115 protein-coding genes, 1 tRNA gene and 1 pseudogene (2 of these 117 cut by a window edge) are annotated in these 113,116 nt (G+C 67.7%); 47 read left to right on the top strand and 70 right to left on the bottom strand.

Translation table 11 applies throughout. The features are described 5' to 3' along the window. The 6 genes from ABIE21_RS03585 to ABIE21_RS03560 form a co-directional block, all read right to left on the bottom strand. Positions 1–537, bottom strand: the 5' portion of a protein-coding gene (locus ABIE21_RS03585; RefSeq protein ID WP_354023406.1) for a hypothetical protein. 156 nt of this gene lie to the left of the window's left edge; 537 of the gene's 693 nt are visible here — the first part of the coding sequence; its start codon is at positions 535–537; the stop codon falls past the left edge of the window. Continuing rightward, on the bottom strand, positions 426–764 hold the full coding sequence (locus ABIE21_RS03580; RefSeq protein ID WP_354023405.1) for a DUF2510 domain-containing protein: 339 nt from the start codon (positions 762–764) through the stop codon (positions 426–428). Before ABIE21_RS03580 ends, ABIE21_RS03585 begins: the two co-directional genes overlap by 112 nt. Positions 765–830: 66 nt before the next feature. Continuing rightward, entirely contained in the window at positions 831–1,490 is a 660-nt protein-coding gene (locus ABIE21_RS03575) for a M50 family metallopeptidase (protein WP_354024398.1), read from the bottom strand. 73 nt (positions 1,491–1,563) lie between these two features. Next, positions 1,564–2,250: a DUF2510 domain-containing protein gene (locus ABIE21_RS03570; protein WP_354023404.1), complete on the bottom strand. Its 687-nt coding sequence runs from the start codon at positions 2,248–2,250 to the stop codon at positions 1,564–1,566. Between the two features lie 45 nt (positions 2,251–2,295). Beyond that, positions 2,296–2,925 carry a phosphoribosyltransferase gene (locus tag ABIE21_RS03565; RefSeq protein ID WP_354023403.1) on the bottom strand — a complete coding sequence of 210 codons (630 nt, stop codon included), beginning with the start codon at positions 2,923–2,925 and terminating at the stop codon, positions 2,296–2,298. Positions 2,926–2,929: 4 nt separating this feature from the next. Next, positions 2,930–3,214: a GNAT family N-acetyltransferase gene (locus tag ABIE21_RS03560; protein ID WP_354023402.1), complete on the bottom strand. Its 285-nt coding sequence runs from the start codon at positions 3,212–3,214 to the stop codon at positions 2,930–2,932. 84 nt (positions 3,215–3,298) lie between these two features. Between ABIE21_RS03560 and ABIE21_RS03555 the strand changes: the two genes are divergently transcribed. Next, a complete protein-coding gene (locus ABIE21_RS03555; protein WP_354023401.1) occupies positions 3,299–4,321 on the top strand; it encodes an LLM class flavin-dependent oxidoreductase in 1,023 nt (340 codons plus the stop codon). Here ABIE21_RS03555 and ABIE21_RS03550 read toward each other — a convergent pair. Next, entirely contained in the window at positions 4,318–5,187 is an 870-nt protein-coding gene (locus ABIE21_RS03550; RefSeq protein WP_354024397.1) for an oxidoreductase, read from the bottom strand. The two genes, ABIE21_RS03555 and ABIE21_RS03550, sit on opposite strands and share 4 nt — an antisense overlap. Positions 5,188–5,321: 134 nt before the next feature. Between ABIE21_RS03550 and ABIE21_RS03545 the strand changes: the two genes are divergently transcribed. Continuing rightward, positions 5,322–5,765: a winged helix-turn-helix transcriptional regulator gene (locus tag ABIE21_RS03545; protein WP_354023400.1), complete on the top strand. Its 444-nt coding sequence runs from the start codon at positions 5,322–5,324 to the stop codon at positions 5,763–5,765. Here the strand turns inward: ABIE21_RS03545 and ABIE21_RS03540 are convergent. Together ABIE21_RS03540 and ABIE21_RS03535 are read right to left on the bottom strand one after the other, a co-directional pair. Then, complete coding sequence (locus tag ABIE21_RS03540) at positions 5,760–6,254, bottom strand: GNAT family N-acetyltransferase (protein WP_354023399.1); 495 nt, start codon at positions 6,252–6,254, stop codon at positions 5,760–5,762. The genes ABIE21_RS03545 and ABIE21_RS03540 overlap by 6 nt on opposite strands. Before the next feature lie 39 nt (positions 6,255–6,293). Further along, complete coding sequence (locus ABIE21_RS03535; protein ID WP_354023398.1) at positions 6,294–6,965, bottom strand: histidine phosphatase family protein; 672 nt, start codon at positions 6,963–6,965, stop codon at positions 6,294–6,296. Positions 6,966–7,037: 72 nt separating this feature from the next. Here ABIE21_RS03535 and ABIE21_RS03530 point away from each other — a divergent pair, with 72 nt between their 5' ends. The 5 genes from ABIE21_RS03530 (at position 7,038) to ABIE21_RS03510 (ending at position 13,431) form a co-directional block, all read left to right on the top strand. Beyond that, the gene (locus ABIE21_RS03530; RefSeq protein WP_354023397.1) at positions 7,038–8,201 is read left to right on the top strand and encodes an exonuclease SbcCD subunit D; all 1,164 of its coding nucleotides are present in this window, start codon (positions 7,038–7,040) and stop codon (positions 8,199–8,201) included. Beyond that, the gene (locus ABIE21_RS03525) at positions 8,198–11,161 is read left to right on the top strand and encodes an SMC family ATPase (RefSeq protein WP_354023396.1); all 2,964 of its coding nucleotides are present in this window, start codon (positions 8,198–8,200) and stop codon (positions 11,159–11,161) included. Before ABIE21_RS03530 ends, ABIE21_RS03525 begins: the two co-directional genes overlap by 4 nt. A gap of 132 nt (positions 11,162–11,293) precedes the next feature. Then, positions 11,294–12,277: an ATP-binding cassette domain-containing protein gene (locus tag ABIE21_RS03520; protein WP_354023395.1), complete on the top strand. Its 984-nt coding sequence runs from the start codon at positions 11,294–11,296 to the stop codon at positions 12,275–12,277. After that, positions 12,277–13,131, top strand: a complete 855-nt coding sequence (locus tag ABIE21_RS03515) for an ABC transporter permease (RefSeq protein WP_354023394.1) — start codon at positions 12,277–12,279, stop codon at positions 13,129–13,131. The genes ABIE21_RS03520 and ABIE21_RS03515 overlap by 1 nt, the downstream gene beginning before the upstream one ends. Before the next feature lie 9 nt (positions 13,132–13,140). After that, a complete protein-coding gene (locus tag ABIE21_RS03510) occupies positions 13,141–13,431 on the top strand; it encodes a hypothetical protein (RefSeq protein ID WP_354023393.1) in 291 nt (96 codons plus the stop codon). Between the two features lie 22 nt (positions 13,432–13,453). On the opposite strand, the gene ABIE21_RS03505 is transcribed toward ABIE21_RS03510, so the two are convergent. Continuing rightward, positions 13,454–13,633 (bottom strand): hypothetical protein, encoded by a 180-nt coding sequence (locus ABIE21_RS03505; protein WP_354023392.1) that lies wholly within the window; start codon positions 13,631–13,633, stop codon positions 13,454–13,456. A gap of 169 nt (positions 13,634–13,802) precedes the next feature. Between ABIE21_RS03505 and ABIE21_RS03500 the strand changes: the two genes are divergently transcribed. Beyond that, positions 13,803–14,222 carry a hypothetical protein gene (locus ABIE21_RS03500; protein ID WP_354023391.1) on the top strand — a complete coding sequence of 140 codons (420 nt, stop codon included), beginning with the start codon at positions 13,803–13,805 and terminating at the stop codon, positions 14,220–14,222. A gap of 36 nt (positions 14,223–14,258) precedes the next feature. On the opposite strand, the gene ABIE21_RS03495 is transcribed toward ABIE21_RS03500, so the two are convergent. From ABIE21_RS03495 to ABIE21_RS03470, 6 genes are all read right to left on the bottom strand, one after another. Beyond that, the gene (locus ABIE21_RS03495) at positions 14,259–15,119 is read right to left on the bottom strand and encodes an aldo/keto reductase (RefSeq protein WP_354023390.1); all 861 of its coding nucleotides are present in this window, start codon (positions 15,117–15,119) and stop codon (positions 14,259–14,261) included. A gap of 30 nt (positions 15,120–15,149) precedes the next feature. Beyond that, positions 15,150–15,635 (bottom strand): glutathione peroxidase, encoded by a 486-nt coding sequence (locus tag ABIE21_RS03490; protein ID WP_354023389.1) that lies wholly within the window; start codon positions 15,633–15,635, stop codon positions 15,150–15,152. A 68-nt stretch (positions 15,636–15,703) separates the two neighbouring features. Continuing rightward, positions 15,704–16,285, bottom strand: coding sequence for a PepSY domain-containing protein (locus tag ABIE21_RS03485; RefSeq protein WP_354023388.1), 582 nt, complete (start codon positions 16,283–16,285; stop codon positions 15,704–15,706). Between the two features lie 121 nt (positions 16,286–16,406). After that, complete coding sequence (locus tag ABIE21_RS03480; protein WP_354023387.1) at positions 16,407–17,747, bottom strand: sensor histidine kinase; 1,341 nt, start codon at positions 17,745–17,747, stop codon at positions 16,407–16,409. Next, complete coding sequence (locus ABIE21_RS03475; RefSeq protein WP_354023386.1) at positions 17,740–18,417, bottom strand: response regulator transcription factor; 678 nt, start codon at positions 18,415–18,417, stop codon at positions 17,740–17,742. Before ABIE21_RS03475 ends, ABIE21_RS03480 begins: the two co-directional genes overlap by 8 nt. A gap of 116 nt (positions 18,418–18,533) precedes the next feature. Continuing rightward, a complete protein-coding gene (locus ABIE21_RS03470) occupies positions 18,534–20,648 on the bottom strand; it encodes a RecQ family ATP-dependent DNA helicase (protein ID WP_354023385.1) in 2,115 nt (704 codons plus the stop codon). Positions 20,649–20,793: 145 nt separating this feature from the next. Here ABIE21_RS03470 and ABIE21_RS03465 point away from each other — a divergent pair, with 145 nt between their 5' ends. Further along, positions 20,794–21,720 carry a J domain-containing protein gene (locus ABIE21_RS03465; protein ID WP_354024396.1) on the top strand — a complete coding sequence of 309 codons (927 nt, stop codon included), beginning with the start codon at positions 20,794–20,796 and terminating at the stop codon, positions 21,718–21,720. Between the two features lie 4 nt (positions 21,721–21,724). Here ABIE21_RS03465 and ABIE21_RS03460 read toward each other — a convergent pair whose 3' ends face one another. After that, on the bottom strand, positions 21,725–22,003 hold the full coding sequence (locus ABIE21_RS03460; protein ID WP_354023384.1) for an acylphosphatase: 279 nt from the start codon (positions 22,001–22,003) through the stop codon (positions 21,725–21,727). A gap of 177 nt (positions 22,004–22,180) precedes the next feature. Between ABIE21_RS03460 and ABIE21_RS03455 the strand changes: the two genes are divergently transcribed. Then, positions 22,181–22,867 carry an endonuclease/exonuclease/phosphatase family protein gene (locus tag ABIE21_RS03455; RefSeq protein WP_354024395.1) on the top strand — a complete coding sequence of 229 codons (687 nt, stop codon included), beginning with the start codon at positions 22,181–22,183 and terminating at the stop codon, positions 22,865–22,867. A 125-nt stretch (positions 22,868–22,992) separates the two neighbouring features. Here the strand turns inward: ABIE21_RS03455 and ABIE21_RS03450 are convergent, their stop codons facing one another. Continuing rightward, positions 22,993–23,817, bottom strand: coding sequence for an alpha/beta fold hydrolase (locus ABIE21_RS03450; RefSeq protein WP_354023383.1), 825 nt, complete (start codon positions 23,815–23,817; stop codon positions 22,993–22,995). 183 nt (positions 23,818–24,000) lie between these two features. Here ABIE21_RS03450 and ABIE21_RS03445 point away from each other — a divergent pair, with 183 nt between their 5' ends. Further along, a complete protein-coding gene (locus ABIE21_RS03445) occupies positions 24,001–24,666 on the top strand; it encodes a hypothetical protein (protein ID WP_354023382.1) in 666 nt (221 codons plus the stop codon). 13 nt (positions 24,667–24,679) lie between these two features. On the opposite strand, the gene ABIE21_RS03440 is transcribed toward ABIE21_RS03445, so the two are convergent. The 11 genes from ABIE21_RS03440 to ABIE21_RS03390 form a co-directional block, all read right to left on the bottom strand. Further along, positions 24,680–25,402 carry a GntR family transcriptional regulator gene (locus ABIE21_RS03440; protein WP_354023381.1) on the bottom strand — a complete coding sequence of 241 codons (723 nt, stop codon included), beginning with the start codon at positions 25,400–25,402 and terminating at the stop codon, positions 24,680–24,682. A gap of 52 nt (positions 25,403–25,454) precedes the next feature. Continuing rightward, positions 25,455–26,654, bottom strand: coding sequence for a dipeptidase (locus ABIE21_RS03435; protein WP_354023380.1), 1,200 nt, complete (start codon positions 26,652–26,654; stop codon positions 25,455–25,457). Between the two features lie 10 nt (positions 26,655–26,664). Then, entirely contained in the window at positions 26,665–27,681 is a 1,017-nt protein-coding gene (locus ABIE21_RS03430) for an ABC transporter ATP-binding protein (RefSeq protein ID WP_354023379.1), read from the bottom strand. Continuing rightward, entirely contained in the window at positions 27,668–28,672 is a 1,005-nt protein-coding gene (locus tag ABIE21_RS03425) for an ABC transporter ATP-binding protein (RefSeq protein ID WP_354023378.1), read from the bottom strand. Before ABIE21_RS03425 ends, ABIE21_RS03430 begins: the two co-directional genes overlap by 14 nt. Further along, positions 28,669–29,529, bottom strand: a complete 861-nt coding sequence (locus tag ABIE21_RS03420) for an alpha/beta fold hydrolase (protein ID WP_354023377.1) — start codon at positions 29,527–29,529, stop codon at positions 28,669–28,671. Before ABIE21_RS03420 ends, ABIE21_RS03425 begins: the two co-directional genes overlap by 4 nt. Then, positions 29,526–30,701, bottom strand: a complete 1,176-nt coding sequence (locus tag ABIE21_RS03415; RefSeq protein WP_354023376.1) for a M24 family metallopeptidase — start codon at positions 30,699–30,701, stop codon at positions 29,526–29,528. Before ABIE21_RS03415 ends, ABIE21_RS03420 begins: the two co-directional genes overlap by 4 nt. Positions 30,702–30,703: 2 nt before the next feature. Then, complete coding sequence (locus ABIE21_RS03410) at positions 30,704–31,609, bottom strand: ABC transporter permease (protein WP_354023375.1); 906 nt, start codon at positions 31,607–31,609, stop codon at positions 30,704–30,706. Further along, on the bottom strand, positions 31,606–32,559 hold the full coding sequence (locus tag ABIE21_RS03405) for an ABC transporter permease (RefSeq protein ID WP_354023374.1): 954 nt from the start codon (positions 32,557–32,559) through the stop codon (positions 31,606–31,608). Before ABIE21_RS03405 ends, ABIE21_RS03410 begins: the two co-directional genes overlap by 4 nt. A 24-nt stretch (positions 32,560–32,583) precedes the next feature. Beyond that, positions 32,584–34,206, bottom strand: coding sequence for an ABC transporter substrate-binding protein (locus ABIE21_RS03400; RefSeq protein ID WP_354023373.1), 1,623 nt, complete (start codon positions 34,204–34,206; stop codon positions 32,584–32,586). Continuing rightward, a complete protein-coding gene (locus ABIE21_RS03395; protein ID WP_354023372.1) occupies positions 34,203–35,405 on the bottom strand; it encodes a membrane dipeptidase in 1,203 nt (400 codons plus the stop codon). Before ABIE21_RS03395 ends, ABIE21_RS03400 begins: the two co-directional genes overlap by 4 nt. A gap of 852 nt (positions 35,406–36,257) precedes the next feature. Beyond that, positions 36,258–36,341: transfer RNA gene (locus ABIE21_RS03390), tRNA-Leu, on the bottom strand. A 132-nt stretch (positions 36,342–36,473) separates the two neighbouring features. Here ABIE21_RS03390 and ABIE21_RS03385 point away from each other — a divergent pair. From ABIE21_RS03385 to mshC, 6 genes are all read left to right on the top strand, one after another. Beyond that, on the top strand, positions 36,474–37,778 hold the full coding sequence (locus ABIE21_RS03385) for a M20/M25/M40 family metallo-hydrolase (protein WP_354023371.1): 1,305 nt from the start codon (positions 36,474–36,476) through the stop codon (positions 37,776–37,778). Between the two features lie 19 nt (positions 37,779–37,797). After that, on the top strand, positions 37,798–38,649 hold the full coding sequence (locus ABIE21_RS03380) for an undecaprenyl-diphosphate phosphatase (RefSeq protein ID WP_354023370.1): 852 nt from the start codon (positions 37,798–37,800) through the stop codon (positions 38,647–38,649). 74 nt (positions 38,650–38,723) lie between these two features. Continuing rightward, on the top strand, positions 38,724–39,434 hold the full coding sequence (locus ABIE21_RS03375; protein WP_354023369.1) for a GAF domain-containing protein: 711 nt from the start codon (positions 38,724–38,726) through the stop codon (positions 39,432–39,434). 23 nt (positions 39,435–39,457) lie between these two features. Continuing rightward, on the top strand, positions 39,458–40,171 hold the full coding sequence (locus tag ABIE21_RS03370; protein ID WP_354023368.1) for a GAF and ANTAR domain-containing protein: 714 nt from the start codon (positions 39,458–39,460) through the stop codon (positions 40,169–40,171). A 108-nt stretch (positions 40,172–40,279) separates the two neighbouring features. Beyond that, positions 40,280–40,447 (top strand): hypothetical protein, encoded by a 168-nt coding sequence (locus tag ABIE21_RS03365; RefSeq protein ID WP_354023367.1) that lies wholly within the window; start codon positions 40,280–40,282, stop codon positions 40,445–40,447. A gap of 40 nt (positions 40,448–40,487) precedes the next feature. Next, positions 40,488–41,720 carry a cysteine--1-D-myo-inosityl 2-amino-2-deoxy-alpha-D-glucopyranoside ligase gene (gene mshC, locus ABIE21_RS03360; RefSeq protein ID WP_354023366.1) on the top strand — a complete coding sequence of 411 codons (1,233 nt, stop codon included), beginning with the start codon at positions 40,488–40,490 and terminating at the stop codon, positions 41,718–41,720. Here the strand turns inward: mshC and ABIE21_RS03355 are convergent. Beyond that, on the bottom strand, positions 41,717–42,640 hold the full coding sequence (locus ABIE21_RS03355; protein WP_354023365.1) for a PAC2 family protein: 924 nt from the start codon (positions 42,638–42,640) through the stop codon (positions 41,717–41,719). The genes mshC and ABIE21_RS03355 overlap by 4 nt on opposite strands. A 102-nt stretch (positions 42,641–42,742) precedes the next feature. Here ABIE21_RS03355 and ABIE21_RS03350 point away from each other — a divergent pair, with 102 nt between their 5' ends. From ABIE21_RS03350 to ABIE21_RS03300, 11 genes are all read left to right on the top strand, one after another. After that, the gene (locus ABIE21_RS03350) at positions 42,743–43,423 is read left to right on the top strand and encodes an HAD family hydrolase (RefSeq protein WP_354023364.1); all 681 of its coding nucleotides are present in this window, start codon (positions 42,743–42,745) and stop codon (positions 43,421–43,423) included. Further along, positions 43,423–44,424 (top strand): tRNA (adenine-N1)-methyltransferase, encoded by a 1,002-nt coding sequence (locus tag ABIE21_RS03345; RefSeq protein ID WP_354023363.1) that lies wholly within the window; start codon positions 43,423–43,425, stop codon positions 44,422–44,424. Before ABIE21_RS03350 ends, ABIE21_RS03345 begins: the two co-directional genes overlap by 1 nt. A 59-nt stretch (positions 44,425–44,483) precedes the next feature. Then, positions 44,484–45,458: an FKBP-type peptidyl-prolyl cis-trans isomerase gene (locus tag ABIE21_RS03340; protein WP_354023362.1), complete on the top strand. Its 975-nt coding sequence runs from the start codon at positions 44,484–44,486 to the stop codon at positions 45,456–45,458. 77 nt (positions 45,459–45,535) lie between these two features. Next, complete coding sequence (locus ABIE21_RS03335; RefSeq protein WP_354023361.1) at positions 45,536–46,540, top strand: helix-turn-helix transcriptional regulator; 1,005 nt, start codon at positions 45,536–45,538, stop codon at positions 46,538–46,540. After that, on the top strand, positions 46,533–47,525 hold the full coding sequence (locus ABIE21_RS03330; RefSeq protein WP_354023360.1) for a helix-turn-helix transcriptional regulator: 993 nt from the start codon (positions 46,533–46,535) through the stop codon (positions 47,523–47,525). Before ABIE21_RS03335 ends, ABIE21_RS03330 begins: the two co-directional genes overlap by 8 nt. After that, positions 47,522–47,872, top strand: a complete 351-nt coding sequence (locus ABIE21_RS03325; protein ID WP_354023359.1) for a hypothetical protein — start codon at positions 47,522–47,524, stop codon at positions 47,870–47,872. Before ABIE21_RS03330 ends, ABIE21_RS03325 begins: the two co-directional genes overlap by 4 nt. After that, on the top strand, positions 47,859–48,080 hold the full coding sequence (locus ABIE21_RS03320) for a Sec-independent protein translocase subunit TatA (RefSeq protein ID WP_354023358.1): 222 nt from the start codon (positions 47,859–47,861) through the stop codon (positions 48,078–48,080). Before ABIE21_RS03325 ends, ABIE21_RS03320 begins: the two co-directional genes overlap by 14 nt. A 32-nt stretch (positions 48,081–48,112) precedes the next feature. Then, positions 48,113–48,904 carry a twin-arginine translocase subunit TatC gene (gene tatC, locus ABIE21_RS03315; RefSeq protein WP_354023357.1) on the top strand — a complete coding sequence of 264 codons (792 nt, stop codon included), beginning with the start codon at positions 48,113–48,115 and terminating at the stop codon, positions 48,902–48,904. Then, entirely contained in the window at positions 48,901–51,510 is a 2,610-nt protein-coding gene (locus ABIE21_RS03310) for a DEAD/DEAH box helicase (RefSeq protein ID WP_354023356.1), read from the top strand. Before tatC ends, ABIE21_RS03310 begins: the two co-directional genes overlap by 4 nt. 9 nt (positions 51,511–51,519) lie before the next feature. Continuing rightward, entirely contained in the window at positions 51,520–53,097 is a 1,578-nt protein-coding gene (gene lnt / locus ABIE21_RS03305; protein ID WP_354023355.1) for an apolipoprotein N-acyltransferase, read from the top strand. After that, positions 53,090–53,821: a polyprenol monophosphomannose synthase gene (locus tag ABIE21_RS03300; RefSeq protein ID WP_354023354.1), complete on the top strand. Its 732-nt coding sequence runs from the start codon at positions 53,090–53,092 to the stop codon at positions 53,819–53,821. The genes lnt and ABIE21_RS03300 overlap by 8 nt, the downstream gene beginning before the upstream one ends. A gap of 165 nt (positions 53,822–53,986) precedes the next feature. Here the strand turns inward: ABIE21_RS03300 and ABIE21_RS03295 are convergent, their stop codons facing one another. From ABIE21_RS03295 to ABIE21_RS03280, 4 genes are all read right to left on the bottom strand, one after another. Then, a complete protein-coding gene (locus ABIE21_RS03295) occupies positions 53,987–54,352 on the bottom strand; it encodes an RNA polymerase-binding protein RbpA (RefSeq protein WP_354023353.1) in 366 nt (121 codons plus the stop codon). 183 nt (positions 54,353–54,535) lie between these two features. Continuing rightward, entirely contained in the window at positions 54,536–55,258 is a 723-nt protein-coding gene (locus ABIE21_RS03290; RefSeq protein WP_354023352.1) for a glycerophosphodiester phosphodiesterase, read from the bottom strand. Positions 55,259–55,318: 60 nt separating this feature from the next. Then, positions 55,319–56,323, bottom strand: a complete 1,005-nt coding sequence (locus tag ABIE21_RS03285; protein ID WP_436232319.1) for an SPFH domain-containing protein — start codon at positions 56,321–56,323, stop codon at positions 55,319–55,321. A gap of 23 nt (positions 56,324–56,346) precedes the next feature. After that, the gene (locus tag ABIE21_RS03280; protein WP_354023350.1) at positions 56,347–56,823 is read right to left on the bottom strand and encodes an NfeD family protein; all 477 of its coding nucleotides are present in this window, start codon (positions 56,821–56,823) and stop codon (positions 56,347–56,349) included. Positions 56,824–56,906: 83 nt separating this feature from the next. Between ABIE21_RS03280 and ABIE21_RS03275 the strand changes: the two genes are divergently transcribed. From ABIE21_RS03275 to ABIE21_RS03245, 7 genes are all read left to right on the top strand, one after another. Continuing rightward, a complete protein-coding gene (locus tag ABIE21_RS03275; protein WP_354023349.1) occupies positions 56,907–57,674 on the top strand; it encodes an SDR family oxidoreductase in 768 nt (255 codons plus the stop codon). A gap of 15 nt (positions 57,675–57,689) precedes the next feature. After that, the gene (locus tag ABIE21_RS03270; protein ID WP_354023348.1) at positions 57,690–58,154 is read left to right on the top strand and encodes an NUDIX hydrolase; all 465 of its coding nucleotides are present in this window, start codon (positions 57,690–57,692) and stop codon (positions 58,152–58,154) included. Further along, positions 58,151–58,630: a heme-degrading domain-containing protein gene (locus tag ABIE21_RS03265; RefSeq protein ID WP_354023347.1), complete on the top strand. Its 480-nt coding sequence runs from the start codon at positions 58,151–58,153 to the stop codon at positions 58,628–58,630. Before ABIE21_RS03270 ends, ABIE21_RS03265 begins: the two co-directional genes overlap by 4 nt. An 84-nt stretch (positions 58,631–58,714) precedes the next feature. Next, complete coding sequence (locus ABIE21_RS03260) at positions 58,715–61,117, top strand: excinuclease ABC subunit UvrA (RefSeq protein WP_354023346.1); 2,403 nt, start codon at positions 58,715–58,717, stop codon at positions 61,115–61,117. A gap of 33 nt (positions 61,118–61,150) precedes the next feature. Beyond that, entirely contained in the window at positions 61,151–61,381 is a 231-nt protein-coding gene (locus tag ABIE21_RS03255; RefSeq protein ID WP_354023345.1) for a hypothetical protein, read from the top strand. Further along, positions 61,378–62,370 carry a serine hydrolase domain-containing protein gene (locus tag ABIE21_RS03250; RefSeq protein ID WP_354023344.1) on the top strand — a complete coding sequence of 331 codons (993 nt, stop codon included), beginning with the start codon at positions 61,378–61,380 and terminating at the stop codon, positions 62,368–62,370. Before ABIE21_RS03255 ends, ABIE21_RS03250 begins: the two co-directional genes overlap by 4 nt. 144 nt (positions 62,371–62,514) lie before the next feature. Next, positions 62,515–62,796 (top strand): hypothetical protein, encoded by a 282-nt coding sequence (locus tag ABIE21_RS03245; protein ID WP_354023343.1) that lies wholly within the window; start codon positions 62,515–62,517, stop codon positions 62,794–62,796. A gap of 35 nt (positions 62,797–62,831) precedes the next feature. On the opposite strand, the gene ABIE21_RS03240 is transcribed toward ABIE21_RS03245, so the two are convergent. From ABIE21_RS03240 to ABIE21_RS03225, 4 genes are all read right to left on the bottom strand, one after another. Continuing rightward, a complete protein-coding gene (locus tag ABIE21_RS03240; RefSeq protein ID WP_354023342.1) occupies positions 62,832–63,767 on the bottom strand; it encodes a hypothetical protein in 936 nt (311 codons plus the stop codon). A gap of 42 nt (positions 63,768–63,809) precedes the next feature. After that, on the bottom strand, positions 63,810–65,411 hold the full coding sequence (locus tag ABIE21_RS03235) for an ATP-binding cassette domain-containing protein (protein WP_354023341.1): 1,602 nt from the start codon (positions 65,409–65,411) through the stop codon (positions 63,810–63,812). Between the two features lie 233 nt (positions 65,412–65,644). Continuing rightward, the gene (locus ABIE21_RS03230) at positions 65,645–67,012 is read right to left on the bottom strand and encodes an amidase (protein ID WP_354023340.1); all 1,368 of its coding nucleotides are present in this window, start codon (positions 67,010–67,012) and stop codon (positions 65,645–65,647) included. A 13-nt stretch (positions 67,013–67,025) separates the two neighbouring features. Then, on the bottom strand, positions 67,026–67,856 hold the full coding sequence (locus ABIE21_RS03225) for a universal stress protein (protein ID WP_354023339.1): 831 nt from the start codon (positions 67,854–67,856) through the stop codon (positions 67,026–67,028). Positions 67,857–67,962: 106 nt separating this feature from the next. Between ABIE21_RS03225 and ABIE21_RS03220 the strand changes: the two genes are divergently transcribed. Beyond that, positions 67,963–68,376: a YchJ family protein gene (locus ABIE21_RS03220; protein WP_354023338.1), complete on the top strand. Its 414-nt coding sequence runs from the start codon at positions 67,963–67,965 to the stop codon at positions 68,374–68,376. Positions 68,377–68,389: 13 nt separating this feature from the next. Here the strand turns inward: ABIE21_RS03220 and trpD are convergent, their stop codons facing one another. Continuing rightward, the gene (gene trpD, locus ABIE21_RS03215) at positions 68,390–69,445 is read right to left on the bottom strand and encodes an anthranilate phosphoribosyltransferase (RefSeq protein ID WP_354023337.1); all 1,056 of its coding nucleotides are present in this window, start codon (positions 69,443–69,445) and stop codon (positions 68,390–68,392) included. Positions 69,446–69,539: 94 nt separating this feature from the next. On the opposite strand from trpD, the gene ctaE reads away from it, so the two are divergent. The 6 genes and pseudogenes from ctaE to ABIE21_RS03185 all read left to right on the top strand — a co-directional run bounded on the left by ctaE (position 69,540) and on the right by ABIE21_RS03185 (position 74,682). Then, positions 69,540–70,169, top strand: coding sequence for an aa3-type cytochrome oxidase subunit III (gene ctaE / locus ABIE21_RS03210; RefSeq protein ID WP_354023336.1), 630 nt, complete (start codon positions 69,540–69,542; stop codon positions 70,167–70,169). 21 nt (positions 70,170–70,190) lie between these two features. Beyond that, positions 70,191–71,000, top strand: coding sequence for a cytochrome bc1 complex diheme cytochrome c subunit (gene qcrC, locus ABIE21_RS03205; RefSeq protein WP_354023335.1), 810 nt, complete (start codon positions 70,191–70,193; stop codon positions 70,998–71,000). A gap of 85 nt (positions 71,001–71,085) precedes the next feature. Beyond that, positions 71,086–72,162 carry a cytochrome bc1 complex Rieske iron-sulfur subunit gene (gene qcrA, locus ABIE21_RS03200; protein WP_354023334.1) on the top strand — a complete coding sequence of 359 codons (1,077 nt, stop codon included), beginning with the start codon at positions 71,086–71,088 and terminating at the stop codon, positions 72,160–72,162. Next, a complete protein-coding gene (gene qcrB, locus ABIE21_RS03195) occupies positions 72,159–73,835 on the top strand; it encodes a cytochrome bc1 complex cytochrome b subunit (protein WP_354023333.1) in 1,677 nt (558 codons plus the stop codon). The genes qcrA and qcrB overlap by 4 nt, the downstream gene beginning before the upstream one ends. Before the next feature lie 16 nt (positions 73,836–73,851). Then, positions 73,852–73,983: pseudogene (locus ABIE21_RS03190) on the top strand (methyltransferase domain-containing protein); the annotation flags it as partial. A 120-nt stretch (positions 73,984–74,103) separates the two neighbouring features. Next, a complete protein-coding gene (locus ABIE21_RS03185; RefSeq protein WP_354023332.1) occupies positions 74,104–74,682 on the top strand; it encodes a class I SAM-dependent methyltransferase in 579 nt (192 codons plus the stop codon). 29 nt (positions 74,683–74,711) lie between these two features. On the opposite strand, the gene ABIE21_RS03180 is transcribed toward ABIE21_RS03185, so the two are convergent. The 6 genes from ABIE21_RS03180 to ABIE21_RS03155 all read right to left on the bottom strand — a co-directional run bounded on the left by ABIE21_RS03180 (position 74,712) and on the right by ABIE21_RS03155 (position 80,068). Then, the gene (locus tag ABIE21_RS03180) at positions 74,712–75,170 is read right to left on the bottom strand and encodes a GNAT family N-acetyltransferase (RefSeq protein ID WP_354023331.1); all 459 of its coding nucleotides are present in this window, start codon (positions 75,168–75,170) and stop codon (positions 74,712–74,714) included. Further along, positions 75,139–75,564 carry a cytochrome c oxidase subunit 4 gene (locus tag ABIE21_RS03175; RefSeq protein ID WP_354023330.1) on the bottom strand — a complete coding sequence of 142 codons (426 nt, stop codon included), beginning with the start codon at positions 75,562–75,564 and terminating at the stop codon, positions 75,139–75,141. The genes ABIE21_RS03180 and ABIE21_RS03175 overlap by 32 nt, the downstream gene beginning before the upstream one ends. Before the next feature lie 3 nt (positions 75,565–75,567). After that, a complete protein-coding gene (ctaD, locus tag ABIE21_RS03170; RefSeq protein ID WP_354023329.1) occupies positions 75,568–77,286 on the bottom strand; it encodes an aa3-type cytochrome oxidase subunit I in 1,719 nt (572 codons plus the stop codon). 5 nt (positions 77,287–77,291) lie between these two features. Beyond that, a complete protein-coding gene (ctaC, locus tag ABIE21_RS03165; RefSeq protein ID WP_436232318.1) occupies positions 77,292–78,161 on the bottom strand; it encodes an aa3-type cytochrome oxidase subunit II in 870 nt (289 codons plus the stop codon). Between the two features lie 106 nt (positions 78,162–78,267). Then, positions 78,268–78,636: a HesB/IscA family protein gene (locus ABIE21_RS03160; protein WP_354023327.1), complete on the bottom strand. Its 369-nt coding sequence runs from the start codon at positions 78,634–78,636 to the stop codon at positions 78,268–78,270. A 10-nt stretch (positions 78,637–78,646) separates the two neighbouring features. Then, positions 78,647–80,068: a dipeptidase gene (locus tag ABIE21_RS03155; protein WP_354023326.1), complete on the bottom strand. Its 1,422-nt coding sequence runs from the start codon at positions 80,066–80,068 to the stop codon at positions 78,647–78,649. A gap of 40 nt (positions 80,069–80,108) precedes the next feature. Between ABIE21_RS03155 and ABIE21_RS03150 the strand changes: the two genes are divergently transcribed. Next, entirely contained in the window at positions 80,109–80,693 is a 585-nt protein-coding gene (locus ABIE21_RS03150) for a DUF3043 domain-containing protein (protein WP_354023325.1), read from the top strand. Between the two features lie 59 nt (positions 80,694–80,752). On the opposite strand, the gene ABIE21_RS03145 is transcribed toward ABIE21_RS03150, so the two are convergent. Genes ABIE21_RS03145 through hisD form a run of 3 tightly spaced genes read right to left on the bottom strand, consistent with a single transcriptional unit; the run spans position 80,753 to position 83,668 of the window. Further along, a complete protein-coding gene (locus ABIE21_RS03145) occupies positions 80,753–81,781 on the bottom strand; it encodes a quinone-dependent dihydroorotate dehydrogenase (protein WP_354023324.1) in 1,029 nt (342 codons plus the stop codon). A 48-nt stretch (positions 81,782–81,829) separates the two neighbouring features. Next, positions 81,830–82,306 (bottom strand): transcriptional regulator NrdR, encoded by a 477-nt coding sequence (gene nrdR, locus ABIE21_RS03140; protein WP_354023323.1) that lies wholly within the window; start codon positions 82,304–82,306, stop codon positions 81,830–81,832. Between the two features lie 51 nt (positions 82,307–82,357). Further along, a complete protein-coding gene (hisD, locus tag ABIE21_RS03135) occupies positions 82,358–83,668 on the bottom strand; it encodes a histidinol dehydrogenase (RefSeq protein WP_354023322.1) in 1,311 nt (436 codons plus the stop codon). A gap of 86 nt (positions 83,669–83,754) precedes the next feature. On the opposite strand from hisD, the gene ABIE21_RS03130 reads away from it, so the two are divergent. Then, complete coding sequence (locus ABIE21_RS03130) at positions 83,755–84,273, top strand: flavin reductase family protein (protein ID WP_354023321.1); 519 nt, start codon at positions 83,755–83,757, stop codon at positions 84,271–84,273. A 13-nt stretch (positions 84,274–84,286) separates the two neighbouring features. Here ABIE21_RS03130 and dnaE read toward each other — a convergent pair whose 3' ends face one another. The 21 genes from dnaE to ABIE21_RS03025 all read right to left on the bottom strand — a co-directional run bounded on the left by dnaE (position 84,287) and on the right by ABIE21_RS03025 (position 108,171). Continuing rightward, complete coding sequence (gene dnaE, locus ABIE21_RS03125) at positions 84,287–87,823, bottom strand: DNA polymerase III subunit alpha (protein ID WP_354023320.1); 3,537 nt, start codon at positions 87,821–87,823, stop codon at positions 84,287–84,289. Between the two features lie 48 nt (positions 87,824–87,871). Continuing rightward, on the bottom strand, positions 87,872–88,792 hold the full coding sequence (locus ABIE21_RS03120) for an RluA family pseudouridine synthase (RefSeq protein ID WP_354023319.1): 921 nt from the start codon (positions 88,790–88,792) through the stop codon (positions 87,872–87,874). Continuing rightward, the gene (gene lspA, locus ABIE21_RS03115) at positions 88,792–89,391 is read right to left on the bottom strand and encodes a signal peptidase II (protein ID WP_354023318.1); all 600 of its coding nucleotides are present in this window, start codon (positions 89,389–89,391) and stop codon (positions 88,792–88,794) included. Before lspA ends, ABIE21_RS03120 begins: the two co-directional genes overlap by 1 nt. After that, on the bottom strand, positions 89,375–90,175 hold the full coding sequence (locus ABIE21_RS03110; RefSeq protein ID WP_354023317.1) for a DivIVA domain-containing protein: 801 nt from the start codon (positions 90,173–90,175) through the stop codon (positions 89,375–89,377). The genes lspA and ABIE21_RS03110 overlap by 17 nt, the downstream gene beginning before the upstream one ends. Positions 90,176–90,323: 148 nt before the next feature. Continuing rightward, a complete protein-coding gene (locus ABIE21_RS03105) occupies positions 90,324–90,620 on the bottom strand; it encodes a YggT family protein (RefSeq protein WP_354023316.1) in 297 nt (98 codons plus the stop codon). Positions 90,621–90,669: 49 nt separating this feature from the next. Next, positions 90,670–91,182, bottom strand: a complete 513-nt coding sequence (locus tag ABIE21_RS03100; RefSeq protein ID WP_354023315.1) for a cell division protein SepF — start codon at positions 91,180–91,182, stop codon at positions 90,670–90,672. Positions 91,183–91,215: 33 nt separating this feature from the next. Further along, positions 91,216–91,914: a YggS family pyridoxal phosphate-dependent enzyme gene (locus ABIE21_RS03095; protein ID WP_354023314.1), complete on the bottom strand. Its 699-nt coding sequence runs from the start codon at positions 91,912–91,914 to the stop codon at positions 91,216–91,218. A 4-nt stretch (positions 91,915–91,918) separates the two neighbouring features. Next, on the bottom strand, positions 91,919–93,085 hold the full coding sequence (gene ftsZ / locus ABIE21_RS03090) for a cell division protein FtsZ (protein ID WP_354023313.1): 1,167 nt from the start codon (positions 93,083–93,085) through the stop codon (positions 91,919–91,921). 225 nt (positions 93,086–93,310) lie between these two features. Continuing rightward, positions 93,311–94,264, bottom strand: a complete 954-nt coding sequence (locus tag ABIE21_RS03085; RefSeq protein WP_354023312.1) for an FtsQ-type POTRA domain-containing protein — start codon at positions 94,262–94,264, stop codon at positions 93,311–93,313. A 289-nt stretch (positions 94,265–94,553) separates the two neighbouring features. Continuing rightward, complete coding sequence (gene murC / locus ABIE21_RS03080) at positions 94,554–95,978, bottom strand: UDP-N-acetylmuramate--L-alanine ligase (protein ID WP_354023311.1); 1,425 nt, start codon at positions 95,976–95,978, stop codon at positions 94,554–94,556. Between the two features lie 11 nt (positions 95,979–95,989). Next, positions 95,990–97,171: an undecaprenyldiphospho-muramoylpentapeptide beta-N-acetylglucosaminyltransferase gene (murG, locus tag ABIE21_RS03075; RefSeq protein WP_354023310.1), complete on the bottom strand. Its 1,182-nt coding sequence runs from the start codon at positions 97,169–97,171 to the stop codon at positions 95,990–95,992. After that, positions 97,168–98,505 carry a putative lipid II flippase FtsW gene (gene ftsW / locus ABIE21_RS03070; RefSeq protein WP_354023309.1) on the bottom strand — a complete coding sequence of 446 codons (1,338 nt, stop codon included), beginning with the start codon at positions 98,503–98,505 and terminating at the stop codon, positions 97,168–97,170. The genes murG and ftsW overlap by 4 nt, the downstream gene beginning before the upstream one ends. Then, positions 98,450–100,021 carry a UDP-N-acetylmuramoyl-L-alanine--D-glutamate ligase gene (gene murD, locus ABIE21_RS03065; RefSeq protein WP_354023308.1) on the bottom strand — a complete coding sequence of 524 codons (1,572 nt, stop codon included), beginning with the start codon at positions 100,019–100,021 and terminating at the stop codon, positions 98,450–98,452. The genes ftsW and murD overlap by 56 nt, the downstream gene beginning before the upstream one ends. Beyond that, positions 100,000–101,133: a phospho-N-acetylmuramoyl-pentapeptide-transferase gene (mraY, locus tag ABIE21_RS03060; protein ID WP_354023307.1), complete on the bottom strand. Its 1,134-nt coding sequence runs from the start codon at positions 101,131–101,133 to the stop codon at positions 100,000–100,002. The genes murD and mraY overlap by 22 nt, the downstream gene beginning before the upstream one ends. Further along, positions 101,130–102,089, bottom strand: coding sequence for a hypothetical protein (locus ABIE21_RS03055; protein ID WP_354023306.1), 960 nt, complete (start codon positions 102,087–102,089; stop codon positions 101,130–101,132). Before ABIE21_RS03055 ends, mraY begins: the two co-directional genes overlap by 4 nt. Next, complete coding sequence (locus tag ABIE21_RS03050) at positions 102,086–103,645, bottom strand: Mur ligase family protein (RefSeq protein WP_354023305.1); 1,560 nt, start codon at positions 103,643–103,645, stop codon at positions 102,086–102,088. The genes ABIE21_RS03055 and ABIE21_RS03050 overlap by 4 nt, the downstream gene beginning before the upstream one ends. A gap of 36 nt (positions 103,646–103,681) precedes the next feature. Continuing rightward, positions 103,682–105,445 carry a peptidoglycan D,D-transpeptidase FtsI family protein gene (locus ABIE21_RS03045; RefSeq protein WP_354023304.1) on the bottom strand — a complete coding sequence of 588 codons (1,764 nt, stop codon included), beginning with the start codon at positions 105,443–105,445 and terminating at the stop codon, positions 103,682–103,684. 47 nt (positions 105,446–105,492) lie between these two features. Continuing rightward, positions 105,493–106,080 (bottom strand): hypothetical protein, encoded by a 588-nt coding sequence (locus tag ABIE21_RS03040; RefSeq protein WP_354023303.1) that lies wholly within the window; start codon positions 106,078–106,080, stop codon positions 105,493–105,495. Next, on the bottom strand, positions 106,077–107,030 hold the full coding sequence (gene rsmH / locus ABIE21_RS03035; RefSeq protein WP_354023302.1) for a 16S rRNA (cytosine(1402)-N(4))-methyltransferase RsmH: 954 nt from the start codon (positions 107,028–107,030) through the stop codon (positions 106,077–106,079). Before rsmH ends, ABIE21_RS03040 begins: the two co-directional genes overlap by 4 nt. 104 nt (positions 107,031–107,134) lie before the next feature. Next, entirely contained in the window at positions 107,135–107,566 is a 432-nt protein-coding gene (gene mraZ, locus ABIE21_RS03030; RefSeq protein WP_354023301.1) for a division/cell wall cluster transcriptional repressor MraZ, read from the bottom strand. A 221-nt stretch (positions 107,567–107,787) separates the two neighbouring features. Next, on the bottom strand, positions 107,788–108,171 hold the full coding sequence (locus ABIE21_RS03025; RefSeq protein ID WP_354023300.1) for a DUF3040 domain-containing protein: 384 nt from the start codon (positions 108,169–108,171) through the stop codon (positions 107,788–107,790). 79 nt (positions 108,172–108,250) lie between these two features. Here ABIE21_RS03025 and ABIE21_RS03020 point away from each other — a divergent pair, with 79 nt between their 5' ends. Beyond that, on the top strand, positions 108,251–109,369 hold the full coding sequence (locus tag ABIE21_RS03020; RefSeq protein ID WP_436232301.1) for a polyprenyl synthetase family protein: 1,119 nt from the start codon (positions 108,251–108,253) through the stop codon (positions 109,367–109,369). 41 nt (positions 109,370–109,410) lie between these two features. Here ABIE21_RS03020 and ABIE21_RS03015 read toward each other — a convergent pair whose 3' ends face one another. After that, entirely contained in the window at positions 109,411–109,749 is a 339-nt protein-coding gene (locus ABIE21_RS03015; protein ID WP_354023298.1) for an Rv2175c family DNA-binding protein, read from the bottom strand. Positions 109,750–110,075: 326 nt separating this feature from the next. Between ABIE21_RS03015 and ABIE21_RS03010 the strand changes: the two genes are divergently transcribed. Both ABIE21_RS03010 and pknB read left to right on the top strand, forming a co-directional pair. After that, on the top strand, positions 110,076–111,284 hold the full coding sequence (locus ABIE21_RS03010; RefSeq protein WP_436232317.1) for a LysM peptidoglycan-binding domain-containing protein: 1,209 nt from the start codon (positions 110,076–110,078) through the stop codon (positions 111,282–111,284). Positions 111,285–111,372: 88 nt separating this feature from the next. Further along, positions 111,373–113,116 carry the 5' portion of a Stk1 family PASTA domain-containing Ser/Thr kinase gene (pknB, locus tag ABIE21_RS03005; RefSeq protein ID WP_354023296.1) on the top strand. It continues 209 nt past the right edge of the window, so the window shows 1,744 of its 1,953 coding nt (coding positions 1–1,744); the start codon lies at positions 111,373–111,375; its stop codon lies off the right edge, out of view.

The raw sequence follows: 113,116 nt of genomic DNA, 5'->3' as shown, positions 1-113,116 counted from the left end.
ACTCGTCACGTCGATACCGGCCTCGGTCAGGTCGGCGCCGAGTTGTTCGGCCATGCCTGCGGGTGTGAGCTGAGAGGCACGCTCGCTCTGCGATATCGGTCCGTCGAACGCGCCGCCCGCGAGCAGCGGCAACAGCACCGCCAACAGGATGATCACACAGAGCACCACCTGCAGCCCGACCCAGACGAGGAACGGCCAGAGCGAGTCCTTGCCGACGCGCACGAGCCTCAGGATGAAGTAGACGATCGGGATGAACCCCCAGCCCCAACCCGGAGGCCGGTAGCCGCGCTCCCTGAGCAGCCTGCTGTCACTCGAACACAGGATGATGGTGACGATCAACGACGCCCCGCCGGCCGCGAACTGCGGCACGGCGCCGGTCATCCCTCCGGCGATCGCGCCGAGCACGAGCGTGACCACGACGGAGATCAGCGGGTACAGCGCGAGAAACCAGATGGGGCCCGTCTGCGAGCTGCCGGTGTTCTGTGGAATCGAGACGTAGGTCGAGCGCCGTGCAGGCGTCGACGCAGACCCGGCCATCGGCACGTAGGTCGACGTATAGGTTCGACGATCCGCGCTGCCGAGCCCTCGACCGCCGAATCGACGGGCACGGAGACGGACTCGTCGGACGCGGTCGGTGCCGCGCTGCGCGGGTCCATCGTCTGCGGCGTCCACCCCGAGCCATCCCACCATCGCAGCAACGGCGGACCCTGCGGGTCCGGATACCAGGCCGCGGGCACGCCGGTGCGCGTCTCGAACCCCGTCATCGCGCACCCCCCACTCTCAGCAATGCTATTGAGTGGTGAGGGTAAATCAAACCCCGCAGACGGGGGTTATCGCGAGAGGTAGCTCCACATCGCGAACACGACGCTGGCGGCGATGAGCGCGGCGAAGAGCGCAAGCCACACCGGCGAGGGAACGCCCGTGCGCTTGTACAGCAGGTACGCGTCTGAGGTCTGCAGCTGGGCTCGCCTCGACGTGTGGACCCCGACCACGGTCGCGAGTCCGCGCACAGACCCGACGAGCAGCGCCACCCCCAGCACGAGAAGGGCGTAGCCCTGGGTCTCGGGGGAGGCGTAGAACCAGAGAAGCGCCGCGACGCCCGCGGACGCCAGCACCACGAGCACGCCGAACAGGTTGCGGATCACGAGAACGGTGAGCACGAGGATGACTCCGCCGATGAGCAGCGCCGGCGCGGTGAACCCGGCGAAGACGCTCCACAACAGTGCAGCTCCCACGATCGCCGGAGCCGGGTAGCCGAAGACGCCGCTGAGCACCGTGCCGAAGACCCCGCGACCGCTCGACATGGCGTCGCCCGAGTGGTTGCGCCGGATGCGGATGCCGTGCACCACTCGGCCGCTCAACACCGCGGCGAAGGCGTGGCCGAGTTCGTGCACCAGGGTGGCGAAGAGTCCGAACCATTGCCACGTGACGCGGGGGACGCTCAGAAGCGCCGCGACCGCGACGATCGCGACGAGCGCGAGCGGTGAGATGTCCAGCGGAGCGGTGGGGGTGAACAGGTCGCTGAAGAAGGCGGTGAGAGTATCGATGGTCCTAGTCTCGCAGCTACGCCAGCAGGCTCAGCGTGACCGACGTGCCCCACGCGAGAGTGAGGACGATCCAGGTGACGAGCGGTCCGGCCGACGACCGACCAGCTCGGGCGGCGCGGATGGAGAGGTAGACGGGCGGCAGCAGCCCCCACGCACCGGCGACGCTCGCGAGTCGGCGTCGCCGCAGCTCGCGACCGTCGAGGTGGGCGAGCAGCGGGTAGAGCAACAGCGACAGCCCCACCCAGGCGTACGGCGCCCCATCGGTCGAGCCGTCGAGGGACACGGCGATGAGCGCGGTCGCCCCCGCCTGCGCCAGCGGGACGACGGCCAGCAGCCAGACCCAGATCGTCGTCGCGCTCGTTCCCGTGAGCAGGTAGAGGATCTCCGACTCGCTCGGTCGTGAGACGGTGCCCATCGGTGTGTACACGGGCATCTCGAAATCGCGTTTGCGTTCGGTGGGTGAAAACACGTCGCGCGCGAACGTGGGCGACCACGCGGCGTGCACGGACGCGGCCACCTGGGCCTCCGCCTCCGCCACCTCGACGACCGCTTCGGCCACGGCGTCGGGCGTCGCGGCGACGTCCATCGTGTGGGCGGTCCAGACCGTGCCGTCCCACCAGCGCAACAGCCGCGGATCGACCGGACAGGGGTACCACGAGGCAGGGATCGACACCGATCCGGTCGGATTCTCGAGCACCGTCACCCCGTCACCTCCGTCGCATCGCTTGGCGGCGAGTCTATCCGGCGCTCAGGCAAGAAGCGCCACAACCTCGTCGTCAGTCGTCTGGTCGAACCGCTCGTACCACTGGCCCACCGCCCAGAAGTCGCGGGGTGTCATCACCGCGACGAAGCGGTCCGCCTCGCCGGCGAGCGGCGACTCCCAGTCGTGCGGGGCCACCGGCACCGCCAGCACGACCTCGGTCGCGCCCAGTCGCCGCGCCGCCCGGCAGGCGACCGCGGCGGTGGCTCCCGTCGCCACGCCGTCGTCGACGACGATCGCACGCCTGCCGGTCAGGTCGAGTCGGGGCCGCCCGCCGCGGTAGAGCTGCAGTCGACGCGCGAGTTCGAGTCGCTCGTCGGCCTCGACTACGGCGAGCTCGTCGTCGCGCAGTCCGGTGAGCCGCACCGCCTCCGCGTCGACCAGCCGCACGTCGGTCTCGCCGATCGCCCCGACGGCGAATTCCGGATGTCTCGGACCTCCCAGCTTGCGCACGGCGAGCACGTCCAAGGGAGCGCCGAGAGCGGTCGCCACGCGGCTGGCCACCGGGACGCCGCCACGGGGTAACCCCAGGACAATCGTCTGCGGTCCCTCGAAGCCTCGCAGCGCATCCGCGAGTCTGGTTCCGGCGTCCAGCCGGTCTCGGAATCTCGCGGGCACCGGGCTACCTCGTCAGCAGGCTGGCGCGCTCGGGGTGCTTGTCGAACCACTCGCCGACGTACCAGCACATGGGGACGATGCGCAGCTCGCTCGTCGTCTCCACGTCGTCGACGGCGTACTCGACTATCTCTGCGGCGAGCCCCTTTCCCCGATGATCGGGGGAGGTAAATGCGCGTGTGAATGAGATAGCGCTGCCGTTGCTCGAGTAGTCGACCGTGGCCAGCAGGCTGTCGCCGTCGCGGAGGGTGTAGCGGCGGGCGTCGGGTTCGTTGCTGAATTGCTTCGCCATGACCTCAATCGTAAACCCGTTCCATCCGGTTCTCCATGCGTACGCATCGGGAATAGCAGGTGTCGGCGATACGCTGCATCCATCATGAAGCGCATCGGATTTCTCTCTTTCGGCCACTACCAAGATGTGCCGGGCTCGCTCGTTCACACAGCGCAGGACGCGCTCGTGCAGACGATCGAACTCGCGGTCGCCGCCGAAGAGGTCGGTGTTGACGGCGCCTACGTTCGCGTGCACCACTTCGCGCCGCAGTTCGCCTCACCGTTCCCGCTGCTGGCGGCGATGGCGGCCCGCACGAGCCGGATCGAACTCGGCACCGGCGTCATCGACATGCGCTACGAGAACCCTCTCTATATGGCCGAGGAGGCGGCGATCACCGACCTCATCGGCAACCGGCGCCTGCAGCTCGGGCTCAGCCGCGGCTCACCGGAGACGGCACTGCGCGGCTACGAGTCCTTCGGCTACGGACCCGCCGACGGCGAGACGGATGCCGACCAGGCCCGCAGGCACACCGCGATCTTCCGGGCGGCGATCGACGGCGCCGCGGTGGCTCAGGCCAACCCGGCGATGACCGGTGGGATGGGCGGCGGTCTCGCGATCGACCCGCAGTCTCCGGGGCTCAGCGAACGCGTCTGGTGGGGTTCCGGCACGCGCGCCACCGCCAAGTGGGCAGCCGAGCAGGGCATGAACCTGATGAGCTCGACCCTGCTGACCGAAGACACCGGAGTTCCATTCGACGAGCTGCAGGCCGAGCAGATCCAGATCTTCCGCGACGAGTGGAAGGAGCAGGGCCACGCCTTCGAGCCGCGTGTATCGGTGAGTCGCAGCATCATCCCGCTGGTCTCCGATGCCGACCGCAACTACTTCGGGCTGCGCGGCCAGATCGAGGGCAAAGACCAGGTGGGCCACCTCGACGGCGGCCTCGCCCGCTTCGGACGCAGTTTCATCGGAGAGCCCGACGTGATCGCGGCAGAGCTGGCTCGGGATGCCGCGGTGCAGGCCGCCGACACGGTGCTGGTCACGGTGCCGAACCAGCTGGGCGTCGACTACAACGCCGCGCTGCTCGAGAGCATCGTGAAGCACGTGGCGCCGGCGGCCGGGTGGCGCTAGCCGCCGATCGCGTCGAGCTCGGCGAGGTCGTCGGCGGTGAGCGTCACCCCGGCGCCCGCGACGTTCTCTCGGAGGTGGGCCGCTTTCGACGTTCCGGGTATGAGCAGGACGTTCGGCGAACGCTGCAGCAGCCAGGCGAGCGCAATCGACATCGGCGTGGACTCCAGGCGCGTTGCGACGGCCGAGAGTGCTGCGGACTGTAGCGGGCTGAAGCCACCGAGCGGGAAGAAGGGCACGAAGGCGATGCCTTCGCTCGCGAGCATGTCCACCAGCGCGTCATCCTGGCGCGAAGCGATGTTGTACATGTTCTGCACCATGACGATCGGCGAGATGGCCATCGCTTCTGCGACCTGTTCGGTGGTGGCGTTGCTCACACCAAGGTGCCGGATCAGGCCCTCGTTCTGCATGTCGACGAGTGCTTCGTACGACTCTGCAATCGGCTCGGCGACGACACCCTCGGCGTTGCCGAGCCGGAGGTTGACCAGGTCGAGCGTCTCGAGACGGAGTACTTCACGATTGTGCTGAACCTGTTCACGCAGTTCTTCCGGCCGCCGGGCAGTCGGCCAGCCGCCCTGGGCGTCTCGCGTACCGCCGACCTTCGTGGAGATGTGAACCGAGTCGGAATACGGGTGCAGTGCTTCCCGAATAGCGTCGTTGGTGAACCGCGGGCCGTAGGCGTCGCTGGTGTCGAAGTGAGTGATGCCCAGCTCGACGGCCGCGCGAAGCACCGCGAGCGCACCGTCTCTATCGGCCGGCGGACCCATGACCCACGGACCGGCGAGCTGCATGGCGCCGTAGCCGAAACGGGAGACGGTGAGGTCGCCGAGGGACCAGCTTCCACCGGGCAGGGCGGAGTATGTCGAGATCACGATTGTGCCTTTCACAGGAATCAAAGGGGTGGTGCCGAACGGGTTGTTACTTCAGTATTGATATGTTGCTTTCGTTCAGGAAGTACGCACCATGAAGTGCGTTAGTCGCCGGCAGGTAAGGGGAACGGTCAATGGCCACGATGACGGCAGCCGAGATGAGAGCCGAGAGCAAAGCGAAGTACAACGCCTTCTTGGCCGAGTGCCCGAGCCAAAAGCTGCTCGATCGCATCTCGGACAAGTGGGTGACGCTGATCGTCACCGCGCTGGGCAGCGGGCCGGATTGCTCGGGAGACCCTCGGGCAATGCGTTACTCCGAGCTGGCACGAACCCTCGCCGGCATCAGCCCGAAAATGCTCACCCAGACGTTGCGCTCGCTGGAGCTCGACGGACTCGTTTCGCGCACCGCGACTCCGACGGTGCCGGTCACCGTCACCTACGAACTGACCGACCTCGGTCTCTCGCTCCTGCAGCTGATCCGCGGCCTCAAGTCGTGGGCCGAGACCCACATGGACGAGGTGCTCGCCAACCGCGATCCGTCGGTCGGCCGCTCCGCCCGAACGGCCGGATCGTTATAGAGGGCCGGTGAGGTCTCTGAAGTAGCGGGCGACGGGCCAGCGTTCGAATCCGTTCGCTTCGTAGGCCTGGCGAGCAGGCGCATGGCCGGGATCGTCGCCTGTCTCTACCATCACCATGCCCATACCGGCCGCCTTCGCTCTACTCATCGAGTGCAGCATGAGCGCCCGGCCAACACCCTGTCGTTGAGAGTCCGGATCCACCGCGAGAACGTAGATCTCGCCCATGCGGTCCTCCGTGTGCAGTCGGGTGCACACCCAGCCGGCGAGTCGTTCCCCGGTAAATGCAACGTCGACGTTCTCCGGCTCACCGTCGAGAACCGCGGCCAGATCGTCGTACTGTCGCTTGCTCCAGCCTCCGGGATAGAAGGCCGCGTAGACGAAGGGCGGCACCGTCTTCTCTACGAGTGGGAAGACCGGCCCCCAGGCGCGAAGAGACAGGGCCAGTACCTCGTCACGCAGCTCCGTTACGAAGGGCAGTATCTTCAGCATGTCCCCGACGGTATCGCACCGACACGGTGCGCGACGGGGTTAGCCTCGCGCCTCGTCGAGAGTCTCGCCGGTCGGGTCCGGCGCGGCGATGTCGTCGAGGTCGGCGCCGCCCACGGGCGTGCTCTCCCATTCGAGGAGCCGCCAACCGGCGTCGAACGAACCCTCGAGCACCACGACGCCGGTGTTGCCGAGATCGTGCTCACCGGCGAAGCTGCGCGGCACGTTGGTCGCGTTGCCCGAGACCCAGACGCGGATCGCGGCGCCGTGGCTGACGACCGCGGCGGTGTCGACGCCCGACTCCACGATCTCGGCGATGTCGGCGTTGAACCTGCCGAAGAAGTTGTGGCCGTCTGCGCCGCCGGGCATCACGAAGTCGAGGTCGCCGGAACCCCAGGCGAACACCGTCTCGAGATAGACGCGCACCGAATCGCGATCGCTGAGCCCCTCGACGTCACCGGCCTCGATCTCGTGGATCCCACCGAGCACCGTGGCCGACAGACCGCGGGCGGTGGCGAGGGGCGCGGCGGTCAGCTGCGTACGCACCAGGGTCGACGCGAACACGGCGTCGATCGACTCGTCGCGCAGGGCGTTCGGGATCTCGGCGGCCTGGCGCATCCCGAGCTCCGTGAGCCCAGGGCCCGGGTGTGCGGTGTCGAGCTGGCCGAGCACGTTTGCGGGGGTCTGACCGTGTCGGATGAGGAGGAGTCGCATGATCTTTCCAGCCTATGCGGTGCACCGGTGCGGCTGCCGCCCCACGTCGGAGGTCGCGGGTAGCGTGCAAGCATGAAGATCCTGCACACCTCCGACTGGCACATCGGGCGCACCTTCCACGGGCATTCCACGCTTGAGAACCTGCGTTCCGTGCTCGCCGCCCTCGTCTCCGAGGTGCGCGAGCGAGAGATCGACGTCGTGCTCGTCGCGGGTGACGTCTTCGATTCGGCGATGCCCTCGGCCGAGTGCTTCTCCGTGCTCTCCACGGCGCTGCGCGACATCAGGGCCGCGGGCGCGGAGGTTGTCGTGACGAGCGGCAACCACGACTCCGCGACCCGGCTCGGATTCCAGTCCGAGTGGGCGACCCTGGCCGGCATCCACATGGTGACCCGGCCCGACCAGTATCTCGAGCCGATCTCCATCGCCGACGCCTACGGCCCCGTGCTGTTCTACGGCATTCCCTATCTGGAGCCGTCGATCTTCCGCGGCAGCCATCCCGATGCCGACCTCCGCACACACGAGCAGGTACTCGGCTTCGCCATGGAGGCGATCAGGGCGGATGCCACGGCTCGAGAATCCCGCTACGTCGTGCTCTCGCACTGCTTCGCGTCCGGGGTCGCCGCGCACGACGAGGCGAGCGACGTGGAGCGCGACATCACCTCGGGCGGCCTGAACCTCGTGCCGGCGTCGGTCTTCGACGGACCCGACTATGTCGCGCTCGGCCACATCCACGGTCGCACTACCATCACCGAGCGGGTGCGCTACTCCGGCGCCCCGCTGCACTACTCCTTCGGCGAGGCGCGCAAGCCGCGCGGCGGCTGGCTCGTAGAGCTCGACGCCGGGGGAGTCGACACCGTCGACTGGCTCGACCTGCCCGTTCCCCGACGCCTCAGCGTCATCACGGGGGAGCTCGACGAGCTCCTCGCCTCATCCGAGCACACCGAGGTCGAGAACGACTGGGTCGCGGCGGTCATCACCGACCGCGTGCGCCCGATGGACGCGATGCGACGCCTGCAGGCCCGCTTCCCGAACTGCGCGATGCTCGAGTACCGTCCCACCGTGTCATCCACAGCCGTCGACGTCACCTATCGCGAGCGCATCGCGAAGAAGACCGACACCGAGATCGTGGCGGGCTTTCTCGAGCTGGTGCGCAACGGCGTCGGGCCGTCGGACTTCGAGACCGCGCTCATCGCCGAGGTCGTCGCCGAGCAGGCCGCAGCGGAGGCGAAGGCATGAGAATCCGCAGGCTCACCCTCGCCGGCTTCGGTCCGTACAAGAACGAACAGGTGGTCGACTTCTCGCACTTCGACGACGCCGGCCTGTTCCTCATCACCGGCAAGACCGGCGCGGGCAAGTCGAGCATCCTCGACGCGATCTGCTTCGCCCTCTACGGCAGCGTGCCTCGTTACGACGGCACGCAGGCGCAACTGCGCAGCGACCACTGCTCCGATGACGATCCCACCTACGTCGAGCTCGAGTTCACCGTCGGCGGCATCGACTACTCCCTGCGCCGGGTGCCCGAATATCAACGGCCCAAGAAGAACCGGGCCGGCACCACGAAGCAGGCTCACGAGGCAAGCCTCAGCAGCGGTGACCGCGTTATCGCGGCGAAGCCCGTCGATGTGGCGCACGAACTCGCCGACATCGTCGCCCTCACGAAAGACCAGTTCCTCCAGGTGGTGTTGCTCGCCCAGAACCGCTTCCAGCAGTTCCTGCTCGCGAAGAACGACGACCGCCAGGCGGTGCTGAGAACCCTGTTCGGCTCTAAGCGGTTCGAGCAGATCGAGATCTCGCTCGACGAGAGGCGCAAAGAACTGCAGGCGCAACTCGCGAACGCCGACGACGTGCTGGCCCAGCATGTCGCGCAGGCGGTGAGGCTGCTCGAGCTCGACGAGACGCCCCCGCACACCGACCAGGCGTGGTTCGAGGAGGCCCTCGCCGGCCTCGAAGCCCGGCACGCCGAGAGCGAGCAGGCCGCGGCGACCGCCGATCTGCTCTTCTCCGCCGCAGACATGGAACACCGCACCTTGCTCGACACCCGGGCGCTGCAGTCGCGGCGCGCTGCCGCCAGTGCCGCGATCGCCACGCTCGACGACGACGCACCGTCGATCATCGACGACAGATCGGCCCTCGACGCCGCCCGGCGAGCGGCGCCCGTGTGGCCGCTGCTCTCCGGCGTCGACTCGGCGACGGTTGCGCTCGACGGCGCGCGCTCCGCCGCCGCGGTCGCTACGGCCGCCTATGCGCCGTTCGACGACGACACCCCGCTCGACGAGGTAGTCCAGACCCTCACCACCGCTCTCGGCGCACTCACCGATGCGCTCGCGGACGAGCGCTCCCTGGCCGGCATAGACGCCGACCTCGAGCGCATCGACAAACGCGCCGCCGCCGCCGAGACCGGCCTGGCGGAGACACTTTCGCTGGCCAGCGCACTGCCCGGCCGACTGGAGACGCTGAACGCGCGCGTGACGGACGCCTCGGTACGGGCCGCCCGGCTGCCCCACGCCGAGGAGTCCCTCGCCCGGGCGACCACCGCGCTCGACGCGTCCACGACAGCCGTCGAGGCGCGCACCCGGCTCGAACTGGCCGAGACCCTCGAGCGCACGGCCAGCGCAGCCCACACGGCCGCGGCCCTCGAACTCGACTCTCTGCTCGAACGTCGACTCTCCGGCTATGCGGCCGAGCTCGCACTCGAACTCGTCCCCGGAGACCCGTGCGCGGTTTGCGGCTCGACGAAGCATCCGTCGCCGGCCACCCCGGGCGACGCCCCGGTGACCGCGGCAGACGTCGACGACGCCCGTGACACCGTGGCGCTTCGCCGCGCCGAACTGGATGCCGCTCACTCGAGAGCGACGGCCGCCGCCACCGAACTCGCCGACGCGCTCGCACGAGCCGGCGACGCGTCCACCGCCGAACTCGAGGCCGCGGTCGCCGAGGCCGGCGATGACTTGCGGGCCGCCCGCGACGCGGCAGCGCAACTGGCGCGGGTCGAGAACGAACGAGAGCAGCTCCGCGCCGAGATCGCGAAGATTGAGCCGCGGCTCGACGCGCTCCGCTCCGGCCGAGACGACCTGGCCCGCAGCCTCGCCGAGACCGCGAGCCGCCGCGCCGACATCGCCGCGCGCATCGAGAAGCATCGGGCCGACTCCGCGACCGTGGCCGACCGGGTCGCCGCGATCCAGGCGCGGCTCGACGCCGCCCGCCGGCTCACCGACGCCGAGGCGGAGGTATCGCGCGCGGTTGCCACGCTCGCCACGGCCGACTCGGCCCTCACCGCGCAACTCGCCGAGCAGGGATTCCCCGACGCCGAAGCGGCGCGAACCGCACGACGCACGCACGAGGAGGTCGCGGCCATCGAGAAGCGGCTGCGACACCACGACGAGGCGAGGGCGACCGCGCAGGCGACGCTCGCCGAGCCGCAGATCGCGGGCGCCCCGAGCGAGCTCGTCGACGTCGAGCCCGCCCGGATCGCCCGCGCCGAGGCCCTCGACGCGCGCGACGCCGCGATCGCCCTGGCGAGCGCGTTGCGTCAACGGGTCGACCAGCTCGACGGCGTTGTGCAGGCCACGCGCGATCACCGCGCTGCGACGGGGCAACGCCGGCTCGAGTTCGAACAGCTGCGGCAACTGGCGAGCGTCGTCCGAGGCGACGAGCCCAACACCAGGCGGATGCGACTCGAGACCTTCGTGCTCGCCGCCCAGCTCGAGGAGATAGTGGCGGCCGCGAACACCCGGCTGCGCACCATGAGTGCCGGCCGTTACACCCTCGAGCACGACGACGCTCTGCAGTACCGCAACGCGAAGTCCGGACTCGGCCTCGCGATCCGCGACGAGCACACCGGGCGAAGCCGACCGACCCACTCGCTGTCGGGCGGCGAGACGTTCCTCGCCTCGCTGGCCCTCGCTCTCGGCCTCGCCGAGGTAGTCACCAACCAGGCCGGCGGCATCACGCTCGACACCCTCTTCATCGACGAGGGCTTCGGCTCGCTCGACGGCGACACCCTCGACATCGCGATGAGCACCCTGGACGGACTGCGGGAGGGCGGACGCACGATCGGGCTCATCAGCCACGTCGAGGCGATGAAGGAACAGATCCCGGCGAAGCTGCGCATCACAGTGTCGCCCCGGGGCGACAGCTCGGTGAATGCGAGCTACGAGCATGCGAGCTACGAGCATGCGAGCTTCGACACGCAGTAGACCGGCGATCCACCCGCGCACCACCGCCGTCGACACACGATATCCTGCCGTCGCGCCCGAACCTCTGGTGCGGACATCCGTCATTGTGTACAGTGTCCACAAGTTTAGGGGGACGATCGAAGGGACACATTCGTGAATTTCATCGAGGCCACAGCACTGACCAAGACCTACTCGCCGAAGCGCGCCGCTCCCGTGCACGCTCTCGACGGTCTCGACCTCGGAGTGCCGCAGGGAACCGTCACCGCCCTGCTCGGCCCGAACGGCGCAGGCAAGACCACGGCGGTCAAGGTGCTCACGACACTCATCCGACCGGATTCCGGCACAGCCGTGATCGGCGGCGTCGACGTGCTCAGATACCCGGAACGTATTCGCCCCACCATCGGCGTCTCTGGGCAGTACGCCGCGGTCGACGAGAACCTCACCGGCTTCGAGAACCTCGACATGGTCGGCCGGCTCTACCACCTGGGCGCGCGCGCTTCGCGGGCCCGGGCTCGAGAGCTCATCGAGCTCTTCGACCTCACAGAGGCGCAGAACCGCCCGGTGAAGGGATTCTCGGGAGGCATGAGGCGGCGCATCGACCTCGCCGGCGCCCTCGTCAAGCGCCCGCAGGTGCTGTTCCTCGACGAGCCGACCACGGGTCTCGACCCGCGCAGCCGCCTCGGTATGTGGGACGTCATCACGACGCTCGTGGGAGAGGGCACAACGGTGCTGCTCACAACCCAGTACCTCGAAGAGGCCGATCAGCTCGCCGACAGCATCTCGGTGATCGACTTCGGCCGGGTGATCGCCCGCGGAACCTCCGACGAGCTCAAGGCGTCGAGCGGCGGCCAGCGGGTCGAAGTGAACCTGGTGTCGTCGGAAGACAGCGAGTCGGCGCTCGAGGTGCTGCGGCGTTTCGGCAGCTCCGACCCCACCGTCTCAGATGACGGCCGCGAGCTCACCGTGAGCGCCGACGACGGGCCCATGGTGCTGCAGCGCATCCTCGCCGAGTTCGCCGACCTCGACATCCGCCTCTACGACGCGGGTATGAGACGCCCGACGCTCGACGAGGTCTTCCTGCGCCTCACGGGCCACATGGCGTCGGTCGAAGAGACAAGCGAGAAGGAGAAGGTGTAATGACCGCTACCGCTACCGCGACCGCCACACGGCCCCGATCGGGCAACGACGGCCCGTCGATCGCCCACTGGTTCTCCGACGGCTGGATCACCACGCGCCGCAACCTCATCAAGATCAAGCGCGTGCCCGACATCCTCGTCTTCACCACCCTGCAGCCGATCATGTTCGTGCTGCTGTTCACCTATGTGTACGAGGGCGTGATCGACATCCCCGGCAGCACCTACACCGAGTTCATCATGGCCGGAATCTTCGCGCAGACCGTCGTGTTCGGCTCCACGTACTCGGGATCGGCGATGGCGCAAGACCTCAAGGACGGCATCATCGACAGGTTCCGCACGCTGCCGATGAGTCCGTCGGCGGTGCTCGTCGGCCGCACCAACGGTGACCTGCTCATCAACGCGATCTCGATGGCCGTCATGATGGCCACGGGCTTCATCGTCGGCTGGCGCATCCGTTCCAGTTTCCTCGAGGCGGTCGCGGCCGTCGCACTCCTCCTCTTCTTCGCCTACGCACTGTCCTGGGTGCTGGCGTTCGTGGGCATGAGCGTGCGCAGCCCGGAGGTGATCAACAACGTCTCTTTCCTCATCCTGTTCCCGCTCACGTTCATCTCCAACGCCTTCGTGCCGGCAGAGACGCTCCCGCCGGCCCTGCAGACGATCGCCGAGATCAACCCGGTGTCGGCGCTCGTCCAGGCCGCCCGTAATCTGTTCGGCAATACGCCCCCTGGAATGCCGGAACCCGACGTGTGGACGCTGCAGAACCCCGAACTGACGGTTCTCATCGGCATCGCCGTGATGCTGATCGTCTTCGTGCCGCTCGCCGTGCGCAAGTTCGACCGGGTGAGCACCCGGTAGCGTGGAGGGATGCCGGACTATCGCGTGACCATGGTCGTCGGCGCTGTGCGATCCGGCGTCTCGCCGGCCGCCGTGCTGCCGGCCGCGAAGGCGGCCGCCGCCGAGCTGACGATGGTCGAGGCGGCCGATCTGGCCGTCGTCTCGGGGGAGGCTCGCGTCACGATCCGGTTCGAATCGGATGACGCCGAGTTGGCGAATCAGATCGCCGAACACGTGGTCGCCACGACGCGTGGCTCGGCAGACGTGCCGCGCTTCACTGTCACCCAGCGTGCCGGTGGCCGCTGGTTCACCGTGCGCTGAGTCGCGTCACGCCTGGGGATCGTCAGCGCAGGTCGTCTGCGCTCGTGTCTATCGCGTCGTCGTCACCGACGTAGTCATCCTCGCCCGCGAAGTCGTCGTCGGTGAGTCGGGCGTACTCGGTGATCGTCTCGTCGTCGAGCTCTTGGTCGTCACTGAATGGATCGTTGCTCGACGGCAGGCCTACGGGGTAGATGTCGCTCATGTCCGCTCCTTGCATCGGTGGTGGCGTGAATATGCGTGGCAGTTCCTCCAGTCAATACCGCGTCGCGGCGAGCGGCAAGTGGCTCCTCCACAGCCGCCCCTCGCCGCAGGAACTCCACAGATGACGACCCGGCGGTCGGCACGGAACCACGGACGACGAGAGTTGGCCCATGGACCCCATCGACCGCGCGCTCGCCGATCTCGAACCGCTCGACACCGACGACGTCATCGAGCGCCGCGTCGGCTCGCTCATCGGTCGGGCTGTCAGCCGGCAGATCTGGCTGCTCTTCGTCGACGAGAACAACACGCAGCTGCCGCTCGTCATGCCGATCTCCGACATCCCGGTCGCTCCCGAAGCGAGTGATCTCGACAACTGGACCGAGCTCGTTCGCGGCACGGCAGAAGCGGTTCATGCGCATGGCGTTGTCGTCGTCATCGAGCGCTATGACGCAGACCGGCTCACCGACGCCGACCGGGCGTGGGCGCGGCTCTCCCGCGACGGCTGCCGCGATGCCGGAGTACGACTGCGCGCCGTGCTCCTCAGCCACCGCCGGGGTGTGCGACTGCTCGCCCCCGACGACTACGCGTGAGGCAGGGCAGGCCGTCGACGTAAGGAGGGGACTGGCTCAGACCGATTGCGACAGCTCGGCGAACTCCTCGTCGCTCAATTCGATGCCCGTCGCGCCGATGTTCTCTTCGAGGTGCTGGATCGACGACGTTCCGGGAATCGGCAGCATCGCGGGGGAGCGCCGTAACAGCCATGCCAGTGCGAGCTGCGACGGCGTCGCGGAGTGCTTTGCTGCCAGCTGCGCGAGAGGGCCACCCGCAGCAGCGAGCTTGCCCGTCGCGAGCGGGAACCAGGGGATGAATGCGATGCCGTTCGCGGTGGCGTAGTCGAGCAGAGGCTCGGCGGTGCGGCGGGAGAGATTGAATAGGTTCTGCACCGAGGCGATCCGGGCGACCTTCGACGCTGCCTCGACTTCCTCGACGCTCACCTCGCTGAGTCCGATATGCCGGATCTTTCCCTCGTCCTGCATCGCCTTGAGCTCGCCGATCTGGTCCTCGATCGGCACATCGGGGTCGATGCGGTGCAGCTGCTGCAGGTCGATCCGTTCGACTCCGAGAATGCGCAGGCTCATCTCGGTCTGCTGTCGCAGGTAGGCGGGCCTACCGACCGGGGTCCACTGGTTCGGACCCTGGCGCGTGAATCCGGCTTTCGTCGCGATGACGATCTCGTCGGAATACGGGGCGAGCGCCCGGTGCAGCAGCGGTTCCGCTACATACGGCCCGTACGAGTCCGCGGTGTCGAAAAACGTGACGCCGAGCTCGACCGCCCTCCGCAGTACGGCCACCGCCGCCGCCGGGTCGCGCGGCTCACCCCACACACCGGGGCCGGTCAGTTGCATGGTGCCGTAGCCGAGGCGGGTGACGCGAAGGTCCCCGCCGATCTCGAACGATCCGGCTGCGTCGGCGGAAAGCGTGGTCATCTGAGGTTCTCCGTTGTCAGGGCCGCGGCGTCAGGCGGCGGGTAGTGATGACTCGATGAGCTCCACGATCTCGGGCGCATCCGGCTCGGTGTGCGGACGGAACCGGTGCACGTCGCCAGCGGGGGTGACCACGAACTTCTCGAAGTTCCAGCTCACCTTGCCCGCCTTGCCCGCAGCGTCCGGGGTCTTGGTCAGCTCCGCGTACAACGGGTGCTGCTGCTTGCCGTTGACGCGGATCTTCTCGAACATCGGGAAGGTCACTCCCCACGTCGTCGAGCAGTACTCGGCGATCTTCTCTTCGGTGCCGAGCTCCTGCAGAAACTGGTTGCTGGGAAATCCGAGGACCGTGAATCCGCGGTCGCCGTAGGTCTTCTGCAGCGCCTCGAGCTTCTCGTACTGCGGCGCGAGACCACAGCGAGAGGCGACGTTGACGATGAGGAGAACCTTCTCGTCGTACTCGCCCAACGTCGTCTCTTTGCCGTCGATGGTGGTGATGGGGATCTCGGAAATCGTCATGATGGCGACGATACGCCCTGTCGCGGCGGTACACGAGCCACGGTCAGCGTTTCCCCAGACACCCGAGATTACTGCTGGTCGGAGTCGATTCGCACGACGGCGAACTGCGCGTCGAGCTCGACGTCGACGTCACGGCCGTCGGCGCCCGTCACCTCGACCTCCCAGGCGTGATCGGTGTCGTCGCTGCGGTCGAGGTCGGTCACCGTGCCCGGGCCGGCAGCGTCGAGCGCGGCCTTCTCGGCACTCGAGCGGTCGTCGGCCGAGATAGCCGCGTCGCCGCCGGTCGCCGCGTCGGTCGGGTCGCCGCTCGGCGTCTCGGAGTTCGTTCCGGTCGCGCCGCCACCGGTGGACGCACCGTCGACCCGCACGACCTCGTAGTCCTCGTCGAGCTCGACGTCGACGTCGCTGCCGTCTTCGCGGCGAACCTCGACCGTGTAGGCGTGGTCGAGGTCGTCGCTGCGCTCGGCCTCGGTCACTGTCCCTTCGCCGACTTCGGCGAGGGCCGCATCACTGGCCCGCTCGAGGCTCGTGCCGGTGAGGGCGTCGTTGTCCTGATCGAAGGGGTCGGTCGCCGCCACGGCGATACCCGCTCCGCCGAGCACGACGATGGCTGCGGCTCCCGCGATGATCCAGGTGGTCTTCTTCTTCACGATGCTCTCCTTGGTTTCACTGCCGTTTCGGCATGGGAACAGTGTGCGATTCAGACGCTGAAGCGAGACTGAAGCCCGCTGAAGGCGCCTTCAGAAAGGCGACCGGCGGCGGGCGGAGGGATCAGTCGGATGCCGCGGGCAGCAGCACCTCGAACCGCGCGCCGCCCAGCGGGCTGGCGTGAGCGGTGACTGTGCCACCGTGGGCGAGGGCGATCTCGCGGGCGATGGCGAGGCCCAGGCCGCTGCCGCCGGCCTCGCGTGCTCGTGCGTCGTCCAGACGCACGAATCGGTCGAAGATGCGCTCCCGCTCCCGCTCGGGCACGCCGGGGCCGTCGTCGTCGACCGCGAACGTCACACCGTCCTGCGTCTCCGCCAGCTCGATGCGCAGCTCGCTCGCCGCGTGCCTGGCCGCGTTGTCGACGAGGTTGCGCACGAGGCCGGACAGAAGTCCGGCATCTCCGGCGATGCGGGCCGCGCCGACGGCCGAGGCGTCGATGCGCACGCCTCCGGACGCGCGCAGACGGCGCACCTCGGCGAGCACGATGTCGTCGAGGTCGACCGGCGCTGCGGCCGAGACGAGCACCTGTTCGTCGGCGCGGGCGAGGGCGAGCATTCCGTCGACGAGCCGTTCGAGCCGTGCGCCCTCGTCGAGTATCGCCTCGGAGAGGTCGGCGCCGTCGACACGGTCGGGGTGGGCGCGGGCTACCTCGGCGAACTGCCGCAGTGACGACAGCGGGGAACGCAGCTCGTGTGAGGCGTCCGAGATGAATCGGCGTTGGGCGCTCTGCGAGGCGTCGAGGCGGTCGAGCATCCCGTTCATCGTCGCCGCGAGGCGGCCGATCTCGTCGTCTGTCCCCGGTTCCGCGATGCGGCGGTCGAGCCGGGTCGCGGTCACTGCGGCGACCTCCCGGCGCATCCGTTCGACCGGCCGCAGTGCACGACCGACCACGACCCAGGTGGTGGCGGCCATCAGCAGCACCACCAGCGGAACGGCCACGGCGAGCTGCGCCGTCACCGTCGCGACGGCCTCAGCGGCGTCGTCGATACTCTGGCCGACGACGAGTGTGCCGTCGTCGGTCTCCTCGGCCACGACGAGGTAGTCGTCGCCGTCGACGGTCACGATCCGGTGGGCCTCGGTGTCGCTCTCGGAGACGGGCGGCACGTCGTCGGCGCCGTCGCTGGCCGCGACGACCGCTCCGTCGTCGTTCCGCAGCTGGAGGAACCGGTCGTCGTCGTCGAGCTCGGCGACCGCCGACGAGAGTGACGAACCGGAGCCCTCCGACAGGTCGCTCGCGTAGGTCTCTGCCGATGCGGCGACGGCGTCGAGCAGTGAGGTGCGCAACACGACGCCGAACACGACGGCGCCAGCGACGAGGGCGACGGCGGCGACCACGGTCGTCGCGAGGGTGATGCGCACACGGAGCGTGAGCGGCCGGCGCGTCGGGCCTGGGCGCCTAGCCACCGTTGCTCGCCAGCCGGTAGCCGGAACCGCGCAACGTCTCGATCGCCGCACGGTCGAAAGGGCGGTCGAGCTTGTTGCGCAGGTGCCGCACGTACACCTCCACGATGTTCGAGTCGCCCTCGAAGTCGGCGTCCCATACGTTGTCGAGCACCTCGCGCTTCGACACGATCTGGCCCTTGCGGCGCATCAGGTATTCGAGCACGGCGAACTCCCGGGCCGTGACGTCGATCACCACGTCGCCGCGCCAGACCACGTGCGACGCGGGATCCAGCCGCACATCGCCGGCTTCGAGCACCGCCGGGCGGTCGGCGGCCCCGCGGCGCAGCAGGGCGCGCACCCGAGCGAGAAGCACTGCATACGAGAACGGCTTGGTGAGGTAGTCGTCTGCTCCGGTGTCGAGGGCCTCGACCTGATCCCACTCGCCGTCCTTGGCCGTGAGCATGAGGATGGGCGTCCAGTCGCGCTCGGCGCGCAGGGTCTCGCAGACGCGGTAGCCGCTGATGCCGGGCAGCATGATGTCGAGCACGATCACCGAGTACTGGTTCTCGCGCGCGAGCCAGAGCCCGTCGGTGCCGTTCGCCGCGACATCCACGGCGAAGCCCTCGGCCTCGAACCCGCGACGCAGCCCCTCGGCGAGCCGGGTCTCGTCCTCGACCACCAGTACTCGCACGCCGCCCCCTTCGTCGGGCTTCCAGCCCGGTCCGTTCGCCCAGTCTGGCGTACGGCCGCTGAAGCCCCGCTGAAATCGCGCGCCGGGATGCCGCGTCGGTCGGGGGCGCGTGCCGATCAGCCGCGCACGGCCAGCACGAATGGCAGCACAGCCGAGGCGCCGGCCCGGCGTAGCGCCCGGCCGGCGACGGTGATCGTCCAGCGGCTGTCGACCAGGTCGTCGACGAGCAGCACCGGCTGGCTTTCGGGCAGCTCGGGCGACCCGAAACGGTCCCACACGCCCGCGAGCCGGTAGGCGCTGTTGCCGCCGGCCTCTCCCGTCGGTCCGCCGTTCTCGAGGCTCATCGCTCCGAGGTACGGGAGCCGGCCGGCGGCAGAGAGACCTTGGGCGATCGATTCGACGAGCAGCGGATGCCGCCGCGATGGCACGCTCACGATCGCGGCCGGGCGCGACTCCCAGCCCCAGTCGGCGAGCACCCGCACACACGCGGCGATCATGGCCGGCGAAGCGGGCGCGTCGACCGCGCCGGGGGCGAAGGCCTCGCGCAGGGCGCCGCCCCAGCCCAGGTCGGTGAGGCGAGCGAGCGCTCGGCCGGGGGAGTTGCGCTCCGCGACGGCGATGTTGCCCTTGACCGCGACGCCGAGGTTGTCCATGCCGTTCGGCCATTGGGCACGCGGGTCGACGAGCACCCCGACCCGGTCGAGCGAACGCGCGGCTGTCGCCGTGGCATCCGTCTGGATCTCCGAGGGGTACCAGACTCCGGCGCAGTTGTCGCAGCGGCCGCAGGGCACCGCGGTGTCGTCGTCGAGGGCGTGCTGCAGAAACTGCATGCGGCAGCCGCTGTGATCGGCGGGCAGCACCTCGTAGTCGAGCATCGACTGCTGCTCACGCTCGCGCGCGGCCGCGATGCGCTGGTAGCGCTCGGCGTCGTAGACCCACGGCCGGCCGGTGGATACCCACCCGCCGGTGACCTTGCGCACGGCACCGTCGACGTCGAGCACCTTGAGCAGCAGCTCGAGCGGTGTGCGCCGCAGGTCGACCCGTGCCTCGAGCGCGGGGGTCGACAGCGGGGTATCGCCGAGCTCGGCGATCACCGCGAGGGCCTTGCTCTCGTTCGGCATCGAGGCGGTGGCGAAGTAGTTCCAGATCGCCTCGTCTTCGCTGCCGGGGAGCAGCAGCACGTCGGCGTTGGCGGTGGCGCGCCCGGCGCGACCCACCTGCTGGTAGTAGGCGACGGGGGAGGAGGGGGCACCGAGGTGCAGCACGAAGCCGAGATCGGGCTTGTCGAAGCCCATGCCGAGCGCGCTCGTCGCGACGAGCGCCTTGAGGTCGTTCGACTTCAGGCGCCCCTCGAGCTGTTCGCGTTCCGACGTGTCGGTGCGCCCCGTGTACGCGTGCACCTCGTGGCCGGCCTCGCGGAGGAGACGGGCGGTGTCTTCGGCGGCCGAGACGGTGAGCGCGTAGATGATGCCGCTGCCCGGCAGCTCCGCGAGGTGGCTGAGCAGCCAGGCCAGCCGCGCCTGCGCTGTCGGGAGCCGGAGCACCCCGAGTCTCAACGACGCCCGGGCGAGCGGCCCGCGGATCGTGAGCACCTCGGTCGTGTGGCCGGCCAGTTGCTCGGCGACGTCGGCCACGACGCGGCTGTTGGCCGTCGCGGTCGTCGCCAGCACCGGGATGTCGGCGGGCAGTTCGGCGATGAGATCGCGCAGGCGCCGGTAGTCGGGACGGAAGTCGTGACCCCAGTCGGAGATGCAGTGCGCCTCGTCCACGACGAGAAGGCCGGCGCGGGAGACGAGAGCCGGCAGCTGCTCGTCACGGAACGAGGGGTTGTTGAGCCGCTCGGGCGAGACGAGCAGAACGTCGACCTCGTCGTTGCGTAGCTTCTCGAGCACCTCGGCCCACTCGTGGGCGTTCGACGAGTTGATCGACACCGCCCGAACCCCGGCGCGGGCGGCGGCCGCCACCTGGTCGCGCATCAGGGCGAGCAGCGGCGACACGAGGATGGTCGGCCCGCCACCGCGCTGACGCAGCAGAAGTGTGGCGACGAAGTACACCGCGGATTTGCCCCACCCGGTGCGCTGCACCACGAGGGCACGCCGGTGGTCGTCGACGAGCGCCGCGATGGCCTCGAACTGGCCGTCGTGGAAGTCGGCATCGTCGCGGCCGACGAGGGTGCGCAGAACGGTGAGGGCGGATGCTCGGGTGTCGGTCGTCGAGGCGGTGTCGGTCATCCGTACAGCCTGACAGGTGCCGCCGACGCCCGCCGCCCGCCGGGGACGACCGGGCACGCGCAGTAGCCGTGGAGGACACGCAGAGCAGACCAGCAGCATCCATTCGGTATCGTCTGTAATGAACCAGCACGATGAAAGCGAGCGGATGCCTGACAGCCCCATCTCGGCGACGCCCTACGAGGTGCTCGGCGTGAGTCCCAGTGCGAGCCATGACGAGCTCCGCCGCGCGTACCGACGACTCGCGCGTGAGACGCACCCCGATACGGGCGGCAGCTCGGCACGGTTCGTGGCCGTGCAGCTGGCCTGGGAGCGCATCGGCACACCGGAGGACCGGGCGGCCTATGACCGCGGCCGTCCCTCGCGCCACTTCGACGACAGCGAACATCAGCCGTGGGCGGCGCCGAGCGCCCGCCCGGCGCAGGACACCCGCCCGCCGGCACGCGCCTACGGCCACCCGGGAGGCTGGCGCCGCGAACGCTTCCTCGGCCTGATGCGCGAGTGGGTCGGCATCGGCGCACCTCTTCCCGACCCGTACGACCCCGCGCTGGTGCGCAGCGCCCCCCGCGAGATCAGGCACCTCCTCGCCGACGCTCTCGCCGAGGAGGCGACCGCGCGCACGATCTCCAGCCTGGGCATCGCGTACACGGTGTGGCACGACGTCTCCACGGGCTATCCCGACGAGAAGATCGACCACGTCGTGCTCGGAGCCAGCGGGCTGTTCGCGATCCTCTCCGAGGACTTCGGCGGGCCGGTGCGGGTCAAGGGCGGCGAGCTCATCGGCGAACCGGTCGGCGGCGACCGTCCGATGCACGAGCTCGGACACCGGGTGAAGGCCCTGCAGCGCGGGCTGCGGCTCAAGTTCACCGGTCTCGTGATCGTGCTGCCCGACGACGACCTCTCCGAACCGGTCATCGAGCTGGGCCGAGTGCGCGGGGCGTCTGCGGCCGTCGTGCGCCACTCGTACCTGCCCGCTCTACTGCGCGAGGGACTGCCGGGCAGCGCCCTCAGCGGCGGCAACGAGGTGTTCGACGTACGTACCCGGCTGCTCGCCGGCATCCGCTTCGTCGAGTAACGCCCTAGCCCACGTCGAACTCGGTGGAGCCGAGCGGCGACAGGTCGCTCAGCTCGACCGAGCTGACCCGCGCGCTCGGCGGCCCCTTCTTCAACCACGAGACGAACGCGGCCACGGCGGCGGGCGGCCCCTCCGCCTCGACTTCCACCGTGGCATCCGGCCGGTTGCGGGCGAAGCCCGTGACGCCCAGTCTCTGCGCCTCGGCACGCGCGCTCCACCGAAAGCCGACGCCCTGAACGACCCCGCTCACCACCGCTCGTCTGCGCACGGGGAGAACTCTCATGCGGCAACGCTATCGCCCTGATGCGTCCTGGCCCAGCGGGGCGGGCGGCTGTTGAACCGGTGGTGAACAGCGCCGCAACGCCACGCCGCGCTGTCTGCTGATTGAGCCGGCGTTCCGACTTGCGTCGTAGACTTTGCGAGTCAATCGTGAGCGCCACCGGCCAGTCGGAGAACAGACATTAAAATCGCAAGCTACAACCTTCGTAAGAACATGGCGAGCGCAGAGCTCGCCGGGCTCGCCCACACCTACGAGCTCGACCTGCTCTGCTTGCAGGAGTGCGACACCAACCTGCTGCCCGCCGAGCTCGGCGAGATGAAGCTGGCCGACGCGACCAAGCTCAACCGCCTCGGGCTCGCGATCTACTACCGCCCCGACCGGTTCACCCCGCTCGAGACGAAGACCTTCGAGCTGAAGAAGTCATTGCACGACCGCATCGCGGCGCCGACGCACGAGCGGCTCATCGGCACGAGGTTCTTCGATGCCGAGACCGGTCTCGAGTTCGTCGCCGCGTCGTTCCACGCGTCGCCGCTCACGGCGCTCAACTCGCTGCGCCGCAATCAGATCAAGGCCGCGCACGAGGCGCTCAAGGCGATGGGGGAGGAGCTGCCGCACCTCATGGTGGGCGACTACAACTATCCGCTGTTCCAGAAGGGCCTCGGCAAGCGCATCGGCAAGACCGGGTACGACCTGTCGCTCAGCGACCGTCGCACCTACACCCGCTACAAGATCTTCACCGGTCACTTCGACTTCGTCACGAGCGTCGGCATGACGATCGACAGCGTGGAGACGCTTCCCATCGGCGCATCCGACCACCTGCCGATCCTCGTGAACGCGAGCTCGACCGCCAAAGAGCAGGCGGCGTAGCCCTTAAACACGAATGACCCCGGCTGATTTCTCAGTCGGAGTCATCCTGTCCCGACACAGTCGGGGTCCTGCTGTCTCAAGAGCAGAAAGGCCAGTCTACCAAGCTCACGAGGGCGGCGGTCGCCTCAGGCGCGCAGCCATTCGAGCAGGTCGGCGTTGATGGTGTCTGCCTGGGTGGTCGGCATGCCGTGCGGGAAGTCCTCGTAGGTCTTCAGAGTGCCGTTCTGCAGCAGTTCGGCAGAGAGCGGTCCGGATGCCGCGTATGGCACTATCTGGTCGTCCCTGCTGTGCATCACGAGGGTCGGCACGGTGATCCTCTTCAGATCGTCGGTGAAGTCCGTCTGCGAGAATGCGACGATGCCGTCGTAGTGTGCCTTCGCGCCTCCCATCATTCCCTGCCGCCACCAGTTCTCGATCACGGCCTCCGAACCCTCGACGCCGGGGCGGTTATAGCCGTAGAAGGGTCCGCTCGGCAGCGCCCTATAGAACTCCGAGCGGTTCGCGGCCAGCTGAGCCTGCAGGTCGTCGAAGACGCTCTTCGGTAACCCGCCCGGGTTCGCATCGGTCTGCAGCATCAGTGGCGGGACGGCGCTGATGAGCACCGCACGCGACACCCTGTCTTCGCCGTGCTGCCCGATGTAGTGAGCGACCTCGCCGCCTCCGGTGGAGTGGCCGACGTGGATGGCGTCGCGCAGGTCGAGGTGCTCGGTCAGCGCCGCGAGGTCGGCGGCATAGTGGTCCATGTCGTGGCCGTCGCCCGTCTGGGTCGAGCGTCCGTGGCCACGTCGATCATGCGCGATCACCCGGTAGCCCTGCCCAAGGAAGAAGAGCATCTGATTGTCCCAGTCGTCGGCCGAGAGCGGCCAGCCGTGGCTGAAGACGATCGGTTGCCCGGTGCCCCAGTCTTTGTAGAAGATCTCCGTGCCGTCGGTCGTGACGATTGTTCCCATTAGCGCCTCCTCTAGTCGGTCCGATCCCGCGTCTGCGGTTGACCTGCAGACTAGAGCGCGGGCTGAGGCCGGGGGAAGGGCCGAAGCGTGAACAGGCGTATGTCTAGGATGTCTCATATGACTCAGCCCGCGCGCAGCGTCTCGAGTGGACCGTCGATTTCGAGTTACCGCGGGCTCGTCCCGGTGTTCGTGATCGGGGTGCTCTGCGCCGGGCTGTTGGCGGGGTGCACGTCGCCCAACGCTGCCTCGACCCGCGCACCCAGCGAACCGAGCACAATCGCCGAAGCCGCGGCGACAATCGACATGCCCGATCTGGGGCCGTCTCCGGCTCCCGACCAGCTGTCCGACGAACGTATGGAGCAGCTGCGACTGGCGCAGCAGGACATCGACTGGCAGCTCGTCGAACACGTGTACCCAGACGCCGTCCGGCCTGTGGTCGCGTTCGCAGGGTACACAGACAGGGACGCCTATCTGGACACGCTTCATGCCTGCTACACGGCGAGCGGTCTCAGGCTGGGCATGAAGGTGAACGAAATCGGCGAAACTGTCGTGAACGACGCCGATGTGAGCAGTGAAGCGCACTATCTGGCCCAGTTCGCCTGCCGGGCAACCGTGACGCTGGAACCCGAGCCGTGGAACGCGGCTCAGATCGGCTACCACTACGACTACCTCACCGAGTTTCTGGCACCCTGTTACGCGGCCAACGGCCTCGAGAGCGCACAGGCGCCCAGCCGCGCGGAGTACATCGCGAACTGGCCGAATCCGGGGTGGGGTCCCGACATGGGCGAGGTCTTCGCCACGCCCGCTGCGGCACCGATCATCGCGGCGTGTCCGGGGCCGTTCAACTAGCCGCTCTGCCCGACTACCGCGTGATGTGCATCCGCACCAGGTCGGTGCGCTGCAGGGAGACGCTGTGAGCCAGGGGGGTGCCGTCGCGGTCGAAGGTGACCTGCTCGGCACGCAACACCGGGTGCCCGACATCCAACCCCAGCGCTGCGGCCTGACCCGCGTCGACCGTGACCGCCGCGACGTCGGTCGCCGTGTGCGCCACCGCGCCGGCGACGTGGCTGTTGAGCATGTCGAAGAGGTCGGTGTCGATGCTCGTCATCGCGTGCGGGTCGATGGCGACCCCGTACAGCTCGGTGGGAATGTGTTCGCTCATCGAGGCCGACGGCGTTCCGTCGACCGTGAACAACCGATCGACCCGCCACGTCTGCGTACCCGGGGCGAGCCCCAGAGCGGCCAGGACGGCATCGGAGGGCACGTCGAGCGTGCACGACGATTCGCGTATTGCCACGGTGTGCCCGCCGCGCTGCACGCGATCACGGTACGACTGGATCGTCGACATGTTGAGGGAGGCGGCCGGCAGCGGTGGGCTCACGAAGGTGCCCACGCCCCACCTGCGACTCACCAGCCCTTCGGTCGCCAGTACCCCCAGGGCCTCCCGTACGGTGCCACGGCTCACGTCGAGTTCTTCGGCCAGTTGCTTCTCATTCGGCAACCGGTCGCCGACGGCGTAGGTGGCGCCGAGAAGCTGGCGGAGCTGCGCGACCGCGCCGTCGACGACTGTGTGCCGTGTGGCCATCCTTGCTCCCCTTGCGATCTCTACGGCGTGCGCTGTGCCTGAGGAACGGGTGTCACCAGACCTCGCCCAAGACTCGCAGGATGTTGCCGCCCAGAACCTTGGCGATGTCTTCATCGCTGTAACCGTTCTTCACGAGCCATCCGGCGATGTTCCCGAAGTTCTCGGCCGGGTTCTCCAGCCCTTCAACATACTCGATCTCCGGATGCTCGCGCTTGCCATCCTGGCGCTGGGCGTAGTTGCTCGCGTAGGCGTGATGCACCGCCACGTGGTCGCCGAACATGGTGTCGGGTCCGAACGCGACATGGTCGATCCCGACGAGGTCGACACAGTATCTGAAGTGATCCATCACCGAGTCGATGGAGTGCGACAGATGGTCGGGCGAAATGGTGGTGTGCGGAGCGGCCTCGAGGCCGATGAGCCCACCACGCTCTGCGCAGGCGATGATCACCTCGTCCGGCTTCATCCGTGCGATAGGCCAGACGGCGCGCGCGCCCGCGTGGGTGATCATGACGGGAACGCTCGAATGCTCGATCACGCCGAGGCTCGTCTGGTCGCCCGAGTGCGAGATGTCGATGAGCATGCCGATCTTGTTCATGCGTTCGACCGCGCGGCGGCCGAAATTGGTGAGGCCGCCGTCATTTCGCTCGGACAGCCCGGATCCGAGCATGTTCGCCTGCGAATAGGCGATACCGAGCTGTCGCACGCCGAAGCCGTACAGCATGTCGATGCGGTCGAGCTCGTTCTCGATCATGCTGGCGCACTCGAGTCCGGCGACGAGAGCCAATTGCCCCTGTGCCTTGGCGTCGAGGATGTCGGCCACCGACTTCGCGTGTACGACATAGTCCTGCTTGGCCAGGTCGGCGAGACGGAAGCCCAGCGCGTAGATCATGTCGTCCCACTTCCAGCCGTTCTCGCTGGTGACGCACGAGGCGCCGGCCATGAAGTTGTCGACGACCGCGGTGAGGCCGGACCGGGACAGCCCCGAGTAGGCGGTTCGTTGACGGCCGGTGCGGTTGAGCGCCTTGATGTCGCCAGAGGACTCCGGCAACACGACGGCGTGCTCGTGCAGTGAGAAGATGACTTCTTCGGCCATGATCCGGTCGACCCTCTGCTGCTGTTCGACCGTGAGCTTCAGCTCGTGTTCAGGAACTCGGCCGAACTCCGGCGCGAGCGCGAAGTCTGTGTAATCGTCGCCGGGAGTGAGGTAGTCGTAGGCGGTATAGCCGTCGTAGCGCGGGGCGACTGGTTGCATGGTGATGGTCCTAACGTGAAGCGGTCGGTGCGGTGAGTGGAAGAGGAAAGTGGCAGGCGACCTCGCGGTCGCTCGAGTCGAAGACCCGGGCGAGCGGCGGTTCGTGGCTGGCGCACCGGTCTTCTGCGAGCCAGCAACGGGTTCGGAAGCGGCAACCGCTGGGCGGGTCGACCGGGCTGGGCGGGTCGCCGGCGAGAAGACGGCGCTGGCGCGTTCCGGCCAGCGTCGGGTCGGGGATGGGCGCCGCCGACAGCAGCGCGCTGGTGTACGGATGAAGCGGAGCGTCGTACACCTCGCCGCGGGCACCCAGTTCGGCGACCTTGCCGAGGTACATGACCCCGATGCGGTCGGAGATGTGCCGCACGACCGAGAGGTCGTGGGCGATGAAGACATACGACAGGCCGAGCTCGGACTGGAGGCGCTGGAACAGGTTCACGACCTGCGCCTGGATCGACACGTCGAGTGCCGAGACCGGTTCGTCACAGACGATCACCTCGGGGTCGAGCGCGAGGGCGCGAGCGATGCCGATGCGCTGACGTTGCCCGCCCGAGAATTGGAAGGGGAAGCGGTCCATGTGGTCGGGGTTCAGCCCGACCAGCTCGACCAGCTCACGCACCCTGTCGAGCCGCTTGTTCCGCGGCATCACGTCGGGGTGGATCTGGTACGGCTGCATGAGGATCTCGCGCAGCGAGCGGCGCGGGTTCAGCGATGCGTATGGGTCTTGCAGCACGATCTGGATGCGGCGGCGCAGCGTGCGCGACTCCGCGCCCTTTACCGAGTGCACATCCTGGCCACGGAACAGCACCGATCCGGAGGTCGGTCGGTCGAGGCCGACGATCGTGCGGGCGAGCGTCGACTTGCCGCAGCCCGACTCGCCGACGATTCCGAGAGTCTCGCCCTTGCGCAAATCGAAGCTCACGCCGTCGAGCGCTTTGACGACCTGTCCGGACCGACGCAAGAACTGCCCGCGAACCGGGAAATGCTTCGCGACGTCGTCGACGGTCAACACCACATCATGCTTGTCCACTGAGGACCTCCTCTCGACGATGGCAGGCGCTGGCCCGCTCGCCCGGCGTGTTCGCCGAATGCGGCGGGAGCAGCGACGGCCGTTCGGCTCCACACAGGTCGATCGCGGCATCGCAGCGGTCTCGGAAGGCGCACCCGCCACCGAGGGTCAACAGGTTGGGCGGCGCCCCGGGAATTGCCCACAGCTCGGCGTCCTGCCGGTCGACTCGCGGAATGGAGCGCAAAAGGCCTCGCGTATAAGGGTGGGCTGTATCGGTGAAGAGTTCGTGGACGGTTCCCGATTCGATGATGCGGCCCGCGTACATGATCGCCGCCTTCTGCGCGACCTCGGCGACGACACCGAGGTCGTGGGTGATGAGCACGAGCCCCATTCCCTTCTCCTCCTGCAGCTCGAGCAGGAGCTCCATGATCTGCGCCTGCACCGTCACGTCGAGCGCCGTGGTCGGCTCGTCGGCGATGAGCACCTTCGGGTCGAGCGCGATCGCCATGGCGATCATGATGCGCTGCCGCATCCCGCCGGAGAACTGGTGCGGGTAGTCCTTCGCCCGCGACGCCGGAGCGGGGATGCTCACACGAGCCATGAGCGCGACCGCACGGTCCCAGGCGTTCGCCCGTGACATCCCGCGCCGCACCCTCAACAGTTCGGCGATCTGGCCGCCCACCGAGTAGACGGGGTTGAGCGCGGAGAGTGAGTCTTGGAAGACCATGGCGATGCCCTCGCCGCTCACCCGACGTCGCACCCGCGCTGGTGCGCCGAGCAGCTCGATGCCCTCGAAGTGCACCTCGCCCGAGGTGATGCGCCCCGGGGGAGTGTCGAGCAGCCCCATAACGGTCTGGGCGGTCACCGACTTGCCCGAGCCGGACTCGCCGAGGATCGCTAGCGTCTGGCCGGCGAGCACCTCGAAACTCACGTTCTGCACCGCTCGCACAATGCCGTCGCGGGTGTCGAACTCGACGCTCAGGTCGCGCACGCTCATCACGGTCTCGGTCATGCTGCACCGCCCACGCCGGCGCGCTTCAAGAACCCGCGCACCGTGGACTGGAACAGCTCGGGTTCTTCGAGCTGGGGCGAGTGGCCCGAATGCTCGAACACGACGAGCTCGGCGTTCGGGATGCCGTCGGCGATCGCCTGCGAGGCCAGCACCGGTGTGCGCCAGTCGTGACGGCCGACGACGACCAGAGTCGGACACAGTATCTCGGGTAGGCGCCCGCTCAGATCGAACTCCGGCATGTTGACGCCGAAGGCGAAGTTGTGGGTCGCGAAGTGGTAACTCGTCGCCCGCGCCTTGCGCTCGACAGCGGCGGGGTCGTAGTTGTGGTCGTAAAGCGGCAGGATGGCGCGCCAGTAGCGCTCGAATTCGGCGTTGTCGGCGAATTCACCGGTCCCGATCCGCTCGATCGCCCACGGATCGATCGTCACGCGGTCAGAGGTTCGCGCCCGCTCGACAGCCGTGTAGTCGTAGTCGGTGTTCGCGGCGGTGTCGCGTAGCACCAGGGCGGAGACACGGTCGGGGTGCGCGAGCGTGTATTCGAGCGACAGGAAGCCGCCGTACGACCCTCCGGCCATAACGATGGATTCGAGACCGAGCAGCTCGCGGATACCGTCGATGTCTGCCACCCACTGCTCGTGGGTGAAAGGGCCGTCGGAGGCCGACTCGCCCGAACCGCGTGCATCGAAGGTGACGACCCGGTATTCGTCGGCGAACGGTCCGAACGAACGCACCGGCTCCGAGCGTGAGCCGAGGCCCGGCGCACCGTGGTGCACGATCATCGTCGGTGCATCCTCCGGCCCGAGCACCTGCAGTTTGAGGCTCGCGCCGTTGATCGTCGCAAAGAATTCGTCGTTCATACCGGGATCACATTCTGTTCGAGGCTGCGCGGGTAGTGCGTGAGCCGTTCTGGGCCGTGGATCGTGGTGAGCACGGAGTCGGAGATCCGGTAGCCGCCGTGCCCCGGCACATAGATGCCGGGCTCGCTCGAGAGCACCATGTCGGCTTCGAGCAGCGAGCCGTCGCCGTCTTCGATCCAGGGGGCCTCGTGCTGGGCGATGCCGATGCCGTGTCCCTGCCGGTGTTGGATGTAGCCGCCCATGCCCGCGTCTCGGATCACGTCGAGACATTCGGCGTTGACCTCGGCGCACGTGCGGCCGAGTGTCATCCCCGCGACGCCGATCTCCTGCGCTCTCAATGCGACCGCGAAGTAGGACTCCTGTTCGGTCGTGGGTTCGCCGATCACGAATGTGCGTTCGCTCTCGACGAACCGGCTCGCCACGGCGGCACCGAGCGAGAGGATGAGGGTATCGCCGATCGCGAGCCGCCTGCTGCTCGGCAGGCCGTGCGGTCGGGCCGAATTGGGCCCCGTGTAGACGAGCCCTCCGGCGAGCTTGGTCGTGTAGATCACATGGTCGAAGCGGGTGTACATCGCCTCGGTGCCGTAGCCGATGACGTGGCGCGCCAGGCCGCCCTCGGTCGGCAGCGGCCCTCCGCTCTTCAGGGCATCCTCGATGAGCGTTCGCCCCGCTGCGAGCATCTCGTCGCAGATGACGCCGGCTTGGCGGTGAAACCGGATCTCCTCGGGGTGCTTTGTGCGACGCATCCGTCCGACGACCGACGTCGACGACCAGTCGGCGCCGGGCAGCACCCCGCGGAGGGTCGTCAGGGCGCCGGTCGAGAGTGCCGGTGCGAAACCGATTCGCGCGGATGCCCTGCCCCGGCGCACCAGCTCGGCCGCGAGGCTCGCCTCCGGCGTGACGACCCCCGGATACTCGAAGTAGGTGACTATCTCGGCCTGGATGCCCTGTGCGCTCGCGTACTCGTGGTCGAGCCGCGGCATAAGACAGAACCTGTCGCCGTCGGCACCGATCCAGAGGTACACGGGGCGCTCGGTGACCGCGTAGAAGAAACCCGCGAGATAGGCGATGTCGCCCGGCGTTGTGACGAGGAGCCCATCGAGTCCCTGCTCGGCGAGAGATGCGACCAGCTCGGCCTGCACCCGGTCGTAGAACGCATCGGGTAGACGCATGGTCACAGCCCCTTCGTGCGCGGGTCGCGCGAGTCGTTGTACCGGATTCCGGCGATGGTCGCCGCGAGAACGAGGAGAAGGATCGCGAGCGACGGGAAGAGCGTCTGCCACCACGCGGTGGCAAGCACTCCCGAACGCTGTGCGTTCAGCAGGATGCGGCCCCACGACCACGACGACGGATCGCCCATCCCGAGAAAGCTGAGTCCCGCCTCGGAGATGACGGCGCGGGCGGCAGTGAGCAGCACGCTCACGACGATGAGCGGCACCACCGCCGGGAAGATCTCGGTGGCGATGATGCGAACGGGTCCGGCGCCGAGCACCCTCGCGCCGTCGATATAGGGCATCGAGGCCACGACCATGCCGTTCGATCTGATCAGCCTCGCGACCTCCGCCCACGACAGCACGCCGATCACGATCGTGAGGGTCAGGACGCTCGGCCCGGCGAGTGCCGTCACGAGGATCATCAGCGGCAGCATGGGCAACGAGAGCATCACGTCGGTGAGCGTCGTGACGAGGGGGTCGAGCTTCTTGACGTAGGCGCCGACGAGGCCGAGGGCGGTGCCGATGATGATGGCGATGATGGATGCCACAACCCCGACGATCAGGCTCACGCGAGAGCCCCACACGACCTGTGCGAACACGTCCTGGCCGAGATCGTCTGTGCCGAAGATGTGCTCACCCGACGGCGGCTGCAGGATATCCTCGCCGAGCCCGGTCGGCCGGTCGATCAGCATCGGGCCGAAGATGCCGGAGAAGGCGAACACCACGAGAACAGCCACCGAGATGTACCCGGAGGGCTTCGCGAAGTAGCTGTTGCTGCCACGGCGATTGCCGTTCGGCAGCCCGGCGAGGGTGGCAATGGGCACGGCGGGTACTGCGCTGCCGTTCGACGGTTGCTGGATGCTCATGCGCGAATCCTCGGGTTCAGGACCAAAGCGATCATGTCGGTCAGGAGATTGGCGAGCACCACGGTGACCGCCAGCAGCACGAAGGCCCCCTGTAGCACCGGGTAGTCGAGTTGTTGCACGGCTTCGAAAATCAGCCGGCCGACGCCGGGGTAGGCGAAGATCGTCTCGGTGAGCACCGCTCCGCCTATAAGCGCCCCGAGTTGGAGGCCCATCAGCGTGAGCGCCGGGAGCATGGCATTGCGCAGGGCGTGGCGCCAGATCGTGCGGCGAGGGGTGAGGCCGCGCGACTTCGCGCTCTTTATGTAGTCCTCGCCCAGCACCTCGAGCATGTTCGTGCGGAGGGTGAGGGCATAAGGCCCGATCTGCACTATCACGAGGGACAGCAGGGGGAGGGCCAGATGGTGGAACAGGCTGGCGTAGGCCGCCAGCCCCCGGGTATCCGGATCGATCGCACCACCGATCGGGAACCAGCCGAGCATCGCCCCGCCGACCACGAGGAAGAGTATGGCGACACTCGGAACGAAGAGCGCGTTGCTGGTGATGCCGAGCACCTGGACGAGTTTGTCGATGAACTTGCCACGCCCGACGGCCGCGTACACACCGAGCGGGATTCCGATGAGGATCGTGATGATGAAGGCCGAGCCGGCGAGCAGCAGCGTCCACGGCAGGCGGTCGAGGAGGATCTCGCTCACCGGGGCGAGTTGTCGGAACGACTGCCCGAGGTTGCCCGTCAGCAGCTCGCCCAGGTAGAGAACGTATTGCACGAGGAGAGGCTTGTCGAGACCGTACTGCTCGCGCAGCGCGGTCTGCATCGCCTCGGTCATGTCGCCTTCGACGACGAGGAGGGTCGGGTCCGCCGGCAGCAGACGCAGCAGGAAGAACGTGATGGTGACGGCGATCCACACTGTCAGGACCGCACGCAGCACCTTCTTCGAGATGTACGCGAGCATGGCTTTCCCTTCCCTCCCGGTCGCTTAGTCGACCGTCGTGACCTGCGACAGCGAGTACCCCGTCACCATTCCGAGCAGATCGCTCGGCGATGGGGCGAAGCCCGTGAAGCGGTCGGAACGGTACGCGAAACGGAACTGCTCGACGTACAGGGGCGTGAGCAGGGCCTGCTCGTGCACGTATTCGTCGATCTCCTTGATCTTGCCGACGAAGTCGTCATGGTCGACAGTCACGGCCGCGTCGTTGATGAGCTCGTCGAGCTCCGGGTCCTGCACGAGGTTGTAGTTGATGCCACCCGGGTTGCTGGAGAGATAGGTGCTGCGCAGCTGGTCCATGGGGTTGTCGAAGACCCCCCACTGCGAAAGGTCGATCGCGTACTCGCCGCCCTTGGTGCGAGAGAGGAACGTGTTGCGCTCGACGCAGGCGAGCGTGATGTCGATGCCGGCTTCCGCGGCGTCCTCCCGGACGACCTCGGCCACGCGGGTGAGGTTGGCGTTGCTCTGGTCGCATAGCAGCTCGATGGAGAGACCGTCGAGCAGCCCATTGGCGTCTGAGTCGACGAACCCGGCGTCCTCGAGCAGCTCACGAGCGGCCTCGGGGTCGAAGGGGTAGGCCTCGAGCTCGGTGTTGTCGAACTCGGCGAAGATCGGCGATATGGGGCCCACCATCGGTTCTCCGTCACCCTGCAGGATCGTCGCGATGATCGACTCGGTGTCGACCACCATCGACAGCGCCTGGCGCACTTCCTGCTGAGCGAGCAGCGGGTTGTTCACGTTGTAGGTGAGGTGGGCGAATCCGAGCGAGTCGACCGACTCCATCGTGATGTCCTCGTTGGACGCGAGGGATGCTGCCGCCGACGCCGGCACGGGGTTCGCCATCAGGTCGATGTCGCCGCTACCGAGCGCGAGCAGCATGGTGTTGATGTCGGGGTAGACGATGTACTCGATCGTCTCCACGTCGGCACCTCCCTCGGGGGCGTACGGGTAGTTCTCGTTCGCCTTCATCACGTAGCGCTGCCCGGGAGTGACCGAGTCGAGGATGTAGGCGCCCGCACCCACCCAGTCCGTGTCGTTCGCGAAGGTGGAGAGGTCGCCCGCCTGGGAGAAGATGTGCTCGGGAGCGATCGCCATCCAGAAGCCCACGCCCTCGGCGAAGGGCGCGTACGGCTGCGTGAGATGGAACTTCACGGTCGTTGCATCCGGAGCCTCGATGGACTCGACCCAGGTGAGCTTCGCGGCGACGTTGCCCAGCTGGTATTGCATGATGGCCTCGGCCGAGAACTTGACGTCTTCGCTGGTCACGGGCTCACCATCGGACCAGACGAAGTCGTCGCGCAGCGTGTAGACCACCGTCGCGCCGTTGTTCTCGTAGCTGTACTCGGATGCGAGTTCGGGGACCTTCTCGGCGTTCTCGTCGATGCGCATGAGGTGCGGGTACATCGCGTTGAGCACCCAGTTGTCGGTCTTGCTGAGCGACTGCAGAGGGTTGTAGTTGGAGACCTCCGTGGTCGTTCCGATGCGGAGAACCGTGTCCTCCGCGTTGGCAGGCTCGGCCTCTCCCTCGTTGAGAGAGCATCCGGTAATGGTCAGGGCTGTGACGGCGAGAATTGCCGCGACCCAGTGGCGTTTGTTGATCATCGTTCTGGTCACCAGACTTCCTTGAGAACTCGTAGAATGTTCGATCCGATTGCTTTTCTGATTGCATCGTCGGCGTAGTCGTTTTTGACGAGCCAACCGACGATGTTGGTGAAGTTCTCTGCGGGGTTCTCCATCCCGGCCACGTACGGCACCTTGGGATAGTCGACGTGGCCATGTGCTTGACTGATCGCGAGATGTCCAGAGAACGAGTTGTGCAAGCCGACGTGGTCACCGAAGTTGGTGTCCGGCCCGAATGCGACGTGGTCGATGCCGACGAGGTCGACACAGTAGGCGAAGTGGTCCATGACCGACTCGATCGAGTGGCGCGGGTGCCGCTTAGAGAGCGTCGTGTGCGGGGCGGCCTCGAGGCCGATGACCCCGCCACGCTCGGCGCACGCGAGGATGACCTCGTCTGACTTCATCCGGTTCGTCGGCCAGACCGAGCGGGCTCCCGCGTGGGTGATGAAGACGGGAACACTGGATGCGGCGATGACGTCGAGACTGGTCTGGTCGGACGAGTGCGAGATGTCGATCGCGATGCCCAGCTTGTTCATGCGCTCCACCGCCCTGTGACCGAAGGTCGTCAGTCCGCCGTCCTGCGGTTCCGAGAGTCCCGAGCCCAGCTGGTTGGCCATCGAGTAGGCGATCCCCATCTGGCGGACTCCTAGCCCATAGAGGATGTCGAGCCTGTCGAGTTCGTTCTCGATCATCGTGGCCGCTTCGAGTCCCGCGACGAGCGCGATCTGGCCGTTGGCCTTCGCCCTCTCGATCTCGGCGAACGTGCGCGCGAGCACGACATGGTCTTGCTTGGCGACATCGGCGAAACGCAGGCCGAGGTCGTAAACGACGTCGTTCCACTTCCAGCCGTGCTCCGAGGTGACGCAGTTGGTGCCGTTCATGAAGTTGTCGAAGAACGCCGACATGCCCGATTTGGCCAGACCCTCGTAGCCCATCGCGTTTCGACCGGTGTGGTTGTACTCGCGTAGCTGGTGAGGGTCGGAGGTGAGGATCTTCGGATGCTCGTGCAGCGAGATCACATGATTGTCGGCGAGGAGACGCGTGACTCGCGCCGACTGATCGGTGTCGAGACCGAGGTCGTGCTCGGGAACCCGGCCCAGTTCCGGGGCGAGATCGAACACCGTGAAGTCGGCGTGCGGCTCCAGGTAGTCAAACGAACGGTACCCGCGATAGTTCGAGCTCTGCTCTTGCATGATTCTCCAGTGGTAGGACCTCTTACCTCCTGACTATATGCCGGGTCGAGCGGGCCGCAACAGTCAATTTCGGCTTCCGGCGGCGACGTAACAAGAAGTTAACGCTGGCGAAATACGCGCCTAGCACGGAGCGCGGCGCCAAAACGGACCGCGTGCGTCGGTGGGGAGGGGGACTGGCCAAACCAGAAAATCAAACCTAGAGCCATGCCGAACCGGCGCCATGGACTACTCGCTCAACGAGGTGCAGGCCGACAACTGAAAGGGCATCCGCGGCGAAGGGGCGCAAAAGGGCGGCACCCGAATAATCGAATGCCGCCCCTCCGCCGATCGCTAGGTCGACTGGATGGCTTTCCGCTGTTTCGCGATACGCGAAGCGATGACGCACCGCTCGACGCCGAGGACGACGATGACCGTGAACACGATCCACCCGGTGACTATGCGTTGCTCCTGGCTGCCGAATGTTCCGGCGATCGCAGCGATGGCGGCGAGGCCGAACGTGGTCTAGTAGATAGCGGCGAACGGCCCCGTGGCGACGGCCTCTGAGAAGGCGCTCCTGTTCTTGGGCATCAGGTCCTCCTTGCCTTCGACGTTACGAGTAGCAAGGAGTGTCGGGAAGGATTCACCGCCGGTGTTGCGATGGCGGCCGCTTTGTGGTCCTCCGCGCGAGACTTCCCAGCCGCTATCTCTCGAGCGCGCCATTTCACTGTTGACCGTCGCCCTCAGTCGATCAGAAACGCGAGATACAGGCCCGAAGCGGGGACAAAAAAGGGCTGAACGACCGGATTCCGATCGTTCAGCCCTTTCCTTCTTAGGTTTTCCGAATAGATTCGAGCTACCCCGAATTACTCTGCGTGCGCGAAGGGGGACTTGAACCCCCACGCCCTTACGGGCACTAGCACCTCAAGCTAGCGCGTCTACCAATTCCGCCATCCGCGCGCATGGCCAGCCTCTGCAGTTTCTACACTGCGTTGACCGCCGAGAAACGAGAATAGCATGCTCTGAGAGGTGCTTTTGTCACTTGGCGCCACGAGGCCCCGACACGCCATGGGCGACGGGTACCGTTGAGCCATGACGACCGAACCAGAGCTCGAAGCAACCGCCCGAATTGCCCAGCAACTGATTAGGTTCGACACCTCTAACTACGGCGAGGGCGTCTCCAACGGTGAGACGGTCGCCGCAGAATATCTCGGCTCGCTTCTCGAAGATCTGGGTCTGTCGACGACCTACGTCGACTCCGATCCCGGGCGCACGAGCGTGGTCGCTCGGGTCGCGGGTTCCGATCCGACACTGCCGGCCCTCGTCGTGCACGGGCATACCGATGTCGTTCCCGCCGATCCAGACAACTGGAGCGTCGACCCGTTCGGCGGCGTCGTGCGCGACGGCATGCTCTGGGGCCGCGGCGCGGTCGACATGAAGAACATGGACGCGATGATCGTCACCGCCCTGCAAGACATGAACAGCGCGGGCATACAGCCCAAGCGCGACCTGATCATCGCCTTCTTCGCCGACGAAGAGGCCGGGGGAGTGCGCGGCTCGCACCACCTGGTCACCACACGCCCCGACCTGTTCGCCGGAGCGACGGAGGCGATCAGCGAGGTCGGCGGATACTCGGTCACCATCAACGACCAGCGCGCCTACCTGCTGCAGACGGGCGAGAAGGCGCTCGTCTGGATCAAACTCATAGCGCGCGGAACCGCCTCGCACGGCAGCCGGGTCATGCACGACAACGCCGTGACGAAACTCGCCGAGGCGATCGTCAAGGTCGGTCGCCGTGAGTGGCCGGTGCACCTGACCGACACCACCCAGCAGCTCATCACCGAGCTGGCCCGCATCCTCGGCGTCGACCCGCAACGGGTCGGCCCGGAGGAGATAGTGCTCGCGACCGGTTCGGCGGGCGGGTTCATCCAGGGCACCCTGCGCACTACGACCAACCCGACGCTGCTCAAGGCCGGCTACAAGCACAACGTGATCCCCGACAGCGCCGAAGCGCTCGTCGACATCCGCACCCTCGCCGGGGAGGAAGACGCCGTTCTCGCCGAGGTACAAGAGCTCGTCGGTCCCGACATCGAGATCGTCGTGATGCACCGTGACATCGGCCTCGAGAACCCGTTCCAGGGCGCGCTCGTCGACGCGATGGTCGGCTCGCTGCAGGCGCACGACCCGGGAACGCCTGTGCTGCCTTACCTGCTCAGCGGCGGTACGGACAACAAGGCGCTCAGCCTGCTCGGCATCACGGGCTACGGCTTCGCGCCGCTCAAGCTGCCCGCCGGACTCGATTTTCCGGGCATGTTCCACGGTGTCGACGAGCGGGTCCCGCTCGACGCATTAGTCTTTGGCAGGCGAGTCCTCGGCGACCTGCTCACCAACTACTGATTTCGACAGCGGGGCATCAATGAGTTTCATCGAGGCGATCATCCTCGGCCTGATCCAGGGCCTGACCGAGTTCCTCCCGATCTCTTCGAGCGCGCACCTGCGCATCGTCGGCGAGTTCCTGCCCTCGCAGACCGACCCGGGTGCCACGTTCACCGCCATCACCCAGCTCGGCACCGAGACCGCGGTCATCATCTACTTCTGGAAGGACATCACCCGCATCATCGGTCGCTGGTTCCGCTCGCTGCGCGGAACCGGGGGTGCGGGCACGAACCGAATTCAGAAGAACGACCCCGACGTACGACTCGGCTGGCTCATCATCATCGGCACAGTGCCGATCGTGCTCCTCGGCTACTTCGCCCAGTCATACATCCGTGACCAGTGGCGCTCGCTCTGGATCACCGCGACGGTGCTCATCGTCTTCGGAATCGTGCTCGGCCTCGCCGACCGTCTCGGCAAGAAGGCGCGCCCCCTCGACCAGCTGACCTACGGCCACGGCATCGCGATCGGCCTCGCGCAGATGCTCGCCCTGATTCCCGGCGTCTCCCGCTCGGGTGCGACGACGAGCGCCGCACTGGCGCTCGGCTACGAACGCCCCGCCGCCGCCCGCTTCGCCTTCCTGCTCGCGATCCCCGCCGTCTTCGGCAGCGGCCTCTACGAGCTCATCCACAGCTTCGGAGAACCCGAGGGGGCATACGGCTATGCGGAGACCGCCGTCGCCACCGTCATCGCCTTCGGCGTCGGCTACGTCGTCATCGCCTTCCTCATGCGTTATATCTCCACCCACAGCTTCATGCCGTTCGTGATCTACCGCATCGCCCTCGGCGCTACTCTCCTCGTGCTCCTCACAACAGGGGTCCTGCAGGCTGCATAGTCAGAGCGGTAGAGTGGGGTCTTCTAGAAAACCGTTGACTCGCCCAGACAATGCGACCGATGAGGGTGAGTCCAATGTCAGCACGACAGGCCTTTGATCAGGCGCGAAACGACCTCCTCTACGCGCACCAGCGCAACACGAGTCTGTGCGATCCGTTCGTGGCCGCCCTTCCGGTGCGCGGAGCGTCGCTGTCGGTACTCGCCGCAACTTCCGGGCAGTCCACGGTGTGCTCGAGTGACGCCACCGCTGCACGCCTCGACGAACTCCAGTTCGACCTCGGGGAAGGACCGTGTTGGGACGCGTTGTCGACGCGCGGCCCGATCCTCCGACCGAATCTCGCGGAGGACGGTCCGCGATCATGGCCGCTCTTCACTCAGGCCGTCCACGAGAACATGGAAGGCGGCGAAGTGCGTGCCGTCTACGCGTTCCCGCTCTTCGTCGGCTCCCTCGGCATCGGAGCTGTCGACCTGTACGCGTCGACCCACACGCCCATGGAGGCCGAGCAGATCACGGATGCCTCGGAGCTGGCCGCACTCGCATCATGGCAGGTTCTGCGCCGAGTCCTCGCCGACAGCGCGGCCGACGACGACGGCGGACCGAGCGTCAACAATCGACGTGAGGTGCACCAGGCCACGGGAATGGTGCTCGCCCAGCTCGGGATCAGCGCGGCCGATGCGGCGCTGCTCCTACGCGCCCACGCGTTCGCGAGCGGGCGCTCGGTGGCCGAAGTGGCGAGCGACATCGTCGAGCGCAAACTCGACTTCGGCATGGATGGCAACCTCTGATTTGGACGGAGTAAACTAGGTTAATGACGAGCCAAACGAGAGAGAGACGGCTGACTTCGGCCTTCGTCACTCTGGCAGACACACTGGTAGCGGGATACGACGTCGTAGACCTACTCCAGACTCTTGTCGACACGTGTGCCGAGCTTCTCGACGCCTCCGCCGCGGGCATCATGCTCGCCGACGGCAGCGGCGAGCTCGCGGTAGTCGCATCCACCAGCGAGCGGAGCATGCTCGTCGAGACCATGCAGTTGAGCTACGGAGCCGGTCCGTGCGTGGAGTGCTTCACCACGGGGGTCGCCGTCACCGTGGCCGACGTGGCCGATCTCGGCGACAAGTGGCCCGGGTTCAAGGAAGCGGCTCTCGAGCAGGGTTTCCGTTCGGTGCACGGGGTCCCACTGCGGCTGCGCGGCAACGTCATCGGAACTCTCAATCTCTTTCGGCCGAGCCCGGGCGCGCTGTCGGAGGAGGACATGTCGGTGGCGCAGGGGCTGGCCGATGTGGCCACGATCGGCATCCTTCAGGAACGCGCCATCCGTGAGGCCGACATCGCGAAGAACCAGCTGCAGCACGCCCTCGACAGCCGCGTGCTGATCGAGCAGGCGAAGGGGGTAATCGCGTACATGCGCGACCTCGACATGGACGCGGCGTTCCGAACGCTGCGCGACTACGCGCGCAGCAATAACCTGAACCTGCGCGACGTCGCGGAACGTGTCGTCAACCGATCTCTCACACTCTGACAAACTTCTGAAGGGTTCCGGCAGTTTCGTGTGAACCCGAGTAAACTCTTGACCAATGGCCCTAGACCTCGGCTCTTCTTTTCCGGTGCGAAGATCGAGGAGGCCATCATGGCCAACGATATCGACGAAGTGTTTTTCGACGTAGACGTGATCGCGGGTCCGTCGGTCCCCAGGCTCTACGAGCACAGCGCAAGAGTCGTGACCACGGCGCATCCGTTCAGCGAAGACGATCTGCGTGCCTTCGCCGCGGCGGGCGAGCATCCCGGTTTCGACTGAGCGGAGCTGGCGCCCAGCCGGCGCTCGATAGGCTGATGCAGTGAAATCGTGGAACCGGCCCGTCGTCCCGCGCCTGCCGGGGCGCGCTCCCGTACCGCGTGTCTTCGACTCCTCCAGTCGCGGTCTGATCGACGCGACTCCGCGCGCCGAGGCGAGCCTGTACGTGTGCGGCATCACGCCGTACGACGCGACGCACCTCGGGCACGCGAACACCTACCTCGCCTTCGACACGCTCGTGCGGTTGTGGACCGACGGCGGATATGACGTGCGCTACGCGCAGAACGTGACCGACGTCGACGACCCGTTGCTCGAGCGGGCCGTCGCGACCGGGGTCGACTGGCGTGAACTTGCCGCCCAGCAGATCGAGCTATTCCGCGGCGACATGGAGAGCCTGCGTATCGTGCCGCCCACCCACTACGTCGCTGTCACCGACATGATCGACGAGGTCGCAGTAGCCATACGCACGCTCCTCGACGCCGGCGTGGCGTACCGCCTCGACGACGGCACGGATGACATCTACTTCGACAACGCCGCAGGGGCGACTCCTGCCTGGACACTCGGCGACGAGAGCGGCCTCGACCGCGCGACGATGCTGGTGCTCAGTGCCGAGCGTGGGGGAGACCCCGACCGGCCAGGCAAACGCGACGCCCTCGACCCCCTGCTCTGGCGCGGACCCCGCGACGGCGAACCCGCGTGGGAGTCTCCGCTCGGCGTCGGCCGCCCCGGCTGGCACATCGAGTGCTCGGTCATCGCCCAGCACTACCTCGACACACCGATCACCGTGCAGGGCGGCGGGTCGGACCTGCTGTTCCCCCACCACGAGTTCAGCGCCGGCCACGCGGCTGCCCTCTCCGGTCGTCCCCTCGCCGACGTGTACTCGCACGCCGGCATGGTCGCCTACGACGGCGAGAAGATGAGCAAGTCGCTCGGCAACCTCGTGCTCGTGTCGGCTCTCACCTCCGAGGGGACCGACCCCCGCGCCATCCGCCTCGCCCTTCTCGACCGGCACTACCGCTCCGACTGGGAGTGGACGCGCGGTCAGCTCACCGAGGCGCAGTGCCGGTTGGGCACGTGGGAGACGTGGGCGGCCGCGGCCGTCTCCGACGACGCGACGGCGGATGCGACCCTGCTCGACGCACTCAGGGCAGCCCTCGCGAACGACCTGGACACCCCGGCAGCACTGGCCGCGGTAGACGCGCGCATCGCGTCCGGAGCGCCGGCCACCAGGACAGACGTCGCCTCGATCGACGCACTGCTCGGAATCGCGCTCTAGCTTCCGCCGGCCTTGCCGCCCGAGTCGGGCTTGCCGTCTTCGCGCCGCAGGTACTTCTCGAACTCGTGGGCGATCGCCTCACCGCTGGCCTCGGGGGAGTCGACCGTGTCACGGGCCTGTTCGAGCTGTTCGATGTAGCTCGTCATGTCGTCGTCGTCGGAGGCGAGCGCGTCGATCCCGGTCTCCCAGGCCGCGGCCTCGTCGACGAGCTCGCCGCGGGGGATCACGACGTCGATGATCTCCTCGAGCTTGTCGATGATCGCGAGTGTCGCCTTGGGCGACGGGGCGTTGTGCACGTAGTGCGGCACGGAGGCCCAGATCGACATGGTGGGGATGCCGGCCCTCTCTGCTGCGTCGGAGAGCACCGAGAGGATTCCCACCGGGCCCTCGTAGCTCGAACGCTCGATCGACAGACGCTCCCGCACGTCGGAGTTCTCGCTGCTCACGAACACCGAGATCGGTCGCGTGTGCGGAACGTCGGCGAGCATCGCGCCGAGGAAGACGACCGCGGTGATGCCGTGGGTGTCGATAGCGTCGAGGATCTCGGCCGTGAAGGTCTTCCACCCTCGCGAGGGCTCCGTGCCCACGAGCAGGTAGACGTTCGCGCCGTTGTCGCCCGTCACGGCGAGCTGTGCGTCTGCGGCGAGCGGGACGACGTCGCTCGATCCCGCGTCGGCGGGGCCGTACATCGTGACGCTGGGCCACTCGATCACGCGGTTGCCGTCGTCGTCGAGCGAGATATTCGGCCGGTTGAACTGGTAGTCGAAGTAGTCCTCGGGATCGACCGTGGTGATGGGAACCAGTTCGAGCTGTTCTTCGAGCGTGCGCACGGCGTTGCTGGCCGCTTCTCCCGCGTCGTTCCAGCCCTCGAAGGCCACGACGAGAAGCCGCCCGCTTGCAAAGCCCGTGCTGTCAGCCACAGAAACATCCTTACGTGTAGTCGAGCCTGTGTGAGCGCCCGTCGTCCAAGGATAGAACTCTCGCGGTTCGCACGCAGCCAGACGTCGGTAGACTCGCCCGTTGTGACTTCTTTCCAACCGGCGGCCGTTCTCTGGGACATGGACGGCACGATCGTCGATACCGAGCCGTACTGGATGCGCGCCGAGACCCTGCTCGTCCAGTCGTACGGCGGCACCTGGAACCACGATGAGGCTCTCTCCCTCGTCGGCCAGGGCCTCTGGCACTCGGCTCGAATCCTGCAGGCCAAGGGCGTGACCCTCTCCGAGGACGAGATCATCCAGACCCTCACGGCGAGCGTCATGGAGCAGATCCGCATCGCGGTGCCGTGGCGTCCCGGAGCCTTGGAGCTTCTCACCGAGATCCGCGACGCCGGCCTGAAGTCGGCGCTCGTCACCATGTCGTTGCGGAGCCTCGCCGAGCTCGTCGTCTCGCTCATCGAGTTTCCGGCGTTCGATGCCATCGTGTCGGGCGACGACGTGACCCACTCCAAACCGCACCCAGAGCCGTACCTGCGTGGGGCCGAGCTGCTCGGCGTCGACATCCGCGACTGCGTCGCCTTCGAAGACTCCCTCCCCGGGCTGGCCTCCGCCGTGGCATCCGGAGCCGTCTCCATCGGCGTCCCGCACATGGTGGCCATCGACGAGTCCACCGAGCACACCATCTGGCCCACCCTCGCCGGCCGAACCCTCAGCCACCTCTCCGACGTCTTCGTCGCCGCGCGAACCACAACAAGGAACCCCTGATGACCAACGACACCTTCCGCCGCCAGAGCGGACCGTTCCGCGCCGGCGACCGCGTGCAGCTCACCGGCCCCAAGGGCCGCATGAACACCATCACGCTCGAAGAAGACGGCGAGTTCCACACCCACCGCGGCGTGCTCAAGCACAACGACGTCATCGGCCAGCCCGACGCGTCGGTCGTGCTCTCGACGAACGAGATCGAGTACCTCGCGCTGCGTCCGCTGCTCACCGACTTCGTGATGTCGATGCCGCGCGGTGCCGCGATCATCTACCCGAAGGACGCCGCGCAGATCCTCGCCTCGGCCGACATCTTCCCCGGCGCGACGGTCGTCGAGGCCGGCGTCGGCTCCGGTGCCCTCTCGCTCTGGCTGCTGCGCGCGATAGGCCCGTCGGGCGCCCTGCACTCGTTCGAGCGCCGCGAGGAGTTCGCCGACGTCGCCCGGGCCAACGTCACCGCGTTCCTCGGGGCCACCCCGTCGAACTGGGACATCACCTTGGGCGACCTCGCCGAGACCCTGCCCGAGGTGGCGAAGCCCGGAACGGTCGACCGCGTCGTGCTCGACATGCTGGCCCCCTGGGAGTGCCTGGATGTCGCGGCCGAGGCACTCACCCCCGGCGGCGTGATCATCTGCTACATCGCCACCGTCACCCAGCTGTCGCGCGTCTCCGAGGCGCTGCGCCGCACCGGACAGTTCACCAACCCCGAGTCGACCGAGACCATGATCCGCGGATGGCACGTGGAAGGACTCGCCGTGCGGCCCGACCACCGCATGATCGGCCACACCGGCTTCCTGCTGACCGCGCGTCGCCTCGCCCCCGGCACGGTCCTGCCCGAGCTCAAGCGCCGCGCGTCGAAGAGCGACTTCAGCGACGAGGACGTCGAGGCCTGGACCCCCGGGTCTCTCGGAGAGCGCACGTCCAGCGACAAGAGACTGCGCAAGACCGCCCGGCACGCCCAGGCCGTGGCCGAGGCCGCCGTCGCCGCCGAGAACGCCGCTGATTAGAGCTCACTCACTAGTGGGTAGGATTATCCGGTACTCGTAGCACCCAAGAAAGAGGATTTGTGCGCACTCTCACCGCGGCCATCATCACCGTTGGACTGGTGGCTTCACTCTCCGCCTGCGCCACCTCCGGTCCATCCGGGTCCTGCGAGCCGACCTCGAAGCCGGGCGACGCATCGTCGCTCATCACGGCGAAGGGCGAGCCAGGCGATCTGCCCGCCGTCAGCTTCCCGACCCCGCTGATCACGCGGGGGCTCGAGGTGTCGACCATCGACCAGGGCGACGGCGACACCCTCTACGACGGCGAGATCGCCGACTTCCACCTCACGGTCGTCAGCGCGGAGACGGCCGACATCATCCCGATCACGAGCATCGAGCCCGACTCGATCCTCCGCCGCACCGTCGGCGACGACACCGACGAGTTCGGCTCGATCCTCGAGTGCGCGAGCGTCGGGGACCGCCTCGGCGTCACCGCCACCGCGGAGTCGATCGGCTTCAGCGGCGGCGGACTCGCCCCCGACGACACGATCGTGCTCATCGTCGACGTCGTGCGCAGCTTCATGGGCCGCGCCACCGGTGTCCCGCAGCTCGCCGTCAACGGAATGCCGGCCATCGCCCTCGCGCCGAGCGGCCAGCCCGGCGTCACCATCCCCACGGCCGACGCCCCATCCGAGCTGCAGATCGCGACGACCATCCTCGGAGACGGCGACACGGTGGAGAAGGAAGACGCCGTCGTCGCCCACGTCACCCGCCTCCTCTGGAGCACCCGCGACGTCATCGACACCACCTGGCTCACCGCCGAGCACTCGTCGGTTCCGACCACGCTCTTCATGAGCCCGGACGCCACGGGCGGTTCCGCCGGCGGCGTGCTGCCCGGACTCGAGAAAGCCATGGTCGGCGCAACGGTGGGCAGCCAGCTCGTCGTCGTCATCCCCCCGGGCGAGGACGGCTTCGAAGAGGGCTCCACCCTCCCGGCCGGAGTGACGGCCGAGGACACCCTCGTCTACGTCGTCGACATCCTGGGCATCCAGGACTAGCGCGACCGGGAGTCAGCACAACCCTCAGCTCTGCAACCACCGACACTGGCCGGGTGTCCTCACCATAGGATCGATTCGTGTCGCTCGAGAATTCCGCCAAAGTGCCCGTCGAGGAGAGGCTGTTCAGCCTCGTCCTGGCGTTGCTGGCGACTGAGAACGGCCTGACCAAGACGGAGATCCTGTCGACGGTCCAGGGTTACCGCCAAGACTTCGCGCACACCGGTGACAACGCGAATCTCGAGCGCAAGTTCGAGCGCGACAAAGACGACATCCGCGAGCTCGGCGTGCCGCTCGAGACGGTGCAGTCGCCCGGCGACCCGGGCAACAACCAGAACCTGCGCTACCGCATCCCGCGCGGCGCCTACGAGCTGCCGACCGACATCGCGTTCTCTGCCGAGGAGACGACACTGCTGGGTCTCGCCGCCATGGTGTGGCGCGAGGGTTCGCTGTCGACGGAGTCGCGTCGCGCGCTGCTCAAGCTGCGCTCGCTCGGGGTCACCGCCGACCAGCCCGTGCTCGGCTACGCTCCGCGCGTGCGGGTGCGCGACGTGGCCTTCGAGGCGCTCAACGCGGCCCTCGGACGGAACGCGTACGTGCGCTTCTCCTATCTCAAGCCGGGGGAGGAGGAGGCGCGCGTGCGCACCGTCGCCCCACTCGCCCTCGTGCAGCACCAGGGACGCTGGCATCTCGCCGCCGAGGAGGCAGGAACCGGCATCCGCAAGACGTTCCTGCTGCGCCGCATCGTGTCGCGGGTGACGACCACCGGCACCACGTTCCCGCCTCCCACAGACGACGAGTCGACCAAGGCCCTGCTCGAGCTCGAGGAGGTATGGGACTCGCACACCGCAGTCGTCGACGTCGAGCCGGGTTCCGACGCTGCCACGCGACTGGCGAAACGTCGGGGAACCGTGGCCGAGGCATCCGCTGAATCGCAGAACCTGCTGCGCCTGCACTACTCCGACATCAACATCTTCGCCGACGAGCTCGCGGGGTTCGGCCCCGAGGTGCTCGTGGTGTCCCCACCCGAGCTTCGCCGCGCGGTGCTCGACCGACTACTGAAGACGGCGGCCGACCATGGCTAGACCCAAGAAGCCCAAGCCCATGCACGCGCAGGAGAAGCTCACCTTCCTGCTCTCGCTCGTGCCGTTCCTGATCGAACGCGAGCGGGTCAGCGTCACCGAGGTCGCCGAGCACTTCGCCGTCGACCCCGAGCAGATCCGTGAGGCCGTACGGCTCATCGCCGTCTCCGGGGTGCCGGGAGAGACCAACACGTACCAGTACGAAGACCTCTTCGACATCGCCTGGGACGACTTCGAGGACAACGACCAGATCGTGCTCACCAACCAGGTGGCCCTCGACGACTCTCCGCGGTTCTCCGCCCGCGAGGCGGCGGCACTCATCGCCGGGCTGCAGTACCTGTCGAGCCTGCCCGAGAACGCCGACCGGGCCGCGGTTGCCTCGCTCATGGCCAAGCTGTCGCGTGGCGCTTCGGCGCACCCCAGCCCGCTCGCCGTCGAACGCACCGAGTCCGACGCCACCCTCGCACTCATCCGCGAGTCGGTCGCGGGCGGCACACAGCTCGAGTTCGACTACCTCGGCTCCCGCGGGCAGCGTGAGCGCCGCCGCGTCGACCCGTTGCGGGTCGAGTCGATGGACGCCGACTGGTACCTGCGCGGCTGGGACCACCTGCGCAGCGCCGTGCGTACCTTCCGTCTCGACCGAATCTCCAACCCGAGGGTCTCGAGCGAGCCGATCAGCCACCGGGCCTCCGACGTCACCCTGCCCGACACGCTGTTCGAGACCTCCGACGACGATCTGGTGGTTACCGTCGACGTCGCCAATTCCGCCGTCGCGTTGCTCGCCGACTACATTCCGGATGGCGCGGACCGCGAGCAATTGGACGGCAGAGTGCGCACGACCCTGCGCGTGTCCCACTACCACGGTCTCAAACGCCTGATGGCGAGCATGGCCGGCGTCGCCACCGTCGTCGACCCGCCCGAGGCGCGTCGAGCGGTCGCCGAGTGGGCCGCAGCAGGAGCCGCCCGGTACCAGGAGGACCCGTCATGATCGAGTGGTGGGGCTGGCTGCTCATCTGGACCGGACTCGCGATCGCGCTGTTGGCGATGGTGGGGCTGTTCGCGTGGCGCATCGTTCGCCGCTTCTTCCGTGTGCTCGAGGACTTCTTCACGCTCACCGACAAGCTCTCGATCCTCGACGGTGTCGAGGGCCCCGACGGCGTGCGACCGCTCAACGCGGTGCTCGAGGACTCCGCCGTGGTCAGGGAGCGGACCGCGCAGCGGATGCGCCGACGGGCCGACCGTAAGGCCGCTCGCAGGCAGGCCCGCATCCAAAGGGCTAAAATGATCACAACCGCTGACATCAAACTTAAGGAGTGGCCTCATGAGCATGGCTAATCTCGGCTCGCACTGGTGGGTCATCCTGATCATCGTCGTGCTTCTCTTCGGCGCTCCCAAACTTCCCGCCCTCGCCCGCAGCATGGGCCAGTCGATGCGGATCTTCAAGAACGAGATCAAGACCAACAAAGACGACGACGGCACCGAGTCGACCAAGGCCGAGTCGACCGAGAAGTCCGGCTCCGACACTCCGACCACCAAGCCGTAGGTTTCGCCCCAACGAAGCTTCGAAACGGGCTCATGCCAAAACGTAAGCCGCGCGTCGACGAACGGCGCATGTCGCTCGGCGCACACCTCGTCGAGCTGCGCAAGCGACTCGTCATCAGCGGAATCGCCATCGTCCTCGGCGCCATCGGCGGGTTCATCATCGCTCCGCAGATCTGGAAGGCGCTCAGCGCACCGATCAACGAGATCGCCGACTCGCAGAACGCGACCATCAACTACACCGGCATCACCGAGGCGTTCGACACGAATGTCCAGATCGCGTTCCTCGTGGGGATCGTCGGCACCAGCCCGATCTGGCTTTACCAGATCTGGGCCTTCGTCGTTCCCGCCCTGCTCCGCAAGGAGCGCCGCTACGCGCTGGCGTTCGTCGGCAGCGCCATCCCCCTGTTCCTGGCCGGCGCCACGCTGGGCGCCGTCATCTTCCCGCGCACGGTCACGCTGCTGCTCAGCTTCGCGCCGGAGGACTTCTCCACCTTCCTCACCGCGCGGTACTTCCTCGACTTTTTCATCAAACTGGTTCTGGCCGTCGGTGTCGCGTTCGTGCTCCCCGTGTTCCTGGTGCTGTTCAACTTCGTCGGGTTGCTGTCGGCGGCCGCGATCCTCAAGGGCTGGCGAATCGCCGTGCTGTGCATCGTCATCTTCACGGCGCTCGCGACGCCGAGCGCCGACATCCTCGCCATGTTCATGCTGGCGATCCCGATGATCGGCCTGTACTACGTCGCCGCCGGCATCGCCTGGCTGCACGACCGCGGCGTCGCGAAGCGGCTCGCCTCCTACGAAACCGATACGGGTGGACTCATCGCATGACGACCGAGCTCAGTGCTTCAGAACGCTATGCGGCCTCCAAGCAGAAACGCCAGCTGCCGATCCTCGACGCGTTCACCGACAAGCTGCCGATCGCTCTCGACCCGTTCCAGCGCGAGGCGTGCGCCCTGGTCGAGCAGGGCAAGAGCGTGCTCGTCGCCGCCCCGACCGGCGCCGGCAAGACGATCATCGCCGAGTTCGCGATCTTCAAGGCGATGCAGGAGAGCCACGCGAAGGTCTTCTACACGGCTCCGATGAAGGCGCTCAGCAACCAGAAGTTCCAGGAGCTCGTGGCCGAGTACGGCGCGGAGTCAGTCGGTCTCCTCACCGGCGACACGAACGTCAACTCGCAGGCGCGCATTGTCGTGATGACGACCGAGGTGCTGCGCAACATGCTCTACGCGGGCTCCGATCTGCTCACCAACCTCTCGTACGTGGTCATGGACGAGGTCCACTTCCTCGCCGACAAGTTCCGCGGGGCGGTGTGGGAGGAAGTGATCATCCACCTCCCGCGCTCTGTGCGTATGGTCTCGCTGAGCGCCACCGTGTCGAACGCCGAGGAGTTCGGCGACTGGCTGCAGGCCGTGCGCGGCGACACCGAGGTCATCGTCTCCGAGGAACGCCCGGTGCCCCTCGAACAGCACGTGCTCGTGCGGGGCAAGCTGCTCGATCTCTTCGACGCCGCAGGCGGCCCTAACGAGGCCAGGTCGCGGATGCCGGCCGTCGTGACCACGACCGCGGCAGACCCGGTGGCCTACGGCGACCGGCGCGGCGTCGACAAACGCGCCAAGGGCTCCAGGCCGCCCGCCGTGCCCCTCGCCGGGCTCACCCCGATCCGAGTCAACCCCGAGCTGGTGCGGCTCTCGCACGGCGACGGCCGCAGCCGGGGCGGCAACGGCGGATTCGACGGCGGCAAGCGCCACGAGGGTCGCGGTCGCGGCAACAAGAACGGCAACGGCAACGGCTTCGGCGGGGGAGGAGGCGGCGGAGCGCGTACCGACCGGGCGGCGCTCGTCGAGCTGCTGCACTCGCACAACCTGCTGCCGGCCATCTTCTTCGTCTTCAGCCGCGTCGGCTGCGACGCCGCGGTGCAGCAGGTGCTGCGAGCAGGCGTGCGGCTCACCCAGAAGCACGAGCGCGACGAGATCCGCGAGATCGTCGAGGAACGCTGCCGTACCCTGCTCGACGAAGACCTCGGCGTGCTCGGCTACTTCGAGTGGCTCGACGGACTCGAGCGCGGTGTCGCCGCCCACCACGCCGGCATGCTGCCCGCTTTCAAGGAGGTCGTCGAGGAGCTGTTCCGCAAGAAGCTCGTCAAGGTCGTGTTCGCCACCGAGACGCTCGCGCTCGGCATCAACATGCCCGCCCGCACCGTGGTGCTCGAGAAGCTCGAGAAGTTCAACGGCGAGGCTCGCGTGCCGATCACCTCGGGGGAGTTCACACAGCTCACCGGGCGTGCCGGGCGCCGGGGGATCGACGTCGAGGGCCACTCCGTCATCCAGTGGGCCGACGGGCTCGACCCGCAGGCCGTCGCGGCGCTCGCCTCCCGCCGCACCTACCCGCTCAACTCGAGCTTCAAGCCCACCTACAACATGGCCGTGAACCTCATCGACCAGTTCGGCCGGCAGCGCACGCGCGAGATCCTCGAGTCGAGCTTCGCGCAGTTCCAGGCCGACCGCGCCGTCGTCGACCTCGCGCAGAAGGTGCGCAGCCAGCAGGAATCGCTCGACGGCTACCGCAAGTCGATGACCTGCCACCTCGGCGACTTCGCCGAGTACTCGACCATCCGCCGCGAGCTCAGCGACCTGGAGAAGAAGGGCGCCGGCCGCAGCGAGTACTCGAGCCGGGGCGAGCGGGAGAAGCGGCAGAACCAGCTGAACGCGCTGCGCAAGCGCCTCAAGCTGCACCCCTGCCACCTCTGCCCCGACCGTGAGAACCACGCGCGCTGGGCAGAGCGATACTGGAAGCTGAAGAAGCAGACCGACCAGATCACGGCCGAGATCCGCACCCGCACGGGCGCGGTGGCGAAGGTGTTCGACAGGGTCACCGACGTTCTCACGATCCTCGGCTACCTCGAGAGCGACGACAACGGACGCGTCGTGCTCGCCCCCGCCGGCCGCATGCTGCGCCGCATCTACGGCGAACGCGACCTGCTCGTCGCCGAGTCGCTGCGCCTGGGGCTCTGGAACAAGCTCGACGCGCCCTCGATGGCCGCGATGGCCGCCGCCCTGATCTACGAACCGCGTCGCGACGAGGGCCAGGCCGACGAACGCAACCTCCCGCACGGGCCCTTCCGCGCCGCCTTCGACGCGACCGGTGACCTGTGGAGCAACCTCGACGACCTCGAGCGCGACAAGCGCCTGCCCGGCAGCAACCCCCTCGCCACCGGCCTGTGCCTCGCCATGTACCACTGGGCGCGGGGCGGGCGGCTCGACGCTGTGCTGAGCGAGGCCGACCTCGCCGCCGGTGACTTCGTGCGCTGGACGAAGCAGACGATCGACCTCCTCGACCAGCTCTCGGTGGTCGCCGACTCGCCCGTCGGAGCGACAGCGCGCAAGGCACTCGACTCCATCCGCCGCGGGATCGTCGCGTACAGTTCCGTCGCCTAGGCTCTATCCGTGCATCCCCCCGCCCGACGCGCGCTGCCCCTGTGGGCGGCGGTGCTTGTGGCACTCAGCGCCGGCCCGGTTCTCGACGCCGGATTCCCCGACCGTGACTGGTGGCCCGCCACCTTCGTCGGCATCGGCCTGGTGCTCGCGGCGCTCATCGGACGCAGCGCCTGGGGCAGCTTCCTCGTCGGCTTCCTCGCCGGGCTCAGCTTCTACCTCGTGCACATCGAGTGGGCGTCGCTGTTCCTCGGCCCGTTGCCGATGGTGGCGCTCTCGACCCTCGAGGCGCTGTTCTTCGGCGTGGGCGCGGTCGCGATCACGCTCGCCTACCGCTGGGTCCCTCGTGTCTGGCGCTCCACCGCCGCCCGCCTGCTCTTCCTGCCGCTCATCGTCGCCGGGCTGTGGACCGCGCGCGAGGCGATCGCGAGCGTGTGGCCGTATGGCGGCTTCGCGTGGGGTCGCGTCGCCCTCTCGCAGTCGGAGAGCCCGTTCGCGGCGCTGTTCGGCTGGATCGGCGTCTCCGGGGTCAGCTTCGTCATGGTGTACCTCGTGGCCGTCGTCGTGGAGTGCCTGCGCCTACGCACCGCCGACCGGGCCGTGCGCGGCGCGGTGGCCGTGGGTCTCGCCGCCGTTATCCTCGCCATCCCCGCCTTCCCTGTGATCGCCGAGGGCAGCATGCGCGTCGCGGCGGTGCAGGGCAACGGCAAGGCCGGGTACTTCGACCAGCGTGAGCGGGGCGACCTGCTGCAGTCGCAGCTCGACGCGACCTACCCGATCATCGGCGAGGACGCCGACGTCGTGGTCTGGCCGGAGGGCGGCACCGACATCAGTCCATACGACTTCGCGTACGGCGCCGAGGTGCTGGACTACGTGAGCACCGCCATGGATGCGCCCCTGGTCACGGGCGCGATCACCACCCGCGAGGGAGAGAACGGCGCCGACGACACGTACTACAACACCTCGCTGCTCTGGAAGGCGGGGGAGGGCGCGCTCGACTTCTACGACAAGAAGCATCCGGTGCCCTTCGGCGAGTACGTTCCCGACCGCTCGTTCTGGCGGCAGTTCGCGCCCGACCTGATCGACCTGATCGGCCGCGAGTACACTCCGGGAACCACCGACGACGTCTTCGACATCGACGGCGTGATCGCGGGCGTCAACATCTGCTTCGACATCGTCGACGACCAGATCCTCACCGACTCCGTCGAGCAGGGTGCCCAGATCATCTTCGCCCAGTCGAACAACGCCGACTTCGGGCAGACCGACGAGAGCGTGCAGCAGCTCGCCATCGCACGGGTGCGGGCCATCGAGCTGGGCCGCACCGTCGTCAACATCTCGACGGTGGGCACCAGCGCGATCATCGCGCCCGACGGCTCGACGATCGACCGGCTGCCCACCTACACGGCGGGCGCGATGGTCGAGGACGTGCCGCTCAGCAGCGTCACCACCCCGGCCGTGCTCCTCGGCCGTCAGATCGAGTGGCTCGTCAGCGGCATCGGGGTGCTCGGGCTGGTTCTCGCCGGCATCCTTGTGCGGCAGTCGTCCCGAGCGAGAAGCACATCCCGAACGAGAGGCACCGGCCGTGGCTGACGTCGTGGCGATCGTGCCCACATTCAACGAGATCGAGAGCCTGTCGTCGATCGTCGGTCGCATCCGAGCCGCCGCACCGCACGCCCACGTCCTGATCGTCGACGACTCCAGCCCCGACGGCACCGGCAGGCTCGCCGACCTGCTCTCGGCCTCTGACGACGCCGTCTCCGTGCTGCACCGCACGGAGAAGGACGGACTCGGCCGCGCCTACCTCGCCGGGTTCGCCTGGGCGAGATCCAGGGGCTACGACTTCGTCGTCGAGATCGACGCCGACGGCTCTCACGACCCGGCAGAGCTGCCGGCGATGATCGCGCTCGCCCGCGGAGGCGCCGACCTCGTGATCGGCTCGCGCTGGATCCCCGGGGGAGAGGTGCGCAACTGGCCCCGGCTCCGTCAGGCGATCTCTCGCGCCGGCAACACCTATTCGCGCATCGCCCTGCGCTCGAGCATCCACGACATCACGGCCGGCTACCGGGTGTTCCGTACCTCGGCGCTGGTCTGGCTCGACCAGGCCCGGGTCTCGAGCCAGGGCTACTGCTTCCAGGTCGAGGTGGCGTGGCGCATCGAGCAGGCGGGTCTCATCGTCGTCGAGCACCCGATCACGTTCGTCGAACGCGAGAACGGCGAGTCGAAGATGCACTTCGGCATCGTCGCCGAGGCGCTCTGGCGGGTGACCAGCTGGGGCGTCGGGGTGCGCCTGAAGCGCCCGCGGCCCCGCTCGTAGCCGACCTGCGCGCCGGCCGACCGACCAGCCCCTCCGCGAAAGTGCACTTGTGACCCGCCGAAGGGCGGAAACACGGCGATAACTGCACTTTCGGCGCGCCGACCGGAGTTGCTTAAACACAAAAGGCCAGCCCGAGGGCTGGCCTTTCGCGTATTCAGGGGCTAGCTAGGCACCGATCTTCTGCTGTCCACGACGCGCCCGGAGGAAGTCGAGGCGCTCCTGGAGCAGCTCCTCGAGCTCGGGGCGGGTGCGGCGCTCGAGGAGCATGTCCCAGTGGCTGCGGGGGACCTTGGTCTCGACGGCCTCGGAGACGACGGCGACGCCGTCGTCGTCGAGCAGGACGCCCTCCAGCCCGCTCTTCGCGGACTCCCAGACGCCGGGAACCTCGGCGTCGGCGGCGAAGACCATCTCGAAGGTCTCGCCGTCTGCCGTGCGGTAGACGCTCTTCTTTCGCGGAGAGAACTCCACGCCGACTTCGCTCTGAAGACTCTGGGTGCCGAGTCTCATGCCGCGCAAACTACGGTCTGCCATTGTGTGGCCTCCTCTTAGGAATTTCACGCGAGACGCGCGCTGCGCTCTCGCGGTACATACGAATTAATAAACCCGCTAGCTGGACATAACCTTCCAAGAGCACCCCGATCGGGGGCCATTCACAGGAATGTCACAGCATCACAGAGCAGGCGGACACCGGCGAGCGAACGCCGACATACGGCGCTACTGTGCGCGAGCGGTCAGGACGCCGAGTGCGATGTCGGCGCGATCCGTGACGATGCCGTCGACCCCGAGATCGAGGAGACGGTGCATGGCTGGAGCGTCATTGACGGTCCAGACGTGCACCTCGACCTTAGCGGAGTGCAGCTGCCGAATCATCCGTTCGGTGACGATCGTGACCCCTGAGTAACGCTCCGGAACCTGCACCGCGTCGATGCCGCGCAGCGCGCGACGCAGCAGCGGCGTGAGTCCGGTCTTGCCGCCGGCGAGTGCCGCCGCGAAGCGGAGGGACGAAGCGGATGTCGCGACGCCCGGCAATCGGCGCACGGCTCCGCGGCGTCGGTTCTCGCTGAAGGAGGTGACCAGCACGCGGTCTGTAGCTCTGGCGTCGAGGATCGCCGCCACGGTCGGAGCTATGGCGTCGGCCGACTTGATGTCGATGTTGAACCGGGTCTCGGGAAAGGCGTCGAGCGCCTCGGCGAGCGAGCAGAAGACCTGCCCGTGGCCGAGGTCGATCTTCTGCAACACGGCGAACGGCAGTTCCCTCACGGTCGCCGAACTCCCGGCGACCCGGGTCAGATCGGGGTCGTGGGCGACCACCGCCACGCCGTCGCTCGACGCGTGCACGTCGGTCTCGATGTGGGTGGCGCCGATGCCGATGGCCGCCACGAACGCGAGGAGCGTGTTCTCGGGCGCCTCGAGGGCGAGCCCGCGGTGGGCGAGCACCCGCGGGGGAGCGGGGGTGAGGTAGGCGATGGTGCGAGCTCCGGGTGGGTGGCGGAAGACCTAGGCGGTCGGCGGGGTGGCGGTCGGCGGGGTGGCGGTCGGCCCGCTGGCTGTCGGACCGGTCGCGGGTGTGCCGAACGGCGAAGCGGCGAACGGTGACGCGGCGGGGCCCGAGCCGTCCGTCGGCGACGTCGGGCCGCGGCCCGCCGCGAAGCCGGAGGTGATTCCCTTGAGAGCCTCGGTGAGCTCTGTGGGGATGATCCAGAGCTTGTTCGACGGCCCCTCGGCGATCTTCGGCAGCATCTGCAGGTACTGGTAGGCGAGCAGCTTCGAGTCGGGGTCGCCCGCGTGGATCGCGCCGAACACCGTCTCGATGGCCTGCGCCTCACCGTTGGCCCGCAGCACAGCTGCCTGGGCCTCGCCCTCGGCCTCGAGGATCGACGCCTGACGCGAACCCTCGGCCTGCAGGATCGCCGCCTGCTTCGTGCCCTCTGCGGTGAGGATCTGCGCGCGGCGGTCACGCTCTGCGCGCATCTGCTTCTCCATCGAGTCCTGGATCGAGACGGGCGGGTCGATCGCCTTCAGCTCGACACGGCCCACACGAACGCCCCACTTGCCCGTGGACTCGTCGAGCACGACGCGCAGTTTTCCGTTGATGGTGTCGCGGCTCGTGAGCGCCTCCTCGAGGTTGAGGCTACCGACGACGTTACGCAGGGTCGTGGTGGTGAGCTGTTCGACCGCCCCGAGGTAGTTCGCGATCTCGTAGGTCGCGGCGCGGGCGTCGGTCACCTGGAAGAAGACGACGGTGTCGATCGAGACAACCAGGTTGTCCTCGGTGATGACCGGCTGCGGCGGAAAGGAGACGACCTGCTCGCGCATGTCGATGAGCGGACGCAGCCGGTCGATGAAGGGCACGAGGATGTTGAGCCCGGGCATCAGCGTCTTGCGGTACTTGCCGAGGCGCTCGACCACGCCGGCGTTCGCCTGCGGGATGATGCGGATCGAGCGGAAGAGGATCGTGATGACGAAGATCGCGATGATGATCAGGAAGATCACCAGGACGATCTGTCCGAATAGTTCGCCGGAGTTCACGGTGCGGTCCTTTCAGCGGGTTCGACCACTGCGGTCGCCCCATCGATGGAGACGACGACGACGCGGTCGCCGGTCTGGAGTCGGTGGTCGGATGTCGCGTCGGTCAGCCGGGAGGTCCACGTCTCACCGTTCGAGAGCTTGACGTAGCCGTTCGCGCCGACGAAGTCGGTCGCCACGGTGCCGTGCTGGCCGAGCAGGGCGTCGATGTTGCTCAGCGCAGGGTCGTCGTCACGGTGCAGCCGACGCAGCAGCGGCGGCCGTACCGCGAAGATCAGCAGCACGGAGACGACCGCGGCGATGACTATCTGCACCCAGAAATTGAGGGGAGTGAAGCTCGTGGCGAGTCCGGCGACGCTGCCGAGCGCGAGCATGAGGAATGTGAAGTCGAGGGTGAAGACCTCGATCACCAGGAAGATCAGGATGAGAGAGACCCACACCACCCATGCATAGTCGATCAGAAAATCCAGCAGCATCGGGCGGCACCTCTCGTGTGTCGTTTCGCCTCGAAACTAGCACGGGCGCCTAAACGGCAGGGGTATTGGTAGTCTCAGTGTCTGTGAGCAACCCTGTACAGCCCGGATCACTGACCGGCAAACGCGCCCTTGTAACTGGATCGTCGAGAGGCATCGGAGCCGACACCGTCTCCTACCTCGCGGAGGCCGGCGCTCGCGTCGTCGTGAACTACCGCAACAAGGAGGCGCGGGCGCTCAAGCTCGTCGCCGCCATCGAGGCGAAGGGCGGATCGGCGATCGCCGTCGGCGCAGACCTCACGGAGGCGGCATCCGTCGCCCACCTCTTCGACACGATCGCCACCGAGCTCGGCGGCCTCGACATCCTCGTGATGAACGCCTCCGGCGGCATGGAGAGCGGCATGGCCGAGGACTACGCGATGCAGCTCAACCGCGACGCGCAGGTGAACCTGCTGAACGCGGCGCTGCCGCTGCTCGCCCCCGGCGCCCGCGTCGTCTTCGTCACCAGCCACCAGGCGCACTTCATCAAGACCGTCGAGACGATGCCCGAGTACGTCCCGGTCGCCCTGAGCAAGCGCGCGGGCGAGGACGCCCTGCGCGACATGATCCCCGCCCTGGCCGAGAGGGGCATCGAGTTCGTCGTCGTCTCGGGCGACATGATCGAGGGCACCATCACCGCCACGCTCCTCGAGCGCGCCAACCCCGGTGCGATCGGACAGCGCAAGGAAGCCGCCGGCCGCCTGTACAACGTCAGCGAGTTCGCCGCCGAGGTCACCGCCGCCGCCGTCGAGCCCGTTCCCGCGAACAACACGCGCTACGTCGGCGACGTGAGCGACTTCCTCGCCGCGAACTAGCGCGAACACCTCTCCGTGGCCAACATCCATCACCATCGCCTCACCTCGAGGGTGCTGCTCTTCGACCGGGACGGCCACGTGCTGCTGTTCCTGACGAAAGCTCCAGACTCGAGCGGGGTGGCCCGCTGGCTCACTCCGGGCGGGGGAGTGGATCCGGGAGAGGACCACGCGGATGCCGCCTACCGCGAGCTCTTCGAGGAGACAGGTCTGACCGGCGTCGACCTGGGGGAGCCCGTCTGGGCGCACGACTTCGACGTGGCATGGGACGCCGCCGACCACGACACCGGTCACGCCGAGTTCTACCGCGCGGTCGTCGACCGATTCACCCCGTCGGAGGCGAACTGGACCGACGACGAAAAGGTCGAGGTCTACGCCCACCGCTGGTTCACGCTCGACGAACTGAGCGCCAGCACCGACGCATTCGAACCCGCGCAGCTCGTCGAGCTCGTGCGCACCCATCTGCCGAGAAACCAGGAGTGACCGTGTCGGAAGACTACGAAGCCCAGATCGCCGAGATCCGCGAGCAGGAGGCCCGCCTGCAGTTCGAGCGGTTCACCCACGCCGACGCGTACGAGCTGGGCTCGCTGCTCGTGCGCCTCGGCACCGACCGCGGGCTCGGCATCACCATCGACATCACCAAGGGCGACCAGCAGGTGTTCCACGTGTCGCTGGCGGGAACGACGGCGGACAACGACGACTGGGTCGCGCGCAAGACCCGCACCGTGCGCCGCTACAACGCGAGCTCGTTCCTGGTGGGGAGGCTGCACAAGCTCGAAGGCAAGGACTTCAACGAGGCATCCGGCCTGCCGCTCTCGCTGTACGCCGCGCACGGCGGCTGTTTCCCGATCGTGATCCGCGAGGCGGGCCTCATCGGCACCGTCACCGTCTCGGGGCTCGCCCAGGCCGACGACCACGCACTCGTCGTCGAGGCGCTCGAGATCTTTCTGGGGGAGTAGCGCCGCCCTCTCATCTGGTTAAATCGTGACAGGCGCGGCCGACGGCGACCGCGGCGGAATCCCGCCCAGCCAGATGGAGACACGATGAGCACTGACGCCATGACGACCACTCCGACGAGCGACTCCCGGGTCGCCGACAGTCACGACCTGATCCGCGTGACGGGCGCGCGCGAGAACAATCTCAAGGACATCAGTCTGGAGATCCCCAAACGTCGCCTGACGGTGTTCACCGGGGTCTCCGGATCGGGCAAGAGCTCGCTGGTGTTCGGCACTATCGCGGCGGAGTCGCAGCGGATGATCAACGAGACCTACAGCACCTTCGTGCAGGGGTTCATGCCGAGCCTGGCCCGGCCCGACGTCGACGTCCTCGAGGGTCTGACCACGGCGATCATCGTCGACCAGGAGCGCATGGGCGCCAACTCGCGGTCGACCGTCGGAACGGCCACCGACGCGAACGCGATGCTGCGGATCCTGTTCAGCAAGCTCGGCCAGCCGCACGTCGGCTCGCCCCAGGCGTTCTCCTTCAACGTCGCCTCGATCTCCGGCGCTGGAGCGGTCACCATGGAGCGCGGCGGCGTCACGACGAAGGAACGCCGCAGTTTCACGATCACCGGTGGCATGTGCCCGCGCTGCGAGGGCATGGGCAAGGTCAACGACATCGACCTGGGCCAGCTCTACGACGACTCGAAGTCGCTCAACGGGGGAGCGTTGACCATTCCCGGCTACACCGCCGACGGCTGGGGCGTGCGCATCTACACGGGATCGGGCTTCGTCGACGGAGACAAGCCGATCCGCGAGTTCAGCGCGAAGGAGCTCGACGACTTCCTGTACCACGAGCCGACCAAGGTGAAGATCGGCGATATCAACATGACCTACGAGGGGCTCGTGCCGAAGGTGCAGAAGTCGTTCCTCACCAAGGACCGCGAGGCGATGCAGCCGCACATCCGCGCCTTCGTCGACCGCGCCGTGACCTTCACCACGTGTCCCGACTGCGGCGGCACCCGGCTGAACGAGGGCGCGCGCTCGGCGCGGATCCTGGGACTGAACATCGCCGAGGCCTGCGCGATGCAGATCAGCGACCTCGCCGAGTGGGTGCGGCGGCTCGACGAGCCGTCGGTCGCGCCGCTGCTCACCACCCTGCAGGAGACGCTCGACTCTTTCGTGAACATCGGACTCGGCTACCTCTCGCTCGACCGCCCGTCGGGCTCGCTCTCCGGCGGCGAGGCGCAGCGCACCAAGATGATCCGGCACCTGGGTTCGTCGCTGACCGACATCACCTATGTCTTCGACGAGCCGACGATCGGGCTGCATCCGCACGACATCCAGCGGATGAACGACCTGCTGCTGCGCCTGCGCAACAAGGGCAACACCGTGCTCGTGGTCGAGCACAAGCCGGAGACGATCCGCATCGCCGACCACGTCGTCGACCTCGGGCCGGGTGCGGGGACCGCCGGCGGCACCATCTGCTTCGAGGGCACCGTCGAAGGGCTGCGCGCCAGCGGAACGCTCACCGGAAACCACTTCGACGACCGCGCCGCCGTCAAGGACGCGGTGCGCACGCCGACGGGCACGCTCGAGATCCGCGGTGCGACGGCGAACAACCTGCGCGACGTCGACGTCGACATCCCGCTCGGCGTGCTCGCGGTGATCACTGGGGTGGCCGGCTCGGGCAAGAGCTCGCTCGTGCACGGCTCGATGCCCGCCGGCGCGGGCGTCATCTCGATCGACCAGGGCGCGATCCGCGGTTCGAGGCGCAGCAACCCGGCCACCTACACCGGACTCCTCGATCCCATCCGCACCGCCTTCGCCAAGGCGAACGGCGTCAAACCGGCGCTGTTCAGCGCCAACTCGAAGGGCGCCTGCCCGAACTGCAACGGCGCCGGAGTGGTCTACACCGACCTGGGCGTCATGGCCAGCGTCGCCACGCCCTGCGAGGTCTGCGAGGGCAAGCGCTTCGATGCGACAGTGCTCGAGTACCGTCTCGGCGGCCGCGACATCAGCGAGGTGCTCGCGATGTCGGTCACCGAGGCCGAGAAGTTCTTCGGCTCGGGGGAGGCCCGCACCCCGGCCGCGCACACCATCCTCGTGCGCCTCGCCGACGTGGGGCTGGGCTACATCAGCCTCGGCCAGCCGCTGCCCACGCTGTCGGGCGGCGAACGCCAGCGGCTGAAGCTCGCCACCCACATGGGCGAGAAGGGCAGCGTGTACGTGCTCGACGAACCGACGACGGGACTGCACCTGGCCGACGTGGAGAACCTGCTGGGGCTGCTCGACCGGCTTGTCGACTCGGGCAAGTCCGTCATCGTCATCGAGCACCACCAGGCCGTCATGGCGCACGCCGACTGGATCATCGACATCGGCCCCGGCGCCGGACACGACGGCGGCCGCGTCGTCTTCGAGGGAACGCCGGCCGACCTGATCGCCGACCGGTCGACGCTCACCGGGCAGCATCTGGCGCAGTACGTCGGAGGAGTCAACAAAGGTTGACTCGTTCGAGCATAGTCAACTATGGTTGACCGCATGGACATGGTTGACCTCGCACGACTCGTCGGAACACCAGAAGACGACCCGCTGACGGCGTTGCGCTCGCTCCGGCAGCTGCGCCTCGAACTGGCCAGAGCCGAGGCGGTACTGGTGCACCGGGCGCGTAGCAACGGCGCGAACGGGGTGCAGATCGCCGAGGCCCTGGGCGTGAGCAAACAGGCGGTGCACAAGAAATACGGCGGCCGACGATTCGACGTCAACCCGTGAGCGACATCGTCTCGGGCGACGCAGAGCTGGCCACGCGCCTGAACAGACACGTGAGGCACCGGGCTCCGGCAGCGGTCGCGCTCGTCACGCCCGGAGCGACGACGCTCGCCGCCCGCGCGGCGGCCCTGAACTCGGATTTCGAGATCGGATCGATCTCCAAGGCGATCACCGGCCTCCTGTATCGCGACGCGTTGACCCGCGGCGAGATCGCGCACGATGCGACGCTGGGAGACCACCTGCAACTGGGGGAGTGCTCGGCCGCGGCCGTGACGCTCGAGTCGCTGAGCACCCATCACTCGGGACTGCCCGGGCTGCCTCCGTCCTTCCACGTTGCCAAGCGCACGGTGGCGCTGTGGCGTCACGGCACGAATCCCTACGGGGACAGCCTGGAGGAACTGCTGGCCATGACCCGCGACGTCAGGGTCGGCCCGCCACGCGCACACTATTCGAACCTCGGATTTATGCTGTTGGGGCACGCGATAGCCTCGGCAGCCGGAACCACCTACGACGACCTCGTGCGCGACCGGATCGTCGTGCCGCTCGACCTGCGCGACACGTACACGCCCGCCACCGCCGATCAGGTGCGGTCCGACGCGGTCGAGGGTTCTGGCAAAAGCTGGATCCGGCGCGAGCCGTGGACCGGCGAGGCCCTGGGACCGGCCGGCGGCATCAGGTCGTCGATCACCGACATGGCCCGGCTCACCGCGGCGATTCTCGACGGGTCGGCGCCCGGCACCGACGCGTTGGATCCGACGACCGCTTTCGGTCCCAGGGTGGGGATCGGCGCCGCGTGGATCACGGTCGAGATGAAGGGTCGGCCGATCACCTGGCACAACGGCGGCACGGGCGGTTTTCGCTCCTGGATCGGCATCGACCGGGCGGCGGGCACCGGCGCCGTCGTGCTATCGGCGACGACGTCGGCCGTCGATCGCGCGGGCTTCGCGTTTCTCACCGATCCAGGCCTCGACCCCTCTCGGCCGAGTCGATAGCAGGCGCTGATAATGCACATTATGTCAAGTAAGCGGCGAAGAGGGCCTCTCCACGCCCACACCACTCGAGCCGAGCCGAGCCGAAGACCACACTCGCCCTCGAACGTCAACCCCGATCCGGTGTGAACCGCGCGGAGTTACATTTTGAGCAGCCTAAACGAAACTGATTCGCAATCCCGAAGGCGTGATCCGACGGGAGTCGAGATGGAAACCGCCCCAGAACCCACGCACGAACTCGACTGGCGCTATGTGCCGGCCGTGCAGAATGTCGTTCTGATCGGCCGCGACGATGAGGGCACGGCGGTCGCGATGATCGAACTGTGCCCGCAGTTCGGCTTCCGTCTCACCGACTGCCGCACCGGCGCTATTCAGCGTTTCGTCTCTCTCGACGAGGCGAAACGAGCGGCGGACGGTCGGCGCGCCTGATTCGCGGATCTGATCGCTCCTCGTAGCGCGCCGGCTCACCGTCCCGAGGCGATGAGAGCGGTGAGGAGACCGATGAAGTACTGACGGTTGTCGTCGGTGACCGCGGGGAACGCCGGCACGAGATGCCCGTCGGCCACGCGGAACGCGGAGCTCTCGGCGATCCACTCGATCTGCTCGACGTCGCCCAGGGCGGTGCGGTCGAGCGGCTCCATCAGATCGCGGGAGTAGATCGCCCGGTCGGTGATCGCGAGTCCGTAGATTCCCGCGAAGGTGGCGCTCGAGAGCGACGCCAGCACGGTCTCATCCGCCGGAATCCGCCACTTCGCGCTCAGCTTCGCGATCCTCTTCGCGTCCTTCGGCCGGCTCGGCAGCAGGAAGTCGGCGCTGAGCCTCCCCGCCCGCACGAGCTCGTCCACCGTCTCGCTCGTCGGCTGTGGGGCGGAGGCCGCCGCGCTCCCCCGCACGATGTCGATCACACGCCGCAGAAACGCGACCGAGTCGGCGCCGCCCGACTCCCCCAGCAGGCGCGACACCTGGGCCAGCCCGATGCCGGCCTCGCCCAGCACCAGTGTGTCGGCGACGACGCGGATCGCGTCGGGGGCGATTGCCGCGAGCGGCATCCGTGCCGAGGTCCGCCCCACATCCTCCACGTAGACGGATCGGTCGGTGATGAGAATGCCGTTCGACGAACGCCGGGTCAGGATGTCGATCGAGTGGAAGCCCCAGTAGAGCAGGGGTAGCTCCCCGTCGGTCGCCGCGTTCTCGAGGTAGATCTGTTCGACCGCCGCCCAGAAGACGGTGTCGGCGTCGTCGAATTGCGGATGCTGCGCCTGGTTGGGCAGGAAGACGAACGCCTCGATCGACTCGGGTGGTTTGACTTCACCGACCGTGGCGGACAACCTGGCGTGCAGCGCGCGCCGTTCGTCGGAAAGTGTGGCGAGATAGTCGGGCAGGTCGTTCGTGCGGCTCACGGGCTCCCCCGGTGTCGAGAAATATCCAGATTCACCATCAGCCTACAAAGCAACCTCGCGAACCGCACCGTCGGCGTCCAGGGCGACGACGGTCGTGAGTCCGAGCCGTCGCAGGAACGGCTCGTCGTGGCTGACGACGATGAGAGCGCCGCGGTAGCCGGTGAGGGCGTCGACGAGCTGGTCGACGCTCTGGACATCGAGGTTGTTCGTCGGCTCGTCGAGGATCAGCAGCTGGGACGGCGGGTCGGCGAACAGCAGCAGCGCGAGCGATACCCGGAAGCGCTCGCCTCCGGAGAGCGAACGCACGGGGCGGTTGACGCTCTCGCCGCGCAGCAACAGTCGCGCGAGACGGTTTCGTATCTCGCCATCCAGAGCGTTCGGCGCGACCCGTCGCACGTTCTCCAGTGCGCTCGTCCGGTCTTCGACGGTGTCGAGCCGTTGGTTCAGATAGCCGACCCGGTCGGTCAGCAGCTTTCCTCCCGCGCGCCCGGGCTCCGGCTTCGTCCCGGAGATCAGCACCTCGAGCAGGCTCGTCTTGCCCACCCCGTTGGGGCCGACCAGTGCCACGCGCTCCGGACCCCGCACGTGGATCGTGCGGTTGGAGCCGTTGATCTCGGCGATCGCCCGTCCGCGCGGCACCTCGGGGTCGGGCAGCTCGAGGTGGATGTGCTCGTCGTCGCGCAGCCGCGACTCGGCGGCGTCGAACGCCGACCGTGCGGACTCGACCCGGTCGTCGTGTCCGCCCCTGAGCTTTCCCGCAGAGACCTGCGCATCGCTGGCCCTCTGATTCATCAGGATCTTCGCGCCCTGTTTGCTGTCGTGGGCCTTCTGTCCGGCTCGGGCACGACGGGCCAGCGTGGACTCGGCGTCGACCCGCTGCCTCTTCTCCTTTTTCAACGCCTGCTCCGCCGAGCGGGCCGCCCGTCCTGCCGCGGCCTGCTGCGCGTCGAGATGCTCACGCCACGCGCTGTACGGTCCGCCGAATACGGTGAGCTCCCCGTCGTGCAGTTCGACCGTGTCATCCATCAGCTCCAGCAGATCCAGATCGTGACTGACGACGACGAGGGTGCCCGGCCAGTCGCGCACGATCAGCGAGAGGCGCTCTCGCGAGTCGCGGTCGAGATTGTTGGTCGGCTCGTCGAGCAGGGTGATGGGCGTGCGTCTGAGTCGGAGTCCGGTGATCGCGACGAGCATCGCCTCTCCCCCGGAGATGCCGGAGACGGGTCGATGCAGATCGGCCGAGGAGAGCCGGATGTCGCGAAGCGCCTCGTCTGCGCGCGTCTCGATGTCCCAATCGTCGCCCAGGGTCTCGAAATTGGCCTCGTCGACGTCTCCCTCGACGATGGCGTCGAGCGCGCGCAGCTTCTCGCCGATCCCCAGCAGATCGGCGATCGTCGACCGATCGTCGAGGGTGAGGGTCTGCGGCAGGTATCCGACCTCGCCGGAAGTCGAGACCGTGCCGGAGACGGGAGTCAGCTCGCCGGCGATGAGGCGCAGAAGCGTGGATTTTCCGGCGCCGTTGCGGCCGACGAGGCCGGTCCGCCCGGTGCCGAAGCTGCCGGTGACCTCGTCGAGGGCGGTGCCTCCGTCGGGCCACCGGAGGGTGACCGAGTTCAATGCGATGGCGGTGGGATGGGTAGACATGGTGCTCCAGAAGAGTCGCGTCCGAGCGGCGTGCCGGTCGGGCAGGGGTCGATGAGCGTCGCCGTCGAGCGGGCGACACGGAGGAAACGACAGCGCAATGGCCAGGCGGCTGCGAGGAGCAGCGGAACGCGTGGTCGATGGCCGCCACCGGGAAACGGTGGCTAGGCTCTGTCGATCTCGTCTATCAGCACGCCACCACCTTACCCGCAGGGCGCGCGGCTCGTCAGGATCGGTCAGTCGGCGAAGACGACCGGTGTGCGGTCCCTCCACGGCATCGCCTGTTCGAGGTCGGCCGCGACGGCGAGCAGCAGCTCGTCGTCTCCGCGTGCGGCGACGAGCTGCACCCCGATCGGCAGTCCCTCGGCGCTCTCTCCGAGCGGCAGGCTGATCGCGGGGTGGCCGCCGACGTTGAACGGCGCGGTGAACGGCCCGAACTCGAACAGCCGGGAGAGCCAGGAGCGCGCCGTGTACCGGTCGTCGTCGTAGTCGAGCGTGCCGTGCCGCGGCGGGAGCTGCGCCCAGGTCGGGGTGATCAGCAGGTCGACCCTGTCGAAGATCCCGTCGACCGCGTTCGAGACACGGGACTGCGCCCGCGCGGCGACCGCGAGCTGCTCGGTAGAGACGGCGCGGGACTCCGCGAGCACCGCGCGCGACACCGCCTGCAGGAGGTCGGCGTCGGGCTGCCGGGGCGCGGAGAGGATCGCGCGGCCCGCGGCGTACACGCCGAGCATCATGGCGTCGATCACCTGCTCGCCGTCGAGGTCCGGACTCGCGACGGTCACGGTATGACCGATCCATTCGAGCATCCGCCCCACCTCCTGCGTGACCGCGGCGACCTGCGGGTCGACGACCCCGACCGACCACGATCCCGTGTCGATCCCGATCCGGAGCCCCGCGGCCGCGGGAGTGTCGCCTCCGGCCGGTTCGGCCACGAGACGGAACAGCAGCGCGGCATCACGGACCGTGCGGGTCACGGCGAACTCGCTCGACGTGCTCAGCCCGGCGGTGATCGACCGCGGAGCATCCGGGGTGCGCCCGCGGGAGGGTTTGAGCCCGACCAGACCACAGGCCGCTGCGGGGATGCGGATCGACCCTGCCCCGTCGTTGGCGTGGGCCATCGGCACCGCGCCGGCGGCGACGAGAGCCGCCGCTCCCCCGCTCGATCCCCCGGCGCCCCTGTGGGGCGCCCACGGGTTGCGGGTCTCGCCGTACAGCGTCGACTCGGTGGCGAAGCTCAGCGCGAACTCGGGCGCGGTGGTCTGCCCGATGGTGGCGAGGCCGGCCGCGCGGAACCGGGTCATCAGCGGATGGTCGTCGGTGGCCACCGCTCCGCGCACCGCCCGGCTGCCGATCGCGAACCCGACACCGCGGGCGAACGGCCCGCTGTCCTTGATGAGAAACGGAACGCCGGCCAGCTCGCCGGCCGGGTCGCTCGAGAGGGCGTCGTCGAACAGCGGTCGGGCGAGGGCGGCGAGGTCGGGATCCACGGCGGCGACGGCGACCCGGGCCGCACGCTCGACCTCGGCCGCCGTGACCTGGCGGGTGACGATGAGCTCGCGCACCGCGACGGCGTCGAGGCGTGCGTATTCCCCCGGGAGCACTGTCGGGTGCCCGCTACTCGGGCACGACGACGACGGGGCACGGCATGGCGATCAGCAGGTCGTGACTCGTGGAGCCGAGTATCGTGTCGCCCATGGTGGTGTGCTCGCGTCGCCCGACCACGAGCAGCGCCGCGCCGCGCGCGTCCTCCGCGAGGATGCGCGCCGCCTGGCCCTCCTTGAGCCGCTGGTGCACGTCGACGTCGGGCCAGACGCGGCGCACGTAGTCCATGGTGGCGGCGAGCGACTTGCTGTGCAGCTCGAGCATCGACTTCCACACGCCCGGATGCGCGAACATGGCCACCGCGATCAGCGTCGGCACGCTCCACGAGTGCACGACGGTGAGCTCGGTGTTCGCCCGCTGCGCCTCCCCCGCGGCGAAGTCGACGACCTTCGGCTCCTGCTCGGTCGACTCGAGGCCGACCATGACCACGCCGCCCGAGGGCTCCCAATCGGCCGGCACGACGACGACCGGGCAGTGTGCGGCGGAGGCGATGCGGATGGGCAGGACGCCGTACAGGCCCGCCTCGCTCGAGCCGGTTCCGATCACGAAGAGGTCGGCCTCGGCCGTGGCGGTGGTCAGCTCGGTCCGTGACTGCCCCGTGCGCAGCACGGCGGTGACGGCGACGCCGGGCACCGCGCTCTCGATGCGCCCGACGGTCTCCTCGAGCAGCCGGGCATACACGGCGCGGAAGTCGTTTCCGGCGAGCACCGACTCCGACGGCATCGGCACGTAGACGGTGGTCACCTCGATCGAGACCGGCACAGCCTTCGCCCGCTCCATGGTCCATCGCACGGCCGCCTCGCCGGAGGCGGTGCCGTCGACGACGACCATGATTCTGTCCACGATGTTCATCTTCGCACCGCGCGGGGCGGCGGCCAAGGGGTTCGCCCACCCCCGAACGCTACGTTCCCTAGCCGTGCACGCACGGCGCACGCTCGATAATGGAGGCATGACGCACTCCGCAGGCCCCGACTGGCCGTCGGTCGACGACGCCGCGCGCTGCCCCTGCCTCAGCGGGGCGAGCTACGGTTCGTGCTGCGGCCCGTTCCATCGCGGCGACGAGCTCGCTCCCTCGGCCGAGAGGCTCATGCGGTCCCGCTACTCGGCCTACGTCACCGGCAACGCGCGTTATCTGCTCGCCACGTGGCATCCGACCACCCGTCCTGCCGCTCTCGACCTCGACCCCGCCCAGCGGTGGTACCTGCTCGATATTCTGCGCACGAGCCGAGGCGGCATGCTCGAAGACTCGGGCACGGTGGAATTCCGCGCCAAGTACCGACTCGGCAGCGGCGCGGGCGAACAGCACGAGGTCAGCCGGTTCGTGCGCGAGCGGCGCCGCTGGTACTACGTCGACGCCGTCTAGACCCACAGCGGCGCTAGCGGTTCGTGGCCGCCACCCACTCCTCGAGCTTGTGGGCGGCCGCACCGGAGTCGACGACTCGCGCGGCGACCTCGAGCTTCTCGGCGAGCCGGTCGAGGATCGGCACGCGCACCTGGTCGGCGTCCTGGGCGAGGGCGAACGACACCAGGCCGGCTGCCGCGTTGAGCAGCACGATGTCGCGCACGGGCCCCGTCTCCCCCGCCAGCACCGAACGGATGACACCCGCGTTGTGTTCCGGGCCTGCCCCGAGCAACGACTCGATCTCCGCCCGCGCGATGCCGAGGTCGAGCGGATCGAGGTCGTGCTCGGTGACCGCGCCGAGCGAGACCTCCCAGATGTGGCTGTGCCCGGTCGTGGTGAGCTTGTCGATGCCGTCGTCGCCGCGGTAGACCAGCGCCGTCGCACCGCGGGTCTGGAACACGCCGACGACTAGCGGCACCCGCTCGAGACTCGCCACCCCGACGGCGGACGCCTCCGGGCGGGCCGGGTTGCACAACGGACCCAGCACGTTGAACAGCGTGGAGATGCCGAGTTCGGTGCGCGTCGTCGCGGCATGACGGAAACCCGGGTGGAACATTGCGGCGTACGCGAAGGTGATCCCGGTCTCGCGCTGCACCTCGGCGACGCGCTCGGGCGTGATCGTGAGGTTCAGGCCCAGGGAGGAGAGCACGTCCGACGCGCCCGAGGCGGAGCTCGCGCCGCGGTTTCCGTGCTTGATGACGGGGACTCCGGATGCCGCGGCGATCACAGACGCCACGGACGAGATGTTGAGCACCGCCCCGTACGGATCGCCGCCGGTGCCCACGATGTCGAGGACCATCGGGTCGACGTCGAGCGGGAGTGCGTTCTCGAGCACGGCATCGCGGAAGCCGACTATCTCGTCGACCGTCTCGCCCTTGACCCGCAGGGCCACGAGCAGTCCCGCCATCTGCGCGCTCGTCGCCTGACCGGCCATGACCTGCTTCATCGCCCAGGTCGCCTCGAAAATGGAGAGGTTCTCTCCGTCCACGAGGGTGCCGAGAATGCGGGGCCAGGTCAACGTGGAGGACATGGCTCAAATCCTAACGACCCTTTTCGCAGCCGATCAGACGCGACTGGCCCCCGTAAAGCGAAACGCTGGCTCAGATATCGGACATAATGGAGGGGTGACTACGACCTCCATCAGCCCCTCAATCGGGACACAAGTGGTTAACCGCCCGAACACCGTCGCGGTTGGCACCATTGTCTGGCTCGGAAGCGAAGTCATGTTCTTCGCCGGCCTCTTCGCTATCTACTTCACCCTGCGATCCACGTCGCCGGGGCTGTGGGAATCGCAGTCCGGCCTGCTGACAGTGCCCTTCTCGCTGGTGAACACGATCATCCTCGTGCTCTCCTCGCTGACCTGCCAGTTCGGCGTCTTCGCGGCCGAGCGCTTGCAGCCCCGCCGCACCGGCTGGAAGCCCACACAGTGGGGCATGGTCGAGTGGTTCTTCCTCACCTACGCGATGGGCGCCGTGTTCGTCATCGGCCAGATCTACGAGTACGCGGTGCTCGTCAGCGAGGGCCTCACGTTGAGCTCCGACTCGTACGGCTCGGCCTTCTACCTTGCAACCGGCTTCCACGGGTTGCACGTCATCGGAGGGCTCATCGCCTTCCTGTTCATCATCGGCCGCGCCTACGCGGTCAAGAATTTCGGCCACAAGGAGGCGACCAGCGCAATCGTGGTCTCCTACTACTGGCACTTCGTTGATGTCGTCTGGGTCGGCCTCTTCTTCATCATCTATATCCTCAAGTAAGAATCGGAACCCGTACGCACCATGGCGAAGAAGTTCTCACGCACCTCAGCTGACCGACGCAAGGTCGGGCGCAGGCATCCCCTTGCCGCCGTCGCCCTCATCGCGGTCGGCCTCCTCAGCACCGGTGGTGCATACGCTCTGTTCACAACGAGCGCGACCGCCGACACCTCGGCATCCCAGGAGCAGCTGGTCGAAGAAGGCGGCAAGCTGTTCGCGGCCAACTGCGCCACCTGCCACGGCATGGACCTGCAGGGCACCAGCGAGGGCCCCACGCTCATCGGCGTCGGCGAAGCCGCCGTGCACTTCCAGGTGTCCACCGGTCGCATGCCCCTCGCGGCGAGCGGACCCCAGGCCGAAGAGAAGCCGGTGCAGTTCACCGACGAGCAGATCGAGGCGATGTACACGTTCGTCGGCTCGAAGTCGCCCGGTCCCGGCCTGCCCGACGAGGAGACCATCGCCGGCAACGGCGACGCTGCCCTCGGCGGCGAGCTCTTCCGCATCAACTGCGCCATGTGCCACAACGTCGCCGGCGCCGGCGGTGCCCTGACGCAGGGCAAGTTCGCCCCGTCGCTCGCCGGGGTGACGTCGACCCACGTGTACGAGGCCATGGTCACCGGCCCGCAGAACATGCCGGTGTTCAACAACAACAACCTCACCCTCGAGGACAAGGCAGACATCATCACCTACCTGCAGTTCCTCGAGGCGAACCCGTCCCCCGGCGGATTCGACCTGGGCAACCTGGGTCCCGTCTCCGAGGGTCTGTTCATCTGGATCTTCGGCCTGGGCGCGATCGTCGCGATCACCGTCTGGCTGACGGCGAAGTCCAACTAACTCCACACGCACCCCTGCCGGGCAACCGGCGGGTCGCTCTACTTACATCGCACTTCGCGCTCCGCGCACAGTTGAAGGGAACACCATGGCAGACCTTAACGGTGGCCAGTCCGGCAGCACCGATGCCGGCACCGCTGTCGAGCCATCCGTGCCTCGTACGGTCTCGCCGGGAACCGCTGTCGTCGTCAGCGACGGCATCCCCAACCCCGGACACCCGCCGCACCGCCTGCGTGTCACCGACCTCGACCCGAAGAAGGACAGGGCCGCCAGCCGCGCCGTATCCGGTCTCTTCTTCCTGTCGCTGATCGGCAGCATCCTCGCCGTCGTCGTCTACTTCCTGATCCCGATCGACCCGGCCGACTTCTCCTCGGTGCGCATCAGCAACCTCGCACTGGGCGTCGCGCTCAGCTTGGGACTGCTCGGCATCGGAGTGGGCGCCGTGCACTGGGCCAAGGCGCTGATGTCCGACGCCGAGATCACCGAGGAGCGTCACGGAACCCGCGGTTCGGACACCACCCGCGCCAAGGCCGTCGAGGTCTTCACCCTCGGCAACAAGGAGTCCGGTTTCGGCCGTCGCACCCTGATCCGCAACAGCCTCATCGGGGCCGTCGCGGTGTTCCCGATCCCCGCGGTCATCATGTTCCGCGACCTCGCCCCGGCCGAGGAGCCGGGCGAGCTGCTGCGTCACACGCTGTGGTCGGAGGGGACGCGACTGACCCGCGACCCGTCAGGTACCCCGATCAAGGCGTCGGACGTCACCTACGGCTCCGCCTTCCACGTGATCCCCGAAGGACTCAACGACTCCGAGCACAAGCTCGAGGAGAAGGCCAAGGCCGCCGTCCTGATGATGCGGATCCGCCCCGAGGACTTGAAAGAGACCGACGAGAAGAAGAGCTGGTCGTACCAGGGCATCGTCGCCTACTCGAAGATCTGCACGCACGTTGGTTGCCCCGTCGCGCTGTACGAACAGCAGACCCACAACCTGCTGTGCCCGTGTCACCAGTCGACGTTCGACGTGGCGGACCACGCCAAGGTGACCTTCGGACCGGCGAGCCGGCCCCTTCCCCAACTACCGATCACCATCGACGACGAGGGGTATCTGATCGCCAAGAGCGATTTCCTCGAACCCGTCGGCCCGAGCTTCTGGGAGCGTGAGCTGTGAGCACAGCAACCGAGACCCCCGTCTCCACCGAACCCGCGTCGACGTCGCAGTCGACGTCGACCGCGTACGGTCCATTCGCGTCCGCCACGCGCGGCGCCCGCTTCACGGGTGCTGCGGCGAACTACATCGACGAGCGCACGAGCATCTCCGGGCTGGTGAAGGAGGTCGGTCGCAAGATCTTCCCCGACCACTGGTCGTTCATGCTCGGCGAGGTCGCCCTGTACAGCTTCGTGGCGATCCTCCTCTCCGGTACGTTCCTCACCTTCTTCTTCGAGCCCTCGATGACCGAGGTGCACTACGACGGCTCGTACGTCCCGCTCAAGGGCATCGAGATGTCGGTCGCATACGCGTCGAGCCTCGACCTCTCGTTCGACATCCGCGGCGGACTGTTGATGCGCCAGGTGCACCACTGGGCTGCTCTTCTCTTTGTCGCATCCATCGGCCTCCACATGCTGCGCATCTACTTCACGGGTGCGTACCGCAAGCCGCGCGAGATCAACTGGATGATCGGCTTCGTGCTGTTCATCCTCGCGATGGCCGAGGGCTTCACCGGATACTCGCTCCCCGACGACCTGCTCTCGGGTAACGGACTGCGCATCATCGACGGAATGGTCAAGGCCGTCCCCGTCATCGGCGTGTGGATCTCGTACCTGCTGTTCGGCGGCGAGTTCCCCGGAACCGACGTCGTCAGCCGCTTCTACGTGCTGCACATCCTGCTGCTGCCCGCGATCCTCGTCGCGGCCCTCGGCGTGCACCTCCTGCTGCTCGTGATCAACAAGCACACGCAGTTCGCCGGCCCCGGCAAGACCAACAGCAACGTCGTCGGCGTTCCGGTCATGCCCGTGTTCGCGGCGAAGGCCGGTGGATTCTTCTTCATCGTCTTCGGTGTGATCATGCTGATCGCGGCGACATTCACGATCAACCCGATCTGGAACTACGGACCGTACGACCCCTCACCGGTGTCGGCCGGTACCCAGCCCGACTGGTACATCGGCTTCGCCGACGGCGCCCTGCGCCTCGTACCGCCGGGACTCGAGTTCATCATCTTCGGTGACTACACGCTGTCGCTCAACGTGCTGCTGCCGCTGATCGTGCTGCCGGTGTTCCTGGGGCTCGTGGCCTTCTACCCCTTCATCGAGGCGTGGATCACGGGTGACAAGCGCGAGCACCACCTGCTCGACCGCCCGCGCAACACCCCGGTGCGCACGGCCATCGGCGCTGCCGGTGTCACGTTCTACGCGGTGCTGTGGGCGGCGGCGAGCTCCGACCTCATCGCGACGCACTTCATGCTCAGCATCGAGGGTGTCATCCACGGCCTCCAGGCGCTGTTCTTCCTGGGCCCGATCATCGCCTACATCGTCACCAAGCGCATCTGCTTCGGTCTGCAGAAGAAGGACCGCGAAATCGCGCTCCACGGCTTCGAGTCCGGCCGCATCGTGCGCCTCCCCGGCGGCGAGTACATCGAGGTCCACCAGCCGCTCAGCGACGCCGAGCGCTGGAGACTGACCAGCTACACCGACTACGAGCCGCTGATGATCCGTCCGAACAGCGACGGCAAGATCACGGTCAACCAGCGCCTGCGCGCCGGCTTCTCTCGCTGGTTCTTCGAAGACCGCATCATCCCGGTCTCGAAGGGCGAGATTGAGAGCTCGCACGACGGCGACGCGCACTAGCACCGGTTCGTAGACTATCGGAGCTTCTGCCGACACCCTGGCGACCTGGCTGCGGTGCCCACGCTGTGAGAGAGATCTCCAGCCGGGGCCCGCGGCCTGGTCGCTTTCGTGTTCCTCGGGGCACAGTTTCGACGCCAACAAGCGCGGCTACCTCAACCTCGTCGACCGTTCACGCGGCATCCTCGGCGACACCCGTGAGATCCTCGACGAGCGAGAACGCTTCCTCGCCCTCGGCCACTACTCCCCCATCGTCGACGCGATCGCCGGCGTGCTGCCCACTGCTGCCGGGCAGAGCATCGTGGACTCCGGATGCGGCACGGGCTACTACCTGACCGAACTGCTGGCCCGGAGGGACGACTGGCGCGCGCTCGCGCTCGACGTCTCCGTCGACGCCGTGGCGATGGCCGTTCGCTCGGCCGGCGCACAGACGGCCGGGGTCGCGGCCGACGTGTGGCGGGCCCTGCCCGTGCGCGACGACAGCGCCGACGTGGTGCTGTGCGTGTTCGCACCGCGCAACGCGGCAGAGTTCGCACGCCTGCTGCGGCCGCACGGTCGTCTCGTCGTGGTCACGCCGGCCGAGAACCATCTGGTGCAGCTGCGTGAGAGCGGCCGCGTCATCGGCATGCAGAGCGACAAGCTGGCCCATCTCGACGACGCCCTCTCGGACCTGTTCGCCGTCGACGACAGGCGGCGGCTCGAGTACGACGTAGACCTGCTCCCCCACGCGGTGCGGAGCCTGGCCGGAATGGGCCCCAGCGGGCACCACGGCACAGCGGAGACGCCCTCGGACGCAGGGAGTGCACGGGTGACCGTTGCGGTCGACGTCTCGTCGTACCGGCGGGTCTAACCTCGTATCGGCGGGTCTAGCCGCGCCGTCTAGTCGAAGCTGCGCTTGAGGTAGTCGGCGGTCGAGCCGTAGCCGAGGCGCTCGTAGAACCCGGAGGCTCGACGGCTCGCGACGGTGAGCTGGCGTACGCCGCGCTCACGGCAGGCGCGCTCGGTCGTCTCGACCAGGAGCGAGCCGACGCCGGCGCCCTGCGCCGAGCTCTCGACGACGAGCTCCTGCAGCTGCGCGGAGCTGCCGTTCGTGTACAGCAGCCTGGTCACCGTCGTGAGCGCGTAACCGCGCACCACTCCGTCGATCTCGGCGACGAACAGGAGCGCGTTCGACTCCCCCTCGACGAAGGAGTCGAACGTGACGTCGAATGCCTCGCGGTCGGGCAGGTAGCTGACGTCGAGCTCGTTCAGCAGGGAGAAGACCGCGTCGGCGTCGCTCGCGAGCGCCGGACGGATCTGCACCTGGCTAGTGGGCGAAATTGCCTCGGTAGTACTCATACACCCACCCCACGAGGCTGACGACGACGACGATCGCGCCGATGAAGGAGATCCACACCCCGACCGCCAGGCCGAGGAACATGAGCGACAGGCTCGCGGCCAGCATCACGGGCCACCAGCTCCACGGGCTGAAGAAGCCCTGCTCGGCGTCGCCGTCGTCGATGTTCGCGTCGAGACGGTCTTCGGGAAGTGTTGCTCCCTGGCCGGCGTGCACGCGTGAGATGTAGAACGCGATGAACGCGGCCAGGATGCCGCTCAGCCCGATCGCGAGGGTTCCCACCCACTCGATGGTCCCGCCGTGCGTCTGGTCGATCAGAGACCAGGTGATGTAGGCCGCATCCGCAACCACGCAGTACGCCGCGAGGATCCAGAAGAGGTTGATATTGGCTTTCATGTGTTACTTGACCTTGTCGTCTGCGATGTCGTAAACGGGAGCGTCGGGCGCATCCTTGCCCGGACCGATACCGACCGGCACTTCTGCCTCCGGGTGGTTCAGGTCGAACGCGGGAGCTTCCGAACGAATGCGCGGAATCGAGGTGAAGTTGTGGCGGGGCGGCGGGCACGACGTGGCCCACTCGAGCGAGCGCGAGAAGCCCCACGGGTCGTTCACCGTCACCTTGGGCGCGGTGCGCGCCGTCAGGTACACGTTGTAGAAGAACGGCAGCATCGAGGTGGCGAGGATCGCGGCTCCGACGGTGGAGAGCTGGTTCATCCAGGTCACTCCGTCTTCGGGCAGATACGTCGCGTACCGGCGCGGCATACCGACGACGCCGATCCAGTGCTGGATGAGGAACGTCGTGTGGAAGCCGATGAACAGGAGCCAGAAGTGGATCTTGCCGAGACGCTCGTTGAGCATCTTGCCGGTCCACTTGGGCCACCAGAAGTAGAAGCCGCTGAACATCGCGAACACGACGGTGCCGAAGACCACGTAGTGGAAGTGCGCGACGACGAAGTACGAGTCGGAGACGTGGAAGTCGAGCGGCGGCGAGGCCAGGATGACACCGGTGAGTCCGCCGAAGGTGAACGTGATCAGGAAGCCGATGGCCCAGAGCATGGGCGTCTCGAACGTCACCGATCCGCGCCAGAGCGTGCCGATCCAGTTGAAGATCTTCACACCCGTCGGCACCGCGATGAGCATCGTCATCAGAGCGAAGAACGGCAGAAGCACCGATCCGGTCACGTACATGTGGTGAGCCCACACGGTGACGGACAGCGCGGCGATCGCGATGGTCGCGTAGATGAGGGTCTTGTATCCGAAGATCGGCTTGCGGCTGAAGACCGGGAAGACCTCGGAGACGATGCCGAAGAACGGCAGCGCGATGATGTACACCTCGGGGTGGCCGAAGAACCAGAACAGGTGCTGCCAGAGGATCACTCCGCCGTTGGCCGGGTCGTAGATGTGCGCGTCGAAGACCCTGTCGGCGCCGAGTCCGAAGAGCGCGGCGGCGAGAACCGGGAACGCCATGAGCACGAGAATCGACGTGACCAGGATGTTCCATGTGAAGATCGGCATGCGGAACATCGTCATGCCGGGGGCGCGCATGGTGATGATGGTGGTGATGAAGTTGACGGCGCCGAGGATGGTTCCGAATCCGCTCATCGCCAGACCGAAGACCCAGAGGTTGCCTCCGACACCCGGTGAGAACGTCGTGCTCGACAGTGGCGCATAGGCGAACCAGCCGAACGACGCTGCGCCCTGCGGGGTGAGGAAGCCGGCGACGGCCATCAGGCTGCCGAAGCTGTAGAGCCAGTAGGCGAACGCGTTCAGTCGCGGGAACGCGACATCCGGTGCACCGATCTGGAGGGGCATCAGCACGTTGGCGAAGCCCGCGAACAGCGGCGTCGCGAACATGAGCAGCATGATCGTGCCGTGCATCGTGAAGAGCTGGTTGTACTGCTCCTTGGAGTCGACGATCTCGAGCCCCGGGGCGAAGAGCTGGGCGCGGATGATGAGCGCCATCACCCCGCCGATGCAGAAGTAGATGAAGGAGCTGATCAGGTACATGTACCCGATCGTCTTGTGGTCAGTGGAGGTGATCCAGCTGACGAGGACGTTGCCCGTGCGCACCACTGCTGGTGTGCTCAGGCCCGGCCGGGTTGCTGTTGCTGTGCTCATTGCGACTAGCCTTCTTCGCCGTGGTCAACCGCGCCGGTGCCCGGGAGGTTGGTGTTCGTGTTGTACTCCGGGCCGAGGCGACCCTCGAAGCCTGCGGCACGCTGGCCTTCGATGTATGCGTCGTAGTCGTCCTGCGACACGACCTTCACCTGGAAGAGCATGAGCGAGTGGTATTCGCCACAGAGCTCGGCGCACTTGCCCTGGTAGGTGCCGATCTTGGTCGGCGTGAAGTACATGTGGTTCGACTTGCCGGGGATCATGTCCTTCTTGTAGAGGAAGTCGATGATCCAGAAGGAGTGGATGACGTCGCGGGACTCGATGTCGACCTGGACCTTCTTGTCCACGGGCAGGTACAGGACGGGGAGAGCGTCCGTGTCGACGCCGTCGGAGTCGTCGAGCTCTTGTGCCTGGACGCCCGCGCTGTAGACCTCTTCGTTGAGGTAGTTGAAGTCCCATGCCCAGCGCTTGCCGAACACCTCGATCTTCACGTCGGGGCTGCCCGGGTCGGACTCGATGGCCGCCTGGTCGCGCGCCGTGAAGGCGAAGAAGCCGAGGACGAGGATGAGGGGCACGATCGTGTAGAAGATCTCGACCGGGAGGTTGTAGCGCATCTGCACCGGCAGGCCGGTCTGGCCCTTGCGGCGGCGGTAGACGACAGCTGCCCAGATGATGAGACCCCAGGTCGCGACGCCGACGCCGAGAAGCACGATCCACGACGTGACCCACAGGCCCATAATGCGGCTGGTGTGGTTGGTGGTATCGGGGTCGCCGGGCAGATAGCCCTGCAACTGGGCCTGCGTGCACCCGGCGAGAACCACCGAGACTGCGACCGCAATGGGGATAATGGCCCATCGACTTAGGCGTTTGGAGCGCACCTGGAACCTCTCGGATGACACGGACTGGAACGATACGAGTCTATAACGACGAAGAGGCACCGACCTCGCGGTCAGTGCCTCTTGCGAATCGTGTCACTCGTATTTTTTAGTGGAACGAGTCTCCACATGCGCAGCTTCCCGCGGCATTGGGGTTGTCGATCGTGAAGCCCTGCTTCTGGATGGTGTCCTCGAAATCGATCGAGGCACCCATCAGATAGGGCACGCTCATCTTGTCGACGACGACCTCGACACCGTCTCCGAAGTCGACAGAGGCGTCGCCGTCGAGGAAGCGCTCGTCGAAGTAGAGCTGGTAGATGAGGCCGGAGCAGCCGCCGGGCTGCACGGCCACGCGGAGGCGGAGGTCGTCACGGCCCTCCTGGGTCATGAGGCTGCGGACTTTCTGCGCTGCCGCATCCGAAAGTCCGACGCCGTGCGCAGCCGCCGTCTCGGGCGAGGTGAGAGTGGTGTCAGTCATGATCGCGATTCTACGCGCGGTCGTTGAGTTTTGCGAACAACACGGCCTCGGTGAGGATGGCCCGCGAGAAGACTCCCAGGTGGAGGGATTCGTTGGGGCTGTGGGCTCGCGAGTCGGGGTCTTCGACGCCCGTGACCAGGATCTGCGCGTCGCCGAAGACGGCGACGAGGTCGGCGATGAACGGGATCGACCCGCCGATGCCGGTCTCGACCGGCTCCACCCCCCAGGCCTCGTGCATCGCCGCCTTCGCCTCGACGGCGGCCCAGCCGCTCGTGTCGACGAGGAACGGGTTGCCGAGGTCGACGTCGGAGATCGCGAGATGGGCGCCGAAGGGGGCGTTCGACCGCAGGTGGGCCTCGATGGCGGCGAAGGCGTCTTCGGCCGTCTGCCCCGGCGCGATGCGAGCGCTGACCTTGACGGTCACGCTCGGAGAGAGGGTGTTCGACGCGTTGACGACCGTCGGCGCGTCGATGCCGGTGATGGTGATGGCGGGCTGAGACCAGAGCCGGCTGAGCACCGTGCCGGTTCCGATCGGGGTGACGCCGTCGAGGAGTCCGGCCTCCTCGCGCAGCTTCGCCTCGTCGTAGGGGGGCGTGTCGCTCTCCCGCGAGGTGAGCCCGGGCACCGCGACGGATCCGACCTCGTCGTGCAGGGTGGCGAGCAGCCTGATCGTGGCGAGCATGGCGTCGGGGACGGCTCCGCCGAACATCCCCGAGTGGGAGGCGTGTGCCAGGGTCGCGACGTTCAGCTTGAACGTCACGTTGCCGCGCAGCGCCACGGTGAGCGCCGGTGTCGACGTGTCCCAGTTGTCGGAGTCGGCGACGACGATGACGTCGGCCGCGAGTGCGGTCTGGTGCTTGGCGAGGAAGTTAGAGAACGAGCGCGAGCCGAACTCCTCCTCGCCCTCGATGAAGACGGCGAGACCCAGGTCGAAGTCGTCGCCGACCGTGGCGACGAAGGCGCGGATGGCGGCGACGTGCGCCATGACCCCGGCCTTGTCGTCGGCCGCGCCGCGGCCGTACAGCCGGTCGCCGCGCACGGTCGGCTCGAACGGCGACGACTCCCAGTCGGCGTCGTCTCCCTGTGGCTGCACGTCGTGGTGGGCGTAGAGCAGGATCGTCGGCCGCCCGTTGCGGGCCGCACGGGTCGCGAGCACGGCCGGCTGGCCGAGAACCCCGGTCTGTCCGATGTCTGCGCGCGAGATCTCCACCGAGTCGAAGACGCCGAGGGCCTCGAACAGGCCGGCCACCGCGGTGGCGCTCTCCGCGACGTGCGCGGGGTCGAAGCCGTCCCACGACACGGAGGGGATGCGCACGAGACGCGAGAGGTCGGCGATGGCCGTGGGCAGTCCGAGCTGCACGGACTCCCTCAGCGCGTCGAGCGCGGGGTGAGGCTGTGCGGTTGCGGGGATTGTCTGCTCGAAATCTGTCATGGAGGTAATCTTAAGTCGACCCCAAGCGCAAGGACTCATCGTGCCCATCAACTTCAGAAAATCGACCGACAGCGTTGTCGAGGTCGAGCCGACCCCGGAGACCGTGGAGGTCGGCAAGGGCCGTCCCACACCGACGCGTCGAGAGAAGGAGGAGGCCCGCAAGCGCCCCCTCGTCTCGAACGACCGCGCGGAGGCGCGTCGCCAGTCGAAGGCGGCCCTCGCCGTCGAGCGTGAGAAGCAGCGCATCGGCATGGCCGCCGGCATCGACAAGTACTTGCCGGTGCGCGACCGTGGTCCTCAGCGCAAGTACGTGCGCGACTACGTCGATGCACGCACGAGCGTCGGCGAGTTCCTGATCCCGATCATGCTCGTCGTGCTCATCGCGACCGTCGTGCCCTCCCCCGAGGTGCAGGTCGGCTCGTTCGCCCTGCTCTGGCTGTTCTTCGCCGTCGCCGTGATCGACTGCTTCGTGCTCGGCTTCGTGGTGCGCAAGAAGCTCCGCGCCAAGTTCGGCGAGGACAACGTGGAGACCGGAGTTCGCTGGTACGCCGCGATGCGCGCCCTGCAGCTGCGTCTGATGCGTCTGCCCAAGCCGCAGGTCAAGCGCCGCCAGTACCCGAGCTAGGAGAGACTCGAAACGGCCTGTCACCGCGAGGTGACAGGCCGTTTCGGCGTCCGGACGCGTTAGTCGCGCAGCGCGGCCAGGCCGCGGTTGATCTGCCGAGCCCAGAGCGGGCCCCGGTAGATGAACGCCGTGTAGCCCTGCACGAGTGTCGCCCCCGCATCGAGCCTGGCCGCGACATCCGCCGCCGTGTCCACACCGCCGACGGAGATCACGCAGAAGTCTGCGGGCACGAGCGACCGGATGAGCACGAGCAGCTCGAGCGATCGCGCGGCGAGGGGCGCGCCGGAGAGTCCCCCGGCGCCGGCCGCGACGACGACGGCGGGATCGGTGAGCAGGCCATCGCGCGACAGCGTGGTGTTGTTCGCGATGATGCCGTCGAGACCGAGCTCGAGTGCGAGTTCGGTGATGCGGCGCACCTCGTCGTCGCTGAGGTCGGGCGCGATCTTCACGAGGACCGGCGTGCCCGTGGCCGTGGCCTGCACCTCCGCGAGCAGCGGGGCGAGTCGGTCGAGCTCCTGCAGACCGCGCAGGCCGGGCGTGTTCGGCGAGCTGACGTTGACGACGAGGTAGTCGGCGGCCGGGGCGAGCAGGGCCGCGCTCTCCCGGTAGTCGGCGATCGCGTCATCCACCTCGACGATGCGCGACTTGCCGATGTTGACCCCGATGACGGGCCGTGCGCCTCGACGGGCCTCACGGGCGAGCCTGTCGCGGGCGGCGGCCGCCCCGTGGTTGTTGAAGCCCATCCGGTTGATGACGGCGCGGTCGGGCACGAGGCGGAACAGGCGCGGACGCGAGTTGCCGGGCTGCGGGCGCGCCGTGATCGTGCCGACCTCGACGTGTCCGAACCCGAGCTGGCCGAGCCCGCGGATGGCGTCGCCGTCTTTGTCGAACCCCGCGGCTACGCCGAACGGCGAGTCGAAATCGAGTCCGAGCGTGCGCACGGCGAGCCGCGGGTCGGGCCGGGTGAACCGGCGCACGAGCGCCCCGATCCCCAGCAGCGGCAGCCGCTGGATGACGAAGAACGCGAGGTGGTGGGCGCGTTCCGGGTCGATGCGGGTGAGGACCGTGGAGAAGAGGAGTCTGTACATGCTGGGGTCAACGCTACAGCGCCGACCACGCTCCCCCGGCCCTGCTCTCTATTCGGAGACGAGCGGCGCCTGACGGGCGTCGTGGCCAACGCGCAGCAGACCGATCGCAGCCTCGAAGTCGTCGAGCGAGTCGAAGCCCTGGTAGACGCTGGCGAACCGGAGGTAGGCGACCTCGTCGAGTTCGCGCAGCGGCGGGAGGATGGCGAGGCCGATGTCGTTCGCCTCGATCTGCGCGGCACCGGTGGCACGGATCGCCTCTTCCACCCGCTGGGCGAGAACGGCGAGATCGGTGTCGGTGACGGGGCGTCCCTGGCACGCCTTGCGCACGCCGCTCACGATCTTCTCCCGGCTGAACGGTTCGACGACCCCGTTGCGCTTGATCACGCTGAGGCTCGCCGTCTCGGTGGTGCTGAAGCGGCGTCCGCACTCGGGGCACTGGCGACGACGACGGATCGACATGCCGTCATCGCTCGTTCGAGAGTCGACGACGCGGCTGTCGGGATGGCGGCAGAAGGGGCAGAACATAGTGGTCCCAGAGTACCGCGTGCGACCCCGCGAAGTGGGGAGGCTGTCCGTCTACGAGTCGGAGAACCGCGCGGTGACCGCGTCGCCGTGGGCGGGCAGGTCCTCGGCGGAGCTCAGCGCGACGATCCGCTCCCTGACCTCCTGCAGTGCGGGCCGGTCGTACTTCACGATCTGCTGCGGACGCAGGAACGTGTACGCGCCGAGGCCAGACGAGAAGTGCGACTGGCCGCCGGTGGGCAGAACGTGGTTCGACCCGGCGAGGTAGTCGCCGAGGCTCACCGGCGAGTTCTCGCCGAGGAAGATCGCGCCGGCGCTGTCGATCAGGTCGAGCACGGCCCCCGGCTCCGCGGTCTGGATCTCGAGGTGCTCTGGACCGTAGGCGTTGCTGAAGGCAGCTGCGGCCGAGAGGTCGGCGACGAGGACGATAGCCGACTGCTGCCCCGCGAGCGCCTCGGCGACGCGTGCGGCGTGGTGGGTGGATGCGGCGACGGTGACGAGCTCTTCGCGCACGCGTTCGGCGAGCTCCGGGGAGTCGGTGACGAGCACCGCCGCTGCGACCTCGTCGTGCTCGGCCTGGCTGACGAGATCGGCGGCTATCAGCCGGGCGTTGGCCGTGGCATCCGCTATGACGAGGATTTCGGTGGGCCCGGCCTCGGAATCGATCCCGGTGACACCGCGCACGAGGCGCTTGGCGGCGGCGACGTAGATGTTGCCCGGACCCGTGATGACGTGCACGGGGTCGAGGCCGATGCTCGGCACCCCGTAGGCGAAGGCGCCGACGGCTCCGGCGCCGCCCATCGCGTAGACCTCGTCGACGCCGAGCAGGCCGGCCGCGGCGAGGATGGTGGGGTGCACGGATCCGTCGAACTGCTTCTGCGCCGGGGAGGCGAGCGCGATCGACGAGACGCCGGCGACCTGTGCCGGAACGACGTTCATGACGACGCTCGACGGGTAGACGGCCTTGCCGCCTGGCACGTAGAGGCCGACGCGCTTGACCGGCTGCCAGCGCTGGATGACCTCGGCGCCCTCGCCCAGCCGGGTGACGACGGGGGTGGGCAGCTGCGCCTGCGACGCGACGGTGACCCGGCGGATGGCCTCTTCGATCGCCTCGCGCACCGCGGGGTCGAGGGCGTTCACGGCACGGCCGATCTCCTCCGCGTGGATGCGGATGCGCGCGGGGCGCACACCGTCGAGCCGTTCGGCCTGCTCGAGGAGCGCCGCCTCGCCGCGCTCGCGCACCGCGTCGATGAGGCCCTTGGCGACGTCGGTCGCGACGGAGAAGTCGCTCTGCGACCGAGGGATGAGCTCGGCGAGGTCGACACGATTAGGCTGGATGTCACGGAGGTCGATGATTTGAATCATGGCCTCACCATGTTAGTTGTGTGTCGCTGACGCCGCGTACCGGCGCCGGGGAATACCGCGAGCCCATGACCGATTGATACGTGAGTATGGACGACACAGCCCCCTCCCCCGAACACGCCGACGGGCCCGCCGACCTCGAGGCCTTCAAGCAGACGTTCCGCCGTCACGCGGCGGGCGTGGCCGCCATCACGTCGCTCGACCCGGCTGGGCGGCCGGTGGGGTTCACGGCGACGTCGCTCGCGAGTCTCGCGGCAGTGCCTCCGCTGGTCACGTTCAACATGGCGCGGATTGCCAGCGCCTGGCCGGCGATGACGGTGGGCAACTACGTCGCCATCCACACGCTCGGCCCACGATCGCAGCACCAGGCGCAGAAGCTCGCGGCCGACAACGCGGTGCGTTTCGTCGGCGACCACTGGGCGCCGGGTCCGCACGGGGTGCCCGTGCTCAAGGACGTCACCGCGTGGATGGTCGGCCGGATCATCGAGGTGCACCCGGTGCACAACAACGCCGTCGTGATCGTGCAGATCGAGACGGGCGCGCTCGGCGAGCACGACGACGCGCTGCTCTACCACGAGCGTGCCTACATGAAGCCGAGCGAGCTCTAGCCGCGGCCCGAACTCACACGAGGCAGCCGGGGCCGAGCAGGCTCTTCAGCTCGCCGAAGAAGTCGCCGGTGGTCTGCACCGCGTACGGCAGCTCGTAGATGCGTCCGACGTCGCCCTTGGTCAGGCGCAGGCGCACCTCGCCGTCTCCCTTGTGGCGCAGGAACATCTCGCGCAGAGCCCGGATCGTCGGCGGCGTCGCCCGGGTGTCGGGAAGCGAGATCATGATCGACCCGGCGACACCGCCCTGGCCGAGCTCGGGCACCATGAGGCTCGAGCCGTGCAGGTTCATGCCGTCGTCGCGCATGCTCACGCGCCCGCGGATGACCACGACGGAGTCGTTGACGAGCTCGGGGGCGAACTCCTGGTACGCCTTGCCGAGGAACATCACATCGATCTGCGCGCCGAAATCCTCCACCGAGATGATGCCGTACTGGTTGCCCGAGTTCTTGGCCACGCGGTGCTGAACGCTCGTGATCAGCCCGGCGACCGTGACGTGTTCTCCGTCGCCGGCGACCTCGCCCGCGAGGAGGTCGGTGATGGTCGCGCTCGCGTGCTTGGCGAGGGCGACCTCGAGGCCTGCCAGCGGATGGTCGGAGACGTAGAGCCCGAGCATCTCGCGCTCGAACGCGAGCTTGTCGCGCTTGGCCCACTCGGGCCGGTCGGGCACTTTGGACGTCTCCTGCGGTTCGTCGAAGAGGCTGTCGAAGTCGAATCCCGCCTGGCCGGTGGCCTCGGTGCGCTTGACGTTGACCGAGCCGTCGACCGCGTCTTCGTGGATCTCGAGGAGGGCGCGCCGGGTGGACCCGAGGGAGTCGAACGCCCCGGCCTTGATCAGCGACTCGACCGTGCGCTTGTTCGTGACCTGCAGCGGCACCTTGGCGAGGAAGTCGTGGAACGACTCGAAGCGGCCCTTGCTCTCGCGGGCGACGCGGATGCCCTCGACGACGTTGGCTCCGACGTTGCGCACCGCTCCGAGGCCGAAGCGGATGTCGCCGATGCCGTCTCCGTCGCTCGGCACGGCGGTGAAGTCGACGAACGACTCGTTGACGTCGGGGGCGAGCACCTTGATGCCCATGCGGCGGCACTCGTTGAGGTACATGCCGAGCTTGTCCTTGGAGTCGCCGACGCTGGTGAGCAGCGCGGCCATGTACTCCGCAGGGAAGTTCGCCTTGAGGTAGGCGGTCCAGTAGCTGAGCACGCCGTAGCCGGCGGAGTGCGCCTTGTTGAAGGCGTAGTCGGCGAAGGGCATCAGGGTGTCCCAGAGCACCTTGACCGCTGCGGCGCTGTAGCCGTTGGCGACCATTCCGCCCTCGAAGTCGGCGAACTGCTTGTCGAGCTCGCTCTTCTTCTTCTTTCCCATCGCGCGGCGCAGCACGTCGGCCTGGCCGAGGGAGAATCCCGCCACCTTCTGGGCGACGAACATCACCTGCTCCTGGTAGACGATGAGGCCGTAGGTTATGCCGAGGCTCTCCTCCAGCGGCTCCGCCAGCTCGGGGTGGATCGGCACGATCTCCTGCAGGCCGTTCTTGCGCAGGGCGTAGTTCGTGTGCGAGTTCATGCCCATGGGACCCGGGCGGTAGAGCGCGATGACGGCGGAGATGTCTTCGAAGTTGGTGGGCTTGAGCTGCTTGAGCAGCGCGCGCATCGGTCCGCCGTCGAGCTGGAACACGCCGAGGGTGTCTCCGCGCGCGAGCAGGTCGTACGTCTTCTGGTCGGCGTCGAGGTCGAGGTCTTCGATGACGAGCTTCGAGCCCGTGTTCTTCTCGATCATGCGCAGCGCGTCTTCGATGATGGTGAGGTTGCGCAGCCCCAGGAAGTCCATCTTGATCAGGCCGAGGTCTTCCAGCGGCGGCTGGTCGAACTGGGTGATGATCGCGCCGTCGTCTTCGCGCTTCATGATCGGGAGCACATCGAGCAGCGGTTCGGCGGAGAGGATGACGCCGGCGGCGTGCACGCCCCACTGGCGCTTGAGGTTCTCGATTCCGAGGGCCGTCTCGAAGACCTTCGCGGCCTCCATGTCGGTCTCGATGACCGCGCGGATGTCGCTCGCCTCTTTCCAGCGAGGCGCATCCTTGTTCATGATGTCGCCGAGGGCGATGTCCTTGCCCATGATGGCCGGCGGCATGGCCTTCGTCAGCTTCTCGCCGACCGAGTACGGCATGCCGAGCACTCGCGAGGAGTCTTTCAGCGCCTGCTTGGCCTTGATGGTTCCGTAGGTCACGATCTGCGCCACGCGGTCGTCGCCGTACTTGTCGGTGACGTAGCGGATGACCTCGGGGCGGCGGCGGTCGTCGAAGTCGACGTCGACGTCGGGCATGGACACGCGCTCGGGGTTGAGGAAGCGCTCGAAGATCAGGCCGTGAGCGATCGGGTCGAGCTCGGTGATTCCCATCGCGTAGCTGGCCATGGAGCCGGCGGCGGATCCTCGGCCGGGTCCGACTCGGATGCCCTGCTGCTTTGCCCAGGTGATGAAGTCGGCGACGACGAGGAAGTAGCCGGGGAACCCCATCTGCTTGATGACGTCGACCTCGTACTTGGCCTGGGCGAGGTGGGCTTCGGATGGCGCGTTGTGGAAGCGCCGCATCATGCCGGCGGCGACCTCCTTCTCGAACCAGCTCGCCTCGGTCTCGCCCTCCGGCACCGGGAAGCGGGGCATGAGGTTGCGGTGCTCGAAGTTGACCTCGCAGCGCTCGGCGATGAGCAGCGTGTTGTCGCAGGCCTCGGGGTGGTCGCGGAACAGGTGCCGCATCTGGGCCGCGGACTTGAGGTAGAACTCGTCGGAGTCGAACTTGAACCGGTTCGGGTCGTCGAGCGTCGACGCCGACTGCACGCACAGCAGAGCCGCGTGCGCCGTGGCGTCGTGGGCGTGGGTGTAGTGGAGGTCGTTTGTGGCCACGAGGGGCAGGTTGAGGTCTTTCGCGAGGCGGAAGAGGTCTTCCATCGTGCGCTTCTCGATGTCGATACCGTGGTCCATCACCTCGGCGAAGAAATTGCCCTCGCCGAAGATGTCCCTGAAGTCGGCTGCGGCCTTGAGCGCCTCGTCGTACTGCCCGAGACGCAACCGTGTCTGGACTTCTCCACCGACGCATCCGGTCGTCGCAATGATGCCCTTGGAGTATCTGCTGAGCAGTTCGCGGTCCATGCGCGGCTTGAAGTAGAAGCCCTCGATCGAGGCGAGGGACGACAGGCGGAACAGGTTGTGCATGCCCTCGTTGTTCTCCGACAGCAGCGTCATGTGCGTGTAGGAGCCGGAGCCGCCGACGTCGTCCTGGTTCTGGTGCTGGCCGCCCCAGCGCACGCGGGTGCGGTCGCCGCGAGCCGTGCCGGGGGTGATGTAGGCCTCGGTGCCGATGATCGGCTTGACGCCGTTGGCGGTGGCCTGCTTCCAGAAGTCGTAGGCGCCGAACATGTTGCCGTGGTCGGTCATGGCGATGGCGGGCATGCCTTCTTCGGCGGCCGCCTTCATCAGCGGGCCGACGCGCGCGGCTCCGTCGAGCATCGAGTACTCGCTGTGAACGTGCAGGTGAACGAATGAATCGTTACTGGGCAAAGCAACTCCGACTAGAGAAAGAGAACAGGCGACCGGAAGGAGTTAAGCCTAAGCCTCACGGAGGACATCGAGGGCGTGCTGCAGGTCGTCCGGGTAGCGCGTCTCGAAACGGACTCGCTCGCCGCTCGACGGGTGGGTGAACTCGAGCTTCATGGCGTGCAGCCACTGCCGTGAGAGCCCCAGGCGCGCGCTGATGGTGGGGTCTGCGCCGTACATGGCGTCGCCGACACACGGGTGGCGCTGGGCAGCCATGTGCACGCGGATCTGGTGAGTGCGCCCCGTCTCGAGATGCACCTCCAGCAGAGATGCGTACGGGAATGCCTCGAGCGTCTCGTAGTGCGTCACCGAGGGCTTGCCGTCAGCGGTGATCGCGAACTTCCACGAGCTGCCGGGGTGCCGGCCGATGGGCGCGTCGATGGTGCCGGAGAGCGGGTCGGGGTGGCCCTGCACGACCGCGTGGTAGATCTTGGTGACCTCGCGGTCGTGGAACTGTCGCTTGAGCTCGGTGTAGGCGCGCTCCGACTTTGCGACGACCATCAGTCCGCTCGTGCCCACATCGAGACGGTGCACGATGCCCGCGCGCTCGGTGGCACCCGAGGTCGAGACGCGGAAGCCGGCGCCCGCGAGGGCTCCGAGAACGGTGGGACCGGTCCAGCCGACCGAGGGGTGGGCGGCGACGCCGACGGGCTTGTCGATCACCACGAAGTCGTCGTCGTCGTAGACGATCGCGAGGTCGCTGACGATCACAGGAACGACCTCGGGCGCGTGCTTGTCTTCCCAGTTGACTTCGAGCCAGACGTCGGCGAGCAGTCGGTCGGACTTGCCCAGCACGACGCCGTCGGCGGTGACTCCCCCTGCCTCTGCGACCTCCGCCGCGAACGTGCGCGAGAAACCGAGAAGCTTGGCGAGAGCCGAGTCGACGCGCTGTCCGACGAGTCCGTCGGGGACGGGCATGCTGCGGGTCTCCACTATGCGGCGTCCTTGGTCGGGTTCTGCGGCTCGCTCGGCGACTCGACGGTCTCGTCGGGCGTGCCGTCGGTCGCCGGCTTGCCCGAGAGCGGGATGCCGCGCACGGTGAGGATGATGAAGATTCCCATGCTCGCGACGATCGCCATGTCGGCGACGTTGAAGATGGCCGGGAAGTACTGCACCTGGATGAAGTCGATCACGTGGCCGACGCCGAAGCCCGGCTCGCGGAAGAGCCGGTCGGTCAGGTTGCCGAGGTTGCCTCCGAGCAGCAGTCCGAAGAGCGCGGCCCAGGCGAGCGAGCGGATGCGCGGGGCGAAGACGACGATGAAGATCGCGACGGCGCTGGCGATGATCGCGAAGATCCAGGTGCTGCCGCTGCCGAGGGAGAAGGCCGCCCCGGCGTTCTTCACGAAGTAGAACTGAAGGAACTGTCCGATGACCTCGACGGGCTCGCGCTCCGTGAGGTTCTCGACGACGAGAAACTTGGTGAACTGGTCTAGGGCGTACACGCACACAGCAACGATGGCCAGTACGACGAGAGCCAGAATCCTGACTCTCGGCGCACTGGCCGTCGTGGCGGTGCTAGTTGGTTCCGGCAAAGCCCGTGTAGTTCGGCGCGGCGGCGGAGGACCCGTAGGACTGTGCCGGCGTCGCGGGGGTCTCGGTGCCGATCACGTTGTTCGAGTCGAGCTCGCGCAACTGGCCCTCGATGTAGCTCTTCAGCTTGAGGCGGTACTCGCGCTCGAAGTTGCGAAGGTCTTCGACCTTGCCCTCGAGCTGCTGGCGCTCGGCCTCGAGCTGCTGGCGCTCGGCCTCGAGGGTGGAGAGCTGGGCACGGGCGGCTGCCTCGGCCTCCTGAGCGGCGGCGCGCTGAGCGGCCTCCGCCTCGGATACGACGCGGGCTGCCTCTTCGTGACCCTCGGCGATCAGAGCGTCGCGCTTCTCGACGCCCTCACGCACGTGCTCCTCGTGCAGTCGGCGAGCCAGCTGCAGGAGGTTGTTGGTGTTGTTGGGGTCGACGTCGGCGGCGGGAGCCGTGAACGGCACGGCTGCCGGCGGTGCGGCGGGGGCTGCGGCGAACGCCGGTGCCGGCTGGCTGGTCTCGGGGGCCGGCGTGGGCTCGACGGGCTGTGAGATGAAGCTCGGCGCGGGAGCGGCGGGAGCGGAGTTCGCCGGTGCGGAGCCCGCGCTGCGCTGCAGCTCGTTGATGCGCGAGTCGCTCGCGATCAGGCGCTGGCGAAGCTCTTCGTTCTCCTGATTGAGGCGGCGGAGCTCGACAACTACCTCATCGAGGAAATCGTCGACCTCGTCCTGGTCGTAGCCTTCGCGAAACTTGGTCGGTTGGAACCGCTTGTTGACTACGTCTTCGGGAGTCAAAGCCATATCCGTCACCTCTAACACTTTCTTGAACTGAACGTAACGTTTAGCTAACGCTACCAAGTAATTCTCTACTGCAACTCAGCCGGACCGGTGCCCGCTGATCTGTCATTCCGCACGTGATCGACTCGTCCAGCGTACATGGGGTCGGCTGTTAGATGAATCCCGCGGCGATGTAGCTGAGGATGATTGCCGCGATGAGCACGATGCTCCAGGAAAAGTCGATGACTACTCCCCCGGCGCGAAGCGGAGGCACGATGCGGCGGACCGCCTTCACGGGCGGATCGGTGATCGTGTAGACGAGTTCCGCCAACACGAGCACGATTCCGCGAGGCTTCCACTGGCGAGCCAGCATGGCCACGAGGTCGAGGATGAAGCGCGCCCACATGACCACGACGAAGAGGTTGAGCGCCACGACGATGATCGTCGCGACGATGGAGACGCCGTTCACAGGCTCGTCACCGGGGAGCCGCTCGACGGACGGGGTCTGATGCCGGAAGTCACTGCTGGGAGAAGAAGGAGGCTTCGACGTCGGTCTCGGCTTCCGCGTGGTCGCCGCTGACGACGACGTGCGCGGGAGACAGCAGGAACACCTTGCCGGTGACGCGCTCGATCTTGCCGTACAGGCCCTGCGAGAGGCCGCTCGCGAAGTCGACGAGTCGACGCGCGTCGGGCTCGCTCATCTGCGACAGGTTGATGATGACCGGGATTCCCTCGCGGAAGGTCTCGGCGATCACCTGGGCGTCCTTGTAGTGCGTGGGGTGCACCGTGAGGATCTCGTTCATTTCAGCTGGTCCTGCCTGGCGCGCCGCGGTGGGGCGGCGCAGCGGGGTTACGGGAGCGCGGGTCTGGGCCGGCGCGCTGCTCTGGGTGGCGCTCGGTGCGTGGGCGCTCTGAGACGCCTCACGCTGTGTTGCGGGCTGGGCGGGTGCACTCGGCTGCGCAGCTTCGTAGTCGTATTCTTCGTCGGCGAGGCCCAGGTAAACCATGGTCTTGCGCAGTGGGTTGGCCATTGTGATCCTCCGTGTATAGCTCCTGCAGCCAGATTAACCGGCGAGGGGGCGGTTTCCCGTGATTGCCGTGCCTATCCGAAGGTGTGTCGCGCCCTCGAGCACGGCTTCGCGGTAGTCGCCCGACATGCCCATCGAGAGTGCGGTGGCCTCCGGCGCCACAGTCCGCAGGCGCTCCCCCAGGAGGCGAACGGCCTCGAATGCCGCTCGTGGCTCGACGTCGAGCGGCGCGACGGCCATGAGGCCGCGAAGACGGATGCCGTCGGTCGCGAGGACGGATTCGGCGAACGCGTCGAGGTCGCCGGGTCGCACCCCGCCGCGGGCGGTGTCGTCGGTGAGATTGACCTGGATGAAGCCGTCGAGGGTGGTGCGGGGATCGCGTGAGGCGAGGGCCGAGCCGAGCGCCGTGACGAGGGAGAGACGGTCGAGCGAGTGCACAGCGGTCGCGAAGCCCGAGACCAGCCGCGCCTTCTTGCTCTGCAGCTGGCCGATGAAGTGCCAGCGCAGCTCGAGATCGGCGAGCTCGGCCGATTTCTCGCTGGCCTCTTGCTGGCGGTTCTCGCCCACGTCGACGACACCCAGGCCCGCGAGCTCGCGCACGAGGGTCGCCGGGTGGAACTTGGTCACGACGATCGTCGTGACGTCTGCCGGGTCGCGCCCGGCCTCGCGCACGGCGTCGGCTATCCCGGCCTCGACACGCGCCAGCCTCTCGGCCAGCGCGCCGTCGCCTGCCACCGTGTTACTTGAGGAAGTCGGGGATGTCGAGGTCGTTGCTCTCGTCATCGTCGAACGTGCGGTCGGCCTGGGCGGTCGCGACGGCTTCCGGCTCGGGTGTCCACGCGGCGGCGGGAGCTGCTGCTGCGGCGGCGGTTGCCGCGGGGGCGACCTGTCCGGTCTCGCTGCCGGCGGCAGGGTTGACGAAATTCGTGCGCTTGGTCTCGACGACCTTCTGCACGGGCTCTCCCCCGTCGAATCCCGCGGCGATGACCGTGACGCGGACCTCGTCACCGAGGGTGTCGTCGATGACGGCACCGAAGATGATGTTCGCCTCCGGGTGCACCGCCTCCTGAATGAGACGCGCGGCGTCGTTGATCTCGAAGATACCGAGGTTCGACCCGCCCTGGATCGAGATGAGCACGCCGTGCGCGCCGTCGATGCTGGCTTCGAGGAGGGGCGAGGCTACGGCGAGTTCTGCTGCCTTGATCGAGCGGTCGGCACCGCGCGCGGAGCCGATGCCCATAAGCGCCGAACCGGCACCCTGCATGACCGACTTGACGTCGGCGAAGTCGAGGTTGATCAGGCCGGGGGTCGTGATCAGGTCGGTGATGCCCTGGACGCCGGCGAGCAGCACCTGGTCGGCGGTGGCGAAGGCCTCCATCATGCTGATGCCGCGGTCGCTGATCTCCAGCAGGCGGTCGTTCGGCACGACGATGAGGGTGTCGACCTCGTTCTTGAGGCTGGCGACACCGATCTCGGCCTGCGAGGAACGGCGCTTGCCCTCGAAGCCGAACGGCTTCGTGACGACACCGATGGTGAGCGCGCCGATGGACTTGGCGATACGGGCCACGACGGGAGCGCCACCGGTTCCGGTTCCGCCGCCCTCGCCCGCGGTGACGAACACCATGTCCGCGCCGGCGAGTGCCTCTTCGATCTCTTCTGCGTGGTCCTCGGCGGCACGACGGCCGACCTCGGGGTCAGCGCCCGCGCCGAGGCCGCGGGTGAGTTCGCGACCGACGTCGAGTTTGACGTCGGCGTCGCTCATCAGGAGCGCCTGGGCGTCCGTGTTGATGGCGATGAATTCAACGCCCCGCAGACCGAGTTCGATCATGCGGTTGACGGCGTTGACGCCGCCGCCGCCTATGCCGACGACCTTGATCACGGCTAGGTAGTTTTGGTTCGATGTCACGTCCGGCCTCCGCTGGCAAAATATACTGCTGAAAAAAATTGTCGTGTCCACACTCGGTGTGGCGAAACTCTCAACCTCTAGTTGAGGTCTAAAGTTATACTCATTTTAGATTTACTGCTCTGAGGGTAGGTCGGCAGTCCGCGCGCGCGCCGCAGAAATTCCAGCGTGTCGAAAGATATCCGCCGAACAACCGAATCGTTCTCGCCCTCGTGCGCGCCACCGGGCTCACCGCGGGGTGACGACGACGCTTCCGGGCGCCGAGACGTCGTACTCGAGCAGCCTGTCTGCGTCCTGGTTCGGCACCATCGCCGCGAGTGTGCGCGCCTTGTACTCCGAGTTCTCGGAGCTGCCCCACACCACCGACTGCCCGACTCCGCGGAGCACGAACGACACGTCGTCCTTCGTGGTCGCGGTGATCGTGTCGACCTGGGCGAGCAGCGGCGCCGGAAGTGCCAACAGCACCTCGACGACGGAGGCGTAGGCGGCGCTATCGGCGTCCTGGTCGCCGATGTTGATGAGCGGCACGTCCGGCGGCCGGGTGGGGCTCGACTGCACGACGATGCCCGCCGGGTCGAGCAGGTCGAACTGGACCCCGTTCACGACGGCTCCGACCGGTGCGCGCTCCACGACGTGGATGAGCAGCGTGCCGGGAGGGACGACCTCGGTGACGTAGCTGCGGATGAGCGGGAACTTCGCGAGCTGCTTCGTGATCGTGTCGTAGTCGATGAGCGCGACCGGTGTGCCCAGCTGCGACTCGACGGCTTTGGTCACCTCTGCGGCGTCGACGCGGGCGGTTCCGTCGACGGTGACCGTGCGCAGCGCGAGGAGCGGTGAGTAGACCGCGACGGCGAGGATGATCCCCAGCACGACGACCACACCGGAGACCGTGAGCCAGGCGGTTCGGCGGGCGCGCGACCGGCGGGTGAAGCGCTTGACCTCCCCCTTCTCGAACCTGCGGCGCTCGCGCGCGGCGCGGGCCAGTTCGCGGCGCGCGTCACGCTCGGTGACGACGGCGGGTGCGACGACCCGCGGCGCGCGCTCCGCACGCTTGGCGCTCTTCGCCGGCACGCTCTTCGCCGGCGCTACGGGCTCTGGCGCCTTCGCGCTGCCGGGCAGCACGGGACGACGCGGCGCACCGGGAGCGTTCGGTCGGCGCTGAGCCGAGCCGGGCTGCGCCATCGGCGACTGTGCCGACGAGGACGGGCCCACGCCGGTGGGACGGGCGGGAGTGGGGCGCGCGGATGCGGCGGGGCCGGTCGGCCTCGCCGCTGACTGCTTCTCGGCAGCCGGTGGCACGGCAGCCGGTGGCACGGCAGCCGGCGGCACAGGAGACCGCGGGGCCGCGGGCGGCGGCACCGGAGACGGCGGCGTCTGCTGCGTGCGGGGTCGGCGCGCCGCCCTGTCCTTGCCGGTATCTGGTGCGCCCGGCTTGGGAGGGTCGAATCCTTCCGGCCTCTTCACGGCGGTGCTAGTCGCCGGTCGTGGCGACGGTCGCGCCGAGCGACGCGAGCACCTGCGGCACGATGCGGTAGACGTCGCCGCAGCTGAGCGTCATGATGATGTCGCCCTCCCGCGCGATCTCGGCCGCGCGGTCGGCGGCGGCCTGCCAGTCGGGCAGGTAGTCGACATGGGTCTGGTCGGCGAACCGATCCGACACCAGCGCACCGGTGACTCCCTCGATGGGGTCTTCACGCGCGCCGAACACGTCGAGCACGATCGTCTGGTCGGCGAGCTCCTCGTACACGCGGGCGAAGTCGCCGGCCATGAGTTGGGTGCGACTGTAGAGGTGCGGCTGGTGGATGGCGATGAGGCGTCCCTCGCCGACGACGCTCCGCGCGGCGGACAGCGCTGCGGCGACCTCGGTCGGGTGGTGGGCGTAGTCGTCGTAGACACTCACTCCACGCACGACCCCGTGCAGCTCGAACCGGCGTTCCGTACCGCCGAACCGCTCGATGCCGGCGAGCACCCGTTCGGGGTCGAAACCGAGACCCACGAGCACGGCGAAGGCGCCGGCCGCGTTGAGGGCGTTGTGCACACCGGGCACGCGCAGCCGCGCGGCGTAGTCGGCGCCCTGCCACGACACGACGAACGAGACCGGGCCGTCGGCGACGACGGAGTGGATACGCACATCGGCCGCGTCGTCGGTTCCGAATGTGAGGATGCGGGGGGATCCGTCGGCGCGCTCACGCAGCGACGCCGTGACACGCACGGCTCCGGCGTCGTCGCTCGAGACGACGACGAGCTCGCTCGCCTTGCCGGAGAACTCGACGAACGCCTCGTCGAACGCCTCGTGCGACCCGTAGTGGTCGAGGTGGTCGGCGTCGACGTTGGTGACGAGCGCGACCGAGGTGTCGTACAGCAGGAACGACTTGTCCGACTCGTCGGCCTCGACGACGAACAGGTCGCCGGTGCCGCGGGCGGCGCTCGTGCCGATGGACTGGATGACGCCGCCGTTGACGAAGCTGGGGTCCTCTCCGAGTTCGAGCAGCGCAGTGACGATCATGCCGGTCGAGGTGGTCTTGCCGTGGGCGCCTGCCACGGCGATGAGGCGCTGGCCGCTGATCAGCCAGGCGAGGGCCTGCGAACGGTGGAGTAGCGGGATGCCTCGCTCGACCGCGAGCAGGTATTCCGGGTTGTCGGGCCAGAGGGCGCCCGTGAAGACCAGGGCGTCGGCGTCGCCGAGGTTCGCCGCATCGTGACCGATCGTGACGGTCGCGCCGAGCGCGCGCAGGGCCTCGGTGTTGTGGTTCTCGCTGCGGTCGGATCCGGTCACGGTATGGCCGGCGCTGAGGAAGAGGCGGGCGATGCCGCTCATCCCGGAGCCGCCGATGCCGACGAAGTGGACGGTGCCGAGTGCGCCGGGCAGGGGCTGGGTGAAGTCAGGAAAGATCATTGGTCTCGATTTTACCGCTCGGTGTCGTGGGGGTGCTCGGGGTCGTCTGGGTGCCCGGTGTCGTTGGAGTGTTCGGAGGCATCGGTCGACGCAGGCTCTTCGGTCGTCGCGGTGACCGGGGTCTCCGCGACGGCGCGGTCGACCAGGTCGACCATGCGGTCGGCCCCGTCGAGGACTCCGACGCCGGTGACGCGCGCCGCCATCTCGGCGATGAGCGCGCGGTCCTGCAGCAGGGGTACGAGGCTCTGCAGCACCCAGTCCGGCGTGAACTCCGCGTCGGAGACGAGCAGGGCTCCCCCGGCGGCCACGGCGTCCTTGGCGTTGAATCGCTGTTCGCCGTTGCCGACCGGGTAGGGGATGTAGACCGCGGGAACGCCGATCGCCGAGAACTCGCTCACCGTGGCGGAGCCCGCCCGCGAGACGGCGAGGTCTGCGACGGCGATCGCGAGCTCCATGCGGTTGCAGTAGGGCAGCAGCCGGTAGCCGGCGAGCCCCGGATCGGTGATCTGCGACTTCTCCCCCGCGATGTGCACGACCTGCCACCCGGCGCCGAGGATGAGGGCGATCGCGTTCGACACGGTCTCGTTGATGTGACGCGCGCCGCTGGAACCGCCCGTGACGAGCAGGGTGGGTTTCGACGGGTCGAGGTCGAAGTACGCGATGGCGGCGGCACGTTCGGCGCGGCGGTCGAGTCGCTCCACCTCGCTGCGCAGCGGCATGCCGACGAGGGTGGCGTGGGCAAGTCGCGTCGATGAGAACGCGACGCCCACGTACTTCGTGATGCGGCTGCCCAGGCGGTTCGCGATGCCCGGCTTGGCGTTCGCCTCGTGGACGACGAGCGGCACCTTCTCTCGCCACGCGGCGAGGTAGGCGGGTGCGGACGCGTAGCCGCCGAAACCGACGACCACGTCGACGCCGCGGTCGCGGATCATCTGGCGGGTATCGGCGACCGCGTCGCGCAGGGCGACGGGGAAGCGCACGGCGGCACGGCCGAGCCGGCGCGGGAACGGCAGCCGGGCGACGGTGAGCAGTTCGTAGCCGCGTTCGGGTACGAGTCTGGCCTCGAGGCCCTCGCGGGTTCCGATGACCAGCACCGTGGCATCCGGATGTCTCTCCCTGATGCGGTCGGCGGTCGCGAGCAGGGGGTTCACGTGGCCGGCTGTGCCGCCGCCCGCGAGGAGGTATGTGGTCACCGTTGGCGTCTTTCTGGCGCGCCGCGTGCTGGCTGGCGCGTTCTCTGGGCGGAGGCGAGGCGTGAGCGCTGCGCCGGAGACTGGTCGAATGAGGCGTCGTCGACGCTCGCCGGTTCGCGCGCGAACGACAGCACGACGCCGATGGCGAGGAGGGTGGAGATGAGGGCGGAGCCTCCGGCGGAGATGAGGGGCAGCGGAACGCCGAGCACCGGCAGCACCCCGAGCACCACGGCGATGTTGACGAGCGCCTGGCCGACGATCCAGATGCCGACGCCGGCGGTGACGATGCGAGCGAAGGCGTCGGTGCTCGAACGGATGATGCGCACGAACGAGATCGCGAGCACGATGAACAGCACGAGCACGACGACGGCGCCGATGAGCCCGAGTTCTTCGCCGATGATCGCGAAGATGTAGTCGTTGTCGGCCTCCGGCAGCCACGACCATTTGGCCTTGGAGTTGCCGAGTCCGACGCCGAACACGCCCCCTGAGGCGAGCGCCCAGGTGCCGTGCGTCGGCTGCCAGCAGAAACCCTCGTACTGTTCGGCGGTGCAGCCGTAGAGCCAGGCGTTGATGCGGTCGGTGCGTGACGAGCTCGCGAAGGCGATGATGAGGCCGAAGAACGCGAGTACGGCGACGGCGACGCCGATGAACTTGATCCTGACGCCGGCGAAGTAGAGCCCGCCGAGCACGATCGAGAGCATGATCACGGCGGTGCCGAGGTCGTTTCCGATGAGCACGAGGCCGATCGCGAGCCCCGCGACGGGGCCGATCGGGATGAGCACGTGCTTCCAGTCGTCGAGCAGGCCCTCCTTCGACGTGAGGATGAAGGCGATCCAGACGATGATGGCGAGCTTCAGCAGCTCCGAAGGCTGCGCGCTGAACGAGCCGAAGTTGATCCAGTTGCGGTTGCCGCCGTACTCGTAGCCGAGCGGGCTGAACACGAGCAGCTGCAGGCCGAGGCCCACGAAGATCGCGGGCCAGGCCCAGCGCTTCCAGAAGGTGATCGGCATGCGGGAGGCCACGAGCATAAACGGCACACCGATGAGCGCGTACAGGCCCTGCCGGGAGAACGACGCGAAGAAGTCGTCGCTCTCGAGGTGCGACTCGACCGACGACGACGACAGCACCATCACCAGCCCGAAGGCGACGAGGAAGACCGTCGTGCCGAGCAGCAGGAAGAAGTTCGGCGTCTCGGCGGCGAACAGCTTGCGCACGCCGACGACGACCGTGCTCTTGACCGCGCCCTTGGTATCCGAGGACTTGGGCGCCGGGGGCTGTCTAGGCGGAGGGGGCTGCGGTCCCCGGTTCGTGCCCGGATTGCGTGTCGTCGTCATCCGCTGCACCTCCTGTGTCGTTGTTCGCTGCTATCTGGTCGAGAACCGCGGCGGCGAAGCGCCTGCCCCGATCCCCGTAGTCGGCGAACTGGTCCATCGACGCCGCCGCCGGCGCGAGCAGGACCGTGTCGCCCGGGCGGGCGATCGTGGCCGAGACACGCACGACTTCGGGCATTACCCGTTCAGTCTCGGTCGCCTCGACCTCAAAGACCGGAAGCGAGGGCGCGTGTCGCGCGAATGCCTCCCTGAGCATCTGCCGGTCGGTGCCGATGATGATGGCCGCGGCCAGCCTCGGCGTGTGACGGGCGACGAGGTCGTTCACATCGACGCCCTTGAGCAGACCTCCCACGACCCACACCACGCGGTCGAACGCGCTCAGCGCGGCGTCGGCGGCGTGCGGGTTCGTGGCCTTCGAGTCGTCGATCCAGGCGATGCCGTCGCTCTCGAGCACCGTCTCGGTGCGGTGGTGGTCGATGCGGAACGTCGCGAGGGCGTCGCGGACGACCGCGGGGGCGACTCCGAACGCGCGGACGAGGGCGGATGCCGCGAGCACGTTGGACACGGAGTGGGGGGCGGCGAGTCCGGCGGCTGCGAGCTCGCCTCGCGTGGTCAGTTCGAAGGCCGAATTGCGACGGTCGTCGTGGAAGGCCCGGTCGATGATGATCCCGTCGACCAGCCCGAGGTCGCTCGGACCGGGCGCGCTCAGACCGAAGCCGATGGCGCGGCAGCCGTCGACGACGTCGGCCTCTTCGACCATGTGTCTCGTGGCCTCGTCGGCGAGGTTGTAGACGCACGCCACGCGGGTGTTGTCGTAGACCTTGCCCTTCGCCGCCGCGTAGGCGTCTGAGGTGCCGTGCCAGTCGATGTGGTCGTCGGCGAGGTTGAGGCAGACGCTCGCGAAGGGGAAGAGCGAGCCCTCGGAGGTCTGGTTGATCCAGTGCAGCTGGTAGCTCGAGAGTTCGACGACGAGCACGTCGAAGCCGATCGGGTCGCGCACGGCGTCGAGCACGGGCACGCCGATGTTGCCTACTGCCGCCGCACGGTGGCCTGCGGCGACGAGCAGGTGGGTGGCGAGCTGCACGGTCGTGGTCTTTCCGTTGGTGCCGGTGACGGTAATCCACTCGGCTGCACGCACCTTGTCGCGAACCCGCCAGGCCAGCTCTATGTCGCCCCACACCGGGATGCCCTGCTCGGCCGCCCAGAGGAGCACCGTGTGGTCGGGATGGAAGCCGGGCGAGACGATGATCAGTTCGGCGTCGAAGTCGGCGAGGCGCGGGGGCACACTGTCGAGTCCTGGCTGCTCGACGAGCTCGGCGCCGATGACGCCGAGCAGATCGGCGTGCTCCTCGGGCGCCTTGGCCGCGACGACGAGCACGGTGGCGCCGAGTTCGACCAGGGTGTCGGCTGCGGCGAAGCCGGTCATGCCGAGGCCGAGCACGGCGACGCGCAGGCCCTTCCAGTCGGAATGCCAGCTCGTGAGGGTGGTGAGGTCGGTCACGGTCGCGCTGTCGCCCATTCGAGGTAGAAGATTCCGACGCCGGCGGCGACGAAGAGGCCGGCGATGATCCAGAATCGCACGACAACGGTGATCTCGGCCCAGCCCTTGAGCTCGAAGTGGTGGTGCAGCGGGCTCATCAGGAAGATGCGTTTGCCCTTGGTGAGCTTGAAGTAGATGCGCTGCAGGATCACCGAGCCGGTGACGATGAGGAAGAGGCCGCCGATGAAGACGAGGAGGATGTCGGTGCGGGTGAGGATGGCGAGGGCGGCGAGTGCTCCGCCGAGGCCGAGAGAGCCCGTGTCGCCCATGAAGATCTGAGCGGGGCTGGTGTTCCACCAGAGGAAGCCGATGAGGCTTCCCACGATGCAGGCGGCGATGACCGCGAGATCGAGCGGGTCGCGCACCTGGTAGCACCGCGAATAGTTCTCGGCGCTCTCGATGACGCTGGGGTTGAAGCACGACTGGTTGTTCTGCCAGAAGCCGATGAAGATGTACGAGGTGATGGCGAGGATCGAGGCGCCGGTGGCGAGGCCGTCGAGACCGTCGGCGACGTTGACGCCGTTCGAGGCGCTCACGACGATGACGATCGACCAGAGCGCGAACAGGATGCCGCCGGCGATGAGACCGAAGGTGGCGAAGTCGAGCCACGCGATGTCGCGCACGAACGAGATGTAGGTGTGCTGCACGTCGTCGATGATCGTTGAGACCGGGGTGAGGTTGTTCTCGTCCGGGAAGTTCAGCGCGATGGCGGCGAAGATCGCGGCGACGATGACCTGGCCGAGGATCTTCGACCACCCGCCGAGCCCGAGGCTGCGCTGGTTGCGGGTCTTCAGGAAGTCGTCGAGGAATCCGACGGCGCCGAGCCCGACCATGAGGAACATCACGAGGAAGGCGACGAGCGTGAAGGGATCGCCCGCGATGAGGTGCCCGACGAAGTAGCCGAGGACGGCGCCGATGATGAAGACGATTCCGCCCATCGTGGGCGTTCCGCGCTTGGCGTGGTGCGACTTCGGACCGTCGTCGCGGATGAACTGGCCCCAGCCGATGCGGTTGAAGAGCTTGATGAAGAGCGGGGTGGTGAGGAGGGTGAAGATGAGCGAGAAGCCCGCACCCGTCAGCAGTGCGATCATGCGATTACCGTGCGCTTTCCGCCGGTGGCGGCGATCCGGTCACCGAGGTCGCCGAGCGCCGTTGACGCCGCCGACTTCACGAGGACAACCGTGGTGGTGCGATGGAGGGAAAGCTCGGTCTCATTCAGCAAATCGTATGCCTGATCGGCGGTGTCGACGAGCACCGACTCCCCGTCCCACGAACCTTCGAGGCTCGCGGCGTTGTGGATGTGCCTGGCCGACTGGCCGACGACGATGAGGCGCGACACGTTGAGCCTGACGACGAGTCGACCGATGCGGTCGTGCTCGTCGCGCGACTCGATCGCGTCGGTGCCGGGCGCGAGGTCGAGGTCGCCGAGAACCGCGACGGACCGTGTGCCGTCGATCGTGAGCTGGGCGAGTGCCTTGAGGGCGTCGGCGGTCGAGCGGGGCGAACCGTCGGCGGAGTCGTTGATCACGACGAGGTCGTCGGTCGGGCGCGTGACCTGCATGTCCCACCGGGCGGCCCGGTCGACGCGGTCGAGTGCCCGAACGGCCGTGTCGACGTCGACGCCGGCGTCGGATGCCACGGTGAGGGCTGCGAGGGCGACCGGGACGATCGACTCCCCCAGGATCCCGACGCGCACGCGGGTTCCGCCGGTCGTGAAGGTCGTGCCGGAGAGCGAGGACTCGATCTGGTCTGCACGAACGTCGGCAGAGCCGCCGATGCCGAACCCGACGAACCGGGCGGCTGTCTGCGCCGTCGCGGAGACGACGGCCGCGTCATCCGCGTAGCCGTAGACGACGGTGCCCGAGGGAAGCGCGGCCAGCCGCTCCGCCAGTCCGGGCTCGTCGCCGAGGACCACGACGGCGTCGGGGGCCGTGTGGTGGGGGGTCATCGCGTCGAGCGACGCGAATTCGTGGGGCACGTCGCTCAGCAGCGCGGCCAGCAGGACGCGGGCCGTATCGCCGCGGCGTCCGGCGACAGCGATGATCACGGTCGACCGGCTTCGTCCCAGCCGGCTTCGCGCAGGGCGGAGCGGGCCTCCTCACGGGCGGAGTACGGGGTGCGCACACCCTCGATGTCACGGTAGTCCTGGTGCCCCGGACCCGCCCAGAGGATCGAGTCGCCCTCGCGTGCGAGGGAGACGGCGACGCGGATCGCCTTCTCGGGCGGGCTCACCTCGTGCAGCTCGGCCGGGTGCTCGGCGAGGGCCGCGCCCTCGACGAGAGTCGCGCGAATCGACGCCGCGTTCTCGAAACGAGGGTGGTGGTCGGTGATGACGAGGATGTCGGAGCCCTCGGATGCGACCCGCGCCATCTCGTGCCGTTTGGTCGCGTCGCGGTCGCCGTCGGCGCCGAACACCATGATGACCTTGCCAGGAGTGAAGGTGCGCACGGCGGCGAGGGTGTTGAGGAAGGCGTCTGGGCTGTGGCCGAAGTCGACGAAGACGCTCGGGCCCGTGTCGCCCGAGACACGCTCGGTGCGGCCGGGGAGGTACGCGTCGATGCCGCCGTGGGTTTCGAGCGCCTGGCCGATGGCCTCGAGCTCGAATCCGGCCTCGACGAGCATCACGATCGCGAGTGCGCCGTTCGCCGCCATGTGGCGTCCGATGATCGGTACACGGCTCGACAGCGTGCGGCCCTCGGGTCCGGTGAGGGTGAACGCGGTGTATGCGGCCTCCTCGGCAGTGATCTCGACGTTCCACTCCCCCACGACGCCGGGCGTCGACGAGATGGTGGTGAGCGGGATGCGCGATTCGTCGACGACCCGCTGGCCGTACGGCGAGTCGAGCGAGACGACGCCGCGCTTGCCGCGGTCGGGCTGGAAGAGCGGCAGCTTCGCCTGGAAGTACTCCTCCATGTCGGCGTAGTCGTCGAGGTGGTCGTGGCTGAGGTTGGTGAACGCGACGACGTCGAACAGCAGGCCGTCGACGCGGTTGCGGCTCAGCGCCTGGGCGCTCACCTCGATCACCACGGCGCGCACCTCGCTCTCGCGCATGCGGGCCAACAGCGCGTGCATCTCGCTCGCCTCGGGCGTGGTGAGGCGGCTGACGACGGTGAGGTCGCCGATGTGACGCTCCGCGGTGGAGCTGAGGCCGGTGACCAGGCCGAGCTGGCGCAGGATGCCCTCCAGGAGGTACGACGTCGACGTCTTGCCGTTGGTGCCCGTGGTGCCGAACAGCAGCGGCGGATGTTCGTTGGTGCGGTACACCCACGCGGAGATCTCGCCGAGCGCTTCGCGCGGCGACTCGACGATCAGGATGGGAAGACCGGTGGGCGCGGCGAGCTCTGCGCCCGCGGCATCCGTCAGCACGGCGACTGCGCCGCCCTCTTTCGCTCGTTCCGCGTAGCTCGCGCCGTGGCTGTGCGCCCCGGGCATGCCGACGTAGAGGTCGCCGGGGTGCAGGTCGCCGGTGCTCAGGGTCACTCCGCGGATCTCGACGTGGTCGAGCGAGCCGCGGTAGTCGAGACCGAACTCGCTCACCAGCTCGGCGAGAGATCGGGCCGACGGATGCTCCGGTCGAAGTACCGGGGGGATCCTGGCGGTCACGCGGTTCTCATTTCTGCAGGTGTGCGATGCGGTCTCTCACCACGTGAGAGGCATCTGCGGGGACGGTTCGTCTGACGGCTCGATCCGGAACGACTTGATCACCTGGGTTGTGATCTTCTTGAACGTCGTCGAGACCGCGCTGGATGTCTTCATCGTATCCGGCTTGGCGAAAGTGACGACAATCGCGTACTCCGGCGCCTCGGCGGGAACGAGACCTGCTATAGAGACGATTCGGTCGCTGCCGTAGCCGTTGCCGTTGGCCACTTCGGCGGTTCCGGTCTTCGCCGCGACCCGGTAGCCGGGGATGCTGAGCTCCTGGCTCAGGCCGCCCTGGCTGACGACGTTCTCCATCATCGCCACCGTCTGGGCGGCGGCGGAGGCGGAGACGACCTGGGTCGACTCGGTCGACGGGGTGCCGGTGACGGTGCCGTCTGCCCACTCGCAGCCCTCGACGAGCGTGAGCGGAACGTGCACGCCGCCGTTGCCCAGGGCCTGGTACGCCGATGCCATCTGCACGGAGGTGGTGGTCATGCCCTGGCCGAACTGCACGGCGTAGTTGGTGACGGCGTCCCAGTTCTGGGTCGCCGGGATGTCGCCGCGAGACTCCCCCTGGAAGTCGACGGCCGTCTTCTCGTTGAGGCCGAACCTCAGCATGTAGTCGCGACGCTTCTCCTTGTCGGAGAGCTTGTCGACGAGGTACGAGATGCCGGTGTTCGACGAGTTCGTCAGCACCCCGGTGGCCGTGTACGGGATGTCTGCGTGCGCCCAGGCGTCCTTGATCGACTGCCCGTCGCCGAGGTCGCGTCGGCCCGGGGCGGTGACCTGGGTGAGCGGCTCGATGACGCCGGCGTCGAGGAGGGATGCCACGGTGAGCGACTTCATCGTCGAGCCGGGTTCGAACGGCGAGCTGAACGCGCGGGATCCCCAGTCGTAACGGGTCACGCCTTCGACATTGTTCGGGTCGACGGAGGGGTAGTCGGCCACGGCCATGAGGTGGCCGTCGCGCACCCGCACCACCGTGATGGTTCCCCAGTCGGCGCCGAGCTCGATCGCGCGCTGCGCGAGGCTCTGCTGCGCGTACCACTGCAGGTCGCTGTCGATGGTGAGCTTGAGCGTGCCGCCGTCTTTGGCTTCCTTCGCTGTGACGGTGCTGCCGGGGATACGGATGCCGTCGGCACCGCGCTCGTAGGTGGCGGAGCCGTTGACGTTGCCGACACAATGGTTCTGCGTCCGCTCGAGACCGTTCTGCGGGCCGTCGGCGCCGATGAAGCCGACGAGGTTTCCGGCGACGGCGCCGTTGGGGTAGGTGCGGCTCGGGTGCAGTACGTCGTAGGTCCACGGGATCTTGAGGGCGCGCACGTCGCCCAGCTGCTCGAGGGTCACGGATTTCGCCACGTACGCGAAGTTCGACTTCGGGTTCTCGGTGAGCGCCTTCGTTATCTCGGCGACGCTCGCTCCGGTGGCGGTTGCGAGTTCGGCGATCGCGTCGGACACGGTCACGGTCACCTTGCTCTTGCCGTCTTTCTGCAGCCGCTCGAATTCGTCGACGAGGAGGGGCGAGGCGGTGATGTCGAATCTGTCGACGCTGTCGGCGAGCACGTTGCCGTTCGTGTCGACGATGTTGCCGCGTGCGCCGTACGTCGTCTGGCTCACCGACCGCTTGCTGAGCGACTCGGTGTTCAGCTCGGCGGCCCGCACGACCTGGATGTCGACGAGACGCACCACGAAGACCGCGACGACAGCGAAGATCACGAGGACCGCGATTCCGACTCTGCGCTTGTTCCTACGAGCATCGTTCACTGAGTCGGTTCCTCACCCTTGTCGTTCTTGCGTGCGGCTGCTGACCTCTAGCGGGTTACCGGAGAAGGCAGCGCCAACGGGTTCGACGCTACAGATCCGGGCGCCGTAGGCGTCTCAGGCGCGCCAGCGACCTCCGTCACGGTCGCTTCGGGCACGGTCGGGGTGACGAGGGGAATCCCGCCCAGCAACGAGTTGGGGACGAGGCTGCCGGCTGCCGCTACGACGGTCTCGCCCGCACCGGCGGGGGAAGCGGAACCGACGATGACGCCGTCGGCCAGACGCAGGTAGACGGGCGACGTGTTGCTCAGGACCATCCCGAGGGACTCGGCCTGGGTTGCGAGGTTCTGCGGCGACGCCAGCAGGTCGAGCTGCTCGCTGAGCGCCTGCTCCTGGCGGCCGAGGTCGCGCTGCTGGGTCTGCAGGCTCGCGATGCTGTAGGCACCCTGCGAGACGACGATGCTCAGCAGCAGCTGGGCGATGAACAGGGCGAAGAGCCCGCCGACGGTGACCAGCGCGTAGACGATGCGCGGACGCGACTTGCGCTGCTCACGGTTCGAGACGATCTCGATGTGGCGGGTGGGCTGCTCGTCGCGCGGAGAGCGCAGCGGAGTGGCGAAGGCGAGGTTGCTACTCACTGGATTCTCCTCAGTCGTTCGGCGGCGCGGAGGCGCACGGGGGTTGCACGGGGGTTGACGGCCTTCTCGGCCTCGCTGGCGAGCTCGGCTCCGCGCACGAGCAGCTTCAGCTCGGGGCGGTGTTCCGGAAGCTCGACGGGGAGCCCGGCCGGCGCGGTCGATGCAGAGCGCGCGGCGAGGATTCGCTTGACGATGCGGTCTTCGAGCGACTGGTAGGAGAGCACCACGATGCGACCGCCGACCTCGAGGGTGTCGATGGCGGCCGGGATCGCGCGCTCCAGTACGGAGAGTTCCTGGTTGACCTCGATGCGCAGCGCCTGGAAGACGCGCTTGGCGGGGTGGCCTGCGCGCTGCACGGCGGCGGGCGTCGCGGCGATGATGACCTCGACGAGCTGGGAGGAACGCACGAACGGCTCCACCTCACGGCGCTGCACGATCTTGCTCGCGTAGCGGGGCGCGAGCTTCTCCTCGCCGTAGTCGTAGAAGATGCGTCGGAGTTCGAATTCGCTGTACTCGGCGAGGATGCGCTCGGCGGTCAGCGGCGACGACGCGTCCATGCGCATGTCGAGCGGCGCGTCCTTCGAGTAGGAGAAGCCGCGGTCGACCTCGTCGAGCTGCAGCGAGGAGACGCCGAGGTCGAAAAGGTAGGCCGAGACGGCGTCGATGTCGAGCGACTGGAGCGCTGCGGGGATCTCGTCGTACACGGAGTGCACGAGGTGCACCCGGTCGCCGAAGCGAGCGAGACGCTTTCCGGCGATGGCGAGAGCGTCGGTGTCGCGGTCGATGCCGACGAAGACGATGTCGGGGAAGCGCGAGAGGAAGGCCTCGGCGTGGCCGCCCATGCCGAGGGTCGCGTCGACCAGCACTGCACCTTCGTGGGCGAGCGCGGGGCCGAGCAGTTCGATGGTGCGGTCGAGATTCACCGGGGTGTGGATGTCGTTGTCAGTCATAGCTATTCGGTTTCCATATCGCTGGCGGTGATCCCCATCCGGTCCGACCTGACATCGGGGAAGAAAGTCAGGGCAGTGATCGGCTGGGAGTCATCGCCAGGGAGCTAGAAGAGTCCGGGGATCACCTCCTCGTCGGTGTCGGAGAAAGCGGCTTCGGTGCTCTCGTAGTAGGCGTTCCACGTGTCGGTGTCCCAGATCTCGGCGCGGCTGCCCGCGCCGATGATCGTGAGGTCGCGACCGAGGCCCGCGTAGTCCCGGAGCGTCGACGGGATGGTGATGCGGTGCTGCGTATCCGGTCGCTCCTGGCTCGCGCCCGAGAGGAAGACGCGCAGGAAGTCACGCGCCTGCTTGTTCGACACGGGCGCCTGACGGATCTTCTCGTGCACGTTCTCGAACTCGCGCTCGGTGAAGACGTAGAGGCAGCGCTCCTGACCGCGGGTGATCACGAGCCCGTTCGAGAGCTCGTCCCAGAACTTGGCGGGGAGGATGACGCGGCCCTTGTCGTCGAGCTTGGGAGCGTAGGTGCCTAGAAACACGCGACACTCCCTTCACTCCGGCCCGGATGGATACCCTCCACTTTACTCCACAACGCACCACAAAAGTAGAAAAACAGCTCACTTCGGCCGTATTGGGGTCAAAGTCGCCTTTATTTATGCGGGAAATAGGAGTGGAGGGAAATGGAGGCACTTTGAGTGAAAGTGGGCACAAAAAAAGGACCGACCCGAGGGTCGGTCCTGATTAGGTATGCGGCGGGAGTTTAGCGGCCGCGCTCGTCTTGTCGCTTGTCCCAGCGGTCTCCGAGTCCGTTCATAAAGCCGCCGGCCTTTTGCTTGCCCGCGCCGCTCTTCTGCGGGCCGGCGCTACCGCCCACTGCCTCGCCACGACGAGGAGGGGCGAATGCCAGCAGCACACCCGCGAACATGATGATGAAGCCGAGGACTCCGACGAGGGTCTGATGGATGACGACGCCTACGACGAGCGTGGCGATTCCCAGGATTCCCAACAGGGCCCCGACCACCACCACGGTGTAGTTCGGCTTGCCGCGGCGCTGACCCACGGTTGCAACGAAATCGGCGTCATTTTGGTAGAGACCCCGCTCCATCTCTTCCAGGAGACGCTGCTCCTGCTCGGAAAGTGGCATCCTGATCCCCTCCGGCTCGGATTGTTCTTGCGCTATGGGTTTCGATAATACGCCCCACAGGCCTCGGTAGGCTATGAGTGTGGCTGAGAGTACGCGGTTAGTTGACCTTGTTCAAGAACGCATAGACGAATTCCTGGAGGAACGAGCACCGCAGCTTTCGGCGATAGCCGAGGAAATCGACGATTTCGTCGGCACATCACGCGATCTGCTGTCCGGCGGCAAGCGATTCCGTGCGCTCTTCTGCTACTGGGGTTGGCAAGCCGTGAGTACGCCGGGAGTCGGTTTCGACGTCGTCGACGAGGCCCCGGAGCGCGACCTGCCCGCCATCGTGACGGCTGCAGCCGCCCTCGAGGTCTTCCATGCGGCGGCGCTGGTGCACGACGACATCATGGACAACTCGGACACGCGCCGCGGTCGGCCTGCGGCCCATAAGCGCTTCGAGGCGTTGCACGGCGAGAACGGCTGGCTCGGCAACCCGAGGAGCTTCGGCGGCTCGGCCGCTCTCCTTCTCGGTGATCTGCTCCTCGGTTGGAGTGACGAGATCTTCGACACCGCGCTTCGTTCGCTCACCGACCCAGCGGCCAGCGCCGCGGGCCGGGCCGAGTTCAATAGGATGCGCACCGAGGTCACCGTGGGCCAGTATCTCGACATCGTGGAGGAGAACGCCTGGCGCAATCACCCGGAGAGCGAGCTGCTCCCCCGCTCTCATCGCGTCATCGTCTACAAGTCGGCGAAGTACAGCGTCGAGTCGCCGCTCGCCATCGGCGCCGCCCTCGGCGGTGGCACGGCGGAGCAGACCGCCGCGCTTCGAGCGTTCGGACTGCCACTGGGAATCGCCTACCAGCTCCGCGACGATCTGCTCGGGGTCTTCGGAGACCCGGAGGTGACCGGCAAGCCCGCTGGCGACGACCTGCGTGAGGGAAAGCGCACCGTGCTCATAGCGCTCGCTCGCACGGCGCTTCCCGCGAACTCGCGGGCGCTGCTCGACGAGCTCCTCGGCGACCGCGACCTCGACGCGCGGCAGGTCGAGGTTCTGCAGTCGGTGATCCGCGACAGCGGGGCGATCGACCGAGTGGAGCGGATCATCACCCACAACGTGGGGCTCGCCAGGGCGGCCCTCGAGACGGCGCCGCTCAGCGCATCATCGCGCGCGCAGCTCACTCAACTCGCCGACACGGTCAGCCGGCGTACCGCCTGAGCCGCCTCCGGGTTTTCGGAGCCCAGCCGGAGAGTGCGTGGTCAGGCCAGAGCCTGCGCGACCCGGCGGACTTCGGCCTTGCGCCCGGCGTGGAGGGCCTCGATGGGGCTCACGCCGAGGCTGTCCTCGGGGCTGAGGAGCCAGTCCATCGCCTCGTCGTCGGTGAACCCGATGTCGCCGAGCACCACGAGAGTTCCGCGAAGCTCGCTCATGGGCTCGCCGTCGACGATGAACGAGGCGGGCACCTTCCATACGCCGTCGATCTTGCGGGCGAGGAGTGCGCGATCTTCGATCAAGCGGCGCACCTGACTCACCTTGACTCCGAGGAGTTCGGTCAGGTCGGGAACGGTCAGCCAGGTGGCGTCGGGAGTTTCAGTCACCCATTAAGAGTGCCACGACACGAGCGGTTTGAGCGCCATTGACGTGGGTGAATCGCAAATGTTTCGAGCAGATTAACCCGAGTCACATTGGCCACACTGATTGACTCTCATAGGCATCTGTGTCACGTTTGAGAGGTCGCGCCAGCTGTGCGCGACGCGATCCTGGCCGGGAGCAAGACGGGGAACTCATGACTAATCTTTCTGAGCACGACACACAGACGACTGCCGGAACGGTTCTGTCGGGACTCGTCCCCACACCTTCCTCTCCCCTCAGGGCGGCTGCGGTCTCGCGGGAGTCGAAGATCAGCAAGTCCCTCTTCGCCACCATGCCCATACTCCTGGTCGGCTCGATCGCGGTATCGATGAACCTCACCGGTCCCATCGAGCGCGTCGAAGCCAAGTCTCCCGTCGGAGACAAGTCGGAGAAGTCACGTCCGACCACCGACACCGCGGTTCGCGACGCGGGAGTCGCCGCCGCCGAGAACACGCCTGCCGGCGAGATCGCTGTCGCCGCCGCCCCCAGCACCTATCGCGTCGCCGCCGGCGACACGGTCAGCAGCGTCGCGGGCCGATACGGGCTCTCGACGGCCTCCGTGCTCGCGCTCAACGGACTCGGCTGGAAATCCACCATCTTCCCCGGACAGGTGCTGAAGCTGGGGGCCGGCGTGATCACCGCCGCACCCGCGGCGCCCGCCGCTCCGGTCGCTGGCGGCCGCTACACCATCGTCGCCGGTGACACCATCAGCCGGATCGCGTCGCGTTTCGGTGTCACCACGCAGGCGGTGCTGACCGCAAACGGTCTCGGCACGTCCAGCATCATCTACCCGGGCCAGACGGTCGCGATTCCCGGCTCGAGCGCCCCGGCTGCGGCACCGGTCCGCGCCCCCGTGGCAGCCGCCCCCGTGGCCGCACCCGTCGCGGCCTCCCCGGCGCCGGCGGTCGGCGCCTCCTACACGATCGTCGCCGGCGACAACGTCTCCAAGATCGCGAAGAAGCTCGGTGTGACGGTGCAGGCGCTGCTGAGCGCGAACGGACTCACCACGTCGAGCATCATCTACGCAGGCCGCACGCTCGTGAACCCCGCCGCCGTGGCGGCTGTTCCGGCGGGCACTCCCGGCGCCATCACCCTGCTCACCGCCGAGATGGAGGCCAACGCCCGCGTCATCGTGTCGGTCGGCCGCAACCTCGGCGTCAGCGACTACGGCATCGTCATCGCCCTCGCGGCTGCGATGCAGGAGTCGAGCCTCCGCAACATCAACTACGGCCACCTCGACTCGGTCGGCCTCTTCCAGCAGCGACCGAGCTCCGGTTGGGGCTCCGTCGCTCAGCTCACCGATCCCGCGCACGCCGCCAAGCTCTTCTACGGCGGGCCGTCGAACCCGAACGCCGGCATCACGCGCGGACTGCTCGACATCTCCGGCTGGTCGGCACTCACCGTGACCCAGGCGGCGCAGAAGGTGCAGATCTCCGCCTACCCCGACGCGTACGCGAAGTGGGAGACGTCTGCCCGGTTCTGGCTCTCCGAACTGAAGTAACCAAATCGTTGCGTGCCGACACCGGCGTGTTGGCGAACCGCCCCGTGTTCAACCGGGCGTTCAGGTGGGCGAACTTTAGAATGGCCGAGTGAGCACGAACATAACTGACCCCATGATTGGCCGTCTCATCGACGGCCGCTATCAGGTCAGATCGCGCATCGCGCGGGGCGGCATGGCCACCGTCTACCTGGCGACCGACCTGCGTCTCGAGCGCCGGGTCGCGATCAAGATCATGCACGGGCACCTCGCCGATGACAGCCAGTTCAAGGAACGGTTCATCCAGGAGGCCAGAAGCGCCGCGCGCCTGGCGCATCCGAACGTCGTCAACGTCTTCGACCAGGGCCAGGACAGCGACATGGCCTACCTGGTCATGGAGTACCTCTCCGGCATCACCCTGCGCGACCTGCTGACCGAGCACAAGATACTCACCCCCGAGCAGACCCTCGACATCCTCGAGGCGGTGCTCTCCGGACTCGCGGCCGCCCACAAGTCGGGCATCGTGCACCGCGACCTCAAGCCCGAGAACGTGCTTCTCGCCGACGACGGCCGCATCAAGATCGGCGACTTCGGGCTCGCCAGAGCCGCGAGCGCGAACACCGCGACCGGGGCCGCGCTCCTCGGCACCATCGCCTACCTCTCCCCCGAGCTCGTGACCCGCGGCATCGCGGACGCCCGCAGCGACATCTACGCGGTGGGCATCATGATGTACGAGATGCTCGCAGGCGAGCAGCCGTTCCGCGGCGAGCAGCCGATGCAGATCGCCTACCAGCACGCCAACGACTCGGTACCGACACCCAGTACGAAGAACCCCAACGTGCCGGCCGAGCTCGACGAGCTCGTGCTCTGGGCCACCGCGCGCGAACCGAACGAGCGCCCCCGCGACGCCCGCATCATGCTCGAGCAGGTCGTCGAGACCCAGTCGCAGCTGCTCACGGCGCTGCCCACCGGCGCGACCTCGATCATCCAGCGGACCACCGTGCTGCCCGTCGCGCTCGCCCCGTCCGGCACCGGCGACCAGACCACGGTCATCCGACCGGCGCAGCCGTCCGGCCCCGTCGCACCCGTGTCCGACGCGACGGCCGCCCTGACACTCCAGGCCAACAAACGCCACGCCCGTGCGTGGTGGTGGATCCTGCTGTTCATCGTCGTGGCCGGGCTCGCCGGCGGCACGGGCTGGTACTTCGGTGCCGGACCGGGTTCGCAGGTCGAGATTCCGGTGGAGAACGTGATCGGCCAGGACCCGGATGCCGCGGCCGCTGCGATCGCGGAGGCGGGCCTGACGGTCGACACCTCACGCGAGGAGGTCTTCTCCCCCGACATCGCCGCAGGGAGCGTCGCGGCGACCGACCCGCCCGCTGGCACCCAGGTGCCGCGCGACACGGTCGTGGCGCTCAAGATCTCCAAGGGTCCGCAGCCGATCGTCGTGCCGGAGTTCGCCGGGCTCTCCGAAGACGCGGCGAAGGAACTCGCCACGTCGACGGGCTTCCCGCCGACCGACAGCGAACGACAGTTCAGTGCGGATGTCGCGGCCGGGGTGGTTCTCGCCGCGTACGGGCAGGACGACGCCCAGGCACGCGTCACCCTCGTCACCGGCGAGAACTACTTCGACCAGCGACCGGTGACCTTCCTCGTCTCGGCGGGACCGCTGCCGGATGTCGGCGGGCTAACGATCGCCGACGCCCAGGCGAGGCTCATCGAAGCCGAGCTGACCGGTGTCGCCGCAGCGCCGGTGTTCAACGACACCGTCCCGAAGGGTCTGGTGATCGGCCTGCAGACGACGACACCCGACGCGGCCATCGTTCCCGGCGACACGATCAACATCCTCGTCTCCG

The organism is Conyzicola nivalis, from assembly GCF_040548875.1.
In the GTDB taxonomy this organism is placed as follows: domain Bacteria; phylum Actinomycetota; class Actinomycetes; order Actinomycetales; family Microbacteriaceae; genus Conyzicola; species Conyzicola nivalis_A.
Note: the sequence above shows the minus strand (reverse complement) of the source record. Positions and strands in the feature narration are given on the sequence as shown.

Coding starts and splice junctions, on each gene's coding strand:
- ABIE21_RS03255 (WP_354023345.1), top strand. CDS start 61,151: ATGGACATGGTTGACCTCGCACGACTCGTCGGAACACCAGAAGACGAC.
- ABIE21_RS03465 (WP_354024396.1), top strand. CDS start 20,794: ATGCCTGACAGCCCCATCTCGGCGACGCCCTACGAGGTGCTCGGCGTG.
- mraY (WP_354023307.1), bottom strand. CDS start 101,133: ATGATCGCACTGCTGACGGGTGCGGGCTTCTCGCTCATCTTCACCCTC.
- ABIE21_RS03380 (WP_354023370.1), top strand. CDS start 37,798: ATGAGTTTCATCGAGGCGATCATCCTCGGCCTGATCCAGGGCCTGACC.
- ABIE21_RS03500 (WP_354023391.1), top strand. CDS start 13,803: ATGGACCCCATCGACCGCGCGCTCGCCGATCTCGAACCGCTCGACACC.
- ABIE21_RS03155 (WP_354023326.1), bottom strand. CDS start 80,068: ATGACAGATTTCGAGCAGACAATCCCCGCAACCGCACAGCCTCACCCC.
- ABIE21_RS03440 (WP_354023381.1), bottom strand. CDS start 25,402: ATGGCCACACGGCACACAGTCGTCGACGGCGCGGTCGCGCAGCTCCGC.
- ABIE21_RS03325 (WP_354023359.1), top strand. CDS start 47,522: ATGATCGAGTGGTGGGGCTGGCTGCTCATCTGGACCGGACTCGCGATC.
- murD (WP_354023308.1), bottom strand. CDS start 100,021: ATGGGCGACAGCGCGACCGTGACCGACCTCACCACCCTCACGAGCTGG.
- ABIE21_RS03555 (WP_354023401.1), top strand. CDS start 3,299: ATGAAGCGCATCGGATTTCTCTCTTTCGGCCACTACCAAGATGTGCCG.
- ABIE21_RS03320 (WP_354023358.1), top strand. CDS start 47,859: ATGAGCATGGCTAATCTCGGCTCGCACTGGTGGGTCATCCTGATCATC.
- ABIE21_RS03525 (WP_354023396.1), top strand. CDS start 8,198: ATGAGAATCCGCAGGCTCACCCTCGCCGGCTTCGGTCCGTACAAGAAC.
- tatC (WP_354023357.1), top strand. CDS start 48,113: ATGCCAAAACGTAAGCCGCGCGTCGACGAACGGCGCATGTCGCTCGGC.
- ABIE21_RS03295 (WP_354023353.1), bottom strand. CDS start 54,352: ATGGCAGACCGTAGTTTGCGCGGCATGAGACTCGGCACCCAGAGTCTT.
- ABIE21_RS03100 (WP_354023315.1), bottom strand. CDS start 91,182: ATGGCCAACCCACTGCGCAAGACCATGGTTTACCTGGGCCTCGCCGAC.
- ABIE21_RS03260 (WP_354023346.1), top strand. CDS start 58,715: ATGAGCACTGACGCCATGACGACCACTCCGACGAGCGACTCCCGGGTC.
- ABIE21_RS03375 (WP_354023369.1), top strand. CDS start 38,724: ATGTCAGCACGACAGGCCTTTGATCAGGCGCGAAACGACCTCCTCTAC.
- ABIE21_RS03145 (WP_354023324.1), bottom strand. CDS start 81,781: ATGTACAGACTCCTCTTCTCCACGGTCCTCACCCGCATCGACCCGGAA.
- ABIE21_RS03470 (WP_354023385.1), bottom strand. CDS start 20,648: ATGACCGACACCGCCTCGACGACCGACACCCGAGCATCCGCCCTCACC.
- ABIE21_RS03365 (WP_354023367.1), top strand. CDS start 40,280: ATGGCCAACGATATCGACGAAGTGTTTTTCGACGTAGACGTGATCGCG.
- qcrA (WP_354023334.1), top strand. CDS start 71,086: ATGGCAGACCTTAACGGTGGCCAGTCCGGCAGCACCGATGCCGGCACC.
- ABIE21_RS03560 (WP_354023402.1), bottom strand. CDS start 3,214: ATGGCGAAGCAATTCAGCAACGAACCCGACGCCCGCCGCTACACCCTC.
- ABIE21_RS03010 (WP_436232317.1), top strand. CDS start 110,076: ATGCCCATACTCCTGGTCGGCTCGATCGCGGTATCGATGAACCTCACC.
- ABIE21_RS03515 (WP_354023394.1), top strand. CDS start 12,277: ATGACCGCTACCGCTACCGCGACCGCCACACGGCCCCGATCGGGCAAC.
- ABIE21_RS03160 (WP_354023327.1), bottom strand. CDS start 78,636: ATGACTGACACCACTCTCACCTCGCCCGAGACGGCGGCTGCGCACGGC.
- ABIE21_RS03235 (WP_354023341.1), bottom strand. CDS start 65,411: ATGTCTACCCATCCCACCGCCATCGCATTGAACTCGGTCACCCTCCGG.
- ABIE21_RS03110 (WP_354023317.1), bottom strand. CDS start 90,175: ATGGCTTTGACTCCCGAAGACGTAGTCAACAAGCGGTTCCAACCGACC.
- ABIE21_RS03220 (WP_354023338.1), top strand. CDS start 67,963: ATGACGCACTCCGCAGGCCCCGACTGGCCGTCGGTCGACGACGCCGCG.
- hisD (WP_354023322.1), bottom strand. CDS start 83,668: ATGATTCAAATCATCGACCTCCGTGACATCCAGCCTAATCGTGTCGAC.
- ABIE21_RS03280 (WP_354023350.1), bottom strand. CDS start 56,823: ATGCTGCTGGATTTTCTGATCGACTATGCATGGGTGGTGTGGGTCTCT.
- ABIE21_RS03395 (WP_354023372.1), bottom strand. CDS start 35,405: ATGCAAGAGCAGAGCTCGAACTATCGCGGGTACCGTTCGTTTGACTAC.
- murC (WP_354023311.1), bottom strand. CDS start 95,978: ATGATCTTTCCTGACTTCACCCAGCCCCTGCCCGGCGCACTCGGCACC.
- ABIE21_RS03510 (WP_354023393.1), top strand. CDS start 13,141: ATGCCGGACTATCGCGTGACCATGGTCGTCGGCGCTGTGCGATCCGGC.
- ABIE21_RS03180 (WP_354023331.1), bottom strand. CDS start 75,170: ATGAGTACTACCGAGGCAATTTCGCCCACTAGCCAGGTGCAGATCCGT.
- ABIE21_RS03450 (WP_354023383.1), bottom strand. CDS start 23,817: ATGGGAACAATCGTCACGACCGACGGCACGGAGATCTTCTACAAAGAC.
- ABIE21_RS03025 (WP_354023300.1), bottom strand. CDS start 108,171: ATGCCACTTTCCGAGCAGGAGCAGCGTCTCCTGGAAGAGATGGAGCGG.
- qcrC (WP_354023335.1), top strand. CDS start 70,191: ATGGCGAAGAAGTTCTCACGCACCTCAGCTGACCGACGCAAGGTCGGG.
- ABIE21_RS03410 (WP_354023375.1), bottom strand. CDS start 31,609: ATGAGCATCCAGCAACCGTCGAACGGCAGCGCAGTACCCGCCGTGCCC.
- ABIE21_RS03330 (WP_354023360.1), top strand. CDS start 46,533: ATGGCTAGACCCAAGAAGCCCAAGCCCATGCACGCGCAGGAGAAGCTC.
- ABIE21_RS03085 (WP_354023312.1), bottom strand. CDS start 94,264: ATGGCGCAGCCCGGCTCGGCTCAGCGCCGACCGAACGCTCCCGGTGCG.
- ftsW (WP_354023309.1), bottom strand. CDS start 98,505: ATGACGACGACACGCAATCCGGGCACGAACCGGGGACCGCAGCCCCCT.
- ABIE21_RS03580 (WP_354023405.1), bottom strand. CDS start 764: ATGACGGGGTTCGAGACGCGCACCGGCGTGCCCGCGGCCTGGTATCCG.
- ABIE21_RS03495 (WP_354023390.1), bottom strand. CDS start 15,119: ATGACCACGCTTTCCGCCGACGCAGCCGGATCGTTCGAGATCGGCGGG.
- ABIE21_RS03130 (WP_354023321.1), top strand. CDS start 83,755: ATGGACGACACAGCCCCCTCCCCCGAACACGCCGACGGGCCCGCCGAC.
- ABIE21_RS03310 (WP_354023356.1), top strand. CDS start 48,901: ATGACGACCGAGCTCAGTGCTTCAGAACGCTATGCGGCCTCCAAGCAG.
- ABIE21_RS03420 (WP_354023377.1), bottom strand. CDS start 29,529: ATGAACGACGAATTCTTTGCGACGATCAACGGCGCGAGCCTCAAACTG.
- ABIE21_RS03540 (WP_354023399.1), bottom strand. CDS start 6,254: ATGCTGAAGATACTGCCCTTCGTAACGGAGCTGCGTGACGAGGTACTG.
- ABIE21_RS03405 (WP_354023374.1), bottom strand. CDS start 32,559: ATGCTCGCGTACATCTCGAAGAAGGTGCTGCGTGCGGTCCTGACAGTG.
- ABIE21_RS03435 (WP_354023380.1), bottom strand. CDS start 26,654: ATGCAACCAGTCGCCCCGCGCTACGACGGCTATACCGCCTACGACTAC.
- ABIE21_RS03415 (WP_354023376.1), bottom strand. CDS start 30,701: ATGCGTCTACCCGATGCGTTCTACGACCGGGTGCAGGCCGAGCTGGTC.
- ABIE21_RS03175 (WP_354023330.1), bottom strand. CDS start 75,564: ATGAAAGCCAATATCAACCTCTTCTGGATCCTCGCGGCGTACTGCGTG.
- ABIE21_RS03370 (WP_354023368.1), top strand. CDS start 39,458: ATGACGAGCCAAACGAGAGAGAGACGGCTGACTTCGGCCTTCGTCACT.
- rsmH (WP_354023302.1), bottom strand. CDS start 107,030: ATGACTGACAACGACATCCACACCCCGGTGAATCTCGACCGCACCATC.
- trpD (WP_354023337.1), bottom strand. CDS start 69,445: ATGTCCTCCACGTTGACCTGGCCCCGCATTCTCGGCACCCTCGTGGAC.
- ABIE21_RS03490 (WP_354023389.1), bottom strand. CDS start 15,635: ATGACGATTTCCGAGATCCCCATCACCACCATCGACGGCAAAGAGACG.
- ABIE21_RS03505 (WP_354023392.1), bottom strand. CDS start 13,633: ATGAGCGACATCTACCCCGTAGGCCTGCCGTCGAGCAACGATCCATTC.
- ABIE21_RS03345 (WP_354023363.1), top strand. CDS start 43,423: ATGACCAACGACACCTTCCGCCGCCAGAGCGGACCGTTCCGCGCCGGC.
- ctaD (WP_354023329.1), bottom strand. CDS start 77,286: ATGAGCACAGCAACAGCAACCCGGCCGGGCCTGAGCACACCAGCAGTG.
- ABIE21_RS03530 (WP_354023397.1), top strand. CDS start 7,038: ATGAAGATCCTGCACACCTCCGACTGGCACATCGGGCGCACCTTCCAC.
- ABIE21_RS03425 (WP_354023378.1), bottom strand. CDS start 28,672: ATGACCGAGACCGTGATGAGCGTGCGCGACCTGAGCGTCGAGTTCGAC.
- ABIE21_RS03460 (WP_354023384.1), bottom strand. CDS start 22,003: ATGAGAGTTCTCCCCGTGCGCAGACGAGCGGTGGTGAGCGGGGTCGTT.
- ABIE21_RS03545 (WP_354023400.1), top strand. CDS start 5,322: ATGGCCACGATGACGGCAGCCGAGATGAGAGCCGAGAGCAAAGCGAAG.
- nrdR (WP_354023323.1), bottom strand. CDS start 82,306: ATGTTCTGCCCCTTCTGCCGCCATCCCGACAGCCGCGTCGTCGACTCT.
- ABIE21_RS03535 (WP_354023398.1), bottom strand. CDS start 6,965: ATGCGACTCCTCCTCATCCGACACGGTCAGACCCCCGCAAACGTGCTC.
- ABIE21_RS03385 (WP_354023371.1), top strand. CDS start 36,474: ATGACGACCGAACCAGAGCTCGAAGCAACCGCCCGAATTGCCCAGCAA.